The organism is Streptomyces sp. NPDC028308 (genome assembly GCF_055565855.1).
In genome coordinates this window covers 329,741-439,816 of record NZ_JBVHTO010000004.1, presented here as the reverse complement: position 1 = coordinate 439,816, position 110,076 = coordinate 329,741, and the positions used below count along the sequence as shown (strand labels likewise).

General features: G+C 73.3%; 106 protein-coding genes, 1 pseudogene and 1 riboswitch (2 of these 108 only partly in view). Of the genes and pseudogenes, 59 read left to right on the top strand and 48 right to left on the bottom strand.

All coding sequences use genetic code 11. From position 1 onward, the window contains the following. Positions 1 to 492 carry the 3' portion of a TerD family protein gene (locus ACZ4VA_RS12165; protein WP_389389226.1) on the top strand. It extends 831 nt beyond the left edge of the window, so the window shows 492 of its 1,323 coding nt (coding positions 832-1,323); its start codon lies beyond the left edge, outside the window; the stop codon is at positions 490 to 492. Positions 493 to 496: 4 nt separating this feature from the next. Here the strand turns inward: ACZ4VA_RS12165 and ACZ4VA_RS12160 are convergent, their stop codons facing one another. Next, positions 497 to 1,675, bottom strand: coding sequence for a glycosyltransferase (locus ACZ4VA_RS12160; protein WP_356165692.1), 1,179 nt, complete (start codon positions 1,673 to 1,675; stop codon positions 497 to 499). A 58-nt stretch (positions 1,676 to 1,733) separates the two neighbouring features. On the opposite strand from ACZ4VA_RS12160, the gene ACZ4VA_RS12155 reads away from it, so the two are divergent. Together ACZ4VA_RS12155 and ACZ4VA_RS12150 are read left to right on the top strand one after the other, a co-directional pair. Next, positions 1,734 to 2,519, top strand: coding sequence for a glutamate racemase (locus ACZ4VA_RS12155; RefSeq protein ID WP_356165689.1), 786 nt, complete (start codon positions 1,734 to 1,736; stop codon positions 2,517 to 2,519). Between the two features lie 104 nt (positions 2,520 to 2,623). After that, the gene (locus ACZ4VA_RS12150) at positions 2,624 to 3,166 is read left to right on the top strand and encodes a hypothetical protein (protein WP_356165686.1); all 543 of its coding nucleotides are present in this window, start codon (positions 2,624 to 2,626) and stop codon (positions 3,164 to 3,166) included. A 59-nt stretch (positions 3,167 to 3,225) separates the two neighbouring features. Here ACZ4VA_RS12150 and ACZ4VA_RS12145 read toward each other — a convergent pair whose 3' ends face one another. After that, the gene (locus ACZ4VA_RS12145; protein WP_388904651.1) at positions 3,226 to 4,302 is read right to left on the bottom strand and encodes an O-antigen ligase family protein; all 1,077 of its coding nucleotides are present in this window, start codon (positions 4,300 to 4,302) and stop codon (positions 3,226 to 3,228) included. A gap of 203 nt (positions 4,303 to 4,505) precedes the next feature. On the opposite strand from ACZ4VA_RS12145, the gene lnt reads away from it, so the two are divergent. The 4 genes from lnt (at position 4,506) to ACZ4VA_RS12125 (ending at position 9,503) form a co-directional block, all read left to right on the top strand. Further along, positions 4,506 to 6,119, top strand: coding sequence for an apolipoprotein N-acyltransferase (gene lnt, locus ACZ4VA_RS12140; RefSeq protein WP_356165683.1), 1,614 nt, complete (start codon positions 4,506 to 4,508; stop codon positions 6,117 to 6,119). A gap of 57 nt (positions 6,120 to 6,176) precedes the next feature. After that, positions 6,177 to 6,650 carry an NUDIX hydrolase gene (locus ACZ4VA_RS12135; RefSeq protein WP_356165681.1) on the top strand — a complete coding sequence of 158 codons (474 nt, stop codon included), beginning with the start codon at positions 6,177 to 6,179 and terminating at the stop codon, positions 6,648 to 6,650. A 60-nt stretch (positions 6,651 to 6,710) separates the two neighbouring features. Further along, positions 6,711 to 7,511 carry a 3-hydroxybutyrate dehydrogenase gene (locus ACZ4VA_RS12130; protein ID WP_356165678.1) on the top strand — a complete coding sequence of 267 codons (801 nt, stop codon included), beginning with the start codon at positions 6,711 to 6,713 and terminating at the stop codon, positions 7,509 to 7,511. Between the two features lie 66 nt (positions 7,512 to 7,577). After that, the gene (locus ACZ4VA_RS12125) at positions 7,578 to 9,503 is read left to right on the top strand and encodes a helix-turn-helix domain-containing protein (protein ID WP_356165675.1); all 1,926 of its coding nucleotides are present in this window, start codon (positions 7,578 to 7,580) and stop codon (positions 9,501 to 9,503) included. A 45-nt stretch (positions 9,504 to 9,548) separates the two neighbouring features. Here ACZ4VA_RS12125 and ACZ4VA_RS12120 read toward each other — a convergent pair whose 3' ends face one another. Both ACZ4VA_RS12120 and ACZ4VA_RS12115 read right to left on the bottom strand, forming a co-directional pair. Further along, positions 9,549 to 10,952 carry an MFS transporter gene (locus ACZ4VA_RS12120; protein ID WP_355783827.1) on the bottom strand — a complete coding sequence of 468 codons (1,404 nt, stop codon included), beginning with the start codon at positions 10,950 to 10,952 and terminating at the stop codon, positions 9,549 to 9,551. 218 nt (positions 10,953 to 11,170) lie between these two features. Next, entirely contained in the window at positions 11,171 to 12,361 is a 1,191-nt protein-coding gene (locus ACZ4VA_RS12115; RefSeq protein WP_468081050.1) for a glycoside hydrolase family 62 protein, read from the bottom strand. Positions 12,362 to 12,898: 537 nt separating this feature from the next. Here ACZ4VA_RS12115 and ACZ4VA_RS12110 point away from each other — a divergent pair. Then, positions 12,899 to 14,545, top strand: a complete 1,647-nt coding sequence (locus tag ACZ4VA_RS12110) for a glycoside hydrolase family 27 protein (protein WP_355783821.1) — start codon at positions 12,899 to 12,901, stop codon at positions 14,543 to 14,545. 193 nt (positions 14,546 to 14,738) lie between these two features. Next, positions 14,739 to 14,951, top strand: coding sequence for a hypothetical protein (locus ACZ4VA_RS12105; RefSeq protein ID WP_356165667.1), 213 nt, complete (start codon positions 14,739 to 14,741; stop codon positions 14,949 to 14,951). Between the two features lie 120 nt (positions 14,952 to 15,071). Here ACZ4VA_RS12105 and ACZ4VA_RS12100 read toward each other — a convergent pair whose 3' ends face one another. Then, entirely contained in the window at positions 15,072 to 15,839 is a 768-nt protein-coding gene (locus tag ACZ4VA_RS12100) for an alpha/beta fold hydrolase (protein ID WP_468081047.1), read from the bottom strand. Between the two features lie 179 nt (positions 15,840 to 16,018). Here ACZ4VA_RS12100 and ACZ4VA_RS12095 point away from each other — a divergent pair, with 179 nt between their 5' ends. Beyond that, positions 16,019 to 17,212 (top strand): acyl-CoA dehydrogenase family protein, encoded by a 1,194-nt coding sequence (locus ACZ4VA_RS12095; protein ID WP_356165661.1) that lies wholly within the window; start codon positions 16,019 to 16,021, stop codon positions 17,210 to 17,212. A gap of 50 nt (positions 17,213 to 17,262) precedes the next feature. On the opposite strand, the gene ACZ4VA_RS12090 is transcribed toward ACZ4VA_RS12095, so the two are convergent. Next, complete coding sequence (locus ACZ4VA_RS12090; protein ID WP_356165659.1) at positions 17,263 to 18,057, bottom strand: VOC family protein; 795 nt, start codon at positions 18,055 to 18,057, stop codon at positions 17,263 to 17,265. Positions 18,058 to 18,101: 44 nt separating this feature from the next. Beyond that, positions 18,102 to 20,372, bottom strand: coding sequence for a catalase (locus ACZ4VA_RS12085; protein ID WP_468081045.1), 2,271 nt, complete (start codon positions 20,370 to 20,372; stop codon positions 18,102 to 18,104). Between the two features lie 1,029 nt (positions 20,373 to 21,401). Between ACZ4VA_RS12085 and ACZ4VA_RS12080 the strand changes: the two genes are divergently transcribed. From ACZ4VA_RS12080 to ACZ4VA_RS12050, 7 genes are all read left to right on the top strand, one after another. Beyond that, complete coding sequence (locus ACZ4VA_RS12080; RefSeq protein WP_468081126.1) at positions 21,402 to 21,872, top strand: hypothetical protein; 471 nt, start codon at positions 21,402 to 21,404, stop codon at positions 21,870 to 21,872. Positions 21,873 to 22,011: 139 nt separating this feature from the next. Further along, entirely contained in the window at positions 22,012 to 23,037 is a 1,026-nt protein-coding gene (locus tag ACZ4VA_RS12075; protein WP_468081043.1) for an SDR family oxidoreductase, read from the top strand. 80 nt (positions 23,038 to 23,117) lie between these two features. Continuing rightward, positions 23,118 to 24,002, top strand: a complete 885-nt coding sequence (locus ACZ4VA_RS12070) for an SDR family oxidoreductase (RefSeq protein ID WP_355794429.1) — start codon at positions 23,118 to 23,120, stop codon at positions 24,000 to 24,002. A gap of 82 nt (positions 24,003 to 24,084) precedes the next feature. Further along, entirely contained in the window at positions 24,085 to 25,290 is a 1,206-nt protein-coding gene (locus tag ACZ4VA_RS12065; protein ID WP_468081040.1) for an FUSC family protein, read from the top strand. 53 nt (positions 25,291 to 25,343) lie between these two features. Then, positions 25,344 to 26,870 (top strand): FAD-dependent oxidoreductase, encoded by a 1,527-nt coding sequence (locus ACZ4VA_RS12060; RefSeq protein WP_355786821.1) that lies wholly within the window; start codon positions 25,344 to 25,346, stop codon positions 26,868 to 26,870. 169 nt (positions 26,871 to 27,039) lie between these two features. Further along, entirely contained in the window at positions 27,040 to 27,414 is a 375-nt protein-coding gene (locus tag ACZ4VA_RS12055; RefSeq protein ID WP_356165648.1) for a DUF6479 family protein, read from the top strand. A gap of 274 nt (positions 27,415 to 27,688) precedes the next feature. Beyond that, entirely contained in the window at positions 27,689 to 28,060 is a 372-nt protein-coding gene (locus ACZ4VA_RS12050; protein ID WP_356165645.1) for a helix-turn-helix transcriptional regulator, read from the top strand. 267 nt (positions 28,061 to 28,327) lie between these two features. Here ACZ4VA_RS12050 and ACZ4VA_RS12045 read toward each other — a convergent pair whose 3' ends face one another. After that, complete coding sequence (locus ACZ4VA_RS12045) at positions 28,328 to 29,869, bottom strand: alpha/beta hydrolase (RefSeq protein WP_452920498.1); 1,542 nt, start codon at positions 29,867 to 29,869, stop codon at positions 28,328 to 28,330. Between the two features lie 103 nt (positions 29,870 to 29,972). On the opposite strand from ACZ4VA_RS12045, the gene ACZ4VA_RS12040 reads away from it, so the two are divergent. Beyond that, positions 29,973 to 30,929, top strand: a complete 957-nt coding sequence (locus ACZ4VA_RS12040; RefSeq protein WP_356165639.1) for a MerR family transcriptional regulator — start codon at positions 29,973 to 29,975, stop codon at positions 30,927 to 30,929. Positions 30,930 to 30,957: 28 nt separating this feature from the next. On the opposite strand, the gene ACZ4VA_RS12035 is transcribed toward ACZ4VA_RS12040, so the two are convergent. Next, entirely contained in the window at positions 30,958 to 31,620 is a 663-nt protein-coding gene (locus tag ACZ4VA_RS12035; protein ID WP_356165636.1) for a response regulator transcription factor, read from the bottom strand. After that, positions 31,617 to 32,741 carry a sensor histidine kinase gene (locus ACZ4VA_RS12030; protein WP_356165634.1) on the bottom strand — a complete coding sequence of 375 codons (1,125 nt, stop codon included), beginning with the start codon at positions 32,739 to 32,741 and terminating at the stop codon, positions 31,617 to 31,619. Before ACZ4VA_RS12030 ends, ACZ4VA_RS12035 begins: the two co-directional genes overlap by 4 nt. Before the next feature lie 252 nt (positions 32,742 to 32,993). Here ACZ4VA_RS12030 and ACZ4VA_RS12025 point away from each other — a divergent pair, with 252 nt between their 5' ends. Then, entirely contained in the window at positions 32,994 to 33,428 is a 435-nt protein-coding gene (locus ACZ4VA_RS12025; RefSeq protein WP_389389236.1) for a DUF6223 family protein, read from the top strand. Positions 33,429 to 33,528: 100 nt separating this feature from the next. Here the strand turns inward: ACZ4VA_RS12025 and ACZ4VA_RS12020 are convergent, their stop codons facing one another. Continuing rightward, the gene (locus ACZ4VA_RS12020) at positions 33,529 to 34,185 is read right to left on the bottom strand and encodes a maleylpyruvate isomerase N-terminal domain-containing protein (RefSeq protein ID WP_355787448.1); all 657 of its coding nucleotides are present in this window, start codon (positions 34,183 to 34,185) and stop codon (positions 33,529 to 33,531) included. A gap of 345 nt (positions 34,186 to 34,530) precedes the next feature. Here ACZ4VA_RS12020 and ACZ4VA_RS12015 point away from each other — a divergent pair, with 345 nt between their 5' ends. Both ACZ4VA_RS12015 and ACZ4VA_RS12010 read left to right on the top strand, forming a co-directional pair. Further along, positions 34,531 to 35,148, top strand: a complete 618-nt coding sequence (locus tag ACZ4VA_RS12015) for a hypothetical protein (RefSeq protein WP_355787451.1) — start codon at positions 34,531 to 34,533, stop codon at positions 35,146 to 35,148. A 185-nt stretch (positions 35,149 to 35,333) separates the two neighbouring features. Further along, positions 35,334 to 35,777 carry an SseB family protein gene (locus ACZ4VA_RS12010; RefSeq protein WP_355787454.1) on the top strand — a complete coding sequence of 148 codons (444 nt, stop codon included), beginning with the start codon at positions 35,334 to 35,336 and terminating at the stop codon, positions 35,775 to 35,777. 129 nt (positions 35,778 to 35,906) lie between these two features. Here the strand turns inward: ACZ4VA_RS12010 and ACZ4VA_RS12005 are convergent, their stop codons facing one another. The 6 genes from ACZ4VA_RS12005 to ACZ4VA_RS11980 form a co-directional block, all read right to left on the bottom strand. Next, on the bottom strand, positions 35,907 to 36,299 hold the full coding sequence (locus ACZ4VA_RS12005) for a MarR family winged helix-turn-helix transcriptional regulator (protein ID WP_389389239.1): 393 nt from the start codon (positions 36,297 to 36,299) through the stop codon (positions 35,907 to 35,909). A gap of 116 nt (positions 36,300 to 36,415) precedes the next feature. Beyond that, entirely contained in the window at positions 36,416 to 36,769 is a 354-nt protein-coding gene (locus ACZ4VA_RS12000; RefSeq protein WP_355787459.1) for a VOC family protein, read from the bottom strand. A gap of 116 nt (positions 36,770 to 36,885) precedes the next feature. Further along, positions 36,886 to 37,917, bottom strand: a complete 1,032-nt coding sequence (locus tag ACZ4VA_RS11995) for a LacI family DNA-binding transcriptional regulator (RefSeq protein ID WP_468081034.1) — start codon at positions 37,915 to 37,917, stop codon at positions 36,886 to 36,888. Next, a complete protein-coding gene (locus ACZ4VA_RS11990; protein WP_356165621.1) occupies positions 37,914 to 38,819 on the bottom strand; it encodes a carbohydrate ABC transporter permease in 906 nt (301 codons plus the stop codon). The genes ACZ4VA_RS11995 and ACZ4VA_RS11990 overlap by 4 nt, the downstream gene beginning before the upstream one ends. Then, positions 38,816 to 39,790, bottom strand: a complete 975-nt coding sequence (locus tag ACZ4VA_RS11985) for a carbohydrate ABC transporter permease (protein ID WP_388904640.1) — start codon at positions 39,788 to 39,790, stop codon at positions 38,816 to 38,818. The genes ACZ4VA_RS11990 and ACZ4VA_RS11985 overlap by 4 nt, the downstream gene beginning before the upstream one ends. Continuing rightward, positions 39,787 to 41,100, bottom strand: coding sequence for an extracellular solute-binding protein (locus tag ACZ4VA_RS11980; protein WP_468081031.1), 1,314 nt, complete (start codon positions 41,098 to 41,100; stop codon positions 39,787 to 39,789). The genes ACZ4VA_RS11985 and ACZ4VA_RS11980 overlap by 4 nt, the downstream gene beginning before the upstream one ends. A 186-nt stretch (positions 41,101 to 41,286) precedes the next feature. Here ACZ4VA_RS11980 and ACZ4VA_RS11975 point away from each other — a divergent pair, with 186 nt between their 5' ends. The 9 genes and pseudogenes from ACZ4VA_RS11975 to ACZ4VA_RS11935 all read left to right on the top strand — a co-directional run bounded on the left by ACZ4VA_RS11975 (position 41,287) and on the right by ACZ4VA_RS11935 (position 50,242). Beyond that, a complete protein-coding gene (locus ACZ4VA_RS11975) occupies positions 41,287 to 43,308 on the top strand; it encodes a beta-galactosidase (RefSeq protein WP_356165615.1) in 2,022 nt (673 codons plus the stop codon). A 222-nt stretch (positions 43,309 to 43,530) separates the two neighbouring features. Continuing rightward, positions 43,531 to 45,099, top strand: a complete 1,569-nt coding sequence (locus ACZ4VA_RS11970; RefSeq protein WP_355793315.1) for a glycoside hydrolase family 53 protein — start codon at positions 43,531 to 43,533, stop codon at positions 45,097 to 45,099. Between the two features lie 176 nt (positions 45,100 to 45,275). Then, positions 45,276 to 45,563 carry an ArsR/SmtB family transcription factor gene (locus tag ACZ4VA_RS11965; RefSeq protein WP_355793314.1) on the top strand — a complete coding sequence of 96 codons (288 nt, stop codon included), beginning with the start codon at positions 45,276 to 45,278 and terminating at the stop codon, positions 45,561 to 45,563. A gap of 181 nt (positions 45,564 to 45,744) precedes the next feature. Further along, the gene (locus tag ACZ4VA_RS11960; RefSeq protein WP_356165611.1) at positions 45,745 to 46,722 is read left to right on the top strand and encodes an SMP-30/gluconolactonase/LRE family protein; all 978 of its coding nucleotides are present in this window, start codon (positions 45,745 to 45,747) and stop codon (positions 46,720 to 46,722) included. 198 nt (positions 46,723 to 46,920) lie between these two features. After that, on the top strand, positions 46,921 to 47,430 hold the full coding sequence (gene crcB, locus ACZ4VA_RS11955; RefSeq protein ID WP_356165608.1) for a fluoride efflux transporter CrcB: 510 nt from the start codon (positions 46,921 to 46,923) through the stop codon (positions 47,428 to 47,430). Beyond that, positions 47,427 to 47,817: pseudogene (locus ACZ4VA_RS11950) on the top strand (DUF190 domain-containing protein). Before crcB (ACZ4VA_RS11955) ends, ACZ4VA_RS11950 begins: the two are co-directional and overlap by 4 nt. Continuing rightward, positions 47,814 to 48,188: a fluoride efflux transporter CrcB gene (gene crcB, locus ACZ4VA_RS11945; RefSeq protein ID WP_356165604.1), complete on the top strand. Its 375-nt coding sequence runs from the start codon at positions 47,814 to 47,816 to the stop codon at positions 48,186 to 48,188. Before ACZ4VA_RS11950 ends, crcB (ACZ4VA_RS11945) begins: the two are co-directional and overlap by 4 nt. Positions 48,189 to 48,279: 91 nt before the next feature. After that, on the top strand, positions 48,280 to 49,110 hold the full coding sequence (locus ACZ4VA_RS11940) for an undecaprenyl-diphosphate phosphatase (RefSeq protein WP_356165601.1): 831 nt from the start codon (positions 48,280 to 48,282) through the stop codon (positions 49,108 to 49,110). 190 nt (positions 49,111 to 49,300) lie between these two features. Next, entirely contained in the window at positions 49,301 to 50,242 is a 942-nt protein-coding gene (locus tag ACZ4VA_RS11935; RefSeq protein WP_389389246.1) for a glutaminase, read from the top strand. 145 nt (positions 50,243 to 50,387) lie between these two features. Here ACZ4VA_RS11935 and ACZ4VA_RS11930 read toward each other — a convergent pair whose 3' ends face one another. Next, positions 50,388 to 51,596 carry a D-alanyl-D-alanine carboxypeptidase family protein gene (locus tag ACZ4VA_RS11930; RefSeq protein ID WP_468081025.1) on the bottom strand — a complete coding sequence of 403 codons (1,209 nt, stop codon included), beginning with the start codon at positions 51,594 to 51,596 and terminating at the stop codon, positions 50,388 to 50,390. An 88-nt stretch (positions 51,597 to 51,684) separates the two neighbouring features. Then, positions 51,685 to 52,923: a transcription termination factor Rho gene (rho, locus tag ACZ4VA_RS11925; protein ID WP_452920567.1), complete on the bottom strand. Its 1,239-nt coding sequence runs from the start codon at positions 52,921 to 52,923 to the stop codon at positions 51,685 to 51,687. A gap of 677 nt (positions 52,924 to 53,600) precedes the next feature. Here rho and ACZ4VA_RS11920 point away from each other — a divergent pair. From ACZ4VA_RS11920 to ACZ4VA_RS11890, 7 genes are all read left to right on the top strand, one after another. Further along, entirely contained in the window at positions 53,601 to 54,809 is a 1,209-nt protein-coding gene (locus ACZ4VA_RS11920) for a cytochrome P450 family protein (protein ID WP_468081124.1), read from the top strand. A 104-nt stretch (positions 54,810 to 54,913) separates the two neighbouring features. Continuing rightward, positions 54,914 to 55,642 carry a nuclear transport factor 2 family protein gene (locus tag ACZ4VA_RS11915; RefSeq protein ID WP_356238385.1) on the top strand — a complete coding sequence of 243 codons (729 nt, stop codon included), beginning with the start codon at positions 54,914 to 54,916 and terminating at the stop codon, positions 55,640 to 55,642. Further along, positions 55,639 to 55,977: a YciI family protein gene (locus ACZ4VA_RS11910; protein ID WP_389389249.1), complete on the top strand. Its 339-nt coding sequence runs from the start codon at positions 55,639 to 55,641 to the stop codon at positions 55,975 to 55,977. Before ACZ4VA_RS11915 ends, ACZ4VA_RS11910 begins: the two co-directional genes overlap by 4 nt. Then, positions 55,968 to 57,218: an RNA polymerase sigma factor gene (locus tag ACZ4VA_RS11905; RefSeq protein ID WP_468081122.1), complete on the top strand. Its 1,251-nt coding sequence runs from the start codon at positions 55,968 to 55,970 to the stop codon at positions 57,216 to 57,218. Before ACZ4VA_RS11910 ends, ACZ4VA_RS11905 begins: the two co-directional genes overlap by 10 nt. Positions 57,219 to 57,309: 91 nt before the next feature. Further along, positions 57,310 to 58,047, top strand: a complete 738-nt coding sequence (locus ACZ4VA_RS11900) for a class I SAM-dependent methyltransferase (protein WP_355787523.1) — start codon at positions 57,310 to 57,312, stop codon at positions 58,045 to 58,047. 215 nt (positions 58,048 to 58,262) lie between these two features. Continuing rightward, entirely contained in the window at positions 58,263 to 59,117 is an 855-nt protein-coding gene (locus ACZ4VA_RS11895) for an acyl-CoA thioesterase (RefSeq protein ID WP_468081022.1), read from the top strand. Continuing rightward, positions 59,114 to 60,619 carry an MFS transporter gene (locus ACZ4VA_RS11890; RefSeq protein ID WP_468081020.1) on the top strand — a complete coding sequence of 502 codons (1,506 nt, stop codon included), beginning with the start codon at positions 59,114 to 59,116 and terminating at the stop codon, positions 60,617 to 60,619. Before ACZ4VA_RS11895 ends, ACZ4VA_RS11890 begins: the two co-directional genes overlap by 4 nt. 58 nt (positions 60,620 to 60,677) lie before the next feature. On the opposite strand, the gene ACZ4VA_RS11885 is transcribed toward ACZ4VA_RS11890, so the two are convergent. The 4 genes from ACZ4VA_RS11885 to ACZ4VA_RS11870 form a co-directional block, all read right to left on the bottom strand. Continuing rightward, positions 60,678 to 61,499, bottom strand: coding sequence for an alpha/beta fold hydrolase (locus ACZ4VA_RS11885; protein WP_468081018.1), 822 nt, complete (start codon positions 61,497 to 61,499; stop codon positions 60,678 to 60,680). Positions 61,500 to 61,682: 183 nt separating this feature from the next. Next, complete coding sequence (locus tag ACZ4VA_RS11880) at positions 61,683 to 62,168, bottom strand: hypothetical protein (protein WP_468081016.1); 486 nt, start codon at positions 62,166 to 62,168, stop codon at positions 61,683 to 61,685. Positions 62,169 to 62,770: 602 nt separating this feature from the next. Next, positions 62,771 to 63,496 carry a GntR family transcriptional regulator gene (locus ACZ4VA_RS11875; RefSeq protein WP_356165571.1) on the bottom strand — a complete coding sequence of 242 codons (726 nt, stop codon included), beginning with the start codon at positions 63,494 to 63,496 and terminating at the stop codon, positions 62,771 to 62,773. Between the two features lie 142 nt (positions 63,497 to 63,638). Next, positions 63,639 to 64,805, bottom strand: a complete 1,167-nt coding sequence (locus tag ACZ4VA_RS11870) for a serine hydrolase domain-containing protein (RefSeq protein ID WP_452920534.1) — start codon at positions 64,803 to 64,805, stop codon at positions 63,639 to 63,641. A gap of 195 nt (positions 64,806 to 65,000) precedes the next feature. Here ACZ4VA_RS11870 and ACZ4VA_RS11865 point away from each other — a divergent pair, with 195 nt between their 5' ends. Next, positions 65,001 to 66,050: a phosphatidylinositol-specific phospholipase C domain-containing protein gene (locus tag ACZ4VA_RS11865; protein WP_356165565.1), complete on the top strand. Its 1,050-nt coding sequence runs from the start codon at positions 65,001 to 65,003 to the stop codon at positions 66,048 to 66,050. A gap of 31 nt (positions 66,051 to 66,081) precedes the next feature. Here the strand turns inward: ACZ4VA_RS11865 and ACZ4VA_RS11860 are convergent, their stop codons facing one another. Then, complete coding sequence (locus ACZ4VA_RS11860) at positions 66,082 to 67,047, bottom strand: acetylxylan esterase (RefSeq protein ID WP_355786144.1); 966 nt, start codon at positions 67,045 to 67,047, stop codon at positions 66,082 to 66,084. A gap of 150 nt (positions 67,048 to 67,197) precedes the next feature. Here ACZ4VA_RS11860 and ACZ4VA_RS11855 point away from each other — a divergent pair, with 150 nt between their 5' ends. Both ACZ4VA_RS11855 and ACZ4VA_RS11850 read left to right on the top strand, forming a co-directional pair. Continuing rightward, positions 67,198 to 67,893, top strand: a complete 696-nt coding sequence (locus tag ACZ4VA_RS11855; RefSeq protein ID WP_356165559.1) for an alpha/beta fold hydrolase — start codon at positions 67,198 to 67,200, stop codon at positions 67,891 to 67,893. A 208-nt stretch (positions 67,894 to 68,101) separates the two neighbouring features. After that, positions 68,102 to 68,992 carry a universal stress protein gene (locus ACZ4VA_RS11850; RefSeq protein ID WP_356165556.1) on the top strand — a complete coding sequence of 297 codons (891 nt, stop codon included), beginning with the start codon at positions 68,102 to 68,104 and terminating at the stop codon, positions 68,990 to 68,992. A 187-nt stretch (positions 68,993 to 69,179) separates the two neighbouring features. Here the strand turns inward: ACZ4VA_RS11850 and ACZ4VA_RS11845 are convergent, their stop codons facing one another. Both ACZ4VA_RS11845 and ACZ4VA_RS11840 read right to left on the bottom strand, forming a co-directional pair. Then, the gene (locus tag ACZ4VA_RS11845) at positions 69,180 to 69,935 is read right to left on the bottom strand and encodes a ferredoxin reductase (RefSeq protein WP_356165553.1); all 756 of its coding nucleotides are present in this window, start codon (positions 69,933 to 69,935) and stop codon (positions 69,180 to 69,182) included. Beyond that, a complete protein-coding gene (locus tag ACZ4VA_RS11840; protein WP_389389259.1) occupies positions 69,928 to 70,533 on the bottom strand; it encodes a sulfite oxidase-like oxidoreductase in 606 nt (201 codons plus the stop codon). Before ACZ4VA_RS11840 ends, ACZ4VA_RS11845 begins: the two co-directional genes overlap by 8 nt. 290 nt (positions 70,534 to 70,823) lie before the next feature. Here ACZ4VA_RS11840 and ACZ4VA_RS11835 point away from each other — a divergent pair, with 290 nt between their 5' ends. Together ACZ4VA_RS11835 and ACZ4VA_RS11830 are read left to right on the top strand one after the other, a co-directional pair. Continuing rightward, a complete protein-coding gene (locus ACZ4VA_RS11835) occupies positions 70,824 to 71,744 on the top strand; it encodes an NADP-dependent oxidoreductase (protein WP_356165547.1) in 921 nt (306 codons plus the stop codon). A gap of 68 nt (positions 71,745 to 71,812) precedes the next feature. Beyond that, entirely contained in the window at positions 71,813 to 72,511 is a 699-nt protein-coding gene (locus ACZ4VA_RS11830) for a GNAT family N-acetyltransferase (RefSeq protein ID WP_355794425.1), read from the top strand. Between the two features lie 99 nt (positions 72,512 to 72,610). Here ACZ4VA_RS11830 and ACZ4VA_RS11825 read toward each other — a convergent pair whose 3' ends face one another. Beyond that, complete coding sequence (locus tag ACZ4VA_RS11825) at positions 72,611 to 73,024, bottom strand: MarR family winged helix-turn-helix transcriptional regulator (protein WP_356165922.1); 414 nt, start codon at positions 73,022 to 73,024, stop codon at positions 72,611 to 72,613. Between the two features lie 206 nt (positions 73,025 to 73,230). On the opposite strand from ACZ4VA_RS11825, the gene ACZ4VA_RS11820 reads away from it, so the two are divergent. The 4 genes from ACZ4VA_RS11820 to ACZ4VA_RS11805 all read left to right on the top strand — a co-directional run bounded on the left by ACZ4VA_RS11820 (position 73,231) and on the right by ACZ4VA_RS11805 (position 78,055). Further along, entirely contained in the window at positions 73,231 to 74,331 is a 1,101-nt protein-coding gene (locus ACZ4VA_RS11820) for an ABC-2 transporter permease (protein WP_356165544.1), read from the top strand. A 175-nt stretch (positions 74,332 to 74,506) separates the two neighbouring features. Further along, a complete protein-coding gene (locus tag ACZ4VA_RS11815) occupies positions 74,507 to 75,292 on the top strand; it encodes a putative protein N(5)-glutamine methyltransferase (RefSeq protein ID WP_356165541.1) in 786 nt (261 codons plus the stop codon). A 100-nt stretch (positions 75,293 to 75,392) separates the two neighbouring features. Then, on the top strand, positions 75,393 to 77,408 hold the full coding sequence (locus tag ACZ4VA_RS11810; RefSeq protein WP_355793909.1) for an NADPH-dependent 2,4-dienoyl-CoA reductase: 2,016 nt from the start codon (positions 75,393 to 75,395) through the stop codon (positions 77,406 to 77,408). Positions 77,409 to 77,455: 47 nt separating this feature from the next. Continuing rightward, a complete protein-coding gene (locus ACZ4VA_RS11805) occupies positions 77,456 to 78,055 on the top strand; it encodes a PadR family transcriptional regulator (protein ID WP_356165538.1) in 600 nt (199 codons plus the stop codon). Between the two features lie 18 nt (positions 78,056 to 78,073). Here ACZ4VA_RS11805 and ACZ4VA_RS11800 read toward each other — a convergent pair whose 3' ends face one another. From ACZ4VA_RS11800 to ACZ4VA_RS11790, 3 genes are all read right to left on the bottom strand, one after another. Continuing rightward, a complete protein-coding gene (locus tag ACZ4VA_RS11800) occupies positions 78,074 to 78,604 on the bottom strand; it encodes a hypothetical protein (protein WP_468081009.1) in 531 nt (176 codons plus the stop codon). A 178-nt stretch (positions 78,605 to 78,782) separates the two neighbouring features. Beyond that, positions 78,783 to 79,709, bottom strand: coding sequence for a LysR family transcriptional regulator (locus ACZ4VA_RS11795; RefSeq protein WP_356165533.1), 927 nt, complete (start codon positions 79,707 to 79,709; stop codon positions 78,783 to 78,785). A gap of 21 nt (positions 79,710 to 79,730) precedes the next feature. Further along, on the bottom strand, positions 79,731 to 80,708 hold the full coding sequence (locus ACZ4VA_RS11790) for a fibronectin type III domain-containing protein (RefSeq protein WP_468081007.1): 978 nt from the start codon (positions 80,706 to 80,708) through the stop codon (positions 79,731 to 79,733). A 422-nt stretch (positions 80,709 to 81,130) separates the two neighbouring features. On the opposite strand from ACZ4VA_RS11790, the gene ACZ4VA_RS11785 reads away from it, so the two are divergent. Beyond that, complete coding sequence (locus tag ACZ4VA_RS11785; RefSeq protein WP_356165527.1) at positions 81,131 to 81,844, top strand: glycoside hydrolase family 75 protein; 714 nt, start codon at positions 81,131 to 81,133, stop codon at positions 81,842 to 81,844. 90 nt (positions 81,845 to 81,934) lie between these two features. Here ACZ4VA_RS11785 and ACZ4VA_RS11780 read toward each other — a convergent pair whose 3' ends face one another. From ACZ4VA_RS11780 to ACZ4VA_RS11760, 5 genes are all read right to left on the bottom strand, one after another. After that, entirely contained in the window at positions 81,935 to 82,345 is a 411-nt protein-coding gene (locus tag ACZ4VA_RS11780; RefSeq protein ID WP_356165524.1) for a PTS-dependent dihydroxyacetone kinase phosphotransferase subunit DhaM, read from the bottom strand. Next, complete coding sequence (gene dhaL, locus ACZ4VA_RS11775; RefSeq protein ID WP_356165522.1) at positions 82,338 to 82,937, bottom strand: dihydroxyacetone kinase subunit DhaL; 600 nt, start codon at positions 82,935 to 82,937, stop codon at positions 82,338 to 82,340. The genes ACZ4VA_RS11780 and dhaL overlap by 8 nt, the downstream gene beginning before the upstream one ends. A 46-nt stretch (positions 82,938 to 82,983) precedes the next feature. After that, positions 82,984 to 83,976: a dihydroxyacetone kinase subunit DhaK gene (gene dhaK, locus ACZ4VA_RS11770; protein WP_356165520.1), complete on the bottom strand. Its 993-nt coding sequence runs from the start codon at positions 83,974 to 83,976 to the stop codon at positions 82,984 to 82,986. Between the two features lie 206 nt (positions 83,977 to 84,182). Further along, positions 84,183 to 84,878, bottom strand: a complete 696-nt coding sequence (locus tag ACZ4VA_RS11765; RefSeq protein WP_388904616.1) for a type 1 glutamine amidotransferase domain-containing protein — start codon at positions 84,876 to 84,878, stop codon at positions 84,183 to 84,185. Positions 84,879 to 85,033: 155 nt separating this feature from the next. Further along, positions 85,034 to 85,597 carry a PadR family transcriptional regulator gene (locus ACZ4VA_RS11760; RefSeq protein ID WP_355794558.1) on the bottom strand — a complete coding sequence of 188 codons (564 nt, stop codon included), beginning with the start codon at positions 85,595 to 85,597 and terminating at the stop codon, positions 85,034 to 85,036. An 84-nt stretch (positions 85,598 to 85,681) separates the two neighbouring features. Between ACZ4VA_RS11760 and ACZ4VA_RS11755 the strand changes: the two genes are divergently transcribed. Further along, positions 85,682 to 86,080 (top strand): nuclear transport factor 2 family protein, encoded by a 399-nt coding sequence (locus ACZ4VA_RS11755; RefSeq protein WP_355794560.1) that lies wholly within the window; start codon positions 85,682 to 85,684, stop codon positions 86,078 to 86,080. A 37-nt stretch (positions 86,081 to 86,117) separates the two neighbouring features. Here ACZ4VA_RS11755 and ACZ4VA_RS11750 read toward each other — a convergent pair whose 3' ends face one another. After that, positions 86,118 to 87,050 (bottom strand): glutathione S-transferase family protein, encoded by a 933-nt coding sequence (locus tag ACZ4VA_RS11750; protein WP_452925370.1) that lies wholly within the window; start codon positions 87,048 to 87,050, stop codon positions 86,118 to 86,120. Between the two features lie 371 nt (positions 87,051 to 87,421). Beyond that, positions 87,422 to 87,562: riboswitch (SAM riboswitch) on the bottom strand. Between the two features lie 179 nt (positions 87,563 to 87,741). Between ACZ4VA_RS11750 and ACZ4VA_RS11745 the strand changes: the two genes are divergently transcribed. The 3 genes from ACZ4VA_RS11745 (at position 87,742) to ACZ4VA_RS11735 (ending at position 90,582) form a co-directional block, all read left to right on the top strand. Continuing rightward, on the top strand, positions 87,742 to 87,867 hold the full coding sequence (locus tag ACZ4VA_RS11745) for a putative leader peptide (RefSeq protein ID WP_355791358.1): 126 nt from the start codon (positions 87,742 to 87,744) through the stop codon (positions 87,865 to 87,867). A gap of 75 nt (positions 87,868 to 87,942) precedes the next feature. Continuing rightward, positions 87,943 to 89,154, top strand: a complete 1,212-nt coding sequence (locus ACZ4VA_RS11740) for an LLM class flavin-dependent oxidoreductase (RefSeq protein ID WP_355791355.1) — start codon at positions 87,943 to 87,945, stop codon at positions 89,152 to 89,154. An 18-nt stretch (positions 89,155 to 89,172) separates the two neighbouring features. Further along, positions 89,173 to 90,582: an NtaA/DmoA family FMN-dependent monooxygenase gene (locus ACZ4VA_RS11735; protein ID WP_355791352.1), complete on the top strand. Its 1,410-nt coding sequence runs from the start codon at positions 89,173 to 89,175 to the stop codon at positions 90,580 to 90,582. Positions 90,583 to 90,776: 194 nt separating this feature from the next. Here the strand turns inward: ACZ4VA_RS11735 and metX are convergent, their stop codons facing one another. The 4 genes from metX to ACZ4VA_RS11715 all read right to left on the bottom strand — a co-directional run bounded on the left by metX (position 90,777) and on the right by ACZ4VA_RS11715 (position 94,819). Then, positions 90,777 to 91,928: a homoserine O-acetyltransferase MetX gene (gene metX / locus ACZ4VA_RS11730; RefSeq protein ID WP_452923349.1), complete on the bottom strand. Its 1,152-nt coding sequence runs from the start codon at positions 91,926 to 91,928 to the stop codon at positions 90,777 to 90,779. Beyond that, a complete protein-coding gene (locus ACZ4VA_RS11725; protein WP_468081000.1) occupies positions 91,925 to 93,286 on the bottom strand; it encodes a bifunctional o-acetylhomoserine/o-acetylserine sulfhydrylase in 1,362 nt (453 codons plus the stop codon). Before ACZ4VA_RS11725 ends, metX begins: the two co-directional genes overlap by 4 nt. Before the next feature lie 300 nt (positions 93,287 to 93,586). Next, complete coding sequence (locus tag ACZ4VA_RS11720) at positions 93,587 to 94,090, bottom strand: GNAT family N-acetyltransferase (protein ID WP_468080998.1); 504 nt, start codon at positions 94,088 to 94,090, stop codon at positions 93,587 to 93,589. Between the two features lie 360 nt (positions 94,091 to 94,450). Beyond that, positions 94,451 to 94,819 carry a DUF6479 family protein gene (locus tag ACZ4VA_RS11715; protein ID WP_355795990.1) on the bottom strand — a complete coding sequence of 123 codons (369 nt, stop codon included), beginning with the start codon at positions 94,817 to 94,819 and terminating at the stop codon, positions 94,451 to 94,453. Between the two features lie 163 nt (positions 94,820 to 94,982). On the opposite strand from ACZ4VA_RS11715, the gene ACZ4VA_RS11710 reads away from it, so the two are divergent. Further along, positions 94,983 to 95,348: a four-helix bundle copper-binding protein gene (locus ACZ4VA_RS11710; protein ID WP_355795993.1), complete on the top strand. Its 366-nt coding sequence runs from the start codon at positions 94,983 to 94,985 to the stop codon at positions 95,346 to 95,348. 207 nt (positions 95,349 to 95,555) lie between these two features. Here ACZ4VA_RS11710 and ACZ4VA_RS11705 read toward each other — a convergent pair whose 3' ends face one another. Continuing rightward, positions 95,556 to 96,164: a histidine phosphatase family protein gene (locus ACZ4VA_RS11705; RefSeq protein ID WP_452923341.1), complete on the bottom strand. Its 609-nt coding sequence runs from the start codon at positions 96,162 to 96,164 to the stop codon at positions 95,556 to 95,558. 323 nt (positions 96,165 to 96,487) lie between these two features. Here ACZ4VA_RS11705 and ACZ4VA_RS11700 point away from each other — a divergent pair, with 323 nt between their 5' ends. Together ACZ4VA_RS11700 and ACZ4VA_RS11695 are read left to right on the top strand one after the other, a co-directional pair. Next, the gene (locus ACZ4VA_RS11700; protein WP_355794397.1) at positions 96,488 to 96,709 is read left to right on the top strand and encodes a CbtB domain-containing protein; all 222 of its coding nucleotides are present in this window, start codon (positions 96,488 to 96,490) and stop codon (positions 96,707 to 96,709) included. A gap of 25 nt (positions 96,710 to 96,734) precedes the next feature. After that, a complete protein-coding gene (locus ACZ4VA_RS11695; RefSeq protein WP_355794396.1) occupies positions 96,735 to 97,517 on the top strand; it encodes a CbtA family protein in 783 nt (260 codons plus the stop codon). Between the two features lie 102 nt (positions 97,518 to 97,619). Here ACZ4VA_RS11695 and ACZ4VA_RS11690 read toward each other — a convergent pair whose 3' ends face one another. Further along, positions 97,620 to 98,216: a TetR/AcrR family transcriptional regulator C-terminal domain-containing protein gene (locus ACZ4VA_RS11690; RefSeq protein WP_355793377.1), complete on the bottom strand. Its 597-nt coding sequence runs from the start codon at positions 98,214 to 98,216 to the stop codon at positions 97,620 to 97,622. A gap of 357 nt (positions 98,217 to 98,573) precedes the next feature. Here ACZ4VA_RS11690 and ACZ4VA_RS11685 point away from each other — a divergent pair, with 357 nt between their 5' ends. Continuing rightward, positions 98,574 to 99,764 carry an acyl-CoA dehydrogenase family protein gene (locus ACZ4VA_RS11685; RefSeq protein ID WP_355793375.1) on the top strand — a complete coding sequence of 397 codons (1,191 nt, stop codon included), beginning with the start codon at positions 98,574 to 98,576 and terminating at the stop codon, positions 99,762 to 99,764. Positions 99,765 to 99,795: 31 nt separating this feature from the next. On the opposite strand, the gene ACZ4VA_RS11680 is transcribed toward ACZ4VA_RS11685, so the two are convergent. The 3 genes from ACZ4VA_RS11680 to ACZ4VA_RS11670 form a co-directional block, all read right to left on the bottom strand. Further along, a complete protein-coding gene (locus ACZ4VA_RS11680) occupies positions 99,796 to 100,113 on the bottom strand; it encodes an SbtR family transcriptional regulator (protein ID WP_468081119.1) in 318 nt (105 codons plus the stop codon). A gap of 139 nt (positions 100,114 to 100,252) precedes the next feature. After that, positions 100,253 to 100,888 (bottom strand): DUF305 domain-containing protein, encoded by a 636-nt coding sequence (locus ACZ4VA_RS11675; RefSeq protein WP_452923334.1) that lies wholly within the window; start codon positions 100,886 to 100,888, stop codon positions 100,253 to 100,255. Positions 100,889 to 100,984: 96 nt separating this feature from the next. Beyond that, a complete protein-coding gene (locus ACZ4VA_RS11670; RefSeq protein WP_468080993.1) occupies positions 100,985 to 101,458 on the bottom strand; it encodes a DUF6153 family protein in 474 nt (157 codons plus the stop codon). A gap of 187 nt (positions 101,459 to 101,645) precedes the next feature. On the opposite strand from ACZ4VA_RS11670, the gene ACZ4VA_RS11665 reads away from it, so the two are divergent. After that, positions 101,646 to 102,518 (top strand): oxygenase MpaB family protein, encoded by an 873-nt coding sequence (locus tag ACZ4VA_RS11665; protein WP_452923331.1) that lies wholly within the window; start codon positions 101,646 to 101,648, stop codon positions 102,516 to 102,518. Positions 102,519 to 102,770: 252 nt separating this feature from the next. Then, a complete protein-coding gene (locus tag ACZ4VA_RS11660) occupies positions 102,771 to 104,345 on the top strand; it encodes a phytoene desaturase family protein (protein WP_356164371.1) in 1,575 nt (524 codons plus the stop codon). A 54-nt stretch (positions 104,346 to 104,399) separates the two neighbouring features. On the opposite strand, the gene ACZ4VA_RS11655 is transcribed toward ACZ4VA_RS11660, so the two are convergent. After that, entirely contained in the window at positions 104,400 to 106,187 is a 1,788-nt protein-coding gene (locus tag ACZ4VA_RS11655) for a serine hydrolase domain-containing protein (protein ID WP_468080990.1), read from the bottom strand. A gap of 183 nt (positions 106,188 to 106,370) precedes the next feature. Here ACZ4VA_RS11655 and ACZ4VA_RS11650 point away from each other — a divergent pair, with 183 nt between their 5' ends. Together ACZ4VA_RS11650 and ACZ4VA_RS11645 are read left to right on the top strand one after the other, a co-directional pair. After that, positions 106,371 to 107,483, top strand: a complete 1,113-nt coding sequence (locus ACZ4VA_RS11650) for a nitronate monooxygenase (protein ID WP_356164367.1) — start codon at positions 106,371 to 106,373, stop codon at positions 107,481 to 107,483. Then, the gene (locus ACZ4VA_RS11645) at positions 107,480 to 109,039 is read left to right on the top strand and encodes an acyl-CoA synthetase (RefSeq protein WP_356164365.1); all 1,560 of its coding nucleotides are present in this window, start codon (positions 107,480 to 107,482) and stop codon (positions 109,037 to 109,039) included. The genes ACZ4VA_RS11650 and ACZ4VA_RS11645 overlap by 4 nt, the downstream gene beginning before the upstream one ends. Before the next feature lie 106 nt (positions 109,040 to 109,145). Here the strand turns inward: ACZ4VA_RS11645 and ACZ4VA_RS11640 are convergent, their stop codons facing one another. Next, the gene (locus ACZ4VA_RS11640; protein WP_388904598.1) at positions 109,146 to 109,622 is read right to left on the bottom strand and encodes a hypothetical protein; all 477 of its coding nucleotides are present in this window, start codon (positions 109,620 to 109,622) and stop codon (positions 109,146 to 109,148) included. A gap of 243 nt (positions 109,623 to 109,865) precedes the next feature. Next, on the bottom strand, positions 109,866 to 110,076 hold the final stretch of the coding sequence (locus ACZ4VA_RS11635) for an MDR family MFS transporter (protein WP_468080987.1). The gene runs 1,250 nt beyond the window's last position; 211 of the gene's 1,461 nt are visible here — the last part of the coding sequence; the start codon falls outside the window, past its right edge; its stop codon occupies positions 109,866 to 109,868.

The following is a 110,076-nucleotide window of genomic DNA, read 5'->3' as shown; positions in this document are numbered from 1 at the left end:
GTCGCGATGCACTCCGACCTCGACCTCGACCTGTGCGCCCTGTACGAACTGTCGGACGGTCAAAAGGGTGTCGTCCAGGCGCTCGGCAACGCCTTCGGGGCTCTGCACCAGCCCCCGTACATCCATCTCGACGGGGACGACCGCACCGGCGCCGCGGCGAGCGGAGAGAACCTCTCCATCAACCTCGACCACAAGCAGCGCATCCGGCGCATCCTCATCTTCGTCACCATCTACGAGGGGGCCCGCTCCTTCGCCGACCTGCACGCCACGGTGACGCTGCACCCGCTGAACGGCGCGCCGATCGACTTCTCGCTCGACGAGTGCACGGTGCCCTCGAACGTCTGCGCCCTCGCGCTGATCACCAACAACGGCGGCGACCTCGTCGTCCAGCGCGAGGCCCGCTACCTGATCCCCGAGCGCGGGGTCAGCCCGCAGCGCACCGTCGACTACGCCTACGGGTGGGGCATGAACTGGACCCCCGGCAGGAAGTGAGCGCTCAGCCCTCGTCGAGGACCGCGGCGTCCGGACGTGCGTAGGTGCGGCCCTTCCAGGCCGCACCACGCCCCCGGTAGTGCTGCACCGCCGAGTCGACCGTCATCAGGAGGTAGAGGAACGCGGTGGCCGGCAGCAGCGGTGCCAGCCACGCCGGCTGACGGTAGTAGCGCAGCATCGGCAGGTAGGTCGCCGTCATCACCAGCCACGCGAGCCCGCCGGCCGCCGTCGCCCCCGCACTCCCCGCGGCCAGACCCGCCGCGAAGGTGACGGGTGGCGCCAGGTAGACGAGGGCGAGCCCCAGGACCGTGCCCAGGAGCAGCGGGGGGCTGTGCCGCAGCTGCGCGTAGGCGCTGCGGGAGACCATGCGCCACAGGTCGTGCAGCCGGGGGTAGGGGCGCACGCTGTCCACCCGGTCGGCGAGACCGAGCCAGATGTGCCCCCCGGAGCCCTTGACCGCGCGCGCGAGTGCCACGTCGTCGATGACGGCGTGCCGGATCGCGTCCGGGATCCGCGCCCGCTCGGCGGCGTCGGCGCGCAGCAGGACGCAGCCGCCCGCCGCGGCCGCGGTCCGCGACCCGCGCACCCCGATCCGGCGGAACGGGTACAGCTGGGCGAAGAAGTAGACGAAGGCGGGTACGACGAGCCGCTCCCACACGCTGTCCACGCGCAGCCGGGCCATCAGGGAGACGAGGTCGAAACCGCCGGTGCGCGCCGCCGTGACCAACTGCCTGAGGCTGTCCGGCGCGTGCGCGATGTCGGCGTCCGTCAGGAGCAGATAGGCGGGGGTACGCGCGCGTGCCAGGCCGATCCCGTGCCGGACCGCCCACAGCTTGCCCGTCCAGCCGGCGGGGGGCTCGCCGGGGGAGTCCACGGTGAGCGGCAGCCCGCCGTGCCGCCGGGACAGTTCCCGGGCCAGCTCCCCGGTGCCGTCCGTGCTGCCGTCGTCCACCAGGAAGATCTCGGCCCGCCCCGGATAGTCCTGGGCCAGCAGTGAGGGCAGGCTGTCCGGCAGCACCGCGGCCTCGTCCCGCGCGGGGACGACGACGCAGACGGACGGCCACTCGTCCTGCTCCCGGCGCGGCGGCAACCGCACGTCGGTGCGCCAGAAGAAGCCCTGGCAGAGCAGCAGCCACAGCCAGGCGGCGAGTGATCCCACGGCGATCCACACAACGGCGCTCACCCGTCGAAGTCTGCCCCACCCCGCCGGGCCGCCGGGGCGGATCGTCTATGGTGACCGGGTGAAGATCGCGCTCATGGACTCCGGAATCGGCCTGCTCGCCGCGGCCACCGCGGTACGCCGTCTGCGGCCCGACGCCGATCTCGTCCTCTCCTCGGACCCCGGCAGCATGCCCTGGGGACCCCGCACCCCGGAGGACGTGACCGCCCGCGCCCTCGCCGTCGCCGAGGCCGCCGCCCGGCTCGAGCCCGCCGCGCTGATCGTCGCCTGCAACACCGCCTCCGTACGCGCCCTGCCCGCCCTGCGGGCCCGCCTGGAGCCGGGCGTGCCCGTCGTGGGCACGGTCCCGGCGATCAAGCCGGCCGCGGCGGGCGGCGGACCCGTCGCGATCTGGGCCACGCCCGCCACCACCGGCAGCCCGTACCAGCAGGGCCTCATCCGCGAGTTCGCGAGCGGGATCGACGTCACCGAGGTGCCGTGCCCCGGGCTCGCCGACGCCGTGGAGCACGCCGACCAGAAGGCGGTCGACGCGGCGATCGCGGCGGCCGCGGCCCTCACCCCCGCCGACGTCACCACCGTCGTCCTGGGCTGCACCCACTACGAGCTGGTCGCCGAGCGCATCCGGGACGCCGTGCAGCGGCCGGGACTCCCGCCGCTCGTCCTGCACGGCTCGGCCGGCGCCGTGGCCGCCCAGGCGCTGCGCAGGATCGGTGAGCTCCCCGCTCCGGACGCCCCCGCGACCGGCTCCCTGACCGTGCTGCTCGGCGGACGCGAGGGAACGCTGCCCGAGGCCGCGCTCGCCTACGAGGAAGGCCGCCTCCTGCAGTCGCTCAGCCCCGCGAACTGACCCGGCGCGACCGACGGGTCCGCCCGCGCGCCGGCCGCCCGGCCGGAGCAGTGACTGTCCGCCACCAGGTACCAGCACAGCGAAACCTGAGTAGTCTCATACGCATGAGGGACCACCCCCACGGCGAGAACGCCCCCCACCCCGAGGTCTGGACGGGACGCGCGCGGAACCGCGTCCAGTGGCTGCCGGCCCTCGGCGGTGCCGCCTGTCTGGCGCTCGGTATCGAGCTGGCCGTCGACTCCGCATGGACCTCGGGCAGCGCTCCGCTCGTGATGTCCGTCGTCGGATGCATCGCGGCGGGACTGCTCATCCTGTTCGGCACGCTCGCCTTCGTGCACGTGGCCGTGCGGGTCGACAAGGACTGCCTCGAGGTGCGCTGCGGCCACATCGGTGTGCCGCGCCGCCGCATCCCGCTGTCGCACGTGGTCACGGCGGACTTCGCGCCCCAGGTCACCCCGCGCCAGTGGGGCGGCTGGGGATACCGGTGGCGTCCCGAGAAGGGGACGGCCGTCATCGTCCGGCGCGGTGAGGGAGTGGTCCTGCGCCTCGGCGACGGTCACACCTTCACGATCACGGTCGACAACGCGGAGGCGGCCGTACGGATCATCCGCGACCACCTGCGTCCGGGGACACCCGCGGCACCCTGACGCCCACGGGGGCCCGCAGGGCACGGAGGGCGCCGTGAGGTCCTTGCCCGACCGTCACCTCAGAACGACACCCCGCGCGAGCGTTCCCCGGCGTCGGCGTCGTCTCTCTCCTCGGCCAGCGGCCGGGCAGTGGCGATGCCCGCCAGCAGCCCCGCGCCCGCCGTCACCGTCGTGAAGCTCAGCGCGTTGCCGACCGCCGCGATGGCGGCCAGCGCGGTCAGGGCCGCCCCGGCGCTGAGCGCGACGGGCGTGGAGCGCGGCGACCGCCACAGCGCGTACAGGACCCAGCCGAAGGCCACGGCCAGCAGTGCCACGCCGACCACGCCCTGCTCGGCGGCCTGCTGGAAGGCCGCGGAGTGCGGTTTGCCGTCGGGGGACGGCGACAGCGCCGCGGTGGCGCTCAGCTCGCCGAAGCGGCCCGGGCCGGCGCCGAGCCCCGGATCGCGGCTCACCATGCCGAGCGCGTCCTGCCACAGCAGGACCCGGTGCTCGGTGAGCCGGCCCTCCAGGGCGGCGGTCGGTCCCTCGGGGAGCGCGTTCTCGGCGATCGCCCACGTGGTGCCCGCGACCAGGGCCGCCGTGAGCCCGAGGCCGGCCAGTCCCAGGGCCCGGTGCCGCAGCCGGCCGCCCGCCAGTGAGCACAGGAGCACCCCGACGCAGGCGGCGAACCCCGTCGTCGAGCCGACGAGGAGCGCGGTGAGCGTCGTCGCCGCGGCCAGCGCGAACAGTGTCAGGCGCGGTCCCGGGGAGCGGGCCGCCGAGGACGCGCAGCAGGCGGCGCCCGCGGACAGGGTCAGCAGCGCGGCGGTCGCCCCGGTGTGCCCGAGCGGCGACAACAGCGCGGGGGCGGTCGTGATGTGCGGGGCGGCGAGCGCGAGACCGAGACCGGCCAGGGCGCCCGCGCAGGGGGCGGCGACCGGAAGCAGCGCGCCGCAGATGCGTCCCGAGGCGTAGCCGGCGGCCAGTGCGAGGACGGCCAGAAGTACACCCTCCGGTCGGCCGTCGCGCGCCGCCGCCGAGACGAGGGCCCAGCCGGCGCACGCGGCGAGGACGATCATGCCCGTGGCGTCCGAGGTGCCGCGTCTCTCGCCCGCGGCGGACGCACCGGCCGCGGACTCCGTCCCCGTGGACCCCACCCCGTCGCCCCCCGACCCGTGACGCCCCCCGGCCGCCGATAGCGCCTCCGGTCGCACGTCAGAGGCGTGGGCACACCGTAACGGCTGATGTGCCGTTTGTGGACGAGTTGCGCAGAAACGTTGTGCCAGACGGGTCCCGGCCACCCCCGGGCCGCCGCCGACCGTGCTGTCGGGGCCCAGGTCACGCGCCGTAGACTCGCCGGGTGACCGCGACCGCAACCTCCGTGGACGAGCCGGAACAGCTCGGATCCCAGGCCCTGCCCCTCTCCCGCGGTGCCCGGTGGGCGCGGCGGCTCGTTCCGTCCGCCGCCGCGGCGCTCGCCGGAGTCCTGCTCTACGTCAGTTTTCCGCCACGCACCCTGTGGTGGCTCGCGCTCCCGGCCTTCGCCGTCCTCGCCTGGACGCTGCGCGGCCGCACGTGGAAGCGGGCCCTCGGTCTCGGCTACCTCTTCGGCCTCGGTTTCCTGCTGCCCCTGCTGGTGTGGACCGGCGTGGAGGTCGGGCCCGGCCCGTGGCTGGCGCTCGTCGTGGTGGAAGCGGTGTTCGTCGCGCTCGTCGGTGCCGGCATCGCGGCGGTCTCGAAGCTCCCCGGGTGGCCCCTGTGGGCGGCGGCCCTGTGGACGGCGGGAGAGGCGGCACGCGCGCGTGTGCCGTTCGGCGGCTTCCCCTGGGGCAAGATCGCCTTCGGCCAGGCCGACGGCGTCTTCCTCCCGCTGGCCGCCGTCGGCGGCACCCCGGTGCTCGGCTTCGCCGTCGTGCTCTGCGGCTTCGGGCTCTACGAAATCGTCCGCCAGGTGATCGAGGGACGCCGCACCGGTGCCGTACGGCGCGGGGCGGCGGCCGTGGCCCTGCTCAGCGTCGCCGTCCCGGTCGCCGGAGCGTTCGCGGCGCGGTCCCTCGTCAGCGACGCTGCGGAGGACGGCACGGCCACCGTGGCCGTGATCCAGGGCAACGTGCCGCGCGCGGGACTCGACTTCAACGCCCAGCGGCGAGCCGTCCTCGACCACCACGTCCGCGAGACCGAGCGCCTCGCCGCCGAGGTCGAGGCCGGCAGGGTCGCCCGGCCCGACTTCGTGCTGTGGCCGGAGAACTCCTCGGACATCGACCCCTTCGCCAACCCCGACGCACGCGCCGTGATCGACCGGGCGGCCCGGGCGATCGGCGCGCCCATCTCGGTGGGCGGTGTCGTCGAGCGCGACGGCAAGCTCTACAACGAGCAGATCCTGTGGGACCCGGACAAGGGCCCCGTCGACACGTACGACAAGCGGCAGGTCCAGCCGTTCGGCGAGTACCTGCCGCTGCGCTCGCTCCTCGGCGCCATCAACGAGAACTGGACGTCCATGGTGCGCCAGGACTTCAGCCGCGGCACCGAGCCGGGCGTGTTCACCATGGCGGGCACCCAGGTCGGCCTCGCCACCTGCTACGAGGCCGCCTTCGACTGGGCGGTGCGCGACACGGTGACCGGCGGCGCCCGGATGATCTCGGTGCCGAGCAACAACGCGACCTTCGACCGCAGCGAGATGACCTACCAGCAGCTCGCCATGTCGCGGGTCCGGGCGGTGGAGCACAGCCGCACCGTAACGGTCCCGGTGACCAGCGGCGTCAGTGCCGTGATCATGCCGGACGGGCGCATCACCCAGCGGACCGGGATGTTCGTCGCGGACTCCCTGGTCCAGAAGGTGCCGCTGCGCTCCTCGCAGACGCCCGCGACCCGTCTCGGGATCCTGCCCGAGATGGTCCTGGTGGCGCTCGCGCTGGGCGGACTCGGCTGGGCCGCCGCCTCGGCGGCCCGCGCCAGGCGGGGCGGCGACCTGTAGGACCCGGCGGCCACGGTTGCCCCCGAGGGGGCGCGGCCAGGCCGTTAGGGTCGCTCCATGGCTACTCCAGACTTCATCCGCACGATCCGCGCCTCCGCCGGCCACCAGCTCCTCTGGCTCCCCGGCGTCACCGCCCTCGTCTTCGACGACGAGGGCAGGGTGCTGCTGGGGCGCCGCACCGACACCCGCAAGTGGTCGGTCATCGGCGGCATCCCGGATCCGGGCGAGCAGCCCGCGGCCTGCGCCGTGCGGGAGGTCCACGAGGAGACGGCGGTGCACTGCGTCGTCGAGCGGGTCGTGCTGGTCCAGGCGCTGGAACCGGTGACCTACGCCAACGGGGACACCTGCCAGTACATGGACATCACGTTCCGGTGCCGTGCCGTCGGCGGTGAGGCCCGCGTCAACGACGACGAGTCGCTCGACGTCGGCTGGTTCGACGTGGACGCCCTGCCCGAGCTCAACGAGTTCGGACTGTTCCGGATCAAGCAGGCGCTGTCGGACGCACCCACGTGGTTCGACCCCATGACCTGAGGGCGAAGTATGGGTGGCGGCCATATCGGGAGGGGTGCGGGCGCTGCCTAGGGTCGAGACATGACCGCGCTCAGTGCCCTTCCGGGTCTCCACGCCCCGTCTCTCGACCTCGGCGGCCGCACCGCCCTCGTCACCGGCGCCGCGAGCGGCATCGGCCGCGCCTGCGCGCTGCGGCTCGCCGGAGCCGGCGCCGAGGTGAGAGCGGTCGACCGCGACGCCGTGGGCCTGGACACCCTCACCGAGCAGGCGGCGGGGCTGGCGGGCACCGTCGAGTCCCACGTGCTCGACCTCACCGACCTGGACGCGGCCGAACTCGCCGCCGCGGGCACCGACGTGCTCGTCAACAACGCCGGACTGCAACTCGTGCGCCCGATCGAGGAGTTCCCGCCCGACGTCTTCCACACCGTGCTCACCGTGATGCTGGAGGCACCGTTCCGGCTGATCCGCGGAGCCCTGCCGCACATGTACGGGCAGGGGTGGGGCCGCATCGTCAACATCTCGTCGGTGCACGGGCTGCGGGCTTCCGCGTTCAAGTCGGCGTACGTGTCCGCCAAGCACGGCCTCGAAGGACTGTCCAAGACCGCCGCCCTGGAGGGCGCCCCCCACGGAGTCACCTCCAACTGTGTGAACCCCGCCTATGTGCGCACCCCACTGGTCGAGAAGCAGCTCGCCGACCAGGCGCGGGCGCACGGCATCCCCGAGGAGCAGGTCCTCACCGACATCCTGCTGCGGGACAGCGCCGTCAAGCGCCTCATCGAACCGTCGGAGGTCGCCGAGGCCGTCGCCTACCTGTGCGGCCCGCAGGCCTCCTACGTCACCGGCACGTCCCTGACGCTGGACGGCGGCTGGACCGCCCACTGATGCGCCGGCCGCCGAGTTGTCCACAGGGCTGGCGGCGCCGGCCCGCCGACAGGTAATCCTGTGAGCATGTCCCGCGATCACGTGCAGTCCGCCGAGCGCCCCGCCGTCGGCGCCGAGGCGCCCTTCCTGGAGCTGCTGGCCCGCGGCGCGTCCGCCGACGCGTACGAGCAGCCGGTCCTGCTGGCCCGCGCCGAGGGCCGCTCCGCCGAGCGCGTCGCCGCGCTGGAACAGGCGAAGCAGCTGGCGCTGCGCGTGCGCTCCGAGATGGAGGGACGCCGCCGACGCGAGGCGGAGCTGTCGGCCCTGTTCGAGACCGCCCACGACCTGGCGGGACTGCGCGACCTCGACGCCGTCCTGCAGGCCATCGTCCAGCGGGCCCGGTCCCTGCTCGGCACGGACGTGGCGTACCTGAGCCTGAACGACCCGGCCAGGGGCGACACCTACATGCGGGTCACCGAGGGTTCCGTCGCCGCCCGCTTCCAGCAGCTGCGGCTCGGCATGGGGGAGGGGCTCGGCGGCCTCGTCGCGCAGACCGCCCGCCCCTACGTCACCGACGACTACTTCAAGGACGACCGCTTCCAGCACACGCAGACCATCGACACCGGCGTGCGGGACGAGGGCCTCGTCGCGATCCTCGGCGTGCCGCTCATGATCGGGCCCCACGTGATCGGGGTGCTGTTCGCGGCGGACCGGCGCGCCCGCGTCTTCGAGCGGGAGCAGATCGCCCTGCTCGGTTCGTTCGCCGCGCTGGCCGCCGCGGCCATCGACACCGCGAACCTCCTCACCGAGACCCGCTCGGCCCTCGACCGGCTGGGCCGCGCCAACGAGATCATCCAGGACCGCAGCGCGGTGATCGAGCGCGCGTCGGACGTCCACGACCGCCTCGCCGAACTCGTGCTGCGCGGCGGCGGGGTCCACGACGTGGCCGCGGCGGTCTCCGAGGTCCTCGACGGCACAGTGGAGTTCGCCGAGGCCGGCACCACCCCCGACCCGGCCCTGGAGGCGTCCCGCGCGGAGGGCCACGCCGTGCGAAGCGGCGACGACTGGGTGGCCGCGGTGACGGCCGGCGGCGAGCTGCTGGGCGCCCTCGTGCTGCGGGGCCAGCCCGGCCTCGACCCCGTCGACCAGCGCACCCTGGAGCGCGCGGCGATGGTGACCTCCCTGCTGCTGCTCGCCAGACGCTCCGCCGCCGAGGCCGAACAGCGGGTGCGGGGCGAGCTGCTGGACGACCTGCTCGACTCCCGCGACCGCGACCCGCGCCTGCTGCGCGACCGGGCGGCCCGGCTGCACGCCGACCTCGACGCCACCCACGTGGTCCTCGCCGCCCGTCTCGACGGCACGGCTGCCGACGCCGACCAAGAGGCCGCGGCCCGCCGGCGCCTGTGGTCCGCCGCCTCCCACCTCGCCGGCACTCGGCGCGGTCTGGCCGCGGCCCGCGACGGCGGCACCGTCCTGCTGCTTCCCCTCGACCCGGGTGACACGGCGACGGACCTCGCCCGCCGTACCGCCGCACACCTCGGCACCGCCGTCCACGACGCCGTCACCGTCGGCGCCTCACCGCCCGTCGAGAACCTCGCGGCCCGTCCCGACGTGGTGGCGGCGGCCTACGCGGAGGCACAGCGCTCTCTCGAAGCACTCCGGCTGCTCGGCCGGGCGGGCGACGGCGCGGCCACCGAGGACTTCGGCTTCCTCGGTCTGCTGCTCGCCGGCGACCGGGACATCTCCGGCTTCGTCGAGCGCACCATCGGACAGGTCGTGGCGTACGACGAGCGGCGCGGCACCGATCTGCTGCGGACCGTCGACGCGTACTTCGCGTGCGGCATGAGCCCGGCGCGCACCAAGGACGAGCTGCACGTGCACGTGAACACGGTCGCCCAGCGGCTGGAGCGCGTGGGCAGACTGCTGGGGGACGACTGGCAGAGCCCGGCCCGCGCACTGGAGATCCAACTGGCCCTGCGCCTGCACCGGTTGTCGTCGGCGGCACAGCACTGACCCTCGTACGCCGGTGCGTACGAGGGCCGGTGCCGTGCGGCGGGGTCAGACGGTCCGGGCGTCCGCGGGCGGGGCCACCGGGGCGGGCTCCGCGTCGGAGGGCGCGCTCACGTCGGCCAGGTCCCGGTGCCGGGTCTCCTTCGCGACGCCCACCGCGACGAGCGTGAGGAGGACCGCCGCGATCACGTACAGCGCGATCGGGGTGGAGTCGTCGTACTCGGCGAGCAGCGCGGTCGCGATGAGCGGTGCGGGCGCGCCGGCCGCGACGGAGGCGAACTGGGCGCCGATGGAGGCTCCCGAATAGCGCATCCGGGTCGCGAACATCTCGGAGAAGAAGGCCGCCTGGGGCGCGTACATGGCCCCGTGGAACACCAGGCCGACGGTCACCGCCAGGATGAGGTTGCCGAAACCGCCGGTGTCGATCAGCCGGAAGAACGGGAACATCCACAGCCCGACCCCGGCCGCGCCCAGCAGGTAGACGGGGCGGCGGCCGACGCGGTCCGAGAGGGCGCCCCAGGCGGGGATGACGGCGAAGTGCACGGCGGAGGCGATGAGCACCGCGTTGAGGGCCGTCTGCTTGGAGACACCGGCGGACGTGGTGGCGTACACCAGGATGAAGGCGGTGATCACGTAGTAGCTGATGTTCTCCGCCATCCGGGCGCCCATCGCGACCAGCACGTCACGCCAGTGGTGGCGCAGGACGGAGACCAGCGGCATCTTCTCGGGCTCCGACGCCGAGGCGCTCGCCGCCTCCGCCGCCTTGCGGGCCTCCGCCTGGGCCAACGCCTCCTTGAACACCGGTGATTCGTCGACAGACAGACGAATCCACAAACCGACCATCACCAGGACGCCCGAGAGCAGGAACGGGATGCGCCAGCCCCAGGAACCGAAGGCGCCGTCCGAGAGCGTGGCCGTCAGCAGCGAGAGCACACCGGTGGCCAGGAGCTGACCGGCGGGCGCTCCCGTCTGCGGCCAGGACGCCCAGAAGCCGCGCCGTTCCGCGTCCCCGTGCTCCGACACCAGCAGTACGGCGCCGCCCCATTCGCCGCCGAGGGCGAAGCCCTGGACGAGACGCAGCGCGGTCAGCAGGACCGGTGCCGCGACGCCGATCGTGCCGTAGGTGGGCAGCAGGCCGATCGCGAAGGTCGCGCCGCCCATCAGCAGCAGGCTCAGCACCAGCAGCTTCTTGCGGCCGAGGCGGTCGCCGAAGTGCCCGAAGACGAGCGCGCCGATCGGCCGCGCCGCGAACCCGACGGCGTAGGTCAGGAACGAGAGCAGCGTTCCGACGAGCGGATCGGAGTTGGGGAAGAAGAGCTCGTTGAAGACGAGAGCGGCGGCCGATCCGTAGAGGAAGAAGTCGTACCACTCGATGGTGGTGCCGATGAGGCTGGCGGCGACGATGCGCTTGAGACTGGAGGGTGTCGGGGGAGCGGATGCTGCGGAGGCCATGTGCGCCACTTCCTCGTGTGCGGTGGGGACGGGTACGTGTGGCACACCGTAGGAAGATGCAGGTCAGGGTCACATGTGGTGGGGCAACATAGTTCCGGGCGTGCCTATGCGTGCGGCCACCATGCCTGCCCGTGGGCGGGCCTTCCAGGGAGACGGAGGCGGCCCCGCCGACGTGAAAATCCGTCGGTGGGGCCGCGCCCTGGTCCGGGACGAGGGGGTCAGCAGGGGGAGTTGGTCTGGGTGAGCAGGCCCATCCGCCAGGGCAGCCGGAGATAGTCGCCGCCGGCGCCGGGATCCATGCCCTGGTAGACGTACTGGAGACGGCACGGGTCGATGGTCAGGGTCTGGTCGTTGGACGCCCGGACGAGTTCGCCGTGGCTGATGTCCTGAGTCCACGCGCCGCCGGGGAAGGTCACGTTCGCGCGGCCCGCGAACGGTTCGTTCTCCGTGGCCGCGAGGGGGGTCCAGGTGCCGGTGAGACTGCCGGACGTGTACGAGCGGAAGTAGCGCCGGCCGGTGGAGCCGATGGCCTCCTGGATGAGCACGTACTGGTCGCGGCCCGAGACCTTGTAGACGTTGGTGGCCTCGAAGAGGTTGAACTTGCTGTCGGACATCACCATCCGGGTGTTGCCGAAGCCGTTCGGGAAGTTGGCCAGGCTGGTCTGGGCCCGGTACACGTGCCCGTTGTCGTCACTGAAGAACAGGTGGCAGTTGCCGGCGTCGCAGATCACCCAGAAGTCGATCCACGTGCCGTCCCCCTTGTTCTGGCTGACGACGGCCGGCTCCTGGGAGATGAGGGTGCGCGGCGCGGACCAGGAGCGCGGGTCCGCCGGGTTGGTGCTGGTCGAGTAGGTCGGCGGGCCGGTCTGGTAGACCATGTACCAGAGGTTCTGCGGCGCGAAGTAGAAGACCTGCGGGGCGGCCCGGTAGCCGGGACCCATGGGTGAGTTGTCGAGGTAGCTGTGCGACGCGGAGGCGGCCTGGGACCAGTCGCCGAAGTCGAACTGCACGAGGCCCCAGCCGGAAGGGCTGGCGGTCGTCGCGAAGGTCAGCCACCGGTTGTTGTGCCGGACGATCGAGAAGTCCTTGATCGCCAGTGCCTGCGGATGCTGGGCGTCCGGCTTCGGCCCTGCCAGGACGCCGCTGGAGGACCAGCGGAACGTCGACGGCAGCGAGCCGCTGCCGGAACCGCCGCCGACGCGCACCAGTTGCCACTGCTGGTTTGCCCCGCCCCAGTCGGCGTACTGCACGACCTTGGTGCCGTCCGCGGTGGAGCCGCCCTGGACCTCGACGGCCTTGCCGCTGCCCCGGTTGACCAGCACGTACCACGCGTTCGGATCCACGGTTGCGGCCTGCGCCGTCCCGGCGGCCCCCAGGGCGGACAGGAGCGCCGCGAGTAAGGCGGTCACCGCGGTCAGGACCAGGGTTCGTCTGCCGCGCCTCCGCGATCGGCAGAACGTCATGCGCATGTCATTCACAGGTGGGACTCCTTCGCTGGGTTCTGGACGAGCGGTCACGCGGCGGACCCGCCCGGCCCTCGGTGCGCGGCCCGCCGCGGCTGCCGCCGCGACCGCGGACCCGTGGGCTCCTGGCACCCCGTGACGACATCGCGCTCTTCGGGCAGCCCGTGTTCGAGATACCGAATGCGGATCGACCTGTCGACGCTCTGGATGATAGGAGGCCGGTGCGCACCGTCAACCCCTCGCGCAGGAACCGCACTTGTCTCGAAACTTTCGGACTTCTCGGGGGCCGAGACTCCCGAGGTCATCTTCCGGTGCTGCGGCACATCGCCCCCCGACCTCCCCGGTCGCGCGCCGAAGCCGATCCGACGCCCAGTGTTGACATGTTCAGTCACCCCCCTAGGATCCGTGGGGCCTCACCAAGTTTCCGAACGCTGCTCGAAATTTCGAACTCCTCGTTTCCCTCGCGTGCTGAAGGAGCCCTTGGTGCCCAGACGATCAGGCGGACGACTGCTCCGTCTCCTCACGGCCGTCGCGCTGACGGTCGCCGCGTCCGTGACGGCCGCCGTCCAGCCGACCGCCTCGGCCGCGCCCGGCAGTCCCGCCCTCACCCCGCCACTGGGGTGGAACAGCTGGAACAGCTTCGGGTGCGGAGTCACCGAGGCGCAGGTCCGCCAGGCCGCCGACGCGATGGTGTCGTCGGGGATGCGGGACGCCGGCTACCGGTACGTGGTCGTCGACGACTGCTGGTTCGACCCGCAGCGTGACGCGTCGGGCAATCTGCGGGCCAACTCCACCAAGTTCCCCAGCGGGATGAAGGCGCTCGGGGACTACATCCACGGCAAGGGACTCAAGTTCGGCATCTACCAGGTGCCGGGCGAGCGCACCTGCGCCCAGGCCACGGGCGGCTACCCGGGCTCCACCGGCAGCCGGGGACACGAGACCCAGGACGCCGCCACGTTCGCCGCCTGGGGCGTCGACTACCTGAAGTACGACTGGTGTTCGTCCAGCGGCACCCGTGACGAACAGGTCGCGCGGTTCACGCTCATGCGCGACGCCCTGCGTGCCACCGGACGGCCGATCGTCTACAGCATCAACCCCAACAGCCTGCACGCCATCACCGGCGCCACCTACGACTGGGGCGAGGTCGCCGACCTGTGGCGGACCACCGAGGACCTGCTCGACATCTGGCAGAACGGCAACACCAACAGCTACCCCATGGGCGTCGGCAACGTCCTGGACGTCACCGCGCCCCTGGCCGCGCAGTCCGGCCCGCGGCACTGGAACGACCCCGACATGCTGGTCGTCGGCCGGCCCGGTCTGTCGCTGACCGAGTCCCGCTCCCACTTCGCCCTGTGGTCCCTGCTGGCCGCCCCGCTCATGGCCGGCAACGACATCCGCACCATGTCCGCCGAGGTGAGCGCCATTCTGCGCAACCCGCGGCTGCTGGCGGTGAACCAGGACGCGCTCGGCGCGGGCGGACGCAGGGTGCGTGACGACGGCGACACCGAGGTGTTCGCCAAGCCCCTGTCCGACGGTTCGGTCGCGGTGGGTCTGTTCAACCGGGGCGGCGGCACCGCCACCGTCACCACCACGGCCGCACAAGTCGGCCTGTCCGCGGGGCCGTTCACCCTCACGGACCTGTGGACCGGCGGCACGTCGAGCACGTCCGGGCAGATCTCGGCGAGCGTTCCCGCCCACGGCGCGGCCGTGTTCCGGGTGAGCGGCGGTACCCCCGTCGCCGCCACCACCTCACGGCTGCGCGGCAACGCGTCCGGCCGCTGCGCGGACGTGGACAACGCCTCCACCGCCCCCGGCGCCACGGTCCTGCTCTGGGACTGCCACACCGCCGCGAACCAGTTGTGGACCACCTGGGCCGGCGGCGAGATCCGGGTCTACGGCGACAAGTGCCTGGACGCCTACGACCAGGGCACCACGAACGGCACCCGCGTCATCACCTGGACCTGCAACGGCCAGAACAACCAGAAGTGGACCGTCGGTTCGGACGGCACCCTCCGCAATGTGCACGCGGGGCTGTGTCTCGACGCCGACGGTGCCGGCACCGCCGACGGGACGCGGCTGGTCCTGTGGACCTGCGACGGCCGGGCGAGCCAGAGGTGGACCCGCACATGAACCAGGCACGTGACGCCGCCGCCCGGTCCCCGGGCGGCAGCCGAGACGACGGCGCCCGGCCGCCGCGTCGGCACGGTCCTGCGCCGCGCGCCTCACGGCGCGATCCGGTTCCGGCACGGGCGTTCACCTGCGTCGTGGGGGCAAGCGGGTGAGGGTGGCGTTGCCCGTCGGAGGGGGCGTCGTTAGGACGGGCATGATCAAGAAGCTTGCCCTCGTCTCCGCCGTCGCCGCCGCTCTGCTGGCGTCCGCCCCCGCCGCCGAGGCCGCTCAGGCCACCCGTGCTCCGGCTCCGTCCGGCGGCGCTCCCCTCGTGCCCTTCCTCAACGGTGTCCTCGGGTCCCTGGAAGTGGGGCACCCGGCCACCTCCCTGCAGTCGATCCTCCCCGCGGGCACCGTCGGCCACTGAGGCCGCCGCACCCGAGGCCGCCCACGCGCCGGCCACCGGCATCTTCAGCCCGGTGACCGGCGCTCTGCCGTTCCGGGCGGCCGTTCCGTTTCCGGGCGGCGGGCGGGGCACGCCGGTCGATCAGACGCCGCCCAGGAAGCCGACCAGCTCGTGCCGGAACGCGGGGGCACCGACCGCCCGCATGTGGTCGCCGGGCACCAGGCGCAGCGTCGCGTCGGGTATGGCCTGCGCGAGCACGTGCGGACGCACCGCGAGGGGGTCGTCCCGGCCGGCGAGGACGAGCGTGGGGGCCTTGATCCTCTCCAGCGGGATCGGCCGGTCGTGGGCCGCGGCGGCCTGCGCGGCCAGGGCGGTCCGGTCGCCCCCGACGGCGTCGACGAACGCACGGAAGCCCGCTGCCGCCGGGTCGGTGACGTCGGCCGGATCGTCGGCGCGCAGGGCCTGTCGCAGCGCCCGTCCGCCGATCACCCGCGTGTCCACGCCGCCGAGTTCGACCACCGCGGCGCCCACACCGCCGACCACCAGGCGGCGTACGCGGGTGTCGGCCACGGCGGTGAGCAGCGAGACGATCGCCCCCATCGAGTAGCCCACCAGGTCGTAGGTCGGCTCCTGAAGCAGGTCGATCAGTGTCCGCACGTCCTCGGCCATGCGGGCCTCGCCGTAGGAGGCCGGATCGTGGGGTTTGTCGGAGCGCCCGTGGCCGCGGGCGTCGACGGCGGCGACCCGGCGGCCGGCGGCGGTCAGTGCCGCGACGACGCCGGGGGAGACCCAGTTGGACTCCCCGTCCGCGATGAAGCCGTGGTGCAGCAGGACCAGGGGGAGTCCGGAGGCGCCCGGCCAGACCCGGTAGGAGAGGCTGATGCCATCGGTGGCGGTGAAGACCGGCATGCGCGGTCCCTTCTCGGACGGCGGACGATCAAAGGCTGCGCCCGGCGAGCGTACTCACCGCGCCGCCGACTTCGAAGAGGGCCGGGGCCCCACTCCGGACCCGGTGGCGTACTCCCGGGGCTCCTGAGCGGGGAGCGACCTGCGTGCATCGCGCAACGAAAGCGTGGAAGAAGGCTGGCATGTCTACGAACCATGAGGACCAGCTCGCCGCGGACTTCTACGACTACGAATCCGCGCTGTCGGAGGAGGAACGCAAGACGCTGCTGAGGACGCGCGGCTTCATGCGTGAGGAGATCAAGCCGCTGCTCAACGAGAACTGGGCCGCGGGCACCTTCCCGGCCGAGCTGATCGGCAAGTTCCGCAGCAGCGGTCTCGTGGGCCTGCCCTACGAGGGCTACGGCGAGCACGGCCCGGCGGCCGGTCACCTGCTGACCGGGATGATGGCGATGGAGATGGCCCGCGTCGACGCCTCGGTCGCCACCTTCTTCGGCGTCCACAACGGGCTGGCGATGTACTCGATCCAGGCCGGCGGCAGCCAGGAGCAGCGCGACCGCTGGCTGCCGGGGATGGCGAGGATGGACACGATCGGCGCGTTCGCGCTGACCGAGGCGCTCGGCGGCTCCGACGTGGCGGTCGGCATGCGCACCACCGCGAAGCGGGAGGGCGACACCTGGGTGCTCAACGGGTCCAAGCGGTGGATCGGCAACGCCACCTTCGCCGACCATGTCGTGGTGTGGGCACGCGACCTCGACGACGACCAGGTCAAGGGCTTCGTCGTCGGAAAGGGCACGTCCGGCTTCGAGCCGCGGAAGATCGAGAACAAGACGTCGCTGCGGATCGTCGAGAACGCGGACGTCACGCTGACCGACGTACGGGTGCCGGAGAGCGACCGCCTGCAGAACGTCGAGTCCTTCCGCGACGTGGCCGAGATCCTGCGCGCCACCCGCAGCGGTGTCGCCTGGCAGGCGCTCGGCGTGATGGTCGGCGCGTACGAACTGGCGCTGGCGTACGCCACGGAGCGCGAGCAGTTCGGGCGGCCCATCGCGGGGTTCCAGCTGGTGCAGGACCTGCTGGTCAAGAGCCTGGGCGACATCACCGCCTCGTGGGGCATGCTCGTGCAGCTGGCCCGGCTGCAGGACGAGGGCGTGTTCCGTGACGAGCAGTCCTCGCTGGCGAAGGCCTACGTCACCGCGCGTATGCGGGAGGTCGTCGCCTGGGCGCGCGAGATCTTCGGGGGCAACGGGATCGTCCTGGACTACGACATCGCCCGGTTCTTCGCGGACGCCGAGGCGATCTACTCCTTCGAGGGCACCCGGGAGATGAACACGCTCATCGTCGGGAAGGCGATCACCGGTCAGAGCGCGTTCGTCTGAGCGCCGGCGGCCGGACGAGGGGCTCGCCGCCCGGCGGCGAGCCCCTCGTCTCAATCCGTGCGCGTCACGGTGAAGTGCGCCCCGTCGGGGTCCGAGAGGATCGCCTCCGTGGAGCCCATGCCGCCCTGGAGCGCGGTGCCGCCGTGGGCGCGGGCGGCGCGGGCGCAGGCCTCCACGTCCTTCACCGCGAAGTGGATCTGCCAGTGGGGCCGCAGGGTGGGGTCGGGCGCGGCCCCTAGGGCACCGGAGTGGATTCGCGCCACGATGTCGCCCCGGCTGCGGAGCACGACCTCGTTCTCCTCGTAGTCGACGTCGCAGCAGCCGGCGTGCTCGGACGCCCAGTCCAGCACCTCGCCGTAGAAGATCGCCGCGTCGAAGGCGTCACGGGTGTGCAGCCGTACGAAGGCCGGCGCCGCGCGGCGCCAGTCCTCCCAGCCGGTGACGAGCTTGCCCTCCCAGATCCCGAAGACCGCCCCGTCGCGGTCGGCCAGCAGGGCCGCCCGCCCGGGAGGGAAGGCGATCGGCCCCACCGCCGTCGTACCGCCGCGCTCCTGGCTGCGGGCCACGGCCTCGTCGGCACTCGGAACGGCGAAGTACGGGGTCCAGGCCGCGGCGATCTGCCACATGGACGCCACCGCGGCCACCCCGGCGACCGGGACCCCGTTCACGTGCGCGACCTTGAACTGCTCACCCAGCTTGACCGAGCGCCACTCCCAGCCCAGGACGGCCGCGTAGAAGTCCTGGGTGGCCCGCAGATCGCGCGCGGTCAGGCTGACCCAGCACGGGGCCCCGAAGACCGACTGGCTGGAGTAGACCTTGCTGGGGAGCGTTCTGTCGCTGTTCATGGTTCGTCGCACTGCCGTTCTGGTCTTGTCGTCGGCTCCTGAGGTCAGAGCCGGGTTGCGAAGCGCTCCCACACACGATGCTTGCCCAGCAGCCCGGTGACCTGTTCCAACACGCCCGTGCCGCTGTCCGCGGTCACCACGCCGGGAGCGTCGAGGGGGATGCCCGCGGCGGTCAGCACGGCGTCCGCGCCGGCCCAGCCGCCGATGGCCTTGCCGTGCCGGAACGCCTCCGCCAGCATCAGCGTCACCCGCGGGTCCGCGGGCGCGTCGACGGCGCCGTCGCCCGCCTTGGCGTCGCGCGCTCCGAAGGCGTCCTTGGCGGGACCCGGGACGCCCGCCAGGAGCAGCGCGTCGCACTCCACGGACCGGGCCGTCGCGAAGCTGCGCTGCACCGTGAGCGGTTCGCCGTCCGGGTCGAGCTTCCCGCCGGTGGGGGCGATGACCAGCGGCACCATGCCGGCGTCCAGGACGGCCTGCTGGACGGCGCGGACACCGTCGAGGTCACCCTGTGCGTCCGTCACGATTCCGATGACGCGTCCCTCCAGCGGCCACACCTTGCCAAGCTGGGACAGGGCCGGGCTCGGCTGGGGTGTCAGCAGGGGCTCCGTGGCCTCCGGGGCCGGCAGCCCCAGTCCCGAGGCGACCTGCTCGCACAGTTCCGGGTCGATGTTCGCGAGCACCTGAAGCGCCCGCTCCTTGATCGCCTGCTCGTAGCACTTGCCCAGCTCGAAGGTGTACGCGCCCACGATGTGCTCGCGCTCGGTCGGGGTCATGCTGAGCCAGAACAGACGCGGCTGGGAGAAGTGGTCGGAGAACGACGCGGGCGCCTCACGGACCTTGCGGGCGGCGGGCACCTCGACCGGGGTCTCGACGTACGCGCCCGTGTCGGCGCCGGCCGTGAACGGGCAGCCGCCGTCAAGGGAGTTCGGCCGGTAGGGGGCCACTCCGGTGTGCACCGCCGTCTGGTGCATGCCGTCGCGCAGCATGTCGTTGACGGGCGCGTGGGGACGGTTGATCGGGAGCTGGCCGAAGTTGGGGCCGCCGAGCCGGCTGATCTGCGTGTCCAGGTAGGAGAAGAGCCGCCCGGCCAGCAGCGGGTCGTCGGTGACGTCGATGCCGGGGACGAGGTGGCCGGGGTGGAACGCGACCTGCTCGGTCTCCGCGAAGTAGTTGGTCGGGTTGGCGTTGAGCGTCAGCATGCCGATCGGCTGCACCGGCGCCAGCTCTTCGGGCACGATGTTGGTCGGGTCGAGGAGGTCGATGCCCTCGAACGTCTGGTCAGGGGTGTCCGGGAACGCCTGGATGCCCAGCTCCCACTGCGGGTACGCGCCGGCCTCGATCGCGTCGGCCAGGTCCCGTCGGTGGAAGTCCGGGTCCATGCCGTTGACGATCTGGGCCTCCTCCCACACCAGCGAGTGGACACCGAGCTTCGGCTTCCAGTGGAACTTCACCAGCGTGGTCGCGCCCTCGCCGTTCACCAGCCGGAAGGTGTGGACGCCGAAGCCCTCCATCATGCGGTACGAGCGCGGGATGCCCCGGTCGGACATGTTCCACAGGGTGTGGTGCGTGGCCTCGGTGTGCAGCGTGACGAAGTCCCAGAACGTGTCGTGGGCGCTCTGCGCCTGCGGGATCTCGCGGTCGGGGTGCGGCTTCCCGGCGTGGATGATGTCCGGGAACTTCACCGCGTCCTGGATGAAGAAGACCGGGATGTTGTTGCCGACCAGGTCGAAGGTGCCCTCGCTGGTGTAGAACTTCGTCGCGAAGCCCCGGGTGTCGCGGACGGTGTCCGACGAGCCGCGCGAGCCCAGGACCGTGGAGAACCGGACGAACACCGGCGTCTCGACGTCCTTGCCGAGGAACGCCGCCTTCGTGACGTTCGCGGCGGTGCCGTAGCCCTGGAAGACGCCGTGGGCGGCCGCGCCGCGCGCGTGCACCACGCGCTCCGGGATGCGCTCGTGGTCGAAGTGGGTGATCTTCTCCCGCAGGTGGTGGTCCTGGAGGAGGACCGGTCCCCGGGCTCCGGCCTTCAGCGAGTGGTCCGTGTCGTACAGGCGGGCCCCCTGGGCCGTGGTCAGGTACGCGCCTCCCTGAGCCCGGTCGGTCGGGGCGGCGCCGGTCGGCAGACCGGTCGGGCCGACCGTCTCGGGGGCGCCCTGGTCCGGCTTGGGCGGCAGCGGCTCGCGCGGTTCGGTGGGCTCGGCGACCGTCGGCGGCTGCACGGCGGGCTTGCCCGGCACGGAGCTCGACGGGTCGGTCTCACGGATCGCGTCGACGACCTTGTCGGCCGTGGCCTTCAGGGGGTTCTTCTCAGTCATCACACTTCCAAGGGGGTCGGGGATCGCCTGGGTACCCGGGCCCCGCTGGTCGAATCGCACGTCGCGCGCGGGCTCCTCGACCTGCGGGCGGCGGCCGGCGGTGTCGCAGACCGGGCGGTCGGTGCTCAGCGCCCCGGTGCCCGGACGGGACGGGCGCGCTACGAGGTGCCGACGACCACGACTCTGCCGGTCCTGGCGGCCGAGTACCCCTCGCACCCGGGCCAAACGGGTCACGGAGCCGACCGCCCCCCACCGTTCGCCCGGCCCTCCTGACGGGAGACCTGTCCGCAGACGCAGTTCCGGGCCGCCTGTCTCCCCGGCCCACACGGCCGACGCCTGCCCTCCCGCGGACGCGGTGATACCACCCGGCGCACCTCGCACCGGGACCCCGCGTGCCCGCACGGGTTTCCCGGCGGCGACGAGGGGGACCCGTGACGGACGACAGACAGCGCGGAACAGAGCCAGTCCCGAGCGGAACCGGGCAGAAGGAAGATGAAGAGCCGTGACCACGGACGTCAGAAGAGAGAACGCCTCCCGCCGCCCCGAGACGGGATGGGCGGAAGCCCGTCGCCGGCGGGAGCGTGCCATACGGACCTGCGTCCCGGCGACGGCCGACGGCGACACCCGCCAGGCCCAGGCGGGCCCTGAGTGGAACATCGTCAGAGGCGAGGACTGACCGGCGGTTCCGCGCCGGGTACCGACCCGCGAGGGAAGGCAAGGGAAAAGACCGGGAGCCGGAGAGACGTCACGTCTCTCCGGCTCCCGGCACGCCCTGTCGCGCCCGCGACCGGTCCGGGACCGCCATGCCTGAATTGCCGGTTACGGGGGACTCTCCGGGCATGCGCGATGTGCGACGGCGCCCGCCGAGACGCGGGAGCGGGCAGACGGCCGGTGTCAGCACCGGCGGACGCGGTACAGCCGGGAGGCCCGGGCGCGGTGGCGGGCCTGCGGGGCCGGGTACCCACCTGCGCGAAGGACGAGGTGTGCTTCACCTATCCGGCGAAGTAGTCCAAGACGCAGACGCGTGCCCTGGTCGACGAACCCGCCTGCCGGGCCCTGCGCTCACTGCTGCGCCGCCGCGGCGGCGGTCCCCGGCTGTTCGCCTACCGGGACGCCGGGACCTGGCACGACCTGCGCGCGGAGGACCTCAACGCCTACCTGCGCGACCACACGGGCGCGGACATCACCGCCAAGGACTTCCGCACCTGGCACGCCACCGTGCCGGCGTCCGTCGCCCTCGCCGTGTCCTGGCGGGTCGCGGGCGACTCCAAGGCCGCCCGGAAACGCGCGATCACGCGTGCCGGGAAGGAGGTCAGCGGCTACCTGGGCAACACCCCGGCGGTGTGCCGGGCGTCGTACATCAACCCGCGGGTCGTCGAGCTCCTCGAGGAGGGCCGGACCATCGCGCCCGACCTCGACCGGCTCGGCGACGGCGCCGCCTTCGGCCGGCCCGCCACCCAGGGGCCCATCGAGGAGGCGGTGCTGCGCCTCCTCGCATAGCGCGGCGGTTCGTGTGGGGCGGTGGCACCGGGGAACCCGGACGGCCCGTCCGGCGGAGCCCCGCCCCGCGGACGCTCCGGTACGAGGGCAACACCGCCGGGGCCGCATGGCTCCGGACCCGCACGAGAGGACCCACGACGTGACGGACTCACCCGGCAAGAAGATCGTCGTCACCGGAGCCACCGGCAACGTCGGCACCAGCGTGGTGCGCCTGCTCAGCGAGGACCCCGAGATCGGTTCCGTGGTGGGCCTGGCACGCCGGGTCCCGGACTGGTCGCCGCCCCGCACGACGTGGCACGCGGTGGACCTGGAAGAGGACACCGACCCCGTCGAGCTGTTCCGCGGCGCGGACGCCGTCGTCCACCTCGCCTGGAAGTTCCAGCCCGCCCGGGACCCGGCCGTCACGTGGCGCACCAACGTCCTGGGCAGCGCCCGCGTCTTCGAGGCCGTCGCGGCAGCCGGCGTCCCGGCGCTCGTCCACGCCTCGTCCGTCGGGGCGTACTCGCCCGGCCCCGACGACCGTGCCGTCGACGAGTCCTGGCCCACCCACGGCTGGCCCGGAGCCGCGTACACCCGCGAGAAGGCCTACCTGGAGCGCGTCCTCGACACCTTCGAGCGCGACCACCCCGAGACACGCGTCGTGCGGATGAGGCCCGCGTTCCTGTTCAAGCGGGAGTCCGCCAGCGAACAGCGCCGCATCTTCGGCGGCCGCTTCCTGCCCGGCCCCCTGATGAGGCCCGAGGCGCTGCCCGTCGTGCCCGACATCCCAGGGCTCCGCTTCCAGGCGCTGCACACGGACGACGCGGCCGAGGCGTACCGTCTCGCGGCGCTGGGCGACGTACGCGGTGCCTTCAACATCGCCGCCGACCCGCCGCTCGACGCCAAGGTCCTCGGCGAGCTCTTCGATGCCAGGCCCGTGCGCCTGCCGAGCCCGGTCGCGCGCACCGGACTGGCGGCGGCGTGGGCGCTGCACCTCCTGCCGGCCTCGCCGCAGCTCTTCGACGCCGTGCTGCGGGTGCCGCTGCTGGACTGCACACGCGCCCGCACCGTGCTCGGCTGGCAGCCCCGGCACACCGCCGTCGAGGCGCTGGAGGAACTGCTGGCGGGCATGCGCCGCGGCGCGGGGGCGGACACCGCCCCGCTCCAGGGCCACACCGTCGGCTGACGTGTGGACCACCGTCCGCTGGGCACCCACGACCAGGCGTACGCGCCACGCTTCCCCCAGAGCGAGAAAGGCAGCACCCCATGAGTGACCACGGGCAGCAGAACCCCGTCGACAAGCACCCGCAGCCCGACTTCCCGCAGCAGGAACAGCAGCACCCCGGCTGGACCGGCCCCATGGACCCGCCGCCGGACCACGGCGAGGAGTCCTACCGGGGCAGCGGCCTCTTGGCGGACCGCAAGGCACTGGTGACCGGCGGGGACTCCGGCATCGGCCGTGCGGTGGCGCTCGCCTACGCCCGCGAGGGCGCGGACGTCCTGTTCACGCACCTGCCCGAGGAGGCCGAGGACGCCCGCGAGACCGCCCGCCTGGTGGAGGAGGCCGGGCGCAAGGCGGTCGCCGTGCCCTGCGACATCCGCGACGAGGAGCAGTGCCGTCGGCTGGTCGAACGCGCGGTCGCGGAGTTCGGCCGCATCGACGTCCTGGTGAACAACGCCGCGTACCAGATGTCCCAGCCGGACGGGATCTCCGCCATCTCGACGGAGCAGTTCGACCGGGTCGTGCGCACGAACCTGTACGGCATGTTCTGGCTCTGCAAGATGGCCCTGCCGCACATCCCCGAGGGCGGTTCGATCATCAACTCGACGTCCGTGCAGGCCTACAAGCCGAGCCCGCACCTCCTCGACTACGCCATGACCAAGGGCGCGATCGTGACGTTCACGCAGGGACTGGCGCAGATGGTCGCCGGTGACGGCATCCGCGTCAACGCCGTCGCCCCCGGACCGGTCTGGACGCCGCTCATCCCCGCGACCATGCCGGACACGACCGAGTTCGGGAAGCAGTCCCCGCTGGGCCGGCCCGCGCAGCCCGCCGAGATGGCCCCCGCGTACGTCTTCCTCGCCTCGCAGCACGCCAGCTTCATCACCGCGGAGATCATGAACGCCACCGGCGGGACGCCCCTGCCCTGACCGGGCCGCGGACGGGCGACGAAGAACGACTGACGACTGACAACCGGCGATTCACGACGACAGGAGGACGGTGCGACAGCGGGTGACGGAACGGAAGGCCGCGAAGGAACGCCATGTCGTTCTGCACACCCTGCGCTGGGAAGCGGGGGAGATCGGACGCTCCGTGCACCGGGCCTTCACGGTGGCGGGATCGGAGCGCAACACCGCGGTGCAGTCCCTCAAGGCGGCGGCCGCGGCCGTGCTGGCCTGGGCGGTGGCCGGCTGGTGGTGGGAGGCGCCGATGGCGCTGATGGCTCCCTGGACGGCGCTCTTCCTCATGCACAACACCGTCTACCGCTCCCTGCTGTCCGCGCTCCAGCAGTTCGTGGTGGTGCTGATGGGCACACTTCTGGCCGCCGGAGCGGGAGTGCTGACGCACAACGAGATGGCCGCGATGGCCCTGGCCCTCCCCGTCACCGTCCTCCTCGGCAACTACGCCCGCTTCGGAAGCAACGGCCTCTACGCGCCGACCGCCGCGCTGTTCGTCCTCGTCTACGGCTCCTACACCGGCGCCGACATCCTCCACCGCCTCCTGGAGACCCTCCTCGGCGCGGTCATCGGCATCGGGGTCAACGCACTCGTCTTCCCGCCCGTCCACACGCGGCGCGTGACGCAGCTGCGCGAGCAGCTCCCGCACTCCTGCGGTGACCTGCTGCACCACGCCGCCGACGAACTGGCGGCGGACTACGACCCGGAGCAGGCCCGGCGCTGGTACGAGTCCGCGCAGCGCCTCACCGATGTGGTGACCGAACTGCGGGAGGCCCGCCGCTGGTCGGCCGAGAGCTACCGGATCAACCCGGCGCGCCGACTGCGCCGCGTCCCGACCGAACCCCCGGCCGCCTGGGACTTCGTCTGGGACCAGGTCACCGAGCACACCGCGCGGACCATGCGCACGCTGACCGAGGCCGCGGTACGGCCGCCGCTCCCGGCCGAGGCGCGGGACGCCCTCGCGGCGCTGCTGCGGGCGGCGGGCGACACCTGCCTGCTCGACGACCACCTCCGCGAGGGCGGACGACCGGACGACGCGCGGACGCACGAGGCCCGGCGGGCGCTCGCCCGGGCCTCCGCGGCCCACCGCCGCCTGACCGCGGCGGCCCGGACCGGCCGCGGGCTCACGTCCACCACGGGAGGCGTGATCGCCGACACCCGGCGTCTCCTGTCGGCCCTGCTGCGCGTCGCGGACCCCGACGCGGCCTTCGACCCGCAGCTTCCCGACCAGCGCGAAACGCCGGAGCCGGCGCGCCACTGAGCCGTCCGGGCGTCGCCGCGCTTCGGTCTCGGCGGCCGGGGAACCCGGGCCGCATGAACACGTACGCGGACGAGCAGAAGTCGTACTGGATCGAGACGGCGCCCTCCGGAGACCTTCAGCCGTCCCTGGACGCGGACATCACGGTCGACGTCGCCGTGATCGGCGCCGGGATCGCGGGCCTCAGCACGGCGTGGGAGCTGGCGCGCCGAGGGCGCAAGGTGGCGGTGCTGGAGGCGGGCCGCATCGCGGCGGGCGTCACCGGTCACACCACGGCCAAGGTCAGCGCCCTGCACACCCTCGTCTACGCGCGCCTGCGGCAGACCCGGGGCGCCGAGGGGGCCAGGCTGTACGCCCGCTCGCAGATGGAGGCCATCCGGCACGCGGCCGGGATCGTGGACGAGCTGGGCATCGCGTGCGACTGGGAGGACACGGCCGCCTACACCTTCGCGCAGGACCCCTCCGGCGTGGACGAGCTGAAGGCGGAGGCGGAGGCCGCCCGGGAGGCGGGACTGCCCGCCGAGTACGTGACCGAGACGGGACTGCCATTCCCCGTCGCGGGCGCGGTGCGGGTCACGGAGCAGGTCCAGTTCCATCCGCGCAAGTACCTCCTCGCCCTCGCCGACGACCTGCGCCGGCAGGGCGTGGTGATCCACGAGAAGACCAGGGTCGTCGGACTCAAGGAGGGCGAGCCCTGCCGCCTCACGACCGAGAACGGGTCCACGGTGACGGCAGCGGACGTCGTCGTCGCCACGCACTACCCGATCTTCGACCGGGCGCTGCTCTTCACCCGCCTCTCCCCGCGCCGCGAACTCGTCCTGGCCGCGCCGGTCCCGGCCGAGCTCGATCCGCACGGCATGTTCATCACCCAGGAGCAGGGCACCCGCTCGGTGCGCACCGCCCCCTACGGAGACGGGCAGCGCCTGCTGATCGTCACCGGTGAGCACTTCACGCCCGGTACCGCCGACGTCGAGGAGCGGTTCGGGCGGCTCGCGGGCTGGGCCACGAAGCACTTCGGCACACTCGACTTCACCCACCGGTGGGCCACGCAGGACAACGACCCCACCGACACCGTGCCGCTCGTCGGGCCGATGCACGCGGGCAGCCGGCACACCTACGTGGCCACCGGCTTCGGCGGCTGGGGCATGAGCAGCGGCGTCATGGCGGGCCGGCTCCTGGCGACCCTGATCAGCGGGGAGAAGTCGCCGTGGAGCGACCTGTACGACCCGCGGCGCCTGCTGCCGGCGGTGCGGGAGGCACCGACGTTCCTCAAGAACCAGGCGAAGGTCGCGGGCCACTTCCTCGGGGACCGGCTGTCGTCGGGTCCGGCGCACTCGGTGGACGACATCGCGCCCGGGGACGGAGCGGTGGTGCGGGTCGAGGGCAAACGCTGCGCGGTCTACCGCGACGACAGCGGACAGGTGCACGCCGTCTCCGCGCGGTGCACGCACATGGGCTGCCTCGTGGCCTTCAACCGCGCGGAGCGGGCCTGGGAGTGCCCCTGCCACGGCTCCCGTTTCGGCACCGACGGCGAGATCGTCCAGGGTCCCGCCACCCGTCCGCTCGAAAAGCGCGACATCTGATCCGCGTACGGTCCGTCGGCGCCACCGCACCGGGGGTCCGCGTCCTGTCCGCGTGAGGCGGCGCGACGATGCGGGCGGCGGCGGCCGGCGGCGAAGAGGCAGAGGTCAGCGGGGGTCCGTGCAGGGGACATAGGTGGATTACTTGTCCGTTGCGGGGTACCCGGCAGCCATGAAAGCGACGGGATACGAACTGGCTGTTTTCAAGGACGCGGCATTCGGCGTGATGGGCGCCTTCGTGGGCGGTCTGATCATCGCCGGCGCGCTGATCTGGGCCGTACGCCTCGGTATCAAGACGCGGCGCCGCGAACCAGCGCCCCCGAAGCCCGAGGAGCAGCCGAAGCTTCCCCCGACCGGACCCGTCCACGAGACGCGTGAGACGCGCGAGCCGAACGAGGTCCCGCGGGCCGGGAGCGAGGGCGAGCGGCTGCGGCCCCAGCAGGTCCACCAGTCGGGCAGCAGGACCGCCGACGAGGAGCAGCCGCGTCCCCGCTGGGAGTCGGGCTCCAGCGGTTCCTTCGGAAGCGGCGGCTCCGGCAGCACCTGACAGCACCCGCCGCACGGGGGCGGAGCATGAGGGGGACTCGAACGGTACGGGGTTCGGAAAGGTAGCCCCGTTGGGCTCTCCACGCCGTGAGGCGCGGAGGGCTCAAGCCGTTTCCGGGGTCCTGCCGTCCGAGGAGGCGCGGTCCCGTCACCGCGGAGAACACGTGCCGACGCCCGTCGGCGCGTCCATCGAACGAATCCGCGGCACGCAGAACAATACGTGAACCGTATTTCGCCCTTTTGTATACGCGAATGTCTGGCCATATGCTGGGCTCATGGGCGGAGTACCTGAGACACATACGGGCTGGACCTTTCTCACCAATCACGCCCGCGTGCTGGCCGCGATCGCCGAGGATCACACCACCCGGATCCGCGACATCGCCGCCCGTTGCCGGCTCACCGAGCGCGCGGTGCAGAAGATCATCTCCGATCTGGAGCAGGACGGGTACCTCACCCACACCCGGCAGGGACGCTCCAACCAGTACCGCATCCAGACGGGCACGCTGCTCAGGCACCCCGCGGACTCCAACCTCACGGTGGGGGACCTGCTGTCGCTCCTGGCGCAGCACGACCGTCGGCACGGCGACCAGGATGCGCAGCGGCAGACCGAGCCGAGCCACGCGGGCGGTCCGAAAGCCGACCATTGAGTCATGCCCACGGACGGCCGGTGCCGGTTCCGTGGGCACGGGACGGTGACGGAGCCAACGCACTCCCCGGGCCCCGGAGTTGACGTCGACCGCCGACACACACGTGAGGCGGCAGGATGCCGAACTGATCGTCGACTGGGCCCGCGTCGGGCCGGCTGCCGGCTGAGATCAGGGACCGGCTGGAGCGCGGATGTTTCCGTGCCGCGGATGCCGGGCGCGTTCCGCCAGCACTTCAACTCCCCTCCTTGTGCGCTCAGTTGGACTGCGTCAGGACCTCAGGCGTTCCAGAAGCAGACGCATCGCCCGGTGCACCGCCTCCCGTGACTCGTCCGTCGGGTCGAGCGTCTCGAACATGTGATGGCCGTGCGGTACGTCGACCACCTCGACGTCCGCCCCGCACTGCCCGGCCGCCGTCAGGAACTCCTCCACGGTGGCGGCGATCTCGGCTTGTTCGCGTCCCGCCCGGGTGAGCACCACGGGCAGTGAGCCCGCCTTCGCCACCGCCTCCACCGGACGGAAGCGGACGTCGGTCAGCCCCCAGCCCTGCAGCGGCGCGAGCACCGGGTAGGTGGCGGCGAGGCAGCGCAGCCAAGCCGGTGGGCCCGCCAGCCAGTCCGCCGTGAGCAGGCCACCGCCCGAGAAGAACCACAGCGCGACCCGATCCCCGTCCACCCGCGGATCGGCCCTGACGAACTCGACGGCGGCGGCGACGTCAGCGGCTGCGCGCTCGTAGCCGTCCAGGCCGTGCAGGCGGTGGTCGAGTGTCGCAGCCACCACTCCCTGTCCCGCCGCGTAGCGCGCGTACCCCGTCAGGGTCGGCCAGTCCCGGGGCGTCGGCCGGGCCCCGGCGGGCACCGGACCGCCGTGCACGAAGACGACCGCCGGCCGCGGTTCCTCGGCCTCGGGAACGTACAGATCGACGTTCCCGGTCCGTTCACGCGGCAGTTGGGGCACGTCGAGAAGGAACGGCCGCAAGTGCGGGGGTGGTTGGGCGGCACCGGGCGGCCTCAGTCGGTGCCCCTCACCGGCGGCGGCCCGCAGCAGGACCTCGGCCAGTTCGGCTGGGCAGGACAGCATCGGCCAGTGTCCGGTGGGGAGTTCGAAGAAGGTGACCTTCTCGTCGGTGAGCGCCCGCAGCGCGGGATCGCCGAAGTCCACCTGCATCTGGACCAGTTCGATGCTCGCGCCGTTCTCCGTGCACAGCACACCGGTGCTGGGCACCCCGTCCACGGCGCCGGTCAGCCGCAGCGGCTGGAGCAACGTGCCGAGCGGCTGGGGGAAGGCGAGGGCGGTGAGCCGGTCCAGCGCCGCGTCGGACAGACCAGCGGTGCTGCCCCAGCACCCCCACTTCCCGCGGGCCGGGGGGCGCAGCTCTCCGTCCGCTCCTTCGGCCCCGTCAGCCGCCGCACCGGCCCCGGCGTCCTCCGCGAGGCGCCGGCGCAGGGCCTGGTCGGGCACCGCGGCCAGGGCCGGCACGCCGTCCTGGGGCATCCCCGCGTCCAGGTGGACCACACGTGCGACGCGCCCGGCGCGGCGGTCGGCGGCGCCCCGTACCGGATGGATGCCGTAGTCGTGGCCGACCAGCACCAGATCCCGGCCGCCCGCCGGACCCGTCGAGTCGATCACCGCCAGTACGTCCGCGACATGCGTCTCCAGGTCGACGACGGCGCCTGTCGCGGCGCGCGGGCCCCCGAGCCCGGTGAGGGCCACCGTGTGCACCTCGGCTCCGGCCGCGGCCAGCCGTGCCGCCGTCTCCTCCCACACCTGTGGGCCGGTGAACGCGCCCGGCACCAGGATGAATGCGGTCATGGTCCTCTCCTCGGTAGGTCGTTCCGTTGGTGGTGGGCGGACCGTCCCGATCACTCGGCCGCGCCCGCCGGTACCGTAGGAACTCCCCCTGAGGGAGGTTCAAGTGTTCCTGTCGCACGACGGTCTGTGCAGCATCGGAGAGCTCGCCGAACAGGCGGGTGTCACCGTCAAGACGGTGCGCTTCTACTCCGACCGCGGACTGCTGCCCGAGGCGTCCCGCAGTGCCGGCGGGCACCGCCGGTACGGCCCCGACGCCCTCGACCGGCTGCGGCTGATCCGCTCCCTGCGCGCTCTCGACCTGCCCCTTCCAGAGGTGCGCCGCATCCTGGACGAGGAGGACGGGGCGGCCGCGACGGGCGGCGCCCTGGAGGACGCCGTCGCCGGGCAGCTGCGCGAGCTCGGCTCCCGCCTTCGGGCCCTGCGCTGGCGGGAGGCGGCCCTGCGGCTGGTGCAGGAGTCCCCGCCCGACGAGCGGGCCGACCGGCTGCTCCTGGTCGGCGCCGTGACCGTGCCGCCGAGCACCGCCCCGCTGGCCCGGTTCTGGCGGGCCTGGCTGCCGCCGCGGATGCCGGCCCGCTCGACCGCGGCGTTCCTGGAGGCGACGGTCCCGCAGCCGCCCGACGACCCGGCGCCGGCCCAGGTCCTCGCCTTCGCCCGGCTGAACGCCCTCACCCTCGGGTCCTGCCCGGGCACCGGACGGCCCCAGCCGGAGGCACACCGGACCGCGGGTGCCCGCGGGGCCGCGGTCCTGTACGCGGGCCTCGCCGAGGCCTACGAACTGGCGGGCGCCCTGCTGCGTCGGGGCCGGGCACCCCGGCCGGGTGAGGCGCTGGACTGCTTCGTCGCCGCGTACGTGAGCGCGTACGGCACCCGGGACACCCCGGACTTCCGCCGCTCGCTGGCCCGGCAGCTCGCCGCCGACCCGCGGATCGACCGCTACTGGGAACTGGTGGCCGAGGTGATCACCCCGCCGGGCGGCCCGACGGAACCGACGCCGGGGTCCGCGCACGACTGGCTGCTCGCGGCCCTGGACGCGCAGACGACCGCCACCGCGGCCTGAGCCGCCGGCCCCGACGGAGGCCACGGGGTCAGCGGGCGCGCGGGGTGACCAGACCGGACTCGTAGGCGAGCACGACGAGTTGGGCGCGGTCCCGGGCCCGCAGCTTGCCCATCGCCCGGTTGACGTGGGTCTTCGCCGTCAGCGGACTGATCACCATGCGGCCGGCGATCTCGTCGTTGGACAGGCCCTGGGCGACCAGGGCGACGGCCTCGCGCTCGCGTCCGGTCAGCTCCTCCAGACCCGCGCCGACGCTCGTGCGCAGCGGCTGGGTGACGTACCGGTTGATCAGTGTGCGGGTGATCGACGGGGCGAGCAGCGCGTCACCGCGGGCGGCGACGCGCACCGCGTGCAGCAGGTCCTCCGGCACGATGTCCTTCACCAGGAACCCGGCCGCGCCGGCCCGCAGCGCGTGGAAGACGTACTCGTCCAGGCCGTAGTTGGTCAGGATGACGACGTGCACCGCGGCCAGGGCCGGGTCCGCGGCGATGCGCCGGGTCGCCTCGATGCCGTCCACGACCGGCATCTGGATGTCGACCAGCGCCACGTCCGGCAGGTGCTCGCGGGCGAGGGCGAGCCCCCGCTCCCCGTCGGCGGCCTCGGCCACCACAACGATGTCGTCCTCCAGGTCGAGCAGCGCGCGGAAGCCGCTGCGGATGAGCGGCTGGTCGTCGACCAGCAGGACCCGGATCACGACGTGCCGTCCACGGGAAGCTCGGCCTGCACGGTGAAGCCGCCCCCGCTGCGCGGTTCCGCGCGCAGCCGCCCGCCGAGTGCGGTCACCCGTTCCCGCATCCCCAGCAGCCCGACGCCCGGCACCGGGGCGGCGGACGCCGTCGCCCCGCCGTCGTCGTCCACCCGCACGGCGAGAGCCTCCGGGCGGCAGTCGATCCGTACGTCGGCCGAGGCGGCGGCCGCGTGCCGGGCGACGTTGGTGAGGGACTCCTGGACGATCCGGTACACGGTCCGGCCCACCGCCGCCGGCACGTCGTCCCGCTGCCCCTCGATGGTCAGCGTCGCGTCCAGGCCGCTCCTGCGGGCCCGTTCCACCAGCTCCGGGACGTCGGCGAGGCCGTGCGGCGGTGCCGTGTCGTCGTCGCGCAGCGCGCTCAGGGTCGCGCGCAGCTCCCGGCTCGCCTCACGGGAGGCCTCCTGGATCGCCAGCAGCGCCTCCGGCACCTGGGTGTCCTGCCTGCGGGTGAGGTGGACGGCGACCTCGGACTGCACCTTGATGATCGAGATCTGGTGCACCAGCGAGTCGTGCAGCTCGCGCGCGATGTGCAGCCGCTCCTCGTCCGCCCGCCTCCGTGCCGTCTCCTCCCGGGTCCGCTCGGCCTCGTCCGCCCGCCTCTCGGCCTGCCGCAGCGCTTCTCCCGCGGCACCGGCCGCGATCAGCCAGGCCAGCTCCAGGGCGCCCCGGGCCCGCGCGAACGCCTCACCGGTGTCGTGCAGCGAGACCAGGACCGCGAGCGGGAGAGCCGCCAGCATGGACACGCTCGCCACCACCGTGACCAGGCGGTGCCCCGCCCGCATCGCGGCGTACACCGCGAAGAGGAACGCGATGGCCGGTACGTCGAAACCGGCCGCCTGGTACCCCACGGCGCACAGTCCGGTGACGGCCAGGACGGGAACCGGGGCCCTGCGCCCGGTGGCCAGCGCCAGGCCGCCCGCCACCAGCAGCACCTGGCCCAGAAGTGCGGTGCCGCCGACCGGAAGCGGCTCCGACAGCCCCGCGACCAGCAGCGTCGCGGCGACGCCTACGGCGGTCACCCAGTCCCTGACACCGGCCGGAATCCCGGGCCGTCCTCTGCTCATGCGCGCACCCTAGCCGCAGGCCACCGTCCGGCGAGTCCCGCCGGCGGACGACCGTCCGGCTACCGCGTACGCAGTACTTCGCCGGCTCCTGCCGCGTCCGCGGCAGCCGTCCGCCCCGGCGGTGGCAGGGCGAAGTGTCTCCTCCCGCCGGACGACCCGCGGGTGCGACGGGCGGAAGGATCGGACCACATCCCAGAGGGCCGGCCCGGGCCCCCGCAGCGAGACGCGGGCGGCGCGCACGAGGAGAGACACATGAACGCATCGAGAACCCGCACCCCCGTCCGAGCCGTCCTCGGCGCGGCCGGAGCCGCCCTGCTCGCGGTCGTCGGGTCGGCTGGTCCTGCCGCCGCGCACGTCTCCGTCGCCGCCGGCGGTGTCGGCAGCGGCTCCGGGCGCACCGGGGCCGTCGTGGCCGGACTGGTGGCGCTGACCGGCGTGGTCGCCGGCGGACTCGCGCTGGCCCGCTCCGCCGGACGGACGGGCGACGGCTCCGGGCGGGACGGGGCGGTGGTGGCCGTCGTGACGGGGCTGCTGGGCATCGCCCTCGCCGTGCTCCATCTCGCCACCTCCAGCGGCGGTTTCGGCACGGGTAACGGGCGCGCGGGGGCCGTGGTGGCACTGCTCCTGGCGCCGGTGGCCTTGGTCCTCGGCGGGCTCGTCGTGCGCCGCACCCACCGCACCGGGTGACCCCGCCGCCGGCGCGGGCCGGACGCGGACGAGCGCACGGCCACGGGACGCGCTCCCCGGGCAGGATCCGCCGCGCCGATCCGCAAGCGCGGCCGGGCCCTCAGCCGAGGACGAACGGGAGCCTCGCCCCCAGTTCGCCCAACTCGGCCGTCTCCGCGCCGGTCGGGGCTCGCCGTCCGGTGCCGACCAGCAGCGCGTCCGTGTCGGAGAGGGCGGCGGGGAAGGCGGCCCCGGCGATGCTCTCCAGCAGCTTCCGCGACCGGGCGAGGCCCTCCGGCGGCGGTCCCGCCACGGCGGGGAGGTGCGCCACGAGGTCGAGATGGTGCAGCGTCCACTCCAGGACGTACGCCGAGAGGTAGTCGCCCGCGGTCAGGACCTCCCCGCGAGTGCTCACCCGCCGGGCGGGGTCGGCCAGTTCGGCCGCGCGCCCCGCGGCGGAGCCGACGTCGTCCAGATGGAACCGCAGCAGCTCCGGCTGCTCGTACGCCGCGGCCAGCCGGACGGTCAGCGCGTCGAGCGGATCGTCGCCGGTCGGCGGTGTCCCGCTGACCTCCCAGTAGGTCACGGCGTCGCGCGTCGGCTCCGTGGAGGCGGGCGTCACCAGCGTGATCAGGACGTCCTGCGCGTCGATGACCAAATGGCACACCAGGTCCCGGACGAGCCAGCCGGCGCACCCGGAGGGCCGCGCGAAGTCCTCGTCCCGTAGCTCTGCGACAGCGCCCCGAAGGGCCGCCCACGTATGTGAGAAGAGAGTCACGTCGGCACGGTAGTGCCTCGACCGCGGCGGCCGCCGCCGGATCACGCCCGTGCCGCTCGCCCGGACCTTCCTCCGGCGGCCGCCGACGGCAGGGAACGACTTCGGCGACGTTCGAAGCGTCGGCCCACCGTGGACGCCGGAACGTACCGTGCCGGCTGGTGTGCGACCCCGACGCGGACGCCGTCGCCCCGTCTGTTGCCGTCCGGTGACGAACGGGACGGATCCGTAGCGGTGGGAGGGGGCAACGGTCGGGGACCGTCGCGGGTCGTACGTGGCGTGGTGGGTGACCGGAGGCATGATCCGGTGTGACCCGCGCATTCTGACGAACCGTCAACAGGGGGAACCATGAACATCCGTACTCGCGGCACGCAGCTCGTCCTGGCCGCCGTCGCGGTCGGCGCGGCGGTGACGGCGACCGCCGTACCGGCCAGTGCCTCGGCTGCCGCGTCCGACTCGCCGGCCTTCCTGGAGCCGGGCGAACTGCCGCCGCACCCGTCGTCGGCCTGGTTCGCCGGTGACGTGACCGCCGGCCAGCCGGACCCGCTGCCGATCTGCGTCGGGCAGGCGCTGCCGTCGATCTCCAGCCACCGCACCTTCTGGACCGACTACGACACCAACGCCCTCCAGGTCACGGTGGAGGAGCGCAGTGTGAAGCGGGCCAAGGACTTCGCGGCGCTGCTGCGCGCGGACCTCGCGAACTGCGCGGCCCAGCTCATGGAGCAGGACCCGGAGGTGACGGCGACGCAGAAGTACTACGGGAAGCTGAACGTCGAGGAGGGCGCCCACGTCTACGGCGTCCACACCGAGACCTCCTGGGGCGCCTCCGACATCAGCCTGTTCTCGGTCGGCCGGGACGGCACGGCCGTGACGATCGTGAAGTGGGCGCAGCTGGGCTCGTTCGAGAACGCCCCGGTCACCGACTTCAAGGCGACGACCGTCACCGCCGTCGACAAGCTGTACTGAGCGGGAGTCCGGCCCGACGGGCGGGAACCGGGCCCGGCCGCGTACGGCGCGTCACGCGCCGGCCGGCCGGGCCCGGTTCCGCGTACGGGCAGGAATGCCCCGGCTGTGTCCGGGTACGCGACGGGAGTTGCGCCCCGGGGTGATCTTGTCCCGGGTGGCCCGTCCGTACTACCTGGGAATCAGCCATGGAGAAGCCCTCGAACGACCACACCGCTCCCGCGGAGCACCTCACCGCGGTGCCCGTGCCCGCGACCCCGGCGCAGGAGGCGCTGGACACCCTCGCCCGCGATACCCAGGACGTGGTGGCGCTGGACACGCTGGCCGGGAGCGACGTCCTCGTTCCCGTGCCCGACGACGCCGCCGAGGAGGACGAGGTCGACCCGTCGGCCGTGGCGCTGCCCGTGCTGGAGCAGCCGGGCGGTCGGCAGGTGGTACCGGTGTTCACCTCCGAGGTGGAGATGGCGGGGCTGCTGCCCTCGGTCTCGCGCTACCGCCTCGTGCCGCTCGGGGCGCTCGCCTCGCAGTGGCCCGCCAGCGATCTGTCGCTCACGATCGACGCCAGTTCCCCGCACGGCCTGACCCTCACCTCCGAAGGCGTCCGCACCCTGCTGGCCCGGCCGCGGGCGTAACCGCCGCGAGCCGTACGGGCCCGGCCGTCACCGAGGAGGGGAGCGGCCGGGCCCGTGACTGTCCCCGGCCCGACGCGGCCGCGAGGCGGAGTCCCAAATACGGCGGACGCGGCCGTCGGTCTGCCGGCGTCAGCCGTTCAGCATGCGGTCCAGGACGTCCCGCTGGAGCGGAAGCACCTGGGCGTGCAGGTCACGGCCCTTGGGAGTGAGGGCGACCCACACTCCGCGCCGGTCCTCCTGGCAGACGGTGCGCTCGACCAGGCCCTCCTTCTCCAGCCGGCCGATGAGACGCGACAGCGCGCTCTGGCTCAGGTGGACGCGGCCCGCGATGTTCTGCACGCGGCACTGCTCGCCCGCGTCCGCCGCGGCGCTCGTGGCGAGGATGTCCAGCACCTCGAAGTCACTGGCACCGAGGCCGTGGGGATGCAGTGCACGGTCGATCTCGCACATCGTGCGCGCGTGCACCGACAGGATGTCCCGCCATTGCTCTTCGAGGCGGGCGCCGGTCGTCTTGGCTGCCATATATGCACGGTAACAGACATCCGGCCATTCATTGAGCATGCAACTAGTGCAGACGCATACGACTTGGGGCCGGCGTGCCGAGCGCGCCGCCCCGGACGATCCGCCCGCCCCGAGCGCTACGAACCGGCGGGCTCCTGGATCAGGCCGATCAGGTTGCCGTCCGCGTCCTTCAGCGAGGCGATCAGCTTGCCGCCGCCGACGTCCTGCACGTCCTGGAGCGTCTCGGCTCCGGCACCCAGCAGGGCCGCCTGCGTGGCCTTGATGTCCTCGACGGTCCAGTAGGGGACCGGGCCCGTCATGCCCTTGGCGTGGCCGTTGGGGTCCAGGCCGATCTCCTGGTCCGCGGTCCGGAAGCCCACGTAGTAGGGCTCGTCCGCGTACGGCTCCACTCCCAGGAGGGCGGTGAAGAGGGGCTTGGTCAGGGAGAGGTCCTTGACGGGGTAGACGATGGTCTTGGGGCCGGCGGTCATGGCGTACTCCTCCGTGCTGCGAGTGGAGCCGGCGTGTCCTCGCCGGCTCCTCCCACGCTAGGCCGGGGGAGGGGCGGACCGCTTCTCCGATCCTGACCGGTCGCCGCCGGCCGTGCTCACGTGGAGTCGCGGCGCACCAGTTCCGTCGGCAGGATCACCGCGGCGGGGTCCTCGCCGCCGATCTGGGCGAGCAGGACCCGTACCATCTCGGCGCTGATCCGGTCCCAGGGCTGCCGGATGGTGGTGAGCGCGGGGGACGCCGAGGTGGCCGCGGGCGAGTCGTCGAAGCCGCCGACCGCCACGTCCTCGGGAACGCGCCGCCCGGCCCGCCGCAGGGCGGCGAGCACCCCCTGCGCCATCAGGTCGGAGGCGACGAAGACCGCGTCCATGTCCGGCGCCACCGCCAGCAGCCGCTCGGCCCCCGCCTCACCGCTGGCCCTGCTGTAGTCGCCGGACACGACGAGGCGCTCGTCGGCCTCGACGCCCGCCTCGGTCAGCACCTCGCGGTAGCCCGCGAGCCGTTCCACGCCGCCGGGGGTGTCCAGCGGCCCGGTCACCACGCCGATGCGGCGCCGGCCCAGGGACAGCAGATGGCGCACCATGTCACGGGCGCCGTCCCGGTCGTCCGCGGCCACGTAACTCACCTTGGACCCCAGCCCGATGGGCTTGCCGCAGGCGACGAGCGGCACCCCCGCCCTGCGCAGCTCCTCGGCGACGGGGTCGCCGGAGTGGCTGGAGACCAGCAGTACCCCGTCGACATGGCCGGCGGTGATGTACCGCGTGATGCGCCGCCGTTCGTCCTCGGTGCCCGCGAGCATCAGCAGCAGCGGGACGTCGTGCGCGGCCAGGGCCTGCGTGCAGCCCCGCAGCAGCACGTTGAAGTTGGGGTCCTCGAAGAACCGCTCCTGGGGCTCGGTCAGCAGGAAGCCGACCGAGTCGGAGCGCCCGGTGATCAGCGAGCGGGCATGCCGGTTCACGACGTAACCCGTCCTGCGGATGGCCGCGTTGACGGCCTCCTGCGCGGCGGGGCTGACGTAGTGGCCGCCGTTGAGGACGCGCGAGACCGTTCCCCGGGAGACGCCGGCCTCGCGTGCCACGTCGTGGATCGTCGGCGGCCTGCGTCTGCCCCCCGTGTTGTTCATGGTCACGACTTTACGGCTCCGGACAGCAGGTCGAGACTCCAGAAGCGCTGGACCACCAGGAACAGGGCGATCAGCGGGACGACCGCCAGCAGGGCCCCGGTGATGACCAGCGTGTAGAGCGCCGGGGTGTTGGAGCCCTGTTCGAGCAGGGTGAACAGGCCGAGCGTGATCGGGAACCGCTCGTCGTCGCTCAGCATGATGAACGGCAGCAGGAAGTTGTTCCACACCGCGACGAACTGGAACAGGAACACCGTCACCAGTCCGGGCACCATCATCGGCAGAGCGATCCGGGTGAAGATGCGCCACTCGCCCGCCCCGTCCATCCGCCCCGCCTCGACCACGTCACCGGGAACGGCCGCGGCGGCGTAGATCCGCGCGAGGTACACGCCGTAGGGGGACAGGACGAGGGGGAGGAGCACGGAGGCGTACGAATCGGTGAGGTCGGCCTTCGCCAGCAGCAGGTACTGCGGGATCGCGAGGATCACCGGTGGCATCAGCACGCCCGCGAGCAGCACGTTGAACGCGGCCTCGCGTCCCCGGAAGCGGTAGACGGCGAGCGCGTAGCCGCTCACGGCCGAGACGGCCGTCGACAGGAGCGCGCCGAGTCCGGCGTACAGGGCGGAGTTGCCCATCCACCGCCAGTAGATGCCGTCACGGTAGGCGCCGAGGTCCCTGACGTTCTGGGTGAAGCCGGTGCCGGGCAGGAACGTGAAGGTGGAGAACAGCTCACTGCCCGACTTGGTGGCCGCGATCACCACCCAGGCGACGGGCAGCAGGCAGTACACCGCGCCCAGCACCAGCGTGAGCGTCGGCACCAGGGCGATACGGCGGCGCGGCGGCGGCCCCTGGGCGGTCCCGGGCGTGGTGCCGGCGGCGGGGACGGACTCGCGGACGGCGAGGGAACTCATCGGGCTTCCTCCTGCTGGTCACGGGAGTTCGCGGCGCGCAGGAAGCCGAAGGACAGCAGGAGCGTGGCGACGGCGATGATCACCGCGGTCGCGGCGGCCGAGTGGATGTCGCCCTTGCCGAAGGCGTCCTGGTAGACCTTCATCAGCGGACTCCAGGTCGTGGAGACGGAGTTGGTGAGCGGTTTCAGCGTGGTCGGCTCGCTGAACACCTGGAGCGTCGCGATGATCGAGAAGAAGAAGGTGAGCACCAGCGAGGGCGCCACCATCGGGATCTTGATCCGCAGGGCGGTCTGCAGGGGTGTGGCGCCGTCCAGCCTCGCCGCCTCGTACACCTCCGCCGGGATCGCCCTGAGCGAGGTGTAGATGACGATCATGTTGAAGCCCGTGCCGCCCCAGACCGCGATGTTGGACAGGGCGAGGTACAGCGGGCCGCCGTCCAGCAGGTCGGGCTGGGGCAGGCCCAGCCGGTCGAGCACGAAGTAGAAGGGGCTGACGTCGGGCAGGTAGAGGAAGCCCCACAGCAGCGCGGCGACGACGCCGGGAATGGCGTACGGCAGGAAGATCGCCAGCCGGGTCACCGGGGCGAGGCGGACCCGCTCGGTGTCGAGCATCAGCGCGAAGAGCAGGGCGAGGCCGAGCATGACCGGGACCACGATGGCGCCGTAGCCGAGGACGCGCAGCGCGCCGTCGAGGAGTTCGGAGTCGGTGAACGCGTCGGCGTAGTTCCCGAGCCCGGCCCAGACCTCCTCGCGGGCGCCGGCGCCCAGGCCCAGGCCCTTGACCCGCACCTTGTGCAGGCTCAGCCAGACCGCGTAGCCGATGGGCAGGGCGAAGAAGAGGGCGAACAGGGCGGTCGCGGGCAGCAGGAAGAGGTAGGGGGCGCTTCGGGTGCGTTTTACGGGGGCGGCGGGGGAGGAGGGGCCGTACGAGGACCCCGGGGCCCCGTACGGCCTGCGGCGTGCTGTCCTCACCGGGCGACCTCGAAGCCCTGCTTCTCGAGGTCGGCGACGGTGTCGTCCTGCATCGTCTTCAGCGCGGCGCCGAAGTCCGACCTGTTCTTCGCGGCGGTGGCGAAGGCGTCCTTGAAGGAGGTGTACGCGACGTTCACGTTCGGTCCCCAGGCGGAGGGGGCGGTCGTCCCGGCGATCTTGGCGGCCTGCGGGTAGAAGTCCGGCTGGTTGGCGAAGAACGCCGGCGGCTTCAGGAACGCCTCGCTGGTCTGCGCGGTGGTGGCGGCGGGGTAGATGCCGCCCTCCTTGGCCAGCGCGGTCAGCGCGTCGCGGTCCGTGTTGAGCCAGGCGGCGAACTTGGCGGCGGCCTCACGGTGCCCGGAGTCCGTGGTGACGGCGGTGGAGGAGCCGCCCCAACTGCCCGTCACGTCCTCGGAGGCGGACCACTGCGGCAGCGGGGCCATGGCCCACTTGCCCTTGGTGTCGGGGGCGGCGGTGGTGAGCGTGCCGGGTGCCCACACCGCGCTCACCCAGGCGATCTGCCTGCCCGTGTTCAGCGCCTTGTTCCAGGCCGGCGTGTACATGGGCTGGTTGTCGATCGCGCCCTCCTTCACGAGGCCGCCCCAGAAGTCGGCGACCTTCCGCGTCGCCGTGTCGTCGATGCCGACCTTCCACTTGTCCCCCGAGGTGGTCCACCACTTGGCGCCGGCCTGCTGGGCGAGGCCCGCGAAGAGCCCGGAGTCGTTGGCGGAGAAGGTGGTGAGGTCCTTGTCCGGGGCCTTCTTCTTCAGCGCGCGGGCGGTCCCGGCGAACTCGTCCCAGGTCGTCGGGACGGTCAGGCCGTACTTCTTGAACAGGTCCTCGCGGTAGTAGAACATCATCGGCCCGGAGTCCTGCGGGATCGCGTAGACCGCGTCCGAGCCGAGGGTGGTCTGCTGCCAGACGCCGTCGGCGAACTTGTTCTTCACCCCGTCCACGTCGGCGGATATGTCGGCGAGGGCGTCGTTGCTGACCAGCGTCGGCAGTGCCTGGTACTCGGCCTGCACCAGGTCCGGGGCCTTCTTCGCCTTGTGCGCGGTGAGGATCTTGGTGACGAGCGTGTCGCCGGACGCCTGCTTCTTGACCGTGACCTGGATCCGCTGCTTCTTGCCCGGTCCCTCGTTCCACAGGTCGACGACCTTGTCCATGCCCGGTGTCCAGGTCCAGTACGTCAGCGAGACCGGCCCCGACTCGGCGCCGTCGTCCGACGAGCCGCAGGCGGTGAGCGCGCCGGCGCCGAGAGCGACGGCTGCGGTACCTGCCGCGAGACGGTGGAGCTTCTTGTTCGGCATGGATTGTTCTCCCCTGACCTGGGCCTCCGCCTGCTGCGGACGACCTGCCATGCTTCTGTGAGCGTTCACAGTAGAGAAACATCCCGGACACTTGTCAATGGTTGTTGCTGTGCGGTTATGTTGGGCTCTCGCCACCGGGGATGTGTGTGCACGTTCCCAATTGATCGACTCAAACGGGAGAGATCCATGCCGGAGACCACCCCGAAGGGCCTCACCCGGCTCGCCTTCGGTGGGGACTACAACCCCGAGCAGTGGCCGGAGTCCGTCTGGCCGGAGGACGTCCGGCTGATGCGCGAAGCCGGCGTCACGATGGTGAGCGTCGGGATCTTCTCCTGGGCGCTCCTCGAACCCGAGCCGGGCGTCCACGAGTTCGGCTGGCTCGACCGCCTCCTGGACCTGCTGCACGAGAACGGCATCCGTGCCGACCTGGGCACGCCGACCGTGGCACCGCCCGCCTGGTTCTACCGCGCCCACCCCGACGCGCTGCCCGTCACCGCCGACGGCACCCGCTACGCGTTCGGATCACGCGGCGCGATCTGCCACAGCAACGCCGCCTACCGCCGGGCCGCCGCCGCCGTCACCACCCGACTCGCCGCGCGCTACGCCGGCCACCCCGCGCTCGCCCTGTGGCACGTCCACAACGAGTACGGCGTCCCCGTCTCCGCCTGCTACTGCGAGAGCTGCGCGCAGCACTTCCGCCGCTGGCTCACCCGGACCTACCGGACGGTGGACGCGGTCAACGAGGCCTGGGGGACGGCGTTCTGGGGCCAGCGCTACGCCTCCTTCGAGGAGATCGACCCGCCGCGCGTCACGCCCACGGTCGGCAACCCCGGCCAGGCGCTGGACTACAGGCGCTTCGCCGACGCCACACTGCGCGAGAACTTCGTGGCCGAACGGGACATCCTGCACCGCCTCGCCCCCGGCGTCCCCGTCACCACCAACTTCATGACCGCCCTGAGCCAGTGCGACTCCATCGACTACTGGGCCTGGGGCCGCGAGGTCGACCTCGTCACCAACGACCACTACCTGATCACCGACGGCCGCCGCACCCACGTGAACCTCGCGATGGCCGCCGACCTCACCCGCTCGGTGGGCGGCGGCGCGCCCTGGCTGCTGCTCGAACACTCCACCTCGGGCGTCAACTGGCAGCCCCGCAACCCCGCGAAGGCCCCCGGCCAGATGGCCCGCAACTCCCTCTCCCACGTGGCCCGCGGGTCCGAGGGCGCGATGTTCTTCCAGTGGCGGCAGTCCCGGCGCGGCGCCGAGAAGTTCCACTCGGCGATGCTGCCGCACGCGGGCACGGACTCACGGGTGTGGCGCGAGGTCGTCCAACTCGGCGCCGCAGTCGAGTCGTTGGCCGAGCTGAAGGGCACCCGCACGGTCGCCGACGCGGCGATGCTGTGGGACTGGCAGTCCTGGTGGGCGCAGGGACTCCAGTGGCGGCCCAGCGAGGACCACGACGCACGCGAGCGCGCCGACGCCTTCTACGAGGCGCTGTACGACCGTCACCTCACGGTCGACTTCGCCCACCCGGAAGCCGACCTGTCGGCCTACCCCCTCGTCGTCGTGCCCGCCCTGTACCTGATGACGGAGGCCGCGGGCAGGAACGTCCGCGCGTACGTCGAGAACGGCGGCACCCTCGTCGTCTCGTACTTCTCCGGCATCGTCGACGAGCACGACGCCGTGCACGAGGGCGCCTACCCCGGGGCGCTGCGGGACGTACTCGGCCTGACCGTCGAGGAGTTCTCGCCCCTGCTCGCAGAGGACCGGGTGCGGATCACCGGGCCCGACGGCGCGGAGCTGACCGGCGACGTGTGGAGCGAGTTCGTCGTCCCCCGCGGCGCCGAGACGGTCTGGACGTACGCCGACGGACTCACCGCGGGCCGTCCGGCCGTCACCCGGCACCGCCTCGGCGAGGGCACCGCCTGGTACGTCTCGACCCGGCTGGCCGCCCAGGGGCTCGACGCCGTGCTGGGCCGCGCGGCCGACGACGCCCGGATCGCGCCCCGCACCGACCTGCCGCGCGACGTCGAGGTGGTGCGCCGCAGCGGGGAGTCGGGCACGTACCTCTTCGCCCTCAACCACACCGCGACGGACGCCAAGGTGCCGCTGGACGCCGCCGGCACCGAACTGCTCACCGGCGAGCGCGCGGCCGGCCGTCTTCCGGTGCCCGCGGGCGCGGTCCGGGTCGTACGACTCGACGGCTGACCCGGCCCGGGGCGGCGCGCTGCACCACCCGGCCCGAAAGACGACCTGCCGACAAGCCGACGTGTCGACCGCCCCGGCCGCGCGCCGTCCAGGCGGCCGAACCATCCCCAAGACATCGGCCGGATTCCGGGGGGACATCCGGTCGGCCCGCGGTGCCGTGCCCGCTCCCTCGGCACGGCACTGCCCTCTCCCTGTCTCCCCGCCTTCGTCGAAGGGACGACGATGTTCCACGCGAGACGCGCCCTACGGACCCTGCTGATACCGCTGTTCGCGGGTCTGGCACTCACCACGCTCCCCGCCGGCCCCGCCCACGCCGCCGCGACCCTCACCAACGGCGGCTTCGAGTCGGACGGCACCGGGACGGCGACCCCGACCGGCTGGTCGACCTACTCGGCGGCCGGCCACGACGCCGCCTCCTTCACCGAGTCCGGCGGCCACAGCGGCGGTCACCGCCTCACCCACTGGTCGTCCGCCGCCTACAAGGTCGAGACGTACCAGTACCTGTCCGGGCTCACCAACGGGACGTACACCCTGACCGCCTGGGTCCGCTCGGGCGGCGGACAGAACGCGGCCCGGCTGGCGCTGAAGAACTGCGGCGGCGCGGAACAGCGCACCGACCTGCCGGTCTCCACGAGCGGCTGGATCCGGATCGTCACCTCCGTCGCCGTGACGAACAACCAGTGCACGATCAGCGTCTACTCCGATGCCGACGCCGGCAACTGGATCAACGTGGACGACCTGGCCTTCACCCGCGGCTCCACCGGGGTCCCCGTGAAGGGCGCCGACATCTCCTCCCTCGCCAAGAGCGAGGCGTACGGCGGCGTCTACCGGACCGCCTCGGGCACCAAGAGCGACGCCCTCGCCGTCCTCAGGTCCGGGGGCATGAACTACGCCCGCCTCAAGGTCTGGGTGAACCCGGCCGACGGCTACAACGACAAGGCGCACGTCCTCGCGACCGCCAAGCGCGTCAAGGCCCAGGGCATGAAGCTCCTGGTCGACTTCCACTACTCGGACACCTGGGCCGATCCCGGCGCCCAGACCAAACCGGCCGCCTGGTCCGGCCATTCGTACAGCCGGCTCAAGACCGACGTCTACCAGCACACGTACGACGTCCTCAACTCCCTGAAGGCGCAGGGCACCACCGCCGACATGGTGCAGATCGGCAACGAGATCAACGGCGGCATGCTCTGGGCCGAGGGCTCGACGGACAACTGGACCCAGCTCGCGGGGCTGCTCGACTCCGGGTACAGCGCGGCCAAGGCGGTCTCCTCGTCCACCGTCGTGGCGCTGCACCTCGCCAAGGGCGGCGACCTCGCGGGCACCCGCTGGTGGTTCGACAACGCGGTGGCGAACGGCGTGCGCTTCGACGCCATCGGCCTGTCGTACTACGGGTACTGGCACGGCTCGTTCGCCGACTTCCAGACGACTATGGACGACGCGGCGGCCCGCTACGCCAAGCCGGTCTTCGTCGCCGAGACGGCGTACCCGTTCCGGCTGGGCAGCGAGGACTCCCTCACCGACATCATCGACACGACCGGTGAACTGGTCCCCGGCTACCCGGCCACGCCCGCCGGCCAGTCCGCGTGGATGCGGGACGTGACGAGCATCGTCGAGGCCGTCCCGAACGGCCGCGGCCTCGGTGTCTTCTACTGGGAGGCCACCTGGACCGCGGTCGCCGGCAACGGCTGGGACCCCGCGGACCCGGCGTCCGGCAACGGCTGGGAGAATCAGGCCCTGTTCGGCTACGACGACAGGGCCCTTCCGGCCATCGCCTGGTTCGGTCACCGCTGAGCGTATGAGGGCCCGGCTGCCGGGGCAGCCGGGCCCTTGAGGGGTCCCACGGGTCCGCCGGGGTGATCTGTTGGCCACTTCTGCCCGTTCGGCCCTCGCCAAAGGACCGAAGGGCCCTACGCGTCACCTCCGGACGCGGGACAGTGGCCCCAGAAGCCGCGACGGAGGGGGACGAGATGCTGAAGGTACCCGCCGGTGAAGACCGCCTGGAGATCCTGGAGTGGATGAAGAACCCCGCCGGGGCCTCCCCGCCGTGCCGGGCCGCCGACAGGGAAGCGGACGGCGTCAGCCCCGGGTCGGTCGCCGCCGCGCTCGGGATGAGCGTCCCCGTGGCGGGCGCACACCTCGAACTCCTCGCCCGCTGCGGTCTGTTGCGGGCCGAGCGAACCGCAGGACGCACCGTGTACCGCCGCGACGAGTACCGCATCGCCGAGGTCAAGCACCTTTTCGAAAAGGGCTGGTAGCCGGGCGCCCGCCGCCACGCACGGACACCCGTCCGACAGGCAGGGGCACCCACCCGGCACGCACGGGCCACACCAGGCCCGCACGCGCGGGCAACACCCCCCGGACTCCTACGGGTTGCCCCGCCCGTACACGTACGGGCCGCACCGCGCGGCCGGCCGCCACGACGATCGGAACAGGCGTATGACCCAGTCGCAGGACACCGGCCGCCCCGCCGCGCTCACGCCCCGCCGGTACGTCGGGATCGGGGGCCGGGGTCCGGAGGACGTGGTCGCCGACGACAGGGGCCGGGTGCTGACCGGCGACGAGGACGGCCGCATCCTGCGCCTGGACGGCCTCGCCGGCCCGGGTGAGGCTCGAGTCGAGGTGCTGGCACGTACCGGCGGGCGGCCACTGGGGCTCGAACTGCTCCCGGACGGCGACCTGTTGGTGTGCGACGCCCACCGGGGCCTGCTGCGTGTGACCCTCGGCGACGGGACCGTACGCGTCCTCGCCGACTCGGTGGACGGCGAGGCGCTCCGCTTCTGCAGCAACGTGACCGCACTCTCCGACGGCACCCTCTACTTCACCGTCTCCAGCCGCAGCCACCCGCTGGAGCAGTGGATCGGCGACCTGGTCGAGCACACCGGAACCGGACGCCTGCTGCGCCTCACGCCGGGCGACAAGGAGCCGGAAGTCCTGCTCGACGGCCTCCAGTTCGCCAACGGAGTCGCGGCGGCCGCCGACGAGTCGTTCCTGGTCCTCGCGGAGACCGGCAGGAACGGCCTCACCCGCTACGGGCTCACCGGACCGGACGCCGGTCGGGCCGCGACCTTCGCCGCCGGTCTCCCCGGGCAGCCGGACAACATCTGGCGCGGTCCCGGCGGCCTCATCTGGGTGGCGCTGGCCGGCCCGCGCATCCCCGCCCTGGAACTCCTGCACCGGCGCGGCCCCGCCGTACGGCGCGCGGCGGCCCGGTCCGCGGTGCGCGCCCCCTTCCGCCCGCCCGGGTTCGCGGGCGTCCTCGCCGTCGACGACCACGGCCGCTTCGTGCACCACCTGGAACGCCGCCACTCCGGCTTCCGCATGGTCACCAGTGTGTGCGAGGCCGACGGCCTGCTGGTCCTCGGCAGCCTGTGGGAGAGGGGCGTCGCCGTCTGCGAGCCGCCCGCCGCCGACTGACCCGCATGCGCCGCCCGCGCCCCCGGCGTTACGCTGTTCACCGTTCGTGATCTTCACCCGCGGCGCGCGGCGGCGGTGCGCACCGCCCCGGAGCGCGGCACGGGTGCCGCCGACGGCTCCCGCCCGCGCCGGTGCGCACGCGGCCGGAGCGCGCGGACGCAGGACCCGCCGGGTCCCGGCGAGGAGGAGAAGCGCCCCATGACAGTGCCGCACCCCGACCGGCTGGACGCGTCCACCGGTCCGGGCCTCCCCGGCTCCACCGGTCCCGACGTCACCCTGCCCGCGCCCGCACTCCGGCCCTCGCCGTGGCGAGGCCAGGCCCCGGTCGTGGCCGTGGTCGCCCTCGGCGGTGGCGTCGGCGCCACCGCCCGGTACGCGGTCTCGCTGCTGTGGCCCACCCGCACCGGCGGCTTTCCCTGGGCGACGTTCGGGGTGAACGTGACCGGCTGCGCCGTGATCGGCGTCTTCATGGTGGTGATCACCGACGTGTGGGCGGCCCACCGGCTGGTGCGCCCCTTCTTCGGCACCGGTGTCCTCGGCGGCTTCACCACCTTCTCGACGTACGCCGTCGACATCCAGAGACTGGTCGACACCGGCCACATCCGGACGGGGTTCGCCTACCTCGCCGCGACCCTCTGCGCGGCGCTCGCGGCGGTGTGGCTCGCCGCGGCGGGGACACGCCGGGTCCTGGAGCGGAGGCGGACATGACGAGGCTGACGGGCCGCGCGCTGCGGGTGACCATCCTCATCGGCGAGAACGACACCTGGCACCGCAGGCCGCTCTACTCCGAGATCGTGCACCGCGCCCGCGCCGCCGGGCTGGCGGGCGCGAGCGTCTTCCGGGGCATCGAGGGCTACGGCGCCTCCTCCCTGATCCACACCTCCCGGCTGCTCTCCCTCAGCGAGGACCTGCCCGTCGCGATCGTGATCGTGGACAGCGAGGACCGCGTCCGCGGCTTCCTGCCGCAACTCGACGAACTCGTCAGCGAAGGGCTCGTGATCCTCGACGACTGCGAGGTCGTCCGGTACGCGGGCCGGACGGACGAAACCCGTCAAGCGGGCGAAACGGGCGAGGAAAGGTAAGAGGTCGTTGTGAACTGGGTGCTCGTCGTCGCGGGCGCGGTCGTCGGTGCGCCGCTGCGCTATCTGACCGACCGCGCGGTGCAGGCGCGGCACGACAGCGTCTTCCCCTGGGGCACCTTCACGGTGAACGTCGTCGGCTGTCTCGTCCTCGGCCTGCTGACCGGCGCCGCCGCCGCGGGCGCCGCGACGTCGCACCTCCAGCTGCTCCTCGGCACCGGTCTGTGCGGCGCGCTGACCACGTACTCGACCTTCTCCTACGAGACCCTGCGGCTGGCCGAGGGCGGTGCCCGCGGGTACGCGGCCGTCAACGTCGTGGCGAGTGTGGTCACCGGCCTGGGGGCCGCGTTCGCCGGGGTCGCCCTCGCCGAAGCGTGGTGGACGTAGCCGCCGGGCCCCCGCAGATGGCCGAAGACGCTCACGTCCGTGTAGTAAGACTGGGGCCGCCGCACTCCGCCCCTGAGCAGAACTGGATCCCATGAGCGTCATCAGCGTCGGTCAGGCCGTCGTCCTCGGAGCCGTCGAGGGGGTGACCGAGTTCCTGCCCGTCTCCTCCACCGGCCACCTGAAGATCACCGAGGGCCTGATGGGCATTCCCGTCGACGACGACGCCGTCGTCGGGTTCTCGGCCGTCATCCAGGTCGGCGCGATCGCCGCCGTGCTCGTGTACTTCTTCAAGGACATCGTCCGGATCGTCTCCGCCTGGGGCCGCGGGCTGCGCGACCCCGAGCAGCGCCACTCGCACGACTACAAGTTCGCCTGGTGGGTCATCTACGCGACCATCCCCATCGTCGTCGTGGGCCTGGCCGCCAAGCCGCTCATCGAGGGGCCGCTGGCCTCGCTGTGGGTGGTCGCCGGCTCCCTGATCGCGGGCAGCGGGGTCATGTGGGCGGCGGACCAGATGGGGCGGCACAAGCGAGGGGAGGACGACACCTCCTTCAAGGACGCGATGCTGGTCGGCAGCTCGCAGATCCTCGCCCTGCTCTTCCCGGGGTTCTCCCGCTCCGGCGCCACCATGTCGACCGCGCTCCTCCTCGACCTGGACCGGGTCGCAGCCACCCGGCTCTCCTTCTTCCTCGGCATCCCGGCGCTGACCGGCGCGGGACTGTACGAGCTCAAGGACGCCCTGGGCGCGGGGGTCGGCGCCGCCCCGCTCGTGGCCGGGACGGTCGTCTCCTTCGTGGTGGCGTACGGCTCCATCGCCTGGCTCCTGAAGTTCGTCGCCAAGCACTCCTTCAACGCCTTCGTGATCTACCGGATCGCCGTGGGCCTGCTGCTGTTCGGGCTGCTGGGCGCGGGGGTGCTCTGACTCCGGGGACGGTACGAGCCCCGGGGAAGAGCCGGACGGGGCGGCGGAGAGCGCGTCCCTGGGACGAGGTTGAGAGCGCGACGGTGCGCGCCTGCGGGACGAACTGGAGGACGACGGTGCGCCCGGCGGACGAGCCTGAAGGCGCGATGCGTGCCCGGGGGACGAGCCAGGTCGCGGGGCGCGCGGCACAATGGCGATCATGTCCGTGCCCTCGTCCTCCCTCACCTTCCTGCCGGTCCTGGAACGCGTCGCCTCCGAGATCGCGCAGCGGCCCGGCCGGGGGCGGCCCGCCGACTACATCCCGGCGCTGGCCGCCTGCGATCCGCGCAGCTTCGGCATGGCCGTCGCGGAGCTGGACGGCACGGTGTACGGAGTGGGGGACTGGCGGCAGCCGTTCTCCACGCAGTCCATCACCAAGGTCTTCACGCTGGCGCTCGACCTGGCCCGTGAGGGCGACGAGCTGTGGGAGCACGTCGGCCGCGAGCCGTCCGGCAACCCCTTCAACTCCCTGGTGCAGCTGGAGTACGAGAACGGCATCCCGCGCAATCCGTTCATCAACGCGGGCGCGCTCGTCGTCACCGACCGGTTGCAGACCCGGACCGGTGACGCGGCGGGCGTACTGCTGGACTTCCTGCGCGAGGAGAGCGGCAACCGGGACCTCACCTTCGACGCCGACGTCGCCGCCTCCGAGGCCGCGAACGGGGACCGCAACGCGGCGCTCGGTCACTTCATGGCGTCCTACGGCAACATCGGCAACCCCGTGCCCGTGCTCCTGGAGCAGTACTTCCGGCAGTGCTCGGTCGAGGCGTCCTGCGCCGACCTCGCGCTGGCCACGGGTTTCCTCGCCAGACACGGCGTCCGCGCCGACGGCTCCCGGCTGCTGACCCGCAGCCAGGCCAAGCAGGTGAACGCGGTCATGCTGACCTGCGGCACGTACGACGCGGCGGGGGACTTCGCCTACCGCGTCGGGCTGCCCGGCAAGAGCGGTGTCGGCGGCGGCATCATCGCGGTCGTACCGGGCCGCTGCACGCTGTGCGTCTGGAGCCCGGGACTGGACGAACGGGGCAACTCGGTGGCGGGCGTCGCGGCCCTGGACCGCTTCACGACACTGACGGGGTTGTCGGTGTTCTGACCGACGACGGAGTCCTCCGGGCTCGTTGGCGGATCCCGTCGACTCCGGACGACCGGCGCTGGGCCCGTCGCCGTCGGCAGGGGTGAGGACCGAGGGCAGGTCACCCCGGCGGTGCCGCGACCTTTCGGGTGTTCCGCCCGCCGGGTCAGCGGCCCGGGGCGTGGGGTCTGCGGCGTAGGGCCAGGGCCACCGCTCCCGCGCCCACCACCGCCGCGCCGACGATCGCCACCGTGTCCCACCAGCCGCCGTCGTCGGAACCGTCGGAGGCCGGGGACGCCGCGGCGGGGCCGGCCTGCGCCGTCGCCGGGGCGGGAGACGACGCGTCGGCGGTGGCCGGAGGCGACGAGGCGGCCGGGGTGGCGCGGGACGGTACGAGGGTGCCGACCGGGGTGACCCGGTCGGCCGCGGCGAAGCCCCAGTCGAGCAGGGAGCGGGCCTCCTCGTACACGGCGTGGGGGCCGCCCGCCCGGGGGTTCATCACGGTGACGACGAGGGTGCGCCCGCCCCGGTGCGCCGCGGCCACGAGCGTGCTGCCCGCGTTGGTGGTGTAGCCGTTCTTCACGCCGATCAGACCCGGGTACGGGGCGACCCCGTCCGCGCCCGTGAGCAGGCGGTTGGTGTTCTGGATGTCGTAGGACCAGCCCCCGGCGGGGAACTTCGCCCGCACGGTGGCGCAGTAGCGCGCGAAGTCCGGGTTGCGCAGCCCGGCCCGGCCGAACACGGCGAGGTCGTACGCCGACGAGACCTGGCCGGGCGCGTCGTAGCCGTCGGGGGAGACGACCCGGGTGTCGAGGGCGCCGAGCGCGCGGGCCCTGGCCTGCATCTGGACCGCGGTCGACTCCCAGCCGCCGTTCATCGCGGCGAGGACGTGCACGGCGTCGTTGCCCGAGTTCAGGAAGACGCCGCGCCACAGGTCGGCGACGCGGTAGGTGTGCCCCTCGGCGACCCCGACCCGGCTGCTGCCGTCGCCGATCCCGGCCAGGTCCGCCCCCTTGACGGTGTGCTGGACGCCTCCGGGCAGGACGGGCAGCACGGTGAGGGCGAAGAGCATCTTGAGGGTGCTGGCGGGCGGCAGGGGCCGGTGCGCGTCGTGCCCGGCGAGGACCTCGCCGGTGCGGGCGTCCGCCACCAGCCACGAGAGCGCGGAGACCTCGGGAAGGGCGGGCGCCCCGGCGCGCGGCAGGACCTGGGTCCCGGGGCTGTGCAACGACGGCGACCGCGAGGCCGTGGGTCTCGCCGCCCCCGGGTCCGTCCCGACGCGGGCGGCGGCGGAGCCCGGCGCGAGGGCCGGCAGTCCGACCGCACAGACGACGGAGCACGCGATGGCGACGCGGGATGAGAATCCGATGGTCATATGATCAACGTAGGAATGCTCGCGCCGTCCGACGGGGTGCCAGGGCCGGGCCACGGGGATCCAGCACCCGGATGCCGCACGGTGGGCCTCAGGCGGCGGGCAGCGTCGGCTGGATCCGGCGCAGGAACGTGGCGTTGTCGGGCGTGGCCCGCAGCCGCTCCAGGAGGGTTTCGAGGTTCGCCTGGCCGTCCCGGGTCCCGAGGGCGCGGCGCAGTCCTCGTACGGCTGTCAACTCAGGTGCGGGGAGCAGGAGTTCCTCGCGCCGGGTACCGGACGGGACGATGTCCACGGCCGGGAAGACGCGCCGGGAGGCGAGGGTCCTGTCCAGGCGCAGCTCCATGTTGCCGGTGCCCTTGAGCTCCTCGAAGAAGAAGTCGTCCGCCCGGGACCCGGTCTCGACCAGGGCCGTGGCGAGGATGGTGAGGGAGCCGCCCTCCTCGGCCAGGCGTGCGGCGCCGAAAAGCTGCTTGGGCCCCTGGAGTGCGGAGGCGTCGACGCCTCCGCTGAGGGTCCGGCCACCGGCGGCGGCCGCGTTGTTGTGCGCGCGGCACAGCCGGGTCAGGGAATCCAGGAGTATGACGACGTCCTGGCCGGCCTCGACGAGCCGCTTGGCCCGCTCCACGACGAGTTCGGCGAGCGCGATGTGCTCCTTGGGCGTCCGGTCGAAGGTCGAGGCGAAGACCTCGCCGCGCACCGAGCGCCGCATGTCGGTCACCTCCTCGGGCCGCTCGTCGAGCAGCACCACCATGAGGTGGCATTCGGGATGGTTGCCCGCGACGGCCGCGGCGATCTGCTGGAGCAGCACCGTCTTGCCCGTCTTGGGCGGCGCGACGATCAGGCCGCGCTGTCCCTTGCCGACGGGCGCCAGGAGGTCGACGACCCGTCCGGTGAGGGCGCTCCCCGGGTGTTCGAGGCGCAGCCGCTCACGGGGGTGCAGCGGGGTGAGGTCCCGGAAGTGCGGGCGGTGCCGCAGCTCTTGGGGCGTACGGCCGTTGATCAGCCGTACCTCGGTGAGGGCGCGGGAGGCGCCGCGTACGCCCTCGACGGTGTCGCCCCTGCGCAGGCCGTGACGGCGGATCAGCGCGGCGGGGACCTGGACGTCGGACGGTGTGGGCTCGCAGCTCGCCCGGCGCAGGTACCCCTGCCCGTTGTGCGCGATGTCGAGGACACCGGTGGCCTGGGTCGGGAGCTGCTTCTTCACCTGGGGGTGTTCGAGTGTGATGGTCATGCGGGGTCCTTTCCAGGACGGTTTCACGAGGTCATGAGGAAGGGGAGGGGGAGGGCCGGCGAGGCGGATTCGTGCACGCCTCGTGCGGCGGGAAGGCATCACCACGGGTGCAGCGGACGGCCGGAGCGACGAAGTACGTCAGGGCCGTGCTCATGTGCAGGAGGTGGTGCCGCGAAGCCGGGAATCGCCGGTCCGTGCGGGACGGGCGCCACAGCTGAATGAGAGGGAGTCAGCACCGGCGCCCCGAGCGGGGCGTACACAAGTGCTGATGACAAGGTACCACAGAAGGGGAGCTGGGCGGAGAAGCGGCGGGGAAGAGGGTGACGCAACGGCTGTGTCTTGCCGTTGTCTTCTCGGTCCTTCCGCAGGTCAGGGTGGGTGTGGGCGGTCGGCTCGATCTCGGGCATCTCGGGATGTCGCGCAGGCCCGGGAAGGGATGCGGCACGACCCCGGCGCGGCGGGCGAGCCGCGCGACGGTAGGGCCGCATGACAGCGTGGCCCGGATGGTCCGCGTGACCTGCATGGCCGCATGGCGCGCGCCAGGCCGTTGCCCCCGTTGCCCCGTCGACTCCGTTGTCCCCGTCGACCCCATCGACGCCGTCGGGCGAGCGGGACTCGCGGACGGGTTCCGGCCGAGGTCGGCCCCCGCGCGTTCTTCCTCCGCCGACCCGCTGCGCGCCGCGCCGCGAGCGGGCAGAATCGGCCCTCGCACGGTCCGAACTCCGCGTGTCAGTCAGGAGATCTGGGTGGAGACCACGTCCGGCGTGCCGCACACCATGAACGCGGCCGGTGGCTGCCCGCACCCCGCCAACGCGCGTCTGCTGGCGCGGGGTGCCGTCGCGCCGGTCGTCCTGCCCGGCGGGGTCGAGGGCATGGCCGTGCTCGGACACGACGCGCTCAGGGATTTCCTGGCGCACCCCGAAGTGGCCAAGAACGCCCGGCACTTCACGGCCCTGCGCGAAGGGCGGATAGCCGAAGGCTGGCCGCTGATGACCTTCGCCACGGTCCCGGGCATGACGACCGCGGACGGCGAGGACCACCGGCGGCTCCGTTCACTCGTCAGCAAGGCCTTCACTCCCCGCCGGATCGAGGAACTGCGCCCGCGAATCGAGGAGTTGACCGAGCGGCTGCTGGACGACCTGCGACGGGCCGCCGCCGCGGAGGGCGGCGTCGCCGACCTGCGACGGCACTTCGCGCTGCCGCTGCCGATGGGGGTCATCGGTGAACTCCTCGGTGTGGACACCGAGTTCCGGGACCGGCTGCACCACCTGTCGAATCAGGTGGTGGCCACCGACATCGGGCCGCAGGAGGCCCTCGCCGCGAACCGGGAACTGGTGGAGGTGCTGAGTGCCGTGGCGGCCGCGCGGGCCGAGCGGCCGGGGGACGACCTCACCAGCGCGCTGATCGCGGCCCGCGACGAGGACGGCGGCCGGCTGAGCGGGCAGGAACTCATCGGCACGCTCGTGCTGATGATCATCGCCGGGCACGAGACCACCCTGAACCTGGTCACCAACGCGGTGCGCGCGCTGTGCGGCCACCGCGACCAGCTGGAGACCGTCAGGCGCGGGGACGCGAGCTGGGCGGACGTCGTCGACGAGACCCTCCGCTGGGACGCGCCGGTCAGCTACTTCCCGTTCCGCTACCCGGTGCGGGACCTGACCGTCGACGGCACGCTGATCCCCGCCGGCACCCCGGTCCTCGCCGGGTACTCGGCCGCCGGACGCGACCCCGCCGCGCACGGGGAGGACGCCGACCGGTTCGACGTGACCCGCTCCCGCAGGCCCGGCGCCGTACGGAACCTCTCCCTCGGGCACGGGGCGCACTACTGTCTGGGCGCCCCGCTGGCCCGGATGGAGGCGACCATCGCCCTGGAGCGGCTGTTCACCCGCTTCCCGGACCTCGCCCTCGCCGTGCCGGAGGAGGAACTCCCGCGGCCCGCCAGCTTCGTCGGGAACAGCGTGCGCGCGCTGCCCGTGCGGATCTGAGCCCCTCACGCCCAGCCCGGAGAAATTCGTGGGAGGGATGTGTCGATCCGGCGCCGGTCCGTTCGTCGGTGGGGTGTCAGGACCCGTGAACACATGGAGGAACCATGAAGTACATGCTGCTGGTCTGCGGCGACGACACCGCCGACGCCTCCGGCATGGCCCCCGTCGAACCCTGGGTCGAGGAGCACGGCGCCGAGCGCGGCGTCCGCCTCCACGGCCACCGGCTCCAGGCGCCCGCCGACGCGGTCACCGTACGGGTGCGCGACGGTGAAGTGCTGCGCACCGACGGGCCGTTCGCGGAGACCAAGGAGTACGTGGCCGGGTACGACATCCTCGAGTGCGACAGCATGGAGGAGGCCGTACGCGTGGCCGCCGGGCACCCCGTCGCGACCGTCGGCGCCCTGGAGGTGCGGGCGTTCTGGGAGGACGAGGACGCCGTGGGGGAGATCCGGCGGATCGACGCGGAACTCACCCACGCGGCCCGCGAACGGGACCTCGACCGGGCGATGGCCTGCTACGCGCCGGACGTCGAGGTGTTCCACCCCATGAGCGGGCTGGAGGAGCGCGGCGTGGACGCCCTGCGCAAGGCCGAGGAGTGGTGGTTCTCGACGGTCGCCGGGCCCGTGGACCGGGAGGTTCTCGAATTCCGCGTCCGGGTCGACGAGAGCGTCGCGTTCAGCCACGCGCTGGTGCGGGTGCGGGCCGCGCGGACCACCGGCGAACCGCTGGACAGCGTGCTGCGGGTGACCACCGGCTACCGTGCCGCCGGGGACCGCTGGCAGATCGTCCACCAGCACTCCTCCGTGCCCTTCGACGCGGGCGTCCGGCCGTGAGGTACGTGCTGTTCGTCTGCGCCCCCGGCGACGGCGAACCCGGCCCGCGGGAGAGCGCCGACGACCCGCGTCTCGCCTCGTACATCGGGGACGCGCGCGGCCGTGAGGTGGTCAGGGGCGGCGCCCGTCTGAGACCGCCCGCCGACGCCACCTCGGTGCGCGTCCGCGACGGCGAGGTGCTGATCGGCGACGGGCCGTTCGTGGAGTCCCCGCAGCACATCGCCGGCTTCGACCTGATCGAGGTCGCCGATCTCGACGAGGCCGTCGCGCTCGCCGCGTGCCATCCCGCCGCGCGGAGCGGTGGTTCGGTGGAGGTGCGGCCGGTCTGGGAGTGAACGGCGTCGAGGAGGCGGTCGCGACCGCCTTCCGCGAGGAATGGGGCCAGGTCGTCGCCACCCTGATCCGGGTGACCGGCGACTGGGACCTCGCCGAGGAGTGCGCGCAGGACGCCTTCGCGCAGGCGCTGGACCGGTGGCGGCGCGACGGGGTCCCGCGCCGCCCGGGCGCCTGGCTGACCACGACCGCCCGCCACCGGGCCCTGGACGTGCTGCGCCGGGAGGCGGTCGGGGTACGGAAGCTGCGGGAGGTGGCGATGTCCGTCCGGGACGAGGGACCCCGCGACCCCGACGAGGACGGCGGCGTGGAGGACGACCGGCTGCGGCTGATCTTCACGTGCTGCCATCCCGCGCTGCCCGTCGAGGCGCGGGTGGCGCTGACGCTCCGTACGCTCGCCGGGCTGACCACGCCCGAGATCGCCCGCGCCTTCCTGGTTCCCGAGGCGACGATGGCCCAGCGCCTCGTGCGCGCCAAACGCAAGATCCGCAACGCCGGCATCCCGTACCGCGTACCGCCCGCGCACCTGCTGCCGGAACGCACCACGGGCGTCCTCGGGGTCGTCTACCTGCTCTTCAACGAGGGGTACGCCGCCACGTCCGGGACCGACCTGGTGCGCACGGACCTGTGCGCGGAGGCCCTGCGGCTCGCCCGCGTCCTCGCCCGGCTGATGCCCGACGAGCCCGAGGTCCTCGGTCTGCTGGCGCTGCTGCTCCTGCACGACTCGCGGCGCGGTACCCGGGTCGACGCGACGGGCGCCCTGGTGACGCTGGAGGACCAGGACCGCGGGGCCTGGGACCGGGCGGCGATCGAGGAGGGGGCGGCGCTCGTCGAGACCGCGCTGCGCCGCGGGCGGCCCGGGCCCTACCAGATCCAGGCCGCCATCGCCGCCTGCCACACCACCGCGGCCACGGCGGGGGAGACGGACTGGGCCGACATCGCGGCCCTGTACGCGGAACTGGCACGCCGCGTCCCGTCCGCCGTGGTGCGGCTGAACCGGGCGGTTGCCGTGGGCATGGCCGAGGGACCCGGGCAGGGCCTCGCCCTGGTGGCCGAACTGGAAAAGACGGGCGAACTCGACGGCTACCACCTGCTTCCCGCCACCCGCGCCGACCTGCTGCGCCGCATGGGGCGTACGGCGGAGGCGGCCCGGGCGTACGACGAGGCCCTGGAGCTGGTGGAGAACGCGGCCGAACGTCGTTTCCTGGAGTGGCGGTTGAGGGAGTGCCGGCCCGTCGAGTGAGATGCCGAGTCCACGGGAGGAGGAGGGAGGGACGTACGTCGGATTCCCGTCCGCGGTGTGGGCGGGGCGCGTGCGTCGTAAGCTGCACGCGATGTTCACTCCCGACGGTCCGACCCTGCGCGAACTGGCCGTTCAGGCCCTCTCCTCGGTCGAGCACGGCTACGACCTGCTCGCGCCGAAGTTCGACCGCACCCCGTTCCGGACGCCCGACGCGATCCTCGACTCCGTGGCGCGTGCCCTCGCCCCGCTCGGCCCCTTCGGCAGCGGGCTCGACCTCTGCTGCGGCACCGGAGCCGGCGTGGGTGTGCTGCGCGGGCTGTGCCAACAGGACGTGACCGGGGTCGACATCAGCGCCGGGATGCTGGCCGTCGCCCGGGAGCGGCACGGCGGTTCGTCGCGGGTGTCCTGGGTGCGGGGCGACGCGCGGGCGCTGCCCTTCGGGCCGGCCTTCGATCTGGTCGTCAGTTTCGGGGCGTTCGGCCACTTCCTGCCCCGGGAGCTGCCGGGCCTCTTCGCCGGGGTGCACTCCGTGCTGCGGCCGGGCGGACGTTTCGCGTTCCCCGTCGCCGCCCCCGCCCCGCCGAGCTCGCCCTGGTACTGGGCGCTGCTCGGGTTCGACGCGGTGATGCGAGTGCGCAACGCCGTCCGGCGCCCGGCGTTCGTCATGTACTACCGGACGTTCCGGCTGGGCGAGGTGCGGCGGGAGCTGGAGCGGGCGGGCTTCGCGGTGGAACTCCACGCCCTGCCCGAGTTCGGCCGCAGGCGCGACGGGAGCCCTCGCTGCCGGATGGTCGTGGCCACCCGGACGACGGCGACCACGACCGGCTGAGCCCCCTCCTCCACCGCCGCCTTCTCACCTGAGCTCTTCACCGACTCCTGACCCGAACTCCTTTGCCGGACAGGCGACTTCGTCGTCCGGGCCCTCGGGGTGCACCGAGCCGTCAAGTCAGTCCGTTTTCCGGACCCGCACAGGTTATAGTGAGTCCGCTTTTCAAACTCACCAACCCATCGCCCTGGGAAGGGCCGACCGTGCGAGGAAACGCGATGAGGGCTCCGACAGCCACTGCACCGCCTGGCAGCACGCCCGCCACGAAGGACACCGTGGCCCGGATCGACCCCCTGTGGTGGTCCTGGGACGGGGCGCACGGCGGACACGCCGCGGCCGCCGCCCTCACCGCCGTACGCGAGCACCTCACCGGGGGCGCCGACCCCGTCCGCTCCCTGACCGCTCACTTCCTGGCCCCCGTGGACGCCCGGCCGCTGCGACTCGCCGTGACCGCTGCGAAGTCCGGACGTCGCGCGGCGACCTGCGCGTTCACCGGGCACCAGGACGGCACCCCGGCCCTCTTCGGCTCCGCGGTCTTCGGTCCGGCGCGCCCGGGACCCGCGTACGACGGACTTCCCGCGCCCGACGTGCCGCGCCCCGAGGACTGCCGACTCCTCGACCTGCCGGTCGGGTTGGCGCCCTTCGCCCGGCAGCTGGAGATACGCCCGGCGACCTCGGACCTCCCGCTCGCCGGCGGCGAGCGCGCCGAACTCGTCGCGTGGGTGCGGTGCACCGACCGCCGGCCCCTGGACGAGGCGACGGTCGTGACCCTGACCGACGTCCTGCCGCCCGCCCTGTACGCGTGCTGGCGCGTCCCGCGGCCCGTCCCGACGGCCGAGCTGACGGTGCACTTCACCGACGCGCTCACCGGCGGCGCCCCCGAGGGCTGGGCGCTGGTGCGGATGCGCACCGAACGGGCGGGCGGCGGCTGGGCGATCGACGACAGCGCCGTCTGGTCGTCCGACGGCCGCCTCCTCGCCGTGGCCCGGCAGGCCCGCGTCGTACTGGATCCGATGCCGGGCACGGACCCCGGCGCCCCCGCCGACTCCACCTCCGCAAGGGAGACCTCGTGAACGCCCCCACCGCCCTGCGCGACGCCGCCCGCTCCTCAGGGCCGACGCGCGGAGAACGCCCGCTGCCGGTGCTCGTCGCCGCCTGCCTCGGCCTGTTCACGGTCTTCCTGCAGACCACGCAGACCATCGGCACACTCAGCGCCGTCCAGGACGACCTGGGCGTCACCGCGGCCGACCTGGTGTGGGTGCCCAGCATGTACACCCTGGTGGTCGCCTCCTGCGTCCTCGGCGCGGGCGCCCTCGCCGACCGCTGGGGCCGGCGCGCCGTGTTCCTCGCCGGAGCCGCGACGATGGCCGCGGGCGGGGTGGTGCTGGTCCTCGCGGGAAGTCTGGCCGCGGTGCTGGCCGGTCAGGCGATCGCCGGTGTGGGCGGCGCGCTGATCACGCCCAGTTCGCTCGCCCTCGTCACCCACGCGGTCCCCGACCCCAGGCGGCGGGCGGGCGCGATCGCCGCCTGGGCGGCGGCTTCGGGACTCGGCCTCGCGATCGGGCCCCTCACCGCGGGTCTGGCCCTGCGCTGGTGGACCTGGCACACGGCCTTCTGGCTCAACGCGGTGGTGGCCGTCCTCGCCGCGGCCGTCGCCCTGCGCTACGTCCAAGAGTCCCGCAACGGCTCCCAACGCATCGACTGGGCGGGCCAGTTCACTGCCATCGGCGGTCTCGCCCTGATGGTCTACTGGCTGATCGACGGCGGCCACCACGGATACGGATCCGGGCGTGCCCTCGCGGCCGCGGCGGGCGCCGTGATCCTGCTCGCCGCGTTCGTCGTGGCCGAACTGCGCGGGCAGGCGCCGATGGTGGACCTGCGCCTGCTGCGCGACCCGTCCTACGGTGCCTCGCTCCTGCTCGCCGCGGCCGTCCTGTTCGGCTTCGTCGGCCTGTCCCTGCTCGAAGTGCTGTGGCTCCAGCGGGTGCAGGGACTGACCGCCCTGGAGGTGGGCGTCCAACTCCTCGCCCAGTTCGGCACGTTCATCGCCGCCTCGGTGCTGGCCGGAGTGCTCGTGCGGCGCCTGGGACCGCGCGCGCTGATCGCGGCCGGGCTGCTGCTCGCGGCCACGGGGGCGGCTCTCTTCGCCCGAGTCGAGCCCGGCACGGGGTTCGGCGGGTACGCCGCCGCCCTCGTCGTCTTCGGTCTCGGATGCGGCCTGGCCAACGCCCCGTCCACCGCTCTCGCCATCGGCCACGTCCCGCACGGCCGGGAGGGCGAGGCGGGCGGCACGGTCAACGCGGCCCGGCAGATCGGCGCCGTCCTCGGCACCAGCGTCCTCGGCACGCTGATGACGTCACGGTTCGAGGACCGCGTCCTGGAGGTGCGCGATCCGCGGACCGCGTTCACGGACGCCGTGAGCGGCGCCGTGTGGGTCGTGGTCGCGGTCATGCTGGCCGGTACGGCGGTGGCGCTCGGCCTGGCCCTGTGGTCCCGGACCCGCGGTAGGGCGGCGGCCGCTCCGGCACCGGCCGCGGAAACCCGGGGGACCGGCGGCACACCCGGAAGCCCTTAGCGGGCCCGGGCAGCGCCGAGCCCGGTCGCCCTCCGCGGAAGGCGACCGGGCCGGGGCGTCAGCTCTTGATGAATTCGAGCAGATCGGCGTTGAAGGCCTTCTCGTACTCGCCCACCAGGCCGTGCGGGGCGCCCGGGTAGACCTTGAGGGTGGCGTCCTTGACGAGCTCGGCCGTCTTCAGCGCGGCGGCGCCGATCGGCACGATCTGGTCGTCGTCGCCGTGCGCGACGAGCGTCGGTACGTCGATGCGCGCCAGGTCCTCGGTGAAGTCGGTCTCCGAGAACTGCTTGATGCAGTCGTAGGCACCCTTCACGCCGACCTGCATGCTCCACAGCCAGAACGAGCGGCGCATGCCCTCGGAGACGGCGGCGCCGGGCCGGTTGAAGCCGAAGAACGCCTCGCTCAGGTCCCAGTAGAACTGCGAGCGGTCCGCCTCGACGCCCGCGCGGATCCCGTCGAAGGCGTCGATGGGTGTGCCCTCGGGGTTCGCGTCCGTCTTCAGCATCAGCGGGGGCACCGCGCCCAGCAGTACCGCCTTGGCGACCCGGGAGGTGCCGTGGCGGCCGATGTAGCGGGCCACCTCGCCGCCGCCGGTCGAGTGGCCGACCAGGACGACGTCGCGCAGATCGAGCTTCTCGATCAGCTCGGCCAGGTCGTCGGCGTACTGGTCCATGTGGTTGCCCTGGAAGGGCTGGCCGGAGCGGCCGTGTCCGCGGCGGTCGTGGGCGATGGCGCGGAAGCCGTTCTCGGCGACCAGGCGGAGCTGGTTGTCCCAGGTGTCGGCGTTGAGGGGCCAGCCGTGGCTGAAGACGACCGGCTGACCGCTGCCCCAGTCCTTGTAGAAGATCTCGGTGCCGTCGGAGGTGGTGAACGTGCTCATGTCGCTTGCCTTTCGGAGGGCGGACGGGGTGCGTCCGGTCGGTTGATGCGGTGTCCGCGCTCCGGTCGCGCGACGCGGCGCGGGGAGCGCCGGGAAGCCGGTACGGGCGCGGAGGGTCCGGTGGGGAGGCGGCACGCGGAGCCGGTGCGCTGTCCGCGGTCTCCTGCCGGCCGGGGTCGATGGTCAGTGCGGGACCGGCGGGATCGACGGTGTCCGTCCCGGCCCCCGGTCCAAGTGCGGAGCCCGCCGCCCGGCGCGGTGGCGCGGGCAGGGCGCGCGTCCCGTACGGGCCGCCGTGCCCAGGAGGGCCGGGACGGCCCGAGCGCGCCACGAAGGCGGGGTGGCGTCGGCGGTGGACGGGCCGTGACCGGTGAGAATCCGGGCGGGCGGTCCGCCGAAGGAGTGACCGGATACGGCCGGCTCCCGCTCCGGTGTCGCCGGAAGGATCCGGTTCCGGATGGTGACCGCCGCGGGACGCTCGCCGGGCCCGGCGAGCGCGGCGAGGCCGTCCGGCCGGGTCCACGCGACGGCCGTGGACCCTGTCTGCCCGAGGTGCGCGGCCCGGTGGTTCCGGTCGCCCGGCGTCAGCCCCGGCCCGGGGACGCGGACGACCGGGACCCGCTCGGTGGAGCGGGCCCGCTCGGTCCGCTGTGCGTCGTGGGTGGACATATCCAGCACGTTAGGCGTCCGCGGCCGTCAAGGAATCTGTCACATGACTGCATCTCGCCGCCGACCGTCGTGCCGAGCGTCCCGAGCACCTCGCCACTTCGCCACCTCTCACCGGCGTCGGCCCTCCCGGCGGGCCGGGACAGGGATGTGCGGCGGTCTCGGGAGTCCGTCGGTGCGTCTGCCACCCGGGGTGACCGGCGCACCGCGGGCCGGAATGCGCCTGGTTCCAGGGCAGAACTCCTGCCCCGGGAGGGTCAGAAGCAGGGCCCCGTGCGGCACAGGCAGCCCCGCCCTGCCGGCGTCGTGAGCCGAGTGCTTTCCGGTTGAGGCTTCCTGCCACGGCCACGGCAGAAGCCGGACTCCTCTCGGCCGGGAAACCCTGCATCGGCCGCGTCGCGAAATCGGCCGCCGCCGGAGGAGCCCCCGGTGGCCGTGGGGGAGACCGGGCCGCCCCGCGTCAGAAGTCGGCGTCCCGGCCTGTCCCCCCAGCGCCGGCGTCACCGCCGCCTCCGGCCCCAGCGCGCCCCCCGCGCACCGCCTCGGCGAAGCGCGCCTCACCCAGCGTCGCGCGCAGCCGGCGCTCGTTCCGTCGCCGGAGGGGGTCACCCGGCCGCGGGAAGGGTGAACTCGTACACCAGGGCGTCCTGTTGCGCCTCGACGACGAGGTCGGTGACCTCCAGCGGCCGGTCGTACTGGTCGTGCACCCGCCGGGTGACCCGCACCGACCGCGGCGATCGCGTGATGGTGTCCCGGTGGTGGAGGGTCAGTCCGGCCCTGCGCATCCAGTCGTAGGCCCGGCGCAGGTGCGCGGAGCCGCTGCCGTCCGCGCGGTCGCGGTAGCGGGCCAGTTCCTCGACCTCGGCGACGGCGACCGCCGAGAACGACGTCACGGCGGTGCGCAGCCCCTGCCCGTCCGCGGTGGCCGACTCGTAGCGGTGGACCAGCGTCGGCCGCCGGGGCGCGAGTCCGAGCGCCCGGGCGTGCTCCGGCGACGGAGGCTCCCAGGCGACGCTGGTCCGGTGGACGGCGCACGGCTCCGCGGTGTGCGCGCCGACGGGGAAGTCCAGGGAGGGCACGTGCTCGGCGGTGGTGCCCGGCAGCGTGGCGTGGCTGCCGCGCCGGTCGGTGGAGACCAGTCCGCTGCCGCGCAGCATCTGCAGGGCCTGGCGGACGGTCTCGCGGCTGACGTCGAATCGCGCGGCGAGAACCCGCTCCCCGGGCAGCCGCTCCCCGGGCGGGATGGCGCCTTCCCGTAGTTCGTCGAGCAGTTGGGTGGCGACGCGCCGGTAACGGGGTTCGTGGTCGGGCGTGTGGACGGTGCGGGCCATGTCCGCGCCTCCTGTTGGTGACAAGGCGTAGCCGTGCGGGCTCATTGCGCGACCACGTCTATCATTGGTCTAAACCACTAGGGAAGAGCGGCTCGTCGGTTCGGCCGGTTTCCACCCGCGCCCGCCCACGGCCCATGGAGCCTCAGAGGGCGGCGTACACGGCTTCCACGAGCGCCCTCTTGCGCGGGTCGTCCGCGATGTGCGGGCCCATGCGGTTCATCACGTAGCCCAGCGAGACGCCCGCCTCCGGATCGGCGAGGCCGCAGGAACCCCCGAAGCCGTCGTGTCCGAAAGCCCTCGGGTTCGGCCCGTACGAGCCGTTGGGCCCGCTGAGCCACAGCCCGAGCCCGATCTCCGTCTCGTGCGCGAAGCCCGCGCCCAGCACCAGGTCACGGCAGCTGCCCTGGCCCTCACGCACCCGCTCGGCGGCAGCCGCCGACAGCACCTGACGCGAGCCGTACGAGCCCCGCGACGCGAAGATCCCGTACAGCGCCGCGACCGCGCGGGCCGTGCCGTGGCCGTTGGCCGCGGGTATCTCGGCAGCCCGCCACCACGAGGTGTTGGCCTCGGCGGCACCCACCGGCGGATTGGTCAGCGCGGCCAGCGCCGCGGGCGCCATTTGGGCGAAGGCGGAAGCCTGCTCACTCGTCGTGGCGGCCGGCGGATGCACCAGCTCCGCCACCCGGCCGGCCTCTTTTCCGGGCAGTCCGATCGTGAAGTCGATCCCGAGCGGCCCGGTCACCTCCCGCTCCAGGAAGGCGCCCGGCAGCAGCCCCGAAACCCGCCGTACCACCTCGCCGACCAGGAAGCCGTAGGTCAGCGCGTGGTACCCGGAACGCGTCCCCGGCTCCCACCACGGCTCCTGCGCCGCCAGCCGGGCCACCGTCAGCTCCCAGTCGCACAGTTGCTCCAGCGAGTGCGGCTCGCGCAGCCCCGAGAGCCCCGCCCGGTGGGACAGCAGATGCCGGACCAGGACCGACTCCTTGCCCGCCGCCGCGAACTCCGGCCAGTACGCGGCCACCGGGACGTCCAGGTCCAGGAGCCCCCGGTCCGCCAGGATGTGCGCGCACAGCGCCGTCGGCCCCTTCGACGTCGACCACACGTTCACCAGCGTCTCGCGCTCCCACGGGCGGGTGCCCGCCGCGTCGGCCCAGCCGCCCCACAGGTCCACCACGGTCTCCCCGTCCCGGACGACGGCCACCGCCGCGCCCAGTTCCCCGCGCTCGCGGAAGTTCTCCTCGAACGCCGTGCGGACCGAGGAGAAGCGCGCGTCGCAGTGACCGTGCACCTGAGGCACTTGCGGGGACATGGGACCTCCGTCGTCCGTGGATGACGCGGAACGCGGGCGCGCGCTCCGGCCGAACCGAACGTACCGACTGGTCGGACTGGAGGGAAGGCGCCGGATCACGTCACTCGATCCTTCACTCCGCGATCTTCCGCATGTCACCCAACACCCCTACGCTGCCGAGCGGTTGACCACCGAGGTACAGGAGGCAGGGGGAACATGCCCAGACTTGCGAAGGCGTTGACGCGTACCGGGATCACGGTGACGGCGGCGGCCGTGCTCGCGCTGACCGCCGCACCGCCGTCGACGGCCGCGGACCCGGCGTACTCGTCCACCACCTGGGTGGGCGTCCACAACGCCTACGAGAAGAGCAAGTACCCCTACTTCGCGGACGCCTTGGACTCGGGCGCCGGAATGCTCGAACTCGACGTGTGGACCAACGTGTTCGGCTCCTCCTGGCGGGTCTCGCACAGCAACCCGCTCGGCAACGACAACAACTGCGAGAACGCCGCCCGGGCCTCCGAACTGCGCACCAAGACGCGCAACCGCGACCTCGGCGGCTGCCTGTCCGACATCAGGGCCTGGCACGACGCCCACCCCGGCCACCGGCCGATCCAGCTCAAGGTCGAGATGAAGGACGGCTTCCAGTCCAGGAACGGCCGCGGTCCCGCCCAACTGGACGCCCTCCTCACCGCCAAGCTCGGCGACGCCCTGCTGCGCCCCGCCGACGTGACCGGTTCCCACCCCGACCTCGACACGGCCGTCCGCGCCGACGGCTGGCCCGCCCGCTCCGCCCTCGCCGGCAAGTTCGTCGTCGAGCTGATCCCGGGCACGGTCGAGGAGGGCAACCCCGCCGACACCCTGTGGACGGACCGCGAGTACGCCCAGTACCTGCGCGACCTCGCCGCCGCCGGACGCCTGCGCGAGGCCGCCGCCTTCCCCGCTGTGCACGGCGCCGCCGCCGGCGACCCGCGCACCCGCTACGCCGACGCCTCGATCCGCCCCTGGTTCGTCGTCTTCGACGGCGACGCCGGTGCCTACACCAATGGGTCGGTCGACACCGCCTGGTACGACGACCGGCACTACCTCCTCGTCATGACCGACGCCCACAACGTGGCCCCCGCCATCGACGGCACCAACCCGACGCAGGCCCAGGCCCTGGACCGGGTCGGCCTGCTGGCCGGACGGCACGCCAGCGTGGTCTCCGCCGACTGGTACCCGCTGCCAGCCGTCCTGGCCACCGTCGTACCGCGCGGGACAGCGGGCTGAGAGGGGCGCGGCCGGCCCGTGCCGCGGCGCCTCAGAGGTGCCGCGGCAGCCAGCGCAGCTTGGCCTCCTCCTGGTACGGGCCGCCGCCCTCGTGGTCGTTGAAGTCGTACACCTCGATCGTCCTGTCCTCGTGCGCCCACGCGTTGAAGGCGGCGTAGACGGTCGAGGGCGGGCAGGTCTGGTCCTCCAGCGCCACCGAGAACAGGGCGGGTGCCCGGCCGCGGGCGGCGAAGTGCACCCCGTCGAAGTACGCGAGCGTGCTCATGACCCGCTCGGTGCGGCCGCGGTGCGTCTTGAGGTACCTGCCGATCTCCCGGTAGGGGTCGCGGTCCGTCAGGGTCGTCGCACGCGGGAAGTCGCACAGGAACGGCACGTCCGGGGCGACCGCCGCCAGGTCGGGCACCAGACCGCCGACCGCGATGCTGATGCCGCCGCCCTGGCTCGCGCCCACGACCGCCGTGCGCGCCGGGTCGGTCAGCGGATGGGCGCGGGCCGCCTCCACGGCACGCACGGCGTCCGTGTAGAGGCGCCGGTAGTAGTAGCTCTCCGGGTCCTCGACCCCGCGCGTCATGAAGCCCGGGAACGCGGGCGCGCTGCCCACCGGGTCGGGCGTCTCACCGCCGCCCCAGGCGCTGCCCTGGCCCCGGGTGTCCATCACGAAGTGCGCGAACCCGGCCGAGGCCCACAGCAGGTGCGTGTGCGGCAGGCCGCGCCCGCCGCCGTACCCGATGAACTCCACGACCACGGGCAGCGGCGCGTCCGTGCCGGCCGGCAGCGTCAGCCAGCCCTTGACCGGGTGCCCGCCGAAGCCGGCGAACGTCACGTCGTACTGCTCGACGGTCCTGAGCGGCGTCCGCACCGGCTCGAAGCGCGCGTCCAGCTCGTGCCGGCGCGCCTCCTGGAGGGTGTCGGCCCAGAAGGCGTCGAAGTCCTCGGGCTCGGCCGACGCGCTGCGGTAGCCGCGGAGCTCGTCCAGGGGGAGGTCGAACAGGGCCATGAAGGGCCACCTTTGACATCGGGGTGCGGATGATCACACCGTACGGGCGCGGTCCGCGCGCCCGCCAGATCCCTTCGGGACCACCGACCCGAAGGGGTACGGAACCGGGATCGGGCGGCGCGTGTCAGACCCCGGCGCTACGTTTTCCTCATGACGGACTTCGTACTGGTGGCAGGCGCGTGGCTGGGATCGTGGGCGTGGGACGAGGTGGTGCCGGAGTTGCGCGCGGCCGGATGCGGCGCGCACGCCCTGACGCTGTCCGGCGTCGCCGAGCGGCAGGGACAGCCCGCGGGACAGCGGACACACGTGGAGGACATCGTCGGCGAGGTGGAGCGCCTCGACCTGCGTGACGTCGTCCTCGTCGGACACAGCTACGCGGGCATCCCGGTCGGCCAGGCCGCCGAGCGCATCGGCGACCGGCTCGCCCGCGTGGTCTTCGTCGACTCCGAGATCCCCGTCGACGGCGCCTCGTTCGCCTCCAACTGGTGGCAGGGCGAGGAGCGCTTCGAGGCCGGGCTCGCCGAGAACGGCGGCTTCTGGCAGCCGCTGAGCGCGGAGGAGTACGACGGTCAGGGCCTCAGCAGCGAGCAGATCGCGCGGCTCGCGGCCGGCGCGACACCGCACCCGGGCGCCAGCCTCACCGAACCCGCCGTCCTGACCCGCCCGTTGGGCGAATTGCCGGCGACCTACGTCAAGTGCCTCCTGGACGGCCCCGAGCCGAACGACGACGTGGCGGAGTCGCTCAAGAGCGAGCGGTGGCGCCTGGTCGAGATGGACACCGGGCACTGGCCGATGTTCTCCCAGCCGCACGAACTGGCGAGAATTCTGCTCGACCAGCGCCGCTGACGGACCGACCCCGAGGTCCGGCACACCGCCCAGGGGACCGCCGGGACCCAACCCCCGGCGTTCCGGGTGGAGTTCGCGAGGGATCACGGCGCCGCACGACTGATCCGCGGCCCGCGTGGAACCCGCTCCTGTACCGGCCCGCCGAGGGAGGTCCCCCGTCCCCCGCACCGGGCAGCCCGGCCATGAGCGATCCCGAAAGGCAGGAGCCATGAGCAGCGGCACGCGTACCGTCACCGCAGGCGTCGACGGCTCACGGGCCGCGCTGGACGCCGCCGACTGGGCGGCCAGGGAGGCCGAGCGCCGCCGCCTTCCGCTGCGCCTGCTGCACGCGGGCGCCGAACCGGCCGCCCCCGCCCCGCTCCAGGACGTCGACCTCCCCGCGCGCACCCTGCTCGACCGGGCCGCGGTGCGGCTGTCGTACGCCCACCCGGCCCTGGACATCGTCGCCGACCACGTCGAGACACCCGTCGTCCCGGCGCTGCTCGACGCCGCGGCCGAGGCCGAGGCCCTGGTGCTCGGCTCCTGGGGCGCCACCGGATTCACCGGTTTCCCGGTCGGCTCGGTGGCGCTCGCCGTCACCTCCGCCGCCGCGCATCCGGTCGTCCTGGTGCGCGCGGGCGAACTCCCCGAGGACGAGCGGATGCCCACCGTCGACGGCACCCCGCCGCACCGCGCCCCCTACCTGCCGGTGGTCCTCGGTCTCGACCCGGACCGCCCCGCCGACGAACTCCTCGCGTACGCCTTCGAGACGGCCGCCGCCCGCTCGGCGCCGCTGCACGTGACACACACCTGGACCACGCCGCCACCGCCGCGCGGCTACGTGCCCGGCGCGCCGCCGCCCGAGGACGCCCCCGAGCGGGAGGAGGGCAGGCGGCGTGTGCTGACGAGCACCCTGCAACCGTGGCGGCACAAGTTCCCGGAGACCACCGTCACCGAGCACGTCGTGCACGGCCGGCCCGGCCCGCACCTGCTGAAGGAGTCCCGCCGGGCCGGGCTGCTGGTCGTCGGCCGACGCGCCGACACGGCCGGTCTCGGCCGGGCCGCCCGTGTGCTGGTCCACCACTCCGCGTGCCCCGTGGCGGTGGTCCCGCACCGCTGACCGCTGACCGCTGACCGCGGACCGTCGGCCGGGACCGCACGCGCACCGAAGCCCCGGGCGCGCCGACGGCGGACGCGGCACGCGAGCCCCGAGACGTCGGCGCGAGGTACCGGGGCCCGCCGACCCGCCGACCGGGCCGCGGTCGGCGAGCGCACGGGTTGAGCGGGTCGTCCGTTGAGCGGCTGGTTCAGCCGAAGCGCTCGATGCGGATGCGGTCCACCGGCTGACCGGCCCCGACCAGCAGCCGCGACGCGTGTTCCGCGAAACCGTTGGAGCCGCACACATAGGCCTCCCACCCACCGGCGGGCGCGTCGGCCAGGAGCGGCGCCACATGTGCCGCCGACAGGCGGCCGACCGGGACGCCCCGCGGTGCGCTGCGCGTGAAGACGGTCGTGGTCTCCTCGCCGTACTCCCGGGCGTAGATCAGCTCCCGCGGGCCACGCGCGGAGACGAGCAGCCGCAGCGGGACGGACCGACCGCTCGCGCGGCGGTGCCGCACCATCGACATGAGCGGGACGACACCGGAGCCCGCGCCGATCAGGAGGGCCGGCCGGTCACCGGGCCAGGCGAAGAAACCGCTGACCGGACCGCGCACCTGCACCACGTCCCCCGGCCTTGCCACCGTGTGGAACCAGCCCGAGACCTCACCGCCGTCGACATGGTCGAGGGTGAGCTCGATGTGCCCGCTGTCGTCGGGCGCGGACGCGAGGGAGTAGTGGCGCTGGGCCGTGTACCCGTCCGGCGCGGTGAGCCGCAGCATCAGGTGCTGTCCCGGCAGGTGCCCCGTCCAGCCGGGCACGGCGAACCGGAACGTGGAGGCGTACGGGGTCTCGCGGCGGATCCCGGTGAGCGTGGCGTCCTGCCAGTGGGTCGCGGCCTGCTCGCTCACGGCGATCCGGCCGGGCACGGCGAACGGGGTCGGGGGCACGAACGTCTCAGTCACCGGAGTACCGCTGCTCTTCCCAGGGGTTGCCGCGCGCGTGGTAGCCGTTCTGCTCCCAGAAGCCGGGCTCCTCGTGGTCCAGCAGCCGGATGCCCGCGATCCACTTGGCGCTCTTCCAGAAGTACAGGTGGGGCACGATCAGCCGGGCCGGGCCGCCGTGCTCGGCGGGCAGCGGCTTCCCGTCGTACTCCCAGACGATCCAGGCGCGCCCGCCCCTCAGGTCGGCCAGCGGGAGGTTGGCCGTGTAGCCCGTGTGGGAGTACGCGACGGCGTGGGTGGCGGCGGCGTCCGGGCGGACGGCGTCGAGGAAGGCGTCCAGGGACACGCCGCCGAAGCGCACGCCGAACTTCGACCAGCTCGTCACGCAGTGGATGTCACCCTCGTACACCGACGACGGCAGCGCGTGGGCCTCGTCCCAGTCCCAGCCGCGGGGCTCGGCGACCAGACCGTCGATCCGGAAGGTCCAGTCGGCCGGCGCCAGCTCGGGGGTGACCTCGGCGGACAGGACGGGCCAGTCGTCCCCCGCGTCGTACTGGCCGGGCGGCAGACCGGCGTTGTGGACGCGGGGGCGTCCGGTGAAGCCTCGGGTGACGTTCATGACGGTGGTGCCTCCAGGCCGTCCCGGGGACGGCGCGGGGTCGATCGCGAGCGGTGTGCGGGGTGGCGCGGCCGTCCGCGGGCGGGCGCCCGCGCGGGTCCGTGCGTACGCATTCAACCGTACGCGGAAGGCGGCCCCGACCGGCGCCCCTGTGGACGGCGGCCCCGATCGTTGCGGCCGTATGAACACTCCGCGGCGCCGGGAATAGCGGTGTCGTGATCTCCCTTGCCACAGATGCCGACGCCGGTGGGTCCCCGACCGGCGACAGCGAAGGGAGAGTGAGGCAGACCATGCCCAAGGCGTACGTGTTCACCCGGTACGGCGGCCCGGAGACCGAGGCCCTCGTGGACCGGGAGCGGCCGAGTCCCGGCCCCGGTGAGGTCCTGGTCGCGGTGCGCGCGGCCGGTGTGAACCCCGTCGACTTCAAGCAGCGCGCCGGCTACCGGCGTCCGGGCGGTCCCGCACGCGAGCTTCCGGCGGTGTTCGGCAACGAGGCCGCCGGTGTCGTCGTGGAGACCGGCCCCGGGGTGACCGGCTTCGCCGTCGGGGACGAGGTCTTCGGCAACCCGGTGGACGGCGCCTACGCCGAGTACGCCGTGCTTCCGGTGGCGGTGACCGCCCACAAGCCGGCCGCGCTGTCCTTCACGGACGCCGCCGTGCTCCCGGTGGCCGCGGCGACCGCGTACGACGGCCTCCGGCAGCTCGGTCTGGCGCCCGGGGAGACCCTGCTGGTCACCGGGGCGGGCGGCGGGGTCGGTGTCGCGGCGCTTCAGCTCGCCCGGGCCTTCGGGCTGCGCGCGGTCGGCGTCGCGAGCGAGGGCAAGAAGGACTTCGTCGAGTCGCTGGGCGCCGTGCACGTCCCGTCGGGCCCGGGACTGGCCGAGCGGGTGCGGGCCGCCGCGCCGGACGGGATCGACGCGGTCTTCGACCTGGTCGGCGGCGAGGCCCTCGAAGCGGCGGCGACACTGCTGCCGGACGCCTCGAAGCTGATCACCGGGGCCGACCGGGAGACGGTCGCGCGGCTGGGCGGCGCGGCCGTCGCCCGGGCCCGCACCGCCGCCGTGCTCGACGAGGTCGCGCGGCTCGTCACCGACGGCAGCCTCGACCCCTTCGTCACACGGACGTTCCCCCTGGACCGGGCGGGTGAGGCGCTGCGCCTCGTCGAGGACGGCCACGCGCGCGGCAAGACCGTGATCGAGGTGGCCGCGTGAGCGCCGGGGCGAGCACCGAACGGCAGCCCCTCGGCACGGACCCGGGCAGGGCTCCGGAGCGGCACGTCCTGGACAACCCGGCCCTGGCCTCGCTGACCGGGCCGCACGCCCACTTCGCGGAGCGCCGCGGCCGCGTCCTGCGTTACCCGACCGACGTGTCGCCGTGGCTGGCCCTCCCGGACGAGCCCGACGCCGACGACTGGGCGGATCTGGCGGCGCTGGTCGGTCCCGGCGGGGAGGCGCCCCTGGCCGGGTTCCAGGGGCGGACACCGCCGGGCTGGGAGGTGACCTTCAGCCTGGAAGGCGTCCAGCTCGTCGACGACGGCATCCCCGCGGCGCCGGACGCGGAGGCCGTACGCCTCGGGCCGGACGACGTGCCGGAGATGCTGGACCTGGTGCGGCGCACCAGGCCCGGGCCGTTCCTGCCGCGCACCGTGGAACTCGGCACCTACCTCGGGATCCGCCATGGCGGCGCGCTGGTCGCGATGGCGGGGGAGCGGCTGCACCCGCCGGGCTGGACCGAGATCAGCGCGGTCTGCACCGACCCCGACTTCCGGGGCAAGGGCCTGGCCGGGCGGCTCGTCCTGGCCGTCGCGCACGGTGTCCGCGAACGCGGCGAGACCCCGTTCCTGCACACGAGCGCGGCCAACACCGGCGCCATCCGGCTGTACGAGGCACTCGGCTTCCGGCTGCGGCGCACCACCCGCTTCATGGCGGCCCGGGTGCCGGAGCACGCGCCGGACGGGCACACCCCCGCCGCCGTATGACGTGAGCGGCCGGCCGGACGAGGGCCGCTCCGTGGCACTCCGCTCGCCGAGGAAGGCGAGTTGGGGCCGCGGGGCGCGTCCGCCCGGGCCGAGCGTGTCTCAGCCCGCGGACGGATGGTCTTCCCGGGCGTCCGGAGCCGCGTCGTTGTAGCGCAGCAGGTACTCGGCGAACCGCGTCAGGTCGTCCTCGGGCCAGCCGTCGAGACGCTCGCGGAACGCGCTCCGGCGGCTCTCGGTCACCTGGACGAGCAGCGCGCTGCCGGCCGGTGTCAGATGCAGCACCTGCACACGGTGGTCGTCGGGATCGAGGCGCCGCTCGATGAGCCCGGCGCGCTCCAGAGCGGCCACCTGCCGGCTCACCGTGGACTTGTCCAGCGCGTAGTGCGCGGCGAGGTCGGTGGCCCGGCAACCGCCGCGCTCCTCCAGGTGCCCGAGCAGGGTGTACGACACCAGCGACAGCTCGGGGTGCATGCGCCCCGCCGAGGCCCGGGCGCGCCGGGCGAACGCCGTCATCTCGCGCTGGATGGTCTCGACGGCTGCGTCGGCGGAACGGGGGAGGTTCGCCCCGTCGCGGGCCGCCGCCCCGCGGACACCCCGGCGGGCCGGGGCGCCGGGGCCGTCGGCACCGTCCCGGCCGGGGGCGGTGGGCTCTTCGGATGTGGTCACGGCGACTCCCTCACTCTTCTGGTTGTATAGTACAACTGGATAAGGAGTTGTATATGCCAACCAATGGAGGAGGTCGCGTGGTCGCCGGCCTGCGCTCACCCGCCCTGCGCCATGTGCTCACGCACCTGGTCACCCCGCTCCTGATGTGCATCGGCATGGGGCTCGCCTACCTGGGGGCCTTCGCCACCCCGGAGCCGAACCACCTGCCCGTCGCCGTCGTGGGCACCGGCCCCGAGACGAAGGTCTTCGCCCAGACCGTGAAGGACGAGGCCGGGGACGCGCTGGACGTCCGGACCGTCGCCACCCGCCCCGAGGCCGTCGCGCTCCTGCGGTCCCGCGACATCACCGGCGCCTACGCCCCGGGCACGGCACCCGAACTGCTCGTCGCGACCGCCTCCTCCGACATGGGCGCCCTCTCCGTCGAGAAGGTCTTCACCCCGGTCGCCGCCCGGCAGGGCGAACCCCTGAAGATCACCGACGTGGCGCCGACGGTCCGCGACGACCCGACGGGCCAGGGCCTGTTCTTCCTGCTCGTCGCGCTGAGCATCGGCTCCTACGCGTCCGTCGCCGCCCTCGGCGCGGCGGGCGCGGCTCTGCCCCTGCGGATACGGAGCCTGCTGGCCGTCGGCGTGTCCGGCGTCGTCAGTGCCATCGGCGCGCTGCTCGCGGGACCGGTGTTCCACCTCGCGCACCACGACCTCGCGGGTGTGTGGGGGATGGGCTGGCTGTACTCCGCGGGCATCCTGTTCATCGGCGTCGGGCTCCACACCTTCCTCAAGCGGTGGACCACCCTCGCCATGATGGTGCTGTTCGTGATGCTCAACTTCACCAGCTCCGGCGGCCTGTTCCGGCCCGAGCTCCAGAACGGCTTCTTCGGCACGCTGCACGCGTTCTGGAACGGCGCGGGTTTCGTCGAGGGCGTCCGCGGTCTCCTCTACTTCGACGGCGACGGGCTGTCCGGCGCCGCGGGGACGCTCGTCGTCTGGCTCCTGGCCGGTCTGCTGCTCACCGCGGTCGCGGGCGCGGCCGAGCGGGCGCGTGCCCGGCGGGCCGTCCCGGGCTCCGAGCCGGCGCCGGAGGCGGCAGCGGCGGCCCCCGCGCCGGCTCCGGACGAGGAGGCGGAGGAGGAGCTGGAGGAGTCGGTCGCCGTCTGATCGTTCCTGTAATGTGGCCTCGCGGTTGTGGACGGCCCCAACCGACAAGTCGCCAGGAGGTGAGACCCATTACCGCTGTGTCAGGTCGGGTGCTCTCCCTTCGAGGCAACGCGGGTCGCCTGCTCTAGGTGATCGCGAGAGCGCCCTTCGGTTCATCGAAAGGCCCTCGCTCTCCATGCCCTTTCTCGCACCTTCCGCCGTAGTGGCCGCACTTCGTACCGCAGGCTGTGTATTCGCCGAGGACGAGGCGGAGTTGATCCTCTCCACCGCCCGTGACCAGGACGAGGTCGCCGCCATGGTGGCGCGCCGGGTCGCCGGCCTGCCCCTGGAACACGTCGTCGGCTGGGCCGAGTTCCACGGACTGCGCATCACCGTGGACACCGGTGTCTTCGTGCCCCGCCGCCGCACCGAGTTCCTGGTCCGCCAGGCCGTCGCCCACGCCCCGAAGGCGGCGGTCGTGGTGGACCTGTGCTGCGGCTCCGGCGCGGTGGGCGCCGCGTTGGCCGTCTCCCTCGGACGGCCCGAGCTGCACGCCGCCGACATCGATCCCGCCGCGGTGCGCTGCGCCCGCCGCAACCTGGCCGAACTCGGCGGCCGGGTCCACGAGGGCGACCTGTTCGAGGCGCTGCCAGAGGGCCTGCTCGGCCGGGTGGACGTGCTGGCCGCGAACGTGCCCTACGTCCCGACCGGCGAGGTCGGTCTGCTGCCCCCGGAGGCGCGTGACCACGAGCCGCTGGTGGCGCTCGACGGGGGCGCGGACGGTCTGGACGTCCTGCGCCGCGTCGCCGCCGGGGCCGCCCGCTGGCTCGCGCCCGGCGGCTGCCTCCTCGTGGAGACGAGCGAACTCCAGGCGTCCGCGGCCGTGGACGCCTTCACCCGCGGCGGCCTGACCGCCCGGCTGGCGGTGTCCGAGGAGATGGAGGCCCACGTCGTCCTCGGCGTCCGGCCGGGCACACCCTAAGGGCGCCGTGTGAGCTGGGTCCCTCCGATTATGCAACTAGTTGCAAAAGCGCTGTGCGGTCGTCTACAACAGACACACCACACCGCGCACGGAGGGCCCGATGAGCCGTTACCCGCACCTGCTGAACCCGCTCGACCTGGGATTCACCACGCTGCCCAACCGCGTGATCATGGGCTCCATGCACGTGGGCCTGGAGGAGGCCGAGCGCGGCTTCGAGCGGATGGCGGAGTTCTACGCCACCCGGGCCCGCGGCGGCGTCGGACTCATCGTCACCGGCGGCATCGCGCCCAACGACGCGGGACGGCCCTACGAGGGCGGGGCGAAGCTGACCACCGAGGCGGAGGCCGAGCAGCACACGGAGATCACCTCGGCGGTCCACCGCGAGGGCGGCCGGATCGCCCTGCAGATCCTGCACTTCGGGCGCTACGCCTACCACCAGGACCTGGTCGCCCCGAGCGCCCTCCAGGCGCCGATCAGCCCCTTCCCGCCGCACGCGCTCACCGACGCCGAGGTCGAGCAGACCATCGACGACTACGCGCGTGCGGCGCGGCTGGCCCGGCGCGCGGGCTACGACGGCGTCGAGATCATGGGCTCCGAGGGCTACCTGATCAACGAGTTCATCGCGGCGCGGACCAACCGGCGCGAGGACCGCTGGGGCGGCTCGTACGAGAACCGGATGCGTTTCCCCGTGGAGATCGTCCGGCGGGTGCGCGAGGCGGTCGGCGACGACTTCATCATCATCTACCGGCTCTCCATGCTCGACCTGGTGCCCGGGGGATCCTCGCTGGAGGAGGTCGTCACCCTGGCGAAGGCCGTGGAGGAGGCAGGCGCGACGATCATCAACACCGGCATCGGCTGGCACGAGGCGCGGATCCCGACCATCGCGACCTCGGTGCCGCGCGGCGCGTACGCCTGGGTCACCAAGAAGGTGATGGGTGCCGTGTCGGTGCCCCTGGTGACCACCAACCGCATCAACACCCCGGAGATCGCAGAGCAGTTGCTCGCCGACGGGTACGCCGACATGGTGTCGCTGGCGCGTCCGATGCTCGCCGACCCCGACTTCGTCGCCAAGGCCGAGGCGGGTCGCCCCGAAGCCATCAACACCTGCATCGGCTGCAACCAGGCCTGCCTCGACCACACCTTCGGCGGCAAGATCACCTCCTGCCTGGTCAACCCGCGCGCCTGCCACGAGACGGAGCTGGTGCTGGCGCCGACCCGGCTGCGCAAGCGCGTCGCCGTGGTGGGCGCGGGTCCCGCAGGGCTCGCCTGCGCGGTCTCCGCGGCCGAACGCGGTCACGACGTCACCCTCTACGACGCCGCGGGCGAGATCGGCGGCCAGCTCAACGTGGCCCGCAAGGTCCCCGGCAAGCAGGAGTTCGACGAGACGATCCGCTACTTCCGTCACCAGCTCGAACTGCACGGCGTGGACGTCCGGTTGAACACCCGCGTCGGCGCCGAGGACGTCTCCGGATTCGACGAGGTCGTCGTCGCCACCGGCGTCAGCCCGCGCACCCCCGACATCCCCGGTGTCGACCACCCGAGCGTCGTCGGCTACCTCGACGTGCTGCGCGACGGCGCCCAGGTCGGCGAGCGCGTCGCCGTCCTCGGGGCCGGCGGCATCGGCTTCGACGTCGCCGAGTACCTCACCGACGCGGGCGACAAGGCGAGCGAGGACCCGGCCACGTACTTCCGGAACTGGGGCGTCGACATGGACTACCGGGCCCCCGGCGGCCTCACGGAGCCCGAGCGGCCCGCCCCGCCGCGCACCGTCCACCTGCTGCAGCGCAAGGCCACCAAGGTGGGCGCCGGACTCGGCAAGACGACCGGCTGGATCCACCGCACCGAGCTCAAGCACCGCGGCGTGAGCATGGTGCCGGGGGTCCGGTACGACCGGATCGACGACGCCGGACTGCACATCACCGTGGACGGCCTCAGCCAGGTCCTGGAGGTCGACACCGTCGTGTTGTGCACCGGCCAGGAGCCCCGGCGCGACCTCTACGAGGAGCTGAGCGCCGCCGGCCGCAGCGTCCACCTCATCGGCGGCGCCGACGTGGCCGCCGAACTGGACGCCAAGCGCGCCATCAAGCAGGGCACGGAACTGGCGGCGGCACTCTAGAAAGGCGGGAGGGCGGCCCGGTGGGCGGCCCTCCCTAGGATGAGGCCATGTCACTGCCGCACGCGATCCTGACCGCCCTGCTGGAGAAGCCGTCCTCGGGGCTCGAACTGACCCGGCGGTTCGACAAGTCGATCGGCTACTTCTGGTCGGCGACGCACCAGCAGATCTACCGCGAGCTGGGAAAGCTGGAGGCCGAGGGGTTCATCCGCGCGCTGCCCGCCGAGCAGCCGGCCCGGGGCCAGAAGAAGAGCTACGAGGTGCTGACGGCGGGCCGCGCCGAACTGGCCCGCTGGACCGCCGCACCGCAGGACCCGAAGCCGCTGCGCGACACCCTGCTGCTGCGGCTGCGGGCCTCCGCGGTCGTCGGCACCGACGGCATCGAGGCGGACCTGCGCCGCCATCTCGACCTGCACCGGCGTCAGTTGGCGGAGTACGAGGAGATCCAGGAGCGCGACTTCCCGCCCGGCAAGGACGGACCCGAGCACCGTCTGCGGCACCTCGTCCTGCGGGCCGGGATCGACCTGGAGACGTTCTGGACCCAGTGGCTGACCCAGGCGCTGGCGGAGTTCGAACAGGCCGGGCAGCGGACCGGCAACGCACAGGAGGCCGTCACGCCGGCCGGAGCCGACCGACGGCCGCCCGTGTGACCGGCACCGGACACGCGGTCAGAGGCGGTGCGGCTTCGAGCGCCGGCGCAGGAACCAGGCCGCCGCCACGGTGCCCGCGGCCACCAGCGCGCAACCGCCGGCCAGGGTGAGCGTGCCGTAGTCCTTGCTGGCGCCGCCCACACCGCCCATGACGCCGCGCGAGGGGGAGGCCGTGGCGGAGATCGTCGGAGCCGAGACGACGATGGACTGGGTGCCCGCCGTGGTGCCGTTCTGGCAGACCACGATGACCGTGTAGGTGCCCGAGCGCACGCCCGACCAGCTGGCCATCTGGCTGTTGCTGGTCCCGGTCAGCGCCGCCTGGCGGCCCTGGGCGAAACTCGACTGGCTGCTGGTGAGCAGCGAGGCGTTGCCGAAGCTGCCGCCGCTGCCCGTGCAGGCGCTGGTGGTGACGGTGACCGTGGAGCCGCTGGTGCTCACCGAGATTCCCGCACCCCACGCGGCGGCCGAGCCGGCGGACAGGGTGAGGGGAAGCGCGGCGGCTGCGGCCACGGTCAGGCCGGAGCGGAGGAATATCTGAGTTGAACGCATAGGACTTGCCCTCCAGCGGCACGGTGGCGGTACATCCCATGAGCCGCCTTGATCGGGAAGCGGCCGTGCTGCCTCAGGGAGAGCCAACGCGCCCCGGACCGGTACCGCACGCGGAGGGGGACCGGGCAGGTGACGAACTCCTTCGGACGGCGGCCCCCGACCCGCCCGCGCGCCGCGCTCACCAGGTACGGCCGGCCTGGAGCAGCCGCTCCCGCACCAGGGCGACATGCGGATTGTCCGGCGCCCCGGGGCGCCGGACGAGGTACGCGGTGTTGATCGGCGGGTCCTCGGGCGAGAGGAGGGCCACCAGCGCCCCCGAGGCCAGCTCCTCCAGGCACAGATAGCGGGGGAGCACGCTGATCCCGGCACCGGCGGCCACCGCCGCCCGTACCCCGCGCAGGTCCGGTACCGTGACCGCCGCCTGCCCGCTGAGACGGACCCCGAAGACGTGCCGCCAGTACCGGCGCGCGATCGGCAGATCCTCCGCGTACGACACCAGCGGTACCCCGTGCAGGGCCGCCGCCCCCTCGGCCGCCACCCGCTCGGGACCGATGCGCTCGGCCCACGCGGGCGAGGCGACCAGGACGAACTCCTCGTCGCCCAGCGGCGCGGACGTCAGGGAGCGTCCGCGCGGCCTGGTCGTGGCGATCACCAGGTCGAAGCGGCCGCCGCGCAGCCCCTCCAGCAGTTCGTCGGTCAGCCCCGTGCTCACCCGCAGCCGTACGCCCCGGTCCGTCAGCGGGGCCAGCGCGGGCACGGCACGCGTGCACAGCAGCTCCGCCGGGCCCGCCAGATGCACCGGCTCGGGTGTCTGGTCCGCGCCGGGTCCGCCGCGCTCGGCGACCGCCGCCAGCGCGTCGAGGGGCGCCGCCACCTGCGCGGCCAGCTCGTCCGCCACCGCCGTGGGCACCACCCCGCGCGGCCGCCGCTCGAACAGCTCACGGCCGAGCTGCTCCTCCAGCGCGCGCATCTGTGTCGTCACCGTCGGCTGGGAGAGCCCGAGCAGGCGCGCCGCGCCGGTGAACGAACCGGCGCGGTGGACGGCGAGGAAGGTGCGCAGCTGGGAGAGGTCCAGCGGGGAGGCATCGGAATCCCTATGGGTCATGAGGACAACCCTAGTCTCCGCCTATCGGCCGGCTCCCGTCGTCACCGTCCGCTCCGCCGAGAGCCCGCCCCAGGTGCCGTCGGGCAGCTTCGCCCGGATCCGCACGCGGTGCACGGCCCCGGCCTCGCGTCCGACGTAGAAGCTGTGCGTCGCCCGCCCGGCCGGCGGGGTGCCGCCCCACACGAGCGAGGTCGCGGTGCGCCCGTCGAGCACGATCCGGTACTCCGTGATCACGCCGTCCGTCTCCGGGGGGTCCCAGGACAGGTCGATGTAGTACCCGCCGTCCGCGCGGTGGGTGGCGGCGCGGAAGGCCGTGGGCGCCGCCCCCCGGCCGTCGTCGCGGCCGGCGGCCGTGGTCAGCCGGACGGGCTCGCTGGGGGGCGAGACGTTGTCTGCGGCGTCACGCGCCCGCACGGTGAACGAGTACCGGGTCCCCGGGCGCAGTCCGGTGACCACGGCGGCCGTCTGCCCGCCGCCCACGCTGTGGATCTTCGAGGCGCCCTGGTAGATGTCGTACGAGGCGACACGCCGGTCGTCCGCCGACGCCTCCCAGGACAACTGGACCGCCCGGCCGCCGGCCACCTTGCCGTGAGGGCGGCCTGGGCGGGTCGGGGCGCGGCCGTCGGCGGTGCCCGCCGCGGGGGTCGTTGCGCGCACGCGCCTGCTGGGGGGTCCGGCGTCGCCGTCGGCGGTCCGCGCCCGGACCGTGAAGACGTAGGTGGTGGCGGGGGTGAGCCGGGTGACGTCCACCATGTGCTCCGTACCCGGCACCTCCTTCACCTTCCGGGTGCCGCGGTACACCTCGTACCGGTCGACCTCGGGATCGCCCGTGGCCAGGTTCCACATGACGTGCACGCTGGTCGCGCTGCCCGCCGCCGCCGTGACGCCCGCCGGGGCCGACGGCAGCCGGCCCCTCTCGTCCCCGTCCTGGCCGCCCCAGCCGCAGGACGCCACCAGGAGCAGCGAGCCGCAGATCACCGGAATGGGTGTGCGTCGCACGGCACTGCCTTCCCTCGGCGGGATTGGTCTGTACCTGTATGCCATGCCGGCGCGGCCACATCAAGGGGGCGGGTCGAGAAGGGGAGCCGTTCGCCGGGGCCGCGGGCGGCTCCGTATGCTGAACTCCGACACGGCGTGAACTCGCCTTCCGTCCAAGGGAGTTCATGTCCAACGGCGCGGGCCGCTGTCGTCGCTGAATCCGCGCCGGAGAGGCCGGCCGAGCGGGCCGGGCCGACCAGGTCCGGCCTCTCGGCCGACCACCCCCGCGAGGCGGGCGTGTCGGCACCGCGCCATGCGCATCCGGGGCACGCGGTGCTCCCTCGCCGTGCACCGTCCGGACCCTCACCGGTGGCCGCTCTCGGTGACCCACCCCAGATTTGGGTGAGTGCCCGTCAGTGTCGCCCAGGAGAGGGTTCTTTATCGTGCGTGTCCAGTCGCTGACGTTGGCCGCGGCCGGCGCCGCCCTGCTCGCCCCCACCACGCTGCCGGCGAAGCCGCCGCCCGCCGTACCCGCCGCCGGGCCCCAGCGGCCCGCGGCGCGTGAGGAGTCCGTACGCGCCGGTGACCTGCTGGCCGAGGTGCGCGACTGCGCGCCGGTCTCCAGGGGCCGCTACCGCAGCGACGACGCCGCCCCGGCGGACATCCCGGTGTGCGGCAAGCGCGGAGCCGTGTTCTGGAAGAGCGACCTCGACATCGACTGCGACGGCCGCCCCGGCCCCCGCTGCAACGGGCGCACCGACCCGCTCTTCTCGTCCATGACCGCCTTCCAGCAGTCCGACGGACGCTATCTGAGTGCCGAGACCCTGCCCTACATCGTCGTACCGGCCCCCGGCCCCGTCTGGAACCACCGCGACCACGGGATCCGCGGCGGCTCCGTCGCCGCCGTCATCTACCGGGACCGCGTCCAGTACGCCGTCGTCGGCGACGTCGGGCCCCGCGACATCATCGGTGAGGCGTCCTACGCCGCCGCCCGCGGCCTCGGCATCCGCACCGACCCGCGGGGCGGCGGCGTGCCCTCGGGGGTCACCTACATCGTCTTCAAGGACTCGGTGGTGTCGCCGATCGAGGACCAGCGGGCCGCGGTCACCCGGGGGAAGGCGCTGGCGCGCAAGTTCCTCGACGCGAACCGGGACTGAGCGCCCGCCGACACCGCCGCCGGCCCACGCGGGACGCGGCGAGCCTCCGGCCCGAGGAGGGCCGGAGGCTCGCCGCCCGACTCCCGGCGCTCACTCCTTCCGGTACGCGTACGCCTCGGCCGCCGCGGCCTCCACCGCCGCGAGGTCCGCGCCCGCCGAGGCGGTGACGACGGCCGCGACCGCCCCCTCGACGAAGGGCGCGTCGACCAGCCGCGTGTTCTCCGGCAGCTCGTCGCCCTCCGCGAGCAGCGCCTTGACGGTGAGGACCGCGCTGCCCAGATCCATGAGGACGGCGACCCCGGCGCCCCGGTCCACGGAGGCCGCCGCCGCGGAGATCAGCTCCGAACTGGTGCCCAGGCCGCCGTCCGCGGTGCCGCCCGCGGGCGCCACCGGGGCGGTCGTGCCGCCGCCGGCCAGGCCCACCGCCAGCTCGGCGACCGAGGCGGCGACGGCGGCGCTGTGCGACACCAGGACGATCCCGACCAGCTTGTCGTCACTCACCGGACACCTCCGCGAGAGCGGCGAGGAGCAGGGCGGACGACGTGGCGCCCGGGTCCTGGTGCCCGATGCTGCGTTCGCCCAGGTAGCTGGCCCTGCCCTTGCGTGCCTGGAGCGGTGTCGTCGCCTCGGCGCCGTCGTTCGCGGCGGCCGCGGCCGCCGCGAAGGACTCCCCGAGGGCGTCCACGGCCGGCACCAGCGCGTCGATCATGGTCTTGTCGCCGGGCGCGGCTCCGCCCAGCGCCATGACCGCGTCCACCCCGGCCCGCAGCGCCTCCGCGAGCTGCTCCTCGGTGACCTCGGCGGCGTCCCCGAGCGCCTTGCCCGTACGGCGCAGCAGGGTGCCGTACAGCGGTCCGGACGCGCCGCCGACCGTCGAGATCAGCTGCCGGCCGGCGAGGGTCAGGACGGCGCCGGGGGTGTCCGGGGCGTCCTTGTCCAGCGTGGCCACCACGGCGGTGAAGCCGCGCTGGAGGTTGCTGCCGTGGTCGGCGTCGCCGATCGGTGAGTCCAGCGCGGTGAGCCGTTCGGCCTCGCGCTCCACGGAGGCGGCGGTGGCCGTCATCCAGCGTCGGAAGAAGTCGGCGTCGAGCACAAGGTCTCCTTGCGTGGTACGAACGTTGACCGGATGCCTGCCCCGCTCACATGCCCCAGCGCAGACCCGGGGTCTTCACCGGCGCGTCCCACAGGCGCAGCAGGTCCTCGTCCACCTGGCACAGGGTCACCGAGGCGCCCGCCATGTCCAGGGAGGTGACGTAGTTCCCGACGAGGGTGCGGGCCACGGCGACACCGCGTTCGGCCAGCACTCGCTGGACCTCCGCGTTGAAGCCGTACAGCTCCAGGAGCGGGGTCGCCCCCATGCCGTTGACCAGCACCAGGACGGGATTGCGCGGGTCGAGGTCCTCCAGGACGGCGTGCACCGAGAAGTCGGCGATCTCCCGCGAGGTCATCATCGCGCGCCGCTCCCGGCCGGGCTCGCCGTGGATTCCGACACCCAGCTCCAGCTCGCCGGGCGGCAGGTCGAAGGTGGGGCTGCCCTTGGCGGGCGTGGTGCACGCGGCCAGCGCCACCCCGAAGCTGCGGGAGCTCTCGTTCACCTGCCGGGCGATGGCCTCGACCCGCTCCAGCGGCGCGCCCTCCTCCGCGGCCGCTCCGGCGATCTTCTCGACGAAGAGGGTCGCGCCGGTGCCGCGCCGGCCGGCCGTGTACAGACTGTCGGTGACGGCGACGTCGTCGTTGACGAGGACCTTGGCGACCTGGATGCCCTCGTCCTCGGCCAGCTCCGCGGCCATGTCGAAGTTGAGCACGTCGCCCGTGTAGTTCTTCACGATGAACAGCACGCCCGCGCCGCTGTTCACGGCGGCCGCCGCCCGCAGCATCTGGTCCGGCACCGGCGAGGTGAAGACCTCGCCCGGACAGGCCGCCGACAGCATCCCCGGACCCACGAATCCGCCGTGCAGCGGTTCGTGCCCGGATCCGCCGCCCGAGATGAGCCCGACCTTTCCGGCCACCGGCGCGTCGCGCCGGACGATCACCCGGTTCTCTACGTCGACCGTCAGCTCCGGATGAGCCGCCGCCATGCCCCGCAGGGCGTCCGCGACCACTGTCTCCGCCACGTTGATGAGCATCTTCATGGGTACCTCCTGATGAGATCAGCCTCTTGCAGTATCGGCGCTCAGGAGGCGGTGGTCACGTGCGGCGCCGATCCGGACGGATCAGGCGGCGGGGCGGCGGGCCGGCGCGGGCACCGGAGAGGTGTCCGGAAAGCGCGGCGGGCCGGGATCCGGCCGCCCGTGGGGGCGGCCGGATCCCGGCCCGGTTCAGGGGGCGGAGAGGTGTCTCAGCCGAGCTTCTTCAGCAGTTCCGCGGCGAGCGGGGCGGAGGAGGACGGGTTCTGTCCGGTGACCAAATTGCGGTCGACCACCACGTGCGGTGCCCACGGCTCGCTCTCCTGGAAGTCCGCGCCCGCCTCGACCAGGCGGTCCTGGAGCAGCCACTTCGCCTTGCCGGCGAGTCCGGCCTGCGTCTCCTCCGCGTTGGTGAAGCCGGTCAGGCGGTATCCGGCGAAGGCGTTGCGGCCGTCCTCGCCCTGCGCGGCGAGCAGCGCGGCGGGGGCGTGGCAGACCACGCCGAGCGGCTTGCCCGACGTCAGCGCGAGGGTGAGGAGGCGTCCGGAGACCGCGTCGACCGCGAGGTCCTCCATCGGGCCGTGCCCGCCGGGGTAGAACACGGCCGCGTAGTCGTCGAGCCGCACGTCCTCCAGCCGGATCGGCTCGCGGAGCGCGTCCATCGAGTCCAGGGCCCCGGCGATCCTGTCGGCGTTGTCCTGTCCGCCGTTGGCCTCGGGCGCCAGGCTCGCCCGGTCCACGGTGGGGACGACCCCGCCGGGTGTGGCGACCACGATCTCGTGGCCCGCCGCCGTGAACGCCTCGTACGGGGCGACCGCTTCCTCGGCCCAGAAGCCGGTCGGGTGCTTGCTGCCGTCCGCCAGCGTCCAGTGGTCGGCGCCGGTCATCACAAAAAGAATCTTCGACATACCGCGACGGTAGGCCGTACGGCCCATAGGTGACCAATAGACATGCCATTCGCTGCCATAGGACTTCCAATGGGCCGGAGGGAATACGTGCGGGCCGCACCGACCGGCAAGGCGGGCCGCCTCCCGTCGGGGAAGGCCGTGCACTGCTCCCGGAACTACCCGCGTACGGCGGTGCGTTGCTCCAGGACGCGCAGCGCCCGTTCCGCCCAGGCGATGTTCTCCCGCTCGAACGAACGGCCCCGCATCAGCGTCAGATACGGCCCGACCCGTTCCGCCTCGGCGAGGTACGCGTCCTCGGTCCGCCCGTCGAGGAGGCGGGCGCGCAGCCGGTCGTAGCGGGCCAGCTTCGCGCGGGCCCCCTCCAGCCGCTCGGTGATCGACGCGCGTACGGCGTCGGGATCGCCCTCGTCCACCGCGTGCACCTTGACCAGGAGCTCGTCCCGGATGGCCGTGGGCCGGGGCGGGGCGCCGGTGAAATCGCGCAGGGCACGGCGCCCGGCGTCCGTCAGCGAGAACATCCGCTTGTCCGGCCGGCGCTCCTGGCGCACGAGCCGCGCCTCGATGAGCCCCTCGGCGGCCATGCGGTCGAGTTCCCGGTACAGCTGCTGGGGCGTCGCCATCCAGAAGTTGGCGATCGCCGCGTCGAACCCCTTGGCCAGGTCGTAGCCCGATGCCTCGCCGTCCAGAAGCGCGGCCAGGACCGCGTTGCGCAATGCCATGCCCGCAAGGCTAGATGTCCGGCCGCCGACGCGAGTAATCTCTTCCACACCTATTCAATTAGTTGACTATGAGAGGTGGGCGCGATGCATCCCTTCCGCAAGGCGGTGGAGGCCGGCGACCACGCCGCGATCGAGGCGCTGCTGGCCGAGAACGTGGTGTTCACCAGCCCGGTGGTGTTCAAGCCGTACACCGGCAGGGCGATCACCGCGGCCATCGTCCGCGGCGTCTCGCGCGTCTTCACCGACTTCCACTACGTCCGTGAGATCGGTGACGCCGACGGCGTCGACCACGCCCTGATCTTCCGGGCGAAGGTGGGCGACAAGGAGATCGAGGGCTGCGATTTCCTGCACCTCGACGAGGACGGAAGGATCGACGACTTCACGGTGATGGTCCGCCCGCTGTCGGCCGCCCAGGCCCTCCAGGAGGCGATGGCCGCGCAGTTCGAGCAGATCTCCCGGGAGGCGATGGGCGCCGCGGAGTGACGACGGCCGGCGGAGGCGGTGCCTCCGCCGGTCCGGACTACCGTCGCCGAAGCGGTGCGACGCCCGCCCCCTCGCTCCGGCTCGTCTTCCCGCGGAACGCCGGGTGGGCGCCGAGCCGCCGCACATAACCCCGGAGGTGCTCGTACGGGGCGAGGGCGCCGGGAGCGTCGAGATGGACGAGGGCGGCCCAGAGGTCCACGTCCGCGGCACTCATCTCGTGGCCCAACACGTAGGGAGACGAGGTGAGTTGCCCGTTCAGTCGGTCCAGCGCGGCCGACCGGCGCCCTGGCCGGGCGTCCGGGGTGACCTCCGTGTCGAGGAGCTCGCGCAGGGCGTCGATGTCCGCCGCGAGGGCCGGCGGACGGAGGGCGGGGACCTGTGCCCTGGTGCGGTCCGCCAGGCCGGCCAGGTCGCGCAGGATGTCCGGCGTGTGGTTGCTGACGACACGTCCGGTCCACCGGTCGCACAGCGCGGGCACGGCGAGCGGGCCGTCGTAGTGGTGCCAGGTGGCCTCGTAGGCCCGGCGCAGGGAGGCGGAGCAGTCCGGGCCGCCAGGGGCAGCGGGGCCCGCGGGAAGGGTGGCGACGAAGTCCCCGAGGCCCAGCAGGTCGACGGTGACCGCGACGCGCAGCGAGCGCGGACAGTCCGGGGACAGGTACAGCTGATAGCGGTGCGGGGCCGGGTAGAAACCGCCGGCGAGACCGACGCCGATCCGGTTGTGGACGTGCTGCTGAGCACCGGCCGAACCCGCGCCGCGGGGCCGGGGGAGCGCGTCGAGCGGCGCGGCCGCGCGGAAGGACGACGCACACCGGGCCGGGGCACCGGCGTCGGCGGACTCCGCGGGGGAGGACTGAGTGCCGGGTGTGTCCCCGACGCCGGAACAGGCGCCGGTGGGGTCGGTGGTTCCGGGCTCGGGCGTGCCGGTGCGGGGAGTGCTCGTGCTGGAGGCGTGCGACAGGGTCTCGGGCATGACTCTCCATGGGTGAGGAAGTCCCGGCCGCCTCGTGGGCGCCGTGACGAAACGGAGTGACCGCGCTTCTCTCGTACCGGTCCGGGATCGCCGGAACCGGGACCTGTCCGGCCTCTCCCGTCCGCCTCGCGACGTCAGGCACGCTCGCTCGCGCGCCGGGCGCGGGCCCGCGTACGTGCGGTGCCGGGCTCGTCGCCGGGCACGCCGGGAGCGCGGACCCGAGTATGCGAAGGTGCCTCGCGGGCAGCGACGCGGAGGGCCGGACGGTCCTTAGTACGCGCTGGAGACACGCAGCAGATCGATGTGCAGGCGCCTCGTCAAGTCGTTCCTGGGCATTCCCACCGGTCCACGCTCGGGGCTCGCGAGACGCGAGACCACGCTTGTCCCGCCGCACCGGCGGAACCCGGTCGTCACCCGGGGCACCCCGTCGCGGTGGAAGGGTTGCCTGCCAGCGGGCCGGGGCCGATGACCGTACGAGCACGAACACTCGCGGGGCGCTGACAATCGTGACCGTCCTCAGCAGTGTCGCCGCGCCCCGGGGGAGCGTCAAGAAGGCGTCCGCGCCGTCTCACGACGTGGTCGGCGGCATGCCCGACTCCCGCGGCGCGGCGTACAGTTCGGCGGAACAAAGGGCGCGGCCGCTTGGTTGCCGCTCTGGAGGGCACCGAGTGCGGAGGCGGAGGTGGGAGCGATGGGAGTCGCGTCGCCCGCGTTCCGCCGTCCCGTGGTGACGTTCACCCCACGCGGCTGTGTCCGCCTGTACTCCCGGCCGCACATCGACCTGCTGCGCGTGGCCGGCGCGCTCTGTCGTCCCTGACCGTGCACCCGCGCCGCCGCCCCCACCGGACGAGGGCCGGCGATCTCCCATGGTCGACCAGGAAGGCACCCCTCCGTGTCCCCGAACTCCCCGCTGCACCTCGCCGTCGCGCTCGACGGCGCGGGCTGGCACCCGGCCGCCTGGCGCGAGCCCGAGGCCCGCCCCCAGGAGCTGTTCACCGCCCGCTACTGGGCCGATCTCGTCACCGAGGCCGAACACGGCCTGCTCGACTTCGTCACCATCGAGGACTCCCTCGGACTCCAGTCCTCCCTCCCCGCCGGCCCCGACGCACGTACCGACCAGGTGCGCGGCCGGCTCGACGCGGTGCTCGTCGCAGCCCGCGTCGCCCCGCTGACCCGGCACATCGGACTGGTCCCCACCGTCGTCGCCACACACACCGAGCCGTTCCACATCTCGAAGGCCGTCGCCACCCTGGACTACGTCAGCAACGGCCGCGCGGGCCTGCGCGTCCAGGTGTCGGCCCGGCCGGACGAGGCCGCCCACTTCGGCCGCCGTACGGTCCCCGGCCTCCCCGCCGAGGTACCCGGCACGGCCGCCGCCCCGGATCAGGCCGCCGAGCTCTTCGAGGAGGCCGCCGACTACGTCGAGGCCGTGCGCCGCCTCTGGGACAGCTGGGAGGACGACGCGGAGATCCGCGACACCGCCACCGGCCGCTTCATCGACCGCGACAAGCTGCACTACATCGACTTCGAGAGCAGGCACTTCAGCGTCAAGGGGCCCTCGATCACCCCCCGGCCCCCGCAGGGCCAGCCCCTCGTCGGCGCACTCGCCCACCAGACCCCCTCGGGCGCCCCGTTCCGTCTGCTCGCCGGCTCCGCCGACCTCGGATTTCTCACCCCGCACGACAGCGGCCAGGCCCGCGACCTCGTCGCCGCCGTCCGCACCGCCCGGGCCGCCGGCGGACGCGCCGAGGAGCCGCTCCACCTCTTCGGCGACCTCCTGGTCTTCCTCGACGAGGACCCGGCCGCGGCGGCCGCCCGCCGCGACCGCCTGGACGACCTGGCGGGACACCCGTACACCGGTGACGCACCCGTCTTCACCGGGACGCCCGCACAACTGGCCGACCTGCTGACGGAGTTGAGCGAGGCCGGACTGTCCGGCTTCCGGCTGCGGCCCGCCGTCGCCGGCCACGACCTCCCGGCGATCACCCGGGGCCTGGTGCCCGAACTCCAGCGCCGCGAGGTGTTCCGGCACGCGTACGAGAGCGACACCCTGCGCGGCCTGCTCGGCCTCGCCCGCCCCGCGAACCGCTACGCCACCGCCTGAGCCCGAGGACTTCCAGCCATGAGCAAGCCGTTGACCACGTCGTCCGACAAGCCGCTGAAGCAGATCCACCTCGCGGCCCACTTCCCCGGAGTCAACAACACCACCGTGTGGAGCGACCCCGCGGCGGGGAGCCACATCGAGTTCGATTCGTTCGCGCACTTCGCGCGGACCGCCGAACGCGCCAAGTTCGACTTCCTGTTCCTCGCCGAGGGGCTCAGGCTGCGCGAACAGGGCGGACGCATCTACGACCTGGACGTCGTGGGCCGCCCCGACACCTTCACCGTCCTGTCGGCCCTCGCCGCCGTCACCGACCGCCTCGGCCTGACCGGCACCATCAACTCCACCTTCAACGAACCCTACGAAGTGGCCCGGCAGTTCGCGAGCCTCGACCACCTCTCCGACGGGCGGGCCGCCTGGAACGTCGTCACCTCCTGGGACGCCTTCACCGGGGAGAACTTCCGCCGCGGTGGCTTCCTCCCGCAGGAGGAGCGGTACTCCAGGGCCAGGGAGTTCCTTGCGACCGCCCACGAACTCTTCGACTCCTGGCACGGGGACGAGATCGCCGCCGACCAGCAGAGCGGCACCTTCCTGCGGGACGCGCGCGCGGGCGCCTTCGCGCACCGGGGGCAGCACTTCGACATCCAGGGCCGGTTCAACGTCCCGCGCAGTCCGCAGGGGCGCCCCGTGATCTTCCAGGCCGGCGACTCCGAGGAGGGGCGGGAGTTCGCCGCCGCCGACGCGGACGCCATTTTCAGCCGGCACAGCACCCTGCAGGCGGGCCGCGCGTTCTACAGCGACGTCAAGGGACGCCTGGCCCGCCACGGCCGCACCCACGACCAGCTGCTGATCCTGCCCGCCGCGACCTTCGTCCTCGGCGACACGGACGCCGAGGCGGAGGAGATCGCCCACGAGGTGCGCCGCCTCCAGGTCAGCGGAGCGACCGCGATCAAGCACCTGGAGTTCGTCTGGAACCGCGACCTGTCCGGGTACGACCCCGACGGCCCGCTGCCCGACATCGACCCCGACCCCGGCGAGCACACCGTCGCCCGGGGCCGCGCCCAGGTGCGGATGTACCGCGACCCGGTCGCCACCGCCAGGGAGTGGCGCGAGCTCGCCGCCGCCAACAAGTGGTCCATCCGCGACCTCGTCATCGAGACCGGCAACCGCCAGACCTTCATCGGCTCCCCGGCCACGGTCGCCGAGTCCATCGACTCCCTGGTCCAGGCGGACGCCGCCGACGGCTTCATCCTGGTCCCGCACATCACGCCCGGCGGACTCGACCCCTTCGCCGACCGGGTCGTACCCCTCCTCCAGGAACGCGGCGTCTTCCGGCACGACTACACGGGCACGACCCTGCGCGACCACCTCGGCCTGGCCGAGCCCGCCGCCCGGCGCTCCGACGCGGAGGCGGACCGCGTGGCGTCCTGACGCCGGACAGGTCGCCGTGCTAGGGCCTGTCTGACAATTCCCGTCTGCCTCGCGACGCCATGCACGCACTCTCGCCGCACCGGGCGCAGACCCAAGTACGTCCAGTACGAGGCTCTACGCCCGGCACGCCGAGAGCACGCACCTGACGCCGCGAGGCCGCCCTCCGGGCGACGACGGGAATTGTCAGACAGGCCCTAGTCCAGCAACTCCCGGACCAGCGCGGCGACCTGCGCCACCTCGATGAGGAAACCGTCGTGGCCGTACGGCGAGGCGACCGTGCGCAGGCCGTCCGCCGTGCCGATCCCGGCCGCCAACTCGGCCTGCTGGTACGGGGGATAGAGACGGTCGGAGTCGACCGCGGCGACGAGCGTCCGAGCGGTCACCCGGCGGAGCGCGGCGCGCGTACCGCCGCGGCCCCGGCCGACGTCGTGACTGTTCATGGCCTCGGCCAGCGCGACATAGCTCCCCGCGTCGAAGCGGCACACCAGCTTGGCGGCATGGTGGTCCAGATACGACTCCACCCGGTACCGGCCGCCGCGCCACGGGTCCTCCGCGTCCTGCGGAGCACGCCCGAAGCGGGCCCGCAGCTCCGGCTCGCTGCGATAGGTGACGTGGGCGAGACGGCGCGCCAGGCCGAGCCCCGCGTGCGGACCTCCACCGGGCCCGGCGTCGTGGTAGTCGCCGCCGCGCCACCCCGGGTCGGCGCGGACCGCGTGGACCTGGGCCGCGGCCCACGCGATCTGTTCGGCGCTCGCCGCGGCCGTGGTCGCCAGCAGCAGGAGCGCCGCCGAGCGCTCCGGATACGACACGGCCCACTCCAGGGCACGCATCCCGCCCATCGAGCCGCCGATGACCAGGGCCCACCTGCCGATGCCCAGCGCGTCCGCCAAGTCGGCCTCGGCGGCCACCTGGTCACGCTGCGTCAGAAACGGGAAGGCGCCGCCCCAGCGCCGTCCGTCGGGCCGCCGGGAGGACGGACCCGTACTGCCCTGGCAGCCGCCGAGCACGTTCGGGGCGACGACGAACCAGCGGTCGGTGTCGAGAGCCCGGCCGGGGCCCACCAGCCCGTCCCACCAGCCCGGCGTCGGATGGCCGGGACCGGCGGGACCGGCCACGTGGCTGTCGCCGGTGAGCGCGTGCAGCACCAGCACCGCGTTGGACCGGTCCGGCGCGAGCCGACCCCAGGTCTCGAACGCCAGGCGCACCCCGGGCAGTTCACCGCCCGCCTCCAGGGGCAGCGGCCTCTCCCGGACGTGCCAGTGGCGCCGCCCGGGCGGGTCCCCCTCCCGCCAGGCACCCGAGGCAGGCGGGAGGGGGAGCGGAGACGTCGTCGGTACGGTGCTCAGGACGCGCCCTTCGCCGCCCGGAGGCCGGCCTCCAGGTCCGCCTTCAGATCCGCGAGGTTCTCGATGCCGACCGACAGGCGCACCAGCCCCGGCGAGGTCCCGGTGGCGGCCAGGCCCTCCTCGTCGAGCTGGCTGTGCGTCGTGGACGCCGGATGGATGATGAGGCTGCGTACGTCACCGATGTTGGCGAGGTGGCTGAACAGTTCGACCGCGTCCACGAACCGCTTCCCCGCCTCGACGCCGTCCCGCAGTTCGAAGGCCAGCACCGCGCCAGCACCGCGCGGCAGGTACCGCTGCGCGGCCTCGTGCCAGCGGTTGGACGCGAGCCCCGGATAGTGGACGGCCGCGACCTCGTCGCGCTGCTCCAGCCATTCGGCCAGGGCCTGGGCGTTGGCCGAGTGCCGCTCGATGCGCAGACTGAGCGTCTCCACGCCCTGGAGGAGCAGGAACGCGGAGTGCGGGGACAGCGCGGGGCCGAGATCACGCAGCAGCTGCACCCGCAGTTTGACGGCGAAGGCTCCCGGGCCGAGCGCGGGCCAGTACCGCAGCCCGTGGTAGCTGGGGTCGGGCTCGCTGAAGTCCCGGAAGCGGTCGGCGTGCGCGCCGAAGTCGAAGGTGCCGCCGTCCACGACGACACCGGCGATGGTCGTCCCGTGCCCGCCGAGGAACTTGGTCGCCGAGTGGACGACGATGTCGGCGCCGTGCTCGATCGGCCGCAGCAGGTACGGCGTGGGCACGGTGTTGTCCACGATCAGCGGGAGGCCCGCCGCGTGGGCGACGTCCGCGACGGCCCGGACGTCGAGGACGTTGCCGCGCGGATTGCCCAGCGTCTCCGCGAACAGGGCCTTGGTGGTGGGCCGGATCGCCGCCCGCCACGCCTCGGGGTCGTCCGGGTCGTCGACGAAGGACACCTCGATGCCGAACTTCGGCAGGGTGTGGCGGAAGAGGTTGTACGTGCCGCCGTACAGGGACGTGCTGGAGACGATGTGGTCGCCGGCGCTCGCCAGGGTCAGGATCGCCAGGGTCTCCGCCGCCTGCCCGGAGGCGAGGGCCACGGCGGCGACACCGCCCTCCAGCGCCGCGACGCGCTGCTCGAAGACGTCCTGCGTGGGGTTGTGGATGCGCGTGTAGATGTTGCCGGGCTCGGCGAGGGAGAACAGGTCCGCGGCGTGCCGGGTGTCGCGGAAGACGAACGAGCTGGTCTGGTAGATGGGCACCGCCCGCGCCCCGGTCGTCGGGTCCGGCACGGCACCGGCGTGGACCTGCTTCGTCTCGAACGACCAGGCCGAGGTGTCGGGCCCGGCGGGTTCCTCCTCGGGGGTGTGACCTGCGGTGACGGAGTCGATCGGCTGGCTCATGGTTCTCCCTGGTGCGGTGTGCGAGGGCGCGCGAGTGGGCGAGGGCGTGGCGTGGCGGCAGCCGTCGGGGGCGCGCCACGGGGGCGGAGCGGACGGGTACCGGACAGCGCTTCGGGCGCCGGCTCCCGGCGGGCTCAGTCGACGCCGGGACACCCGGTGGTGGTGACGCGCGCGTGGTCGACGTACCGGCGGGTCACGAGGACGGTCGGGCGGCCGGTGCCCGGGCGTCGGAGAGCGGCCGGCCGCCGGGCGGGCAGGGGAGGGGACGGCCGGCGCGGGGCCGCCGGGATTCCGGCGCGCTCAGGCGACATGGGCGCCGCCGCCGGGGTGCGGTGCGAGGAACTTGCTGAAGCACACGCTGAACGGGTTGCGGTCGTACGGCGCGTAGGGCGGCACGTGGTGCCAGCCCTCCCGCGCGTAGAGGGCCCGGGCCTCCGGCTGCAGGGCGCCCGTCTGGAGCCACAGCCGCTCGACGCCGAGCTCCCGCGCCGTCGACTCGACGGCGCCGAGGGCGGCCCTGGCCAGGCCGCGCCCGCGGTGGTCGGCGTGCACGAACACGCGCTTGACCTCGTGCCGGTCCGGCAGCCTGCGCAGGGACGCGGTCACCACGGGGACGTCGTCCGCGTAGCCGATCCAGGTGACGACGATCTCGTCCGCCGACGGCTGCGGCGCGCGCACGCGCCGGTGCTCGACGGGGGCGTAGCGGGGGGCCAGTTCGGCGGACATCAGCTCGCGCAGCCGGACCGCCGCGGCGGCGTTCCAGCTCTCGGACTCCCACCTCAGGGTGGCGGACGGCAGGCTCATGGTTCTTCCTCGCGGGGGACGGGCACGGGGTGCGGACGCCCGTGGACCTGCATGGTCACCCCGGCCGAGGACGCGTGTCCTCCCCTTCGGCGCGATGTTCGCAAGACGGAAACAGTGCGTTCGCAGAAGCCCGGCGCGACTCGGCGCGCGCCTTGGCGCGGCTGCCCGACGGCCTGGTGATGCCGGGCCGGCCGCTCCGGTCAACGGCCTTGTGACGCCGGCCGCTCGCTCCCGTCCCGCCCCTCGCGTCGGCCGCTCGCGGGGCAGCGCACACCTCACCACCGGGGCACCCGGCGCCGGCCCCGGTGGACGAGGCGGCCCCACCAGCCGTGGGGCCGCGGGCGCGGCCCCGGAGTGCTCTCAGTGGGCGCCCGAACCGCCGCCGCCGAAGGAGCCGCTGGAGCCGCGGCTCCACCGCTGCCTGGTCCGGTCGCGGCTCGGCCGGGAGGCGATGTTGCCGTGCGCCGCCAGCTCGTACGGCGTCAGCCGCCGGCTGCTGCGGGGCACCTCGTCGGGCTCGCGGTTCTCGCTGACCTCGAAGACCGGGCCGCTCTCGGGCGGTTTCGGCTGTTCCTCGGGCCCCGGCCGGTCGTTCTCCCTGCCGCGTATCCGGCTGTCCATCCACATGGCGCCGGCCAGCAGTGCCACGACGGCCAGCCCGATCGCGAGCGGCGCGAAGCCGGCCACCAGACCGCGGTCCGCAGCCATGTCGATCCCTGGTGTGCTCATGGCGCATCCGTCCCTCGTGTGGTCCTGGCGCGCGAGTACCCCCCGGCCCACGGGCGAACCGGAATGACAAATTCCGATCGGTCGGCCGCCGTCCCGGCGGGGCGTGGCCGTGGACGCCGGGTTTGACAAGGGAGACCGGGGCAACCCGGACCAGGTGACCTCAATGACATCTGAGCAGGAGCTCTTCCGGTTCCTGGAGGACCGTTTCACCTGCGCGCAGTCGTGCACGGAGTGTGCGCGGGCGTGCGCGCTGCGCGCGAGCCTCGTGGAACCGGACGGGCCGAAGGAACAGGAACTCGTCCGCCGCAAGGGCATCATGTGCGCGGAGGTGTGCGACGCGACGTGCCGCATGCTGTCCGAGCAGGCGGGCCTGGACGAGGCGGGCATGCGCGTCCAGCTGGAGTGGTGCCGGGACGTCTGCCTGGAGTGCGCCGACGTCTTCGACGACCACCCCGGCGCGCAGGACAGCGCCAAGGCCTGCCGCGAGTGCGCCCAGGCTTGCACCGACTTCATGGCCACGCTCCGCTGAGACCGGGCTCTCGCGGCTTCGGGTCCGGCACTTGGGCGGCACCGCCGGCATTTCCGGCGCGCGCCACGTCGACGGGGCCGGACCGCCGTACGCACCGGCGAAACGCGGCCGTCCTGCCTGGGTCGTCTCAGCCGCTGTCCGTGCCGGGTGACGTCAGTCGCCGTCCGCGCCGAGGTGGTCTCAGTCGCCGCCCCTGTCGAAGCGGTCTCAGCCGGCCTCGGTGCCAGAGCCGTCTCGGTCCGCTTCCACGCCCGTGAGGGGGCGGCCGACCCGGACGTTCCAGCGGTCCGCGCGGCCACTGAGTTCCGTGGCGGTCAGCGGCGGTACGTCGATCCGCCAGAACGCCGTCTCGGGCACCCCGAGCGCCCTCACCACCGCCGCCCGTACGACCTCCGGTTCCACGACGGCGATCACGCGTCCCGAGAGCTGCGCCGCCGCGTCCAGCCGCCCGGCGACCCGGTCGCACAGGTCCCGCACCGACTCCCCGCCGTGCGGAGCGGCCTTGGGGTCGGCCAGCCAGCGCACGACCGCGTCCGGCTCCCTCGCGCCCACCTCGTCCAGCGTCGCGCCGCGCCAGCGGCCCACGTCGAGACCGGCCAGCGCGGCCACCTCGACGGCGTCCAGGCCGAGCGCGCCCGCGGTGTCACGGCAGCGCGCGCTGGGGGAGACCCACACCTCACCCCTCGCCGTGAGCGTGCCGGCGGCAGCCCGCGCGAGCCGCAGACCGGCCGCGTCGGCGGGGCAGCCGTCGTCGAAGCGCGCCTCGCGCAAGGCCCTGCTGGACGCCGCTGAGATCAAGGTCACTCGGGTCGTCATGGATCCGCTTTCGTGGTCGTGATGGTGCCGTCCCCGTGCCCAACCTCCGTGCGCGGCGGGCGAGTTGACGACCGGCGGGCGCCCCGGGGCGCGCTCCTCCGGACTCATGCGCCCTTGGCCGGGCCTCCGCTTCGCGGTACGGTCTCGACGATATTGACGACGGTCCGGCGGAAGCCCGGTGAGAATCCGGCACGGTCGCGCCACTGTAAGCCAGGCAACGGCCGCCCCCTCCAAGGGCGGTGAGGGCCCGGCAAGTCAGACCCGCAGCCGTCGTCCTGTGCACCACCACGATGGGACGCGAGTTCCCCAGGAGGTCCTGCCACATGGCGCAGTCCGTCGCTCAGCCGGCCGTCACGCCCACCGCCGTTCCCGCGAAGCTGCCGATCAGCGCGATCGCCCCCTGGGCGGTCTTCTTCGGCATCCTGATGCTGGTCCTGCTCTACTTCGTCGGCGCCGAACAGGGCGCCACCTCGCTCGTCTCCGGTGAGAACGTGCACGAGTGGGTGCACGACGCCCGCCATCTGCTCGGCTTCCCCTGCCACTGACGGCGACAGGGAAGCGTACGAGTCGATGAACTCGGCAACAGTGAGAAACCTGCTGGTGCGCGGCATGCTGGCGGGTCTCGCCGCCGGCGTGCTCGCCCTGGTCGTCGCGTACTTCCTCGGCGAGTCGCGGGTGGACGCCGCGATCGCCTACGAGGAATCGCACGCGCACCATCACGAGCACGGCATGGAGGCGGTGACGCGCACCATGCAGTCCACCGGCGGCCTGGCCACCGGTGTGCTCGTCTACGGCGTCGCCTTCGGCGGCATCGCGGCCCTCGCGTACTGCTTCGCCCTCGGCAGGATCGGCCGCTTCGGGCCGCGTGCGAGCGCGCTGCTCCTTTCGACGGCGGGGCTCGTCGCGGTGTACGTCGTGCCGTTCCTCAAGTACCCGGCGAATCCGCCGGCGGTGGGGGACGCCGACACGATCGGCAAGCGCACGACGCTGTACTTCCTGATGACGGTGCTGAGCGTGCTGCTCGCCGTCGCCACCGTCATCCTGGGCAAGCGCCTCGCGCCCCGACTGGGCAACTGGTACGCCACCTTGGCGGCGGGCGCGTTCTTCGTCGCCGCCGTGGGCCTGGCGTACGCGTTCCTGCCGGCGTTCGACGAGGTGCCCAAGGACTTCTCGGGCACCTTGCTCTGGCAGTTCCGGCTCGCCGCGCTGGCGATCCAGGTGACGCTGTGGACCTCCTTCGGGCTCGTCTTCGGCGAGCTGGCCCACCGGCTGGCGGTCGGCGGGACGCCCCGGGTGACGGGGCAGGGTGAGGAGAAGGCGTCCGCCGCCCCGGCGGCTTCCGCGGCGCCCTGAGCGTGCACGAACGACGGGCCCCGGACGACCGGGGCCCGTCCGCACGCGCCGGAGGGACGCTTCCGGCCGGAGCCGCGTGCCGGTGCCCGGTGAGCGCGCGTCTCACCTCAGCCGTTCGAAGCCGTCCAGCATCGCGGTGAGACCGGTCTCGAACCGCGCGGCGGCATCCTCGTCGGCGCCTTCCGGCTCCGGGTGCCGCACCGCCACGCTCAGTGCGTGCCCGACGGTGAACTCCCGTAGACAGCGCGCGACATGGGCCGCCTGCGACGGATCGAAACCGGCGGCTGCGAGGTGCCCGGTGAGCCGTGCGCACACGTCCGCCGCCGCCCGTGAGCGCACCGGGTGCGTCGCGAACACCGCGACGGCGTGCGGGTGGTCGAGCAGGGTGGCCCGCAGTCGCAGGCAGTACTCCCCGGCCACGGTCCGCCAGGACTCCTCCCAGGGCAGCGATTCGAGGTCGGCCTCGGCGAAGAGGAGTTCGGCGACGCCGTCGAAGAGCGCGTCCTGGTCCTCGAAGTAGCGGTACGCGGCCATCGGGTCGACCCCGAGGCCCGCGCCGAGCTTGCGCATCGAGAAGGCGCGCAGGCCGTTGACGTCGATCAGCGCCAGGGCCGCCGCGGCGATGCGGGAACGATTCAGCGCCGGTCTGGGAGGAGGGGGCGTCGGGCCGGTCCCCGCTGCGTGTCTGTCGGTCTTCATGAGACGAGTCGGTCCAGGTTCGTGGTCGGGCCGCTTCCGGCACCGTTCGGAAACCGGTCGGGGGGCCGGTTACGGAACTCCCCGCATGCTACGTCCGGCGCGTCGTCCGGAACATGGGCGGTACGGCGGCACGGGCGCTCGCGTGCGCCCTCGCCGGGGCCGGGCCGCACGAGCCTTCGCGTATGCCCCGCCTGGACCGGGCCGTACGAGCCTTCAGTGCGCCCTCACTGGGACCGGCGGGACCTGCCGCTCCCTCCCGGCGCGTCATCGGCATTCCCAATTTCTGGAACGAGTTCTACTGTGTGCGCCGTCGAGTCCGGGTGGGACCTGCCGATCCACTGGGAGCCAGGAGGCGCCGTGCATCTCGAATACACGCCCGAGCAGCAGCGGTTGCGGACCGAACTGCGCGGCTACTTCGCCCGGTTGGTGCCGGACAACGCCTACGCCCGCCACGGCGAGCCGGCGGCCCAGAAGCGCTTCTACCGCGAGACCGTCCGCCGCCTCGGCGCGGACGGCTGGCTCGGCGTGGGCTGGCCCCAGGAGTACGGCGGGCGCGGACTGAGCCCCATGGAGCAGTTCATCTTCTTCGACGAGGCCGCCCAGGCGGGGGTGCCGCTGCCGCTGATGGCGCTGAACACGGTCGGCCCGACCCTCATGCGGTTCGGCACGGACGAGCAGAAGGCGTACTTCCTGCCGAAGATCCTCTCCGGTGAGATCGACTTCGCCATCGGCTACAGCGAGCCCGACGCGGGCACGGACCTGGCGGCGCTGAGGACGAAGGCGGTGCGGGAGGGGGACGAGGCCACCGGCCACTACACGGTGAACGGCCAGAAGATCTGGACGACCAACGGCGACACCGCCGACTGGGTCTGGCTCGCCGTGCGCACCGATCCGGACGCGCCGCCGCACAAGGGCATCACCATGCTGCTCGTGCCGACCTCCGACCCCGGCTACTCCTGCACCCTCATCAACACCCTCGCCTCGCACGACACGACGGCGAGTTACTACGAGAACATCCGTGTCCCCGCCTCGCGCCGGGTCGGCGAGGAGAACAAGGGCTGGCAACTGATCACCAACCAGCTCAACCACGAGCGGGTGACCCTCGCCGCCCACGGGACGATGGCGATCCGCGCCCTGCACGACGTGCAGCGCTGGGCGATGGAGACCAAGCTCGCCGACGGCCGCCGCGTGGTCGACCTGCCCTGGGTGCGGCGGCGCCTCGCCCAGACGCACACGCGGCTCGACGCCATGAAGCTCCTCAACTGGCAGATGGTGAACGCCGTCCAGGAGGGCACCCTCACCCCGCAGGACGCCTCCGCCGTCAAGGTGTACGGGTCCGAGGCACGCCGGGACGCCTACGCCTGGCTGATGGAGGTCGTCGCCGCGCCGGGGGCACTGAAGGAGGGCTCGGCGGGCGCCGTCCTCCACGGCGAACTGGAGCGCGGCTACCGCTCGGCGGTGATCTTCACCTTCGGCGGCGGCAACAACGAGATCCAGCGCGAGATCATCGCGTGGATCGGGCTGGGCATGCCGAGGGTGCGCCGGTAGAAGCGGGGCGGCGGAGGTCGGAGCGCCGTACTCAGGGCCGGGGCTCGGGGTGGTGCCGGCTGGGGCCGTGGTGCCGGGGGTGCGTCGTGCCCTCGGCGCGGGCCGGGGCGCGTGACGGCTCGGCGCCCTCGGGACGCACCCCGGCCAGGGTGAGGGCGAGAAGCCGGTCCACCGCGGCCTCGGACGGCAGGTCGCCCGCCGCGGCCAGGGCGTGCAGGCAGTAGCTCGCGAGTTCGGCGGGCGCGATGTCGTCGCGGACGGCGCCGGCCCGGGCGGCCTCGGCCAGCAACTCCTCGATCATGCCGTGCAGTTCCCGCTGCGCCTCGACGACCCGGTGGTCACGGTGCAGGAACGCCGACAGGTCCCCGTCATGGTGCTTGCGCGACGCCCGGGTGAGGAGTGCGAACGCGGGTCCGCGGTGAACGGTGCGGAGCCCGGACGGCGGCCGGGGCCGAGCGGGCCGGACGTCCGGCCCGCCGCGGCGCGGGTCAGAGCCGGCCGAGGATGCCCTTCAGCTGCTCGACCTCCGCGGACTGGCTGGTGACGATGTCGTCGGCCGTCTTCACGGCGTCGGCGTTCTCACCCTTCTTCTGCTCGTCCTCGGCCATGCCGATCGCACCGTTGTGGTGGTCGATCATCATCTCGGTGAACATCTCGTCGAAGTCGGCGCCCTTCATGCCCTTGAGATGCGCCATGTCCGTGCCGGACATCATGCCGTCGCCGCCGCCGTGGTCCATGCCGGGCATGGATTCCATGGCGGTCGGCTCGTTCCAGGACGTGAGCCAGCCCTTCATCGTGCGGATCTCCGGGGCCTGAGCCTTCTCGATCTTCGTGGCGAGCTTCTTGACCTCCGGGTCGGAGGCACGGTCGGGGGCGAGCCGGGCCATCTCCAGCGCCTGCTCGTGGTGCGGGATCATCATCTGGGCGAAGGCGACGTCCGCGTCGTTGAAGGAGCCGGACCGGGCGCTCGCCGACGCGGAGCCGTCGTGGCCGCCGTGGGCCGTACCGCCGCTGCCTCCGTCGCCGCCGCAGGCGGTGAGGAGCAGCGCACCGACGGCGAGGGCGCCCGCGGTGACGGCTCGGCGGACGGGCGTGCGGCGCTGGGCGCGGGTGTGGGAAGTCATGGTGAATCCACCTCGTGTGCTTGGTTCTTCGGCTGTTCCGGCGCAGGCGAACCCGCGGGAGCGCATGGCGGCGCGCCCGACGGGAGGCGGTACGGCCTACAGCCGCAGAACCGACAGACGGGTGAGATCGGGCCCGCGGGGCGGCGGATCGGGCCGCGGTACGCCGACGATCCGGGCGAGCAGTCCGGCCGACCGCTCACGGCGGCGGGCGAACGCCGACGCGAGGAGCGCGGTGATCACCCACGCACCGAACAGCACCGCCATGCACAGCGAGAGCATGTCCATGGCCATGGCCGATTCGTGCGAGGAGGACGAGGCCGACGTGGCCGCGAGGCCGGCGTCATCGAGAACGCCGCCGGTGGCGGCGGGTTCGTTCCCGTGACCCCGGTCGGCCGTGTGCGAGGTGTCCGCACGCATCGCCTGCGTGTGGGACACGGTGCTCATCGTGGCGTGGGACGACTCGCGGGGATGGCCCACGGTGTGCATGACGAAGACGCCCAGGGCGAGCACGACGACGAGCAGCAGATGCCCCATGGCACCTGCCGCGCGTACCTGGCGCCTCGCCCTCACGGGTGACTCCGTCATCGGCTGCTGCGGACCTGTCACCCCGACAGTACCGAAGGGACGGGCCCGAAGCCGCGCACGGGTGACGGTCGCGGCGCGAATGCGGGGGAGCGGCGGAGAAGCCTCACCGGGAGGCGGCCGGGATCCCTCCCGTGCCTTGAGGAGCGGCGACGGGCGCGGCCACACTGACCGGATGGACGCCGAACAGCGCGGGGCCGACCCGGGACTCTTCACCCCCGCGTCGGTGACCTGGCAGATGCACGCGGACCCCATGATGTGGATCGCCGGCATCCGGGCGCTCTACCTCCAGGCGCTGCATCCGCGCGCGGTCCGCGGGGTCATGGAGAACTCGGACTTCCGGCGCGACGCCTGGGGCCGGCTGATGCGCACGGCGGATTTCGTCGGGACCACGACGTACGGCACCACGGAGGCGGCCGAACGGGCGGGCGCCCGGGTGCGGAAGATCCACGGCATGCTCCGGGCGACGGACCCCGCCACGGGGGAGCCCTACGGTGTCGGCGAGCCCGACCTGCTGCTGTGGGTGCACTGCGCCGAGATCGACTCGTATCTCCACGTCCTGCGCCGCTCGGGCTTCCAGCTCACGGACGCGCAGGCCGACCGCTACGTCGCCGAACACCGCACCAGCGCCCGGCTGGTGGGCCTCGACCCGGACACCGTGCCCGCCGACCGGGCCCAACTCGCCGCGTACTTCCGCGGGATGCTGCCCGAGCTCGCCGCGGGAGCCGACGCGCGCGCGGTGGACGACTTCCTGCTCCGGCCGCCGACACATCCTCTGCTCGTCCCGGCGCGCGCCCTGCTCTGGCGGCGCGTGGCGCGGCTCGCGTACGGCGCCCTGCCGCCGTACGCCCACGCGCTGTACGGCAGACCGGCCCCGCCCCCGGCCAAGGTGACCCGGCGCCTGCGGGCCACGGGCACGGCGCTGCGCTGCGTTCCCGCGGGTCTGCGCCGGCAACTGCCGCCCCGACACGTACTCCGCGCCGTGGCCCGCCTCGGCCCCGACGCCCGTCCGGCACGGTACGAGGCCGGCGGGCAGCTCGCTCCGTAGGACGGCCCGCGCAGGGTGCGGGGGCGGCGGGGGCCGTCGTACGGGCGGCGCAGGCCGTGCTCGGTGCGGTGCCGGCCCCGACCAGGTCGGCCCCGACCCGGCCGGCGTCCCGCGGTACGGCGACCAGCGGTACGGCGACCGGCCCGATTCGAGGCCGGTACCGGGTGCCGCCACGTCCGGGGCCCGTCCGCCGTACGGCGGCTCGTCCGCACGCCTCTGGCCCGCCCTGATCATCGCGTGCTACCAAGAACCATGTCTGCACACGAGCGATATGACGCCGTGATCGTCGGCGGCGGTCACAACGGACTGGTCGCCGCCGCCTACCTGGCCCGGGCCGGACGGTCCGTGCTGGTCCTCGAACGACTGGGGACCACCGGCGGCGCCGCCGTCTCCACCCGGCCGTTCACCGGCGTCGACGCACGCCTGTCGCGCTACTCGTACCTGGTCAGTCTGCTGCCCCGGAAGATCGTGCGGGACCTCGGCCTGGACTTCCGGGTCCGCGGGCGCACCGTCTCCTCGTACACCCCCGTGGAGCGCGACGGCCGGTCCACCGGGCTGCTCGTCGGCGGCGGCGAGCGGCGCACCCGGGAGGCCTTCGCGCGGCTGACCGGCGCCGACCGCGAGTACGCGGCATGGCAGCGCTTCTACGGGATGACGGGCCGCGTCGCCCAACGGGTCTTCCCGACCCTCACCGAACCGCTGCCCACCCGCGAGGAGCTGCGCCGGCGCGTCGACGACGAGGACGCGTGGCGGATCCTCTTCGAGGAGCCCATCGGTGCCGCCATCGAGGAGAACTTCGCCGACGACCTGGTGCGCGGCGTGGTGCTCACCGACGGGCTCATCGGCACCTTCGCGGACGCCCACGACCCCTCCCTGCGGCAGAACCGCTGCTTCCTCTACCACGTGATCGGCGGCGGCACCGGCGCCTGGGACGTCCCCGTCGGAGGCATGGGCGCGCTCACGGACGCGATCGCCGCCACGGCACGGGCCGCCGGCGCCGTCCTCGCCACCGGCCGCGAGGTGGTGCGGATCGAGACGGACGGACGGGCCGCCGAGGTCATCCACCGCGGCGCGGACGGCGGGGAGGCCGTCGTCGCGGCCCGGCACGTCCTCGTGAACGCCTCGCCGCAGGAGCTGGCCGCCCTGGTCGGCGACGCCTCGCCGGCCCCCGCCGAGGGTGCCCAGTTCAAGGTGAACATGCTGCTCAAGCGGCTGCCGAGGCTGCGCGACACGTCCGTGGACCCGCGCGAGGCGTTCGCCGGGACCTTCCATGTCGCCGAGGGGTACGAGCAGTTGGCGGCCGCGCACGCCCAGGCCGCGTCCGGCTCGCTGCCCGCCGCGCCGCCCTCGGAGATCTACTGCCACTCGCTGACCGACCCGACGATCCTCGGCGCCGGCCTGGCCGACGAGGGCTACCAGACGCTCACGCTCTTCGGCCTCCACACCCCGGCCCGGCTCTTCGCCGCCGACAACGACGGTGTGCGCGCGGAGCTGTTGAAGTCGACGCTCGCGGAGCTGGACGCGTACCTCGCCGAGCCGCTCGCGGACTGCCTCGCGACCGACGCCGAGGGCCGCCCGTGCATTGAGGCCAGGACTCCGCTCGACCTGGAACGCGACCTGCGGCTGCCCGGCGGCAACATCTTCCACCGCGACCTCGCCTTCCCGTACACCCAGGAATACACGGGCCGTTGGGGTGTGGAGACGCGGCACGCCAACGTCCTGCTGTGCGGCGCCGGCGCCGTACGCGGCGGCGGGGTGAGCGGCGTACCCGGGCACAACGCGGCCATGGCCGTACTGGAGGCGGTGGAGCAGGGCGGCCCGCGCTAGGGAGTACCCCGGGCGGCACCGGACCGGTGCCGCCCCGCGCCGTGTGCGGGAGTCTCAGTCGGCCGAGGGCGACCAGCCCGCCGCCTCGATCCGCGCCGCGTCCGCGGGCCGCGCGCCGTCGAAGAGGACGCGGTCGCCCGTCTCGACCCGCAGCGCGTCCACGTAGGCGCCGCGTCCGGCGTACAGGCGGTCGGTGGCGTACCGCCAGCGCAGCGTCAGCGCCCGTTCCGCGGGCAGGCCGGCGTGCAGCCTGTGCCAGACGCGGCCCGACCAGCCGGTGACCGAGCCGGCCGGATGGTCCCGTGGCTCCTCGTCGCGTCGTACGGTCGTGAACGGGACCGGCAGCCATGTCGCGCCCCCGTCCGCCGAGGCCTCCAGGAACAGGCCGTCCGACTGGGGCTCGGTGTCCCACCACACGGAGCAGCGCAGCCGCGTCCCCGCCGCCGTCGTGTCGAGCGCGGGCAGGGTGAGCGTCGCCGTCGTCGCGCTCGCCATGCCGGAGAACCAGGCCGTTCGGCCGCGCGCGGGGCGTACCGGTACGGCTCGCGCCAGATGGTCGGCGGCGGCGACGCGGGGCGCGGACCCGGACCGCCAACCGCGCACCGGATGAACGGAGTTGCCCAGCAGGACGAGGAACGAGTCCGTCGTCGGGTCCAGGACGATAGAGGTGCCGGTGAAGCCGGTGTGCCCGGCGGTGCGCGGTGTGGCCATCGCGCCCATGTACCAGTGCTGGTAGAGCTCGAAGCCGAGGCCGTGCTCGTCGCCGGGGAAGGCGGTGTTGAAGTCGGTGAACATCAGCTCCACCGACTCGGGCTCCAGGATGCGCGCCGACCCGTACGCGCCGCCGTTGAGCAGGGTGCGGCCCAGCACCGCGAGGTCCCAGGCGCAGGAGAACACGCCGGCGTGCCCGGCGACGCCGCCGAGGGAGTACGCGTTCTCGTCGTGCACCTCGCCCCAGACCAGCCCGCGGTCGAGCCCGGACCAGGGCGGGCGCGCGTCCTCGGTGGCCGCGATCCGGGGTTTCCAGGCGGCGGGCGGGTTGTAGCGGGTGCGGTGCATGCCGAGCGGGGCGGTGATCTCGTCGTGCAGGAGCGTGTCGAGTGCACGGCCGGTGACCTTCTCCAGGACGAGCTGGAGGGAGATCAGGTTGAGGTCGGAGTAGAGGTAGCGGCTGCCCGGCGGGTTCAGCGGGGCCTCGTCCCAGATGAGCCGGAGCTTCGCCTCGCGGGTCGGCGCGTTGTAGAGGGGGATCCAGGCGCGGAACCCGGAGGTGTGGGTGAGCAGTTGACGGATCGTGATCTCCTGCTTGCCGCCTCCCGCGAAGTCCGGGAGGTACGACGCGACGCGGGCGCCGAGTTCCAGCGCGCCGCGCTCGATCTGCTGCACGGCGAGGATCGAGGTGAACAGCTTGGAGACGGAGGCGAGGTCGAAGACGGTGTCCTCGGCCATCGGGATCTGCCGCTCGGGCAGGAACTCGACGCCCGAGTCCGTCTTCTCGTCGTACGCCGAGTAGCGCACCGCCTTGCCGATCGGCCGGTGCAGGGCCACGGTGCCGCCGCGGCCGGCGAGGAGCACCGCGCCCGCGTACCAGGGATGCTTGGGGGAGGGGCCGAGGAACGCCTCGGCGTCGGTGACGAGTTGGCGCAGGTGTCCGGCCAGCAGGCCGGCCCGCTCGGCGGAGCCGTGGCGCAGCGTCGGATGGCGTCGGCCCCCTCCGGTGGCGGCCGCCGGCCCGGCAGGGAAGGGGGCGATGGCCAGGGCGCCGCCCAGGGCCAGTGCACGTCGGCCGAGTTGGCGGCGGGTCGGCCCGCCGGTCGCTCTGCCCGCTGCGTCTTCGGTCACCGAGGAGCCTCCTGCCGCGCCGCCTGAAAGTATCTTTCCGGTTTCGCCCTGCGCGGTGAAACTTTCCTGTCAGGCGAGGGGCGTGTCAACCCTGCCGAGGGGTGTCGGGGCCGCCCCACAGAAAACTGACGGAGCATCAGAAAAGGTCTTCCCTCGTCCGGACGTCTGCGGCATCCTGCGGCCATGCAGACGGAGCTGAGCACCACTCTGGGAGTCGAGCACGCCGTCTTCGGCTTCACGCCGTTCCCCGCCGTCGCCGCCGCCATCAGCAGAGCGGGCGGATTCGGTGTGCTCGGCGCGGTCCGCTACACGGCCCCCGACGACCTCAGGCGCGACCTCGACTGGCTGGACGCCCACGTCGACGACAGGCCCTACGGCCTCGACGTCGTCATGCCCGCCAAGAAGGTGGAGGGCGTCTCCGAGGCCGACGTCGAGGCGATGATCCCGCAGGGGCACCGGCAGTACGTCGCCGACACCCTCGCCAAGTACGGAGTGCCGGAACTCGCCGAGGGAGAGGCGTCCGGCTGGCGCATCACCGGGTGGATGGAGCAGGTGGCCCGGGACCAGCTCGACGTCGCCTTCGACTACCCGATCGCCCTGCTCGCCAACGCCCTCGGCTCGCCGCCCGCCGACGTCGTCGCCCGCGCCCACGACCGTGACGTGCTCGTCGCCGCCCTCGCGGGCAGCGCCCGGCACGCCCGCAAGCACGCCGAGGCGGGCATCGACGTCGTCGTCGCGCAGGGCTACGAGGCGGGGGGCCACACCGGGGAGATCGCCACCATGGTCCTCACCCCCGAAGTCGTCGACGCCGTCGACCCGTTGCCCGTGCTCGCCGCGGGCGGGATCGGCAGCGGCCGGCAGGTGGCGGCGGCCCTCGCGCTCGGCGCCCAGGGCGTCTGGCTCGGCTCGCTCTGGCTGACCACCACGGAGGCCGACATGCACTCCCGCACGGTCACGGAGAAGCTGCTCGCCGCCGGTTCCGGTGACACCGTCCGCTCCCGCGCCCTGACCGGCAAACCGGCGCGCCAGCTGCGCACCGAGTGGACCGACGCCTGGGACGACCCGAACGGACCCGGCACCCTGCCGATGCCGCTCCAGGGCCTGCTGGTCGCCGACGCGCTCTCCCGCATCCAGAAGTACGAGGTCGAGCCGCTGCTCGGCACACCCGTCGGACAGATCGTCGGACGGATGAACAGCGAACGCGGCGTCCAGGCCGTCTTCGACGACCTCACCCGCGGCTTCGAGAAGGCCGTCGACCGCATCAACCGCATCGCGGGAAGGAGCACCCGGTCATGAGCCCCGAGACCCCGCCCCCCAACGGCTTCTGGGCGCAGGCCGCCGCGGACCCCGGGCGCACCGTCCTCGTCGCGCCGGACGGCGAGGAGTGGACCGCCGGGCGCCTGCACGCCGATGCCAACCGGCTGGTCCACGGACTGCGCGCCGCGGGACTCGGACGCGGCGACGCCTTCGCCGTGGTCCTGCCCAACGGCGTCGAGTTCCTCACCGCCTACCTGGCCGCCTCGCAGGCCGGCTTCTACCTGGTCCCCGTCAACCACCACCTCGTCGGGCCCGAGATCGCGTGGATCGTCTCCGACTCCGGCGCCAAGGTGCTCATCGCCCACGAGCGGTTCGCCGACGCCGCGCGCCACGCCGCCGACGAGGCCGCCCTCCCCGCCGCCCACCGGTACGCGGTCGGCGACGTCCAGGGCTTCCGCCCGTACGCCGACCTCCTCGAAGGGCAGCGCGCGTCGGCCCCCGACGACCGCACCCTCGGCTGGGTCATGAACTACACCTCGGGCACCACCGGCCGCCCCCGCGGCATCCGCCGCCCGCTGCCGGGCAGGCCGCCCGAGGACACGTACCTCGGCGGCTTCCTCGGCATCTTCGGCATCAAGCCGTTCGACGACAACGTCCACCTGGTCTGCTCACCGCTCTACCACACGGCCGTCCTCCAGTTCGCGGGCGCCTCCCTGCACATCGGCCACCGCCTGGTGCTGATGGAGAGGTGGACGCCGGAGGAGATGCTGCGCCTCATCGACACGTACAGGTGCAGCCACACCCACATGGTCCCCACCCAGTTCCACCGGCTGCTGGCCCTGCCCGCCGAGGTGCGGGCGCGCTACGACGTCTCTTCGATGCGGCACGCCATCCACGGCGCCGCGCCCTGCCCCGACCACGTGAAACGGGCCATGATCGAATGGTGGGGCGAGTGCGTGGAGGAGTACTACGCGGCCAGTGAGGGCGGCGGCGCCTTCGCCACCGCCGAGGACTGGCTCAAGAAGCCCGGCACCGTCGGCAAAGCGTGGCCCATCAGCGAACTGGCCGTCTTCGACGACGACGGCAACCGGCTGCCCGCGGGTGAACTCGGCACCGTGTACATGAAGATGAGCACCGGCGGATTCTCGTACCACAAGGACGAGACCAAGACGCGGAAGAACCGCATCGGCGACTTCTTCACCGTGGGCGACCTGGGATGTCTCGACGAGGACGGCTACCTCTTCCTCCGGGACCGCAAGATCGACATGATCATCTCGGGCGGGGTCAACATCTACCCTGCCGAGATCGAGTCGGAGCTGCTCGCCCACCCCGCCGTCGCGGACGCCGCGGCCTTCGGGATCCCGCACGACGACTGGGGCGAGGAGGTCAAGGCCGTGATCGAGCCTGCCCCCGGCCATGAGCCCACCCGGGAACTCGCCGCCGACATCCTGGAGCACTGCGCGCGGCGACTGGCCGGATACAAGCGGCCCAAGAGCGTCGACTTCATCGAGACGATGCCCCGCGACCCCAACGGAAAGCTCTACAAGCGGCGACTGCGCGACCCCTACTGGGCGGGACGCACCCGGGCGGTGTGACGCGTCCGTGGTCCCGCCCCCGGCCCGGGGCGGGACCACGGACGTCCCTACGGTGTTCGCCGAGCGGGGCCGTCGCCTCAACGCCGTGTCGGTGACCGCGCTGATGTCACATGTCGTCCATGCTCCCCGGGCCGGCGACGCACTTCCCGGCCAGGTCGACCTGATAGATGACATCACGTGTGCCCACCGCGCCCTTCGCCTTGCCGGGCCCGGGGTCGATGAACGGGCAGACCGTCTCCACTCCTCGGACGACGACTCTGTAGGTGACAGGCCACGCGCGCTCTTCCGTCCACCCGAAGTACGAGCCGCCGTCCGCGGCAGGCGTGCGTCCTGGATCTCCCTCGACCACGAGACCGTGCTCGCCGCACGGGGGGCAACCCATCACACGGGCGTCCCAGACCGACTCGTTGACCACCCGCACCGGCAGTCCTTCATCGCCGGAACCGCCGCACCCCGCAAGGGAGACAGCGACGCCGAGCATGGCCGGCAGCCGCATACGCGATCGTCTCGTGCTCTGCCAGGACTGAGGCCCGGATCTGTCCGACTTCAAGAAGAGCTGCACGCCTGGATCCCCCGTGATCATGTCCGGTTCGGATCATCGCAGGTCACGGTCATGGCGGGGGAGGCGGGCGCGACAGCCGCCTGGATCGCGGAGGCATGCGCGCTGGCCTGCGGTCGGGACCGACCTCGCCGACAGCCCGGAGCTCGAAGTGACCACGAGGTCGTGCTGGTGGCCTGAAGCCCGCACGCCCGCGACGACTTGGGCCCGGTTCCTCCTCGACGGAACGCCGGGCCGAAGTGTTGTCGCCGCAGGCGGGGGATGTGATCAAGCGGCGGCGGGCGCCTCAACCGGAGTGTCGGCGGAGGGCGCCGGCAGGGTGCGCGGCAGGAGCAGCGCGGGCAGCAGGGTGAGGGCGGTGAAGCCGAACACCCACCAGAAGGAGGTGGCGAAGGTGTCGGACAGCGGGGTGCCGGAGGTCTTCCCGTCGGTGAGTTCGTTCTGCAGGACGACGGCGACCACGGCGGTGCCGGCCGAT

Excerpts from the sequence above, each read along its gene's own strand:
- ACZ4VA_RS11840 (WP_389389259.1), bottom strand. The coding sequence starts at position 70,533 with ATGAACGTCACCCGAGGCTTCACCGGACGCCCCCGCGTCCACAACGCC.
- ACZ4VA_RS11675 (WP_452923334.1), bottom strand. The coding sequence starts at position 100,888 with ATGACTTCCCACACCCGCGCCCAGCGCCGCACGCCCGTCCGCCGAGCC.
- ACZ4VA_RS12050 (WP_356165645.1), top strand. The coding sequence starts at position 27,689 with ATGGGCGGAGTACCTGAGACACATACGGGCTGGACCTTTCTCACCAAT.
- ACZ4VA_RS12100 (WP_468081047.1), bottom strand. The coding sequence starts at position 15,839 with ATGCCGGTCTTCACCGCCACCGATGGCATCAGCCTCTCCTACCGGGTC.
- ACZ4VA_RS12105 (WP_356165667.1), top strand. The coding sequence starts at position 14,739 with ATGATCAAGAAGCTTGCCCTCGTCTCCGCCGTCGCCGCCGCTCTGCTG.
- ACZ4VA_RS11665 (WP_452923331.1), top strand. The coding sequence starts at position 101,646 with ATGGACGCCGAACAGCGCGGGGCCGACCCGGGACTCTTCACCCCCGCG.
- ACZ4VA_RS12030 (WP_356165634.1), bottom strand. The coding sequence starts at position 32,741 with ATGAGCAGAGGACGGCCCGGGATTCCGGCCGGTGTCAGGGACTGGGTG.
- ACZ4VA_RS12025 (WP_389389236.1), top strand. The coding sequence starts at position 32,994 with ATGAACGCATCGAGAACCCGCACCCCCGTCCGAGCCGTCCTCGGCGCG.
- ACZ4VA_RS11915 (WP_356238385.1), top strand. The coding sequence starts at position 54,914 with ATGAAGTACATGCTGCTGGTCTGCGGCGACGACACCGCCGACGCCTCC.
- ACZ4VA_RS12070 (WP_355794429.1), top strand. The coding sequence starts at position 23,118 with ATGAGTGACCACGGGCAGCAGAACCCCGTCGACAAGCACCCGCAGCCC.
- ACZ4VA_RS11835 (WP_356165547.1), top strand. The coding sequence starts at position 70,824 with ATGCCCAAGGCGTACGTGTTCACCCGGTACGGCGGCCCGGAGACCGAG.
- ACZ4VA_RS11820 (WP_356165544.1), top strand. The coding sequence starts at position 73,231 with ATGCCAACCAATGGAGGAGGTCGCGTGGTCGCCGGCCTGCGCTCACCC.
- ACZ4VA_RS11930 (WP_468081025.1), bottom strand. The coding sequence starts at position 51,596 with ATGACCATCGGATTCTCATCCCGCGTCGCCATCGCGTGCTCCGTCGTC.
- ACZ4VA_RS12045 (WP_452920498.1), bottom strand. The coding sequence starts at position 29,869 with ATGACCGCATTCATCCTGGTGCCGGGCGCGTTCACCGGCCCACAGGTG.
- ACZ4VA_RS11850 (WP_356165556.1), top strand. The coding sequence starts at position 68,102 with ATGAGCAGCGGCACGCGTACCGTCACCGCAGGCGTCGACGGCTCACGG.
- ACZ4VA_RS11705 (WP_452923341.1), bottom strand. The coding sequence starts at position 96,164 with ATGACGACCCGAGTGACCTTGATCTCAGCGGCGTCCAGCAGGGCCTTG.
- ACZ4VA_RS12095 (WP_356165661.1), top strand. The coding sequence starts at position 16,019 with ATGTCTACGAACCATGAGGACCAGCTCGCCGCGGACTTCTACGACTAC.
- ACZ4VA_RS11810 (WP_355793909.1), top strand. The coding sequence starts at position 75,393 with ATGAGCCGTTACCCGCACCTGCTGAACCCGCTCGACCTGGGATTCACC.
- ACZ4VA_RS11815 (WP_356165541.1), top strand. The coding sequence starts at position 74,507 with ATGCCCTTTCTCGCACCTTCCGCCGTAGTGGCCGCACTTCGTACCGCA.
- crcB (WP_356165608.1), top strand. The coding sequence starts at position 46,921 with ATGACAGTGCCGCACCCCGACCGGCTGGACGCGTCCACCGGTCCGGGC.
- ACZ4VA_RS11885 (WP_468081018.1), bottom strand. The coding sequence starts at position 61,499 with ATGAGCACGTTCACCACCTCCGACGGCACCGAGATCTTCTACAAGGAC.
- ACZ4VA_RS11800 (WP_468081009.1), bottom strand. The coding sequence starts at position 78,604 with ATGCGTTCAACTCAGATATTCCTCCGCTCCGGCCTGACCGTGGCCGCA.
- ACZ4VA_RS11920 (WP_468081124.1), top strand. The coding sequence starts at position 53,601 with ATGAACGCGGCCGGTGGCTGCCCGCACCCCGCCAACGCGCGTCTGCTG.
- ACZ4VA_RS12060 (WP_355786821.1), top strand. The coding sequence starts at position 25,344 with ATGAACACGTACGCGGACGAGCAGAAGTCGTACTGGATCGAGACGGCG.
- ACZ4VA_RS12005 (WP_389389239.1), bottom strand. The coding sequence starts at position 36,299 with ATGGCAGCCAAGACGACCGGCGCCCGCCTCGAAGAGCAATGGCGGGAC.
- ACZ4VA_RS11755 (WP_355794560.1), top strand. The coding sequence starts at position 85,682 with ATGCATCCCTTCCGCAAGGCGGTGGAGGCCGGCGACCACGCCGCGATC.
- ACZ4VA_RS11880 (WP_468081016.1), bottom strand. The coding sequence starts at position 62,168 with ATGTCCACCCACGACGCACAGCGGACCGAGCGGGCCCGCTCCACCGAG.
- ACZ4VA_RS11965 (WP_355793314.1), top strand. The coding sequence starts at position 45,276 with ATGCTGAAGGTACCCGCCGGTGAAGACCGCCTGGAGATCCTGGAGTGG.
- ACZ4VA_RS11980 (WP_468081031.1), bottom strand. The coding sequence starts at position 41,100 with ATGCCGAACAAGAAGCTCCACCGTCTCGCGGCAGGTACCGCAGCCGTC.
- ACZ4VA_RS11975 (WP_356165615.1), top strand. The coding sequence starts at position 41,287 with ATGCCGGAGACCACCCCGAAGGGCCTCACCCGGCTCGCCTTCGGTGGG.
- dhaK (WP_356165520.1), bottom strand. The coding sequence starts at position 83,976 with ATGAAGATGCTCATCAACGTGGCGGAGACAGTGGTCGCGGACGCCCTG.
- ACZ4VA_RS12000 (WP_355787459.1), bottom strand. The coding sequence starts at position 36,769 with ATGACCGCCGGCCCCAAGACCATCGTCTACCCCGTCAAGGACCTCTCC.
- ACZ4VA_RS11690 (WP_355793377.1), bottom strand. The coding sequence starts at position 98,216 with ATGAAGACCGACAGACACGCAGCGGGGACCGGCCCGACGCCCCCTCCT.
- ACZ4VA_RS11960 (WP_356165611.1), top strand. The coding sequence starts at position 45,745 with ATGACCCAGTCGCAGGACACCGGCCGCCCCGCCGCGCTCACGCCCCGC.
- rho (WP_452920567.1), bottom strand. The coding sequence starts at position 52,923 with ATGCCTTCCCGCCGCACGAGGCGTGCACGAATCCGCCTCGCCGGCCCT.
- ACZ4VA_RS11895 (WP_468081022.1), top strand. The coding sequence starts at position 58,263 with ATGAGGGCTCCGACAGCCACTGCACCGCCTGGCAGCACGCCCGCCACG.
- ACZ4VA_RS11650 (WP_356164367.1), top strand. The coding sequence starts at position 106,371 with ATGCAGACGGAGCTGAGCACCACTCTGGGAGTCGAGCACGCCGTCTTC.
- ACZ4VA_RS11805 (WP_356165538.1), top strand. The coding sequence starts at position 77,456 with ATGTCACTGCCGCACGCGATCCTGACCGCCCTGCTGGAGAAGCCGTCC.
- ACZ4VA_RS12120 (WP_355783827.1), bottom strand. The coding sequence starts at position 10,952 with ATGGCCTCCGCAGCATCCGCTCCCCCGACACCCTCCAGTCTCAAGCGC.
- ACZ4VA_RS11760 (WP_355794558.1), bottom strand. The coding sequence starts at position 85,597 with ATGGCATTGCGCAACGCGGTCCTGGCCGCGCTTCTGGACGGCGAGGCA.
- ACZ4VA_RS11695 (WP_355794396.1), top strand. The coding sequence starts at position 96,735 with ATGAACTCGGCAACAGTGAGAAACCTGCTGGTGCGCGGCATGCTGGCG.
- ACZ4VA_RS12055 (WP_356165648.1), top strand. The coding sequence starts at position 27,040 with ATGAAAGCGACGGGATACGAACTGGCTGTTTTCAAGGACGCGGCATTC.
- ACZ4VA_RS11765 (WP_388904616.1), bottom strand. The coding sequence starts at position 84,878 with ATGTCGAAGATTCTTTTTGTGATGACCGGCGCCGACCACTGGACGCTG.
- ACZ4VA_RS12010 (WP_355787454.1), top strand. The coding sequence starts at position 35,334 with ATGGAGAAGCCCTCGAACGACCACACCGCTCCCGCGGAGCACCTCACC.
- ACZ4VA_RS11720 (WP_468080998.1), bottom strand. The coding sequence starts at position 94,090 with ATGAGCCTGCCGTCCGCCACCCTGAGGTGGGAGTCCGAGAGCTGGAAC.
- ACZ4VA_RS12085 (WP_468081045.1), bottom strand. The coding sequence starts at position 20,372 with ATGACTGAGAAGAACCCCCTGAAGGCCACGGCCGACAAGGTCGTCGAC.
- ACZ4VA_RS12130 (WP_356165678.1), top strand. The coding sequence starts at position 6,711 with ATGACCGCGCTCAGTGCCCTTCCGGGTCTCCACGCCCCGTCTCTCGAC.
- ACZ4VA_RS11825 (WP_356165922.1), bottom strand. The coding sequence starts at position 73,024 with ATGACGGCGTTCGCCCGGCGCGCCCGGGCCTCGGCGGGGCGCATGCAC.
- ACZ4VA_RS11645 (WP_356164365.1), top strand. The coding sequence starts at position 107,480 with ATGAGCCCCGAGACCCCGCCCCCCAACGGCTTCTGGGCGCAGGCCGCC.
- ACZ4VA_RS11735 (WP_355791352.1), top strand. The coding sequence starts at position 89,173 with ATGAGCAAGCCGTTGACCACGTCGTCCGACAAGCCGCTGAAGCAGATC.
- ACZ4VA_RS11860 (WP_355786144.1), bottom strand. The coding sequence starts at position 67,047 with ATGGCCCTGTTCGACCTCCCCCTGGACGAGCTCCGCGGCTACCGCAGC.
- ACZ4VA_RS11795 (WP_356165533.1), bottom strand. The coding sequence starts at position 79,709 with ATGACCCATAGGGATTCCGATGCCTCCCCGCTGGACCTCTCCCAGCTG.
- ACZ4VA_RS11870 (WP_452920534.1), bottom strand. The coding sequence starts at position 64,805 with ATGTCCCCGCAAGTGCCTCAGGTGCACGGTCACTGCGACGCGCGCTTC.
- ACZ4VA_RS12135 (WP_356165681.1), top strand. The coding sequence starts at position 6,177 with ATGGCTACTCCAGACTTCATCCGCACGATCCGCGCCTCCGCCGGCCAC.
- ACZ4VA_RS12090 (WP_356165659.1), bottom strand. The coding sequence starts at position 18,057 with ATGAACAGCGACAGAACGCTCCCCAGCAAGGTCTACTCCAGCCAGTCG.
- ACZ4VA_RS11640 (WP_388904598.1), bottom strand. The coding sequence starts at position 109,622 with ATGATCACGGGGGATCCAGGCGTGCAGCTCTTCTTGAAGTCGGACAGA.
- ACZ4VA_RS11990 (WP_356165621.1), bottom strand. The coding sequence starts at position 38,819 with ATGAGTTCCCTCGCCGTCCGCGAGTCCGTCCCCGCCGCCGGCACCACG.
- ACZ4VA_RS11725 (WP_468081000.1), bottom strand. The coding sequence starts at position 93,286 with ATGAGCCAGCCGATCGACTCCGTCACCGCAGGTCACACCCCCGAGGAG.
- ACZ4VA_RS12015 (WP_355787451.1), top strand. The coding sequence starts at position 34,531 with ATGAACATCCGTACTCGCGGCACGCAGCTCGTCCTGGCCGCCGTCGCG.
- ACZ4VA_RS11855 (WP_356165559.1), top strand. The coding sequence starts at position 67,198 with ATGACGGACTTCGTACTGGTGGCAGGCGCGTGGCTGGGATCGTGGGCG.
- ACZ4VA_RS11715 (WP_355795990.1), bottom strand. The coding sequence starts at position 94,819 with ATGAGCACACCAGGGATCGACATGGCTGCGGACCGCGGTCTGGTGGCC.
- ACZ4VA_RS11710 (WP_355795993.1), top strand. The coding sequence starts at position 94,983 with ATGACATCTGAGCAGGAGCTCTTCCGGTTCCTGGAGGACCGTTTCACC.
- ACZ4VA_RS11940 (WP_356165601.1), top strand. The coding sequence starts at position 48,280 with ATGAGCGTCATCAGCGTCGGTCAGGCCGTCGTCCTCGGAGCCGTCGAG.
- ACZ4VA_RS11900 (WP_355787523.1), top strand. The coding sequence starts at position 57,310 with ATGTTCACTCCCGACGGTCCGACCCTGCGCGAACTGGCCGTTCAGGCC.
- ACZ4VA_RS11865 (WP_356165565.1), top strand. The coding sequence starts at position 65,001 with ATGCCCAGACTTGCGAAGGCGTTGACGCGTACCGGGATCACGGTGACG.
- ACZ4VA_RS11700 (WP_355794397.1), top strand. The coding sequence starts at position 96,488 with ATGGCGCAGTCCGTCGCTCAGCCGGCCGTCACGCCCACCGCCGTTCCC.
- ACZ4VA_RS12125 (WP_356165675.1), top strand. The coding sequence starts at position 7,578 with ATGTCCCGCGATCACGTGCAGTCCGCCGAGCGCCCCGCCGTCGGCGCC.
- ACZ4VA_RS12150 (WP_356165686.1), top strand. The coding sequence starts at position 2,624 with ATGAGGGACCACCCCCACGGCGAGAACGCCCCCCACCCCGAGGTCTGG.
- ACZ4VA_RS11750 (WP_452925370.1), bottom strand. The coding sequence starts at position 87,050 with ATGCCCGAGACCCTGTCGCACGCCTCCAGCACGAGCACTCCCCGCACC.
- ACZ4VA_RS11935 (WP_389389246.1), top strand. The coding sequence starts at position 49,301 with ATGGCGATCATGTCCGTGCCCTCGTCCTCCCTCACCTTCCTGCCGGTC.
- ACZ4VA_RS11970 (WP_355793315.1), top strand. The coding sequence starts at position 43,531 with ATGTTCCACGCGAGACGCGCCCTACGGACCCTGCTGATACCGCTGTTC.
- ACZ4VA_RS11660 (WP_356164371.1), top strand. The coding sequence starts at position 102,771 with ATGTCTGCACACGAGCGATATGACGCCGTGATCGTCGGCGGCGGTCAC.
- ACZ4VA_RS11745 (WP_355791358.1), top strand. The coding sequence starts at position 87,742 with ATGGGAGTCGCGTCGCCCGCGTTCCGCCGTCCCGTGGTGACGTTCACC.
- ACZ4VA_RS11875 (WP_356165571.1), bottom strand. The coding sequence starts at position 63,496 with ATGGCCCGCACCGTCCACACGCCCGACCACGAACCCCGTTACCGGCGC.